Origin of the sequence: Actinomadura sp. NPDC000600, assembly GCF_040492135.1 — a bacterium.
Lineage (GTDB): Bacteria > Actinomycetota > Actinomycetes > Streptosporangiales > Streptosporangiaceae > Spirillospora.
In genome coordinates this window covers 57143-167210 of the sequence record NZ_JBEUPD010000011.1, presented here as the reverse complement: position 1 = coordinate 167210, position 110068 = coordinate 57143, and the positions used below count along the sequence as shown (strand labels likewise).

The following is a 110068-nucleotide window of genomic DNA, read 5'->3' as shown; positions in this document are numbered from 1 at the left end:
GGCGCTCCACCGCCGAGTCCGGCCGGCTCTCCGGCGGCGATCGACCCGCCCGGCTACGCGCCCGCCGAACCGGTGATCGACGGTCCGTTCGCCGACCCGACCATGATCAAGGTGGCGGGGACGTACTTCGCCTACGGCACCAACAACGGGGACGCGACGGTGCCCGTCGCGACGGCCCAGTCACCGACCGGCCCGTGGAGGCCGGTGCCCGGCGACGCTCTGGCCCGGCTTCCGGCATGGGCCACCGGAGGCCGGACCTGGGCACCGGAGGTCGTCCCGCCGCGCGACGGGTCGCGTTCGTACGTTTTGTACTTCTCCGCGCGCCGCAAGGACGGCGACCACCAGTGCATCGGTGTCGCGACCGCGTCCGCGCCCGCGGGCCCGTTCGTCCCGCAGGAGGGCGGACCGCTCGTCTGCCCGTTGGAACTCGGCGGTGCGATCGACCCGGCGTCCTACATCGAGCAGGACGGCACCCGCTATCTGCTCTACAAGAGCGAGGAGCGGAAGACGGCGGCGATCTACCTGGTCAGGCTGAGCCCGGACGGACTGCACCTGGCCGGCGCGCCGAAGCAGATCATGGGGCGCGCGGCGGACGAGCCCGTCCTGGTGGAGGCGCCCGACCTGGTCCGGCGGGGCGGGAAGTACGTGCTGCTGTACTCGGCGGGCTGGTACTTCAAGCCGAACTACCAGACGCGCTACGCCGTGGCGTCCTCGATCGAGGGACCGTACGCCAAGGGCGGTCCCGTGCAGTCCACCGGGCTGTACGGCGGGAAGGTCGAGGGGCCGGGCGGCGCGGACGTGTTCGGCGACGAGACCGGTGACTACCTCGTCTTCCACGGGATCCTCGACTCCCGGGGCGGCTCCGGCCTGGTCCGGGGCATGTACGTCGCCCGGCTCGGCTGGGACGGCGCGAGGCCCGCCGTCCAGGGCGTTCCCGTCCGGTACGAGGCGGAGCGGGGACGGCTGAACGGCTGCGTCTCGGCGCTGGCGCGGCCCAACGCGTCCGGCGGGTCGGCGATCGGCCCGTTCGCCCGCGACGACTGCCGCGCCGAGGTGCCCGTGTTCGCGCCCGCCGCGGGCCGGTACGCGGTGGGCGTCCGGTACGCCAACCGCTCCGGCCGCGACTCCGACCTGGAGGTGTCGGTGAACGGCTACGCCGCGACGTCCGTGCGGCTGCGTGCCACGGAGGGCGCCGGCTGGGGGTCCGTCACGGCGACGGTGGAGCTGGCCGCGGGCTGGAACACGATCGGGCTGCGGCGCCTGGACGGTCAGGGGCAGATCGACTACCTGGAGCTGCGGTAGGGGCCCGTCCGCTCCAGCAGGACGAGCCGGCCGCCCCGGTAGGTCCAGATTCCGGCCTGCCGCCAGGGCCCGGCGGACCATACGGCCCCCTCCCGCCGCACGATGACCGGCTTGTGCGGCTGGAGCGACCGGTGGTCCATCAGCCACACCCGGTCGACCCGGGCGAGCCTCGGCGGCAGCTCGCGGGGGAGCAGGTCACGCCCCTTGAGGCTGGCGTCGGCCACCGGATCCGTCCTCATGCCGAGGTCGCGGAGCCTGCCGAAGACGTCCGGATAGGCGGCGGCGCTCCATCGCACGCTCCCCGCCAGGTAGACGACGGCGTCCCCGGGCCGGGCATGGGCCCGGACGGCATCGGCCGCCGCGAGCATGTCGTCGGGACGGCTGTCCTGGCGGCGGATGTAGTCGTGGACCCGGATGGACGGGCCGACGAGTGCGGCCGCTGCCGCGACCACCAGCGTGGCGCGGGCGGCGGGGTGGCGCACAAAGGCGGGGATCCCGGCCAGGCCGGCGCCGGCGAGCAGCGCCACCGAGGGCAGGCAGTAGGTCGTGTACCGGTAGTAGAAGACCGGATCACCGAGGCCGGAGGCGAGGAGCAGCAGGGCGGTCGGGACGACGGCCCACGGGAGCGCGACGGCGGGCAGCGTGGCCGTGCGGTGGGGAAGCGAGGCGCGACCCCGCACGCTCGCGACCACGCCGAGCAGCGCGAGCGCCACGACGGGCGCGACGAGCGCCCGGTCGCCGGCCAGGAACTGGAGTTGCGTCCACGCGACGTCCCACGAGGGGCGGGGGAGCCACTTCACCTGGCTTTTCTGGTCCTGCGCCGCGAGCGCCAGCACCACGGGCGGAGTCGCGGCCGCCGCCGCGGACACCAGCCAGCGCAGCCATGCCCCGGCCTTGGGACGGGTCACCAGAAGGGTCATGCCGTGCGCCGCGAGCAGCAGGATCCCGTGCAGATGGAGGAGTCCCAGCAACGCGACCGCGGGGGAGTAGGCCGCGAACCACCGCCACGGACGCCGCTCGTCCCGGTCCAGAGCCCGGACGAGCAGGTACGTCGCGAGCACCGCGACCGCCGCGGTCATCGCATAGGAGCGCGCCTCCTGTGCCCACCGGCTCGTCTGCGGGGCGACGGCCCACACCAGCCCGGCCGCGAGCCCGGCCGTCGGCCCGAGGCAGCGGCGGCCGACGACGGCCACACCCGCGGCGGCCGCCGCCATGGCGAGGACGCTCGGCAGCCGCAGCGAGAGCGCGCCCGTCCCGAACACGGCCACCCACGGCTTCATGAGCAGGTAGTAGAGGGCGTGGACGAGGTCCAGGTGCGGGAAGACGCGCAGCATGTCGCCGTACGACCGCGTCGTCATGCTGATCGTGGCGGCCTCGTCGAGCCACAGCGAGGGGGTGCGGATGCCGACGAGCGATACGGCGAGCGTTAACGCCGCGCAGGCGAGCGGGGTCGTCGGCCCGGCGAGCCACCGCGCGCCCCGGGCCGTGGCGTCCCGTGGCGGGTCAGCCGTCGCGACCATGAACTCGACCGCCGGGAGGCGACCCGGCCCCGCCGTCTCCCCGGGTCCCGGTCTCCTGGAGGACTCCGTTCTCTCGCAGGATCACTTCGGTCGGCCTCGGGCGGGTGAACAGGCCGTCCCTGACACCGCGGACCAGGGCGCGGCGCAGCACGGCGCGGTCGGAGGATCCGGCGAACGTGCGGGCCCAGCGCCGGACCGTCGACCCCGCGTACAGGGCGCGTTCCGGCGGCGCGAGCCCGCGGCTCCCGGTGAACAGCCAGATCTTGTTGCGCACCTCGTAGAAGAAGCGGTCGCCCGGGTCCGCCTCCGTCCCGCCGAACTCCCGGGTCTTGTGCACCACGACGCTGGCCGGGCAGAGGAGCCCGCGGCGCCCGCGCAGCAGCCGCGTCGTGAACTCGAAGTCGTCGTTCCAGAGGAAGTAGTCGGCGACCGGCAGCCCGCGTTCGCGCACCGCCGCCGCGTCAACGAGCGCGGACACGAAGGACGCCGACCGGATCGGCACACAGCCCGCCGCGCGCGCGATCCGCGACTCGGCGGCCGTCGCCCGCGGCTTGGGGCGGGGGGTGTTCATCGGATGGTCTCGGCCGTCGGTCCACACGACCTTGCTCGCCACGAGCGCGGGCGCCCCGTCCTCCCCGGTCGAGGCTCTCGTCCGCGCGTCCAGCAAGGCCGCGAGGGCCTCCGGCTCGGGCACGGTGTCGTCGTCCAGCAGCCAGAGCAGGTCGGCGCCGCCGTCCAGCGCCCGGGCCATGCCCGCGCTGAAGCCGCCGGCTCCGCCGATGTTGCGGGGGAGGGCGAGCAGGTCCACGCCGGGGAACAGTTCGGCGACCATCGCGGCGGTGCCGTCGGCGGACGCGTTGTCGACCACGGTGATCCGGTCCGGTGGGCGCGTCTGGGCGTCGAGCGCGGCCAGGGCCTCGTGGAGGAGGCCGCGCCGGTTGTAGGTGACGACGACCGCGGTGACGGACGGTCGGCCTTGAGGCCGCGGGCCGCGGCTCACGGGCTGCGCCTGCCCGCTGCCCGCCGGGCGGCGCGCTGCAGCGCCGGCGGCGGCGAGGCGGCGATCTCCATGAGCCGCTCCAGGTTCTCGCGGACGCCCGTCATCTCGCTTTGCAGGTGGGCGAGCCCGACGCGTTCGCGCGCCAGCGCCAGCTCCTCCAGCAGATGCACGACCACCCCGACGGACGCGGTCGCGATCAGTTCGTCGGGGACGTCGCCGGGAAGCATCGCGGCCTCCGGTGCCCTGGACGTCGTCAGCTCGTCCAGGTCGCCGACCACGTCGTAGCCCGACGCGCGCAGCGACTCGGCCAGCTCGCGGGTCCGCCGGGCCGCCCACTCGGCGTGCCGCGCGGGCAGCCCCATCCGGGTCCGGCCGCCGCCGGACCCGCCGGTGGGTCCGTGCCCGAGGAGGTACTCCCGCACCATGGGCTCGTAGTCGCCGCCCAGCGCCGGACCGAGCCTCTCGTTCAGGCGGCGGAGCAGCTCCGCCTCGACCGCCGACATCGGCTCGTCCCCGTGGATCCCGCCGAGGTCGCACACGCCGTCCTCGACGCCGATCAGGCCCCGGAACCTGTCCCACATCACCGCGGCCCGGCCGCCGGGCGGCGGCAGCGTGAGGACGTGGACGCGTTCCGCCGGCACCGCGGAGCCCCAGGTCCGCAGCACCCGCACCGGGTCGTGCAGGCCCCAGAACATCTCCCCGTAGGGCTCCGGCGCTTCGAGGCCGAGCTCGACGAGGTCGTCGACGAAGCGCTCGAACGTGATGGTGTGCGCGTGCCGGATCTGCTCCTGCCAGTCGAGGATCAGCTGCCGGCCGAGGTCGCGGGTGGCGAACACGACGTGCACCTCGGCCGGCTCCAGCGCCTCCACCGCCCGCTTGACCTGCTGTTCGGTCGCCCCGCCCAGCAGCGGCTGGGAGAAGGCGACCGCAGGGCCGTCCCACTCGCGGGCACGCTGCGCGACGCGGTCCCACGCGCCCTCCCAGTTCGGGTCGCGGTGGCCGCCCCAGCTCGTCTCGCGCAGGTCCATCACGGCCGCGAAGTTCTCCTGCGGCTCGGCGACCGGGTAGCAGACACCGGCGTCGCCCAACCGCCGCCGGTTGCCCCACAGCACCCGGTGCAGGAACTCCGCCTCGGCCACCGGCGCCCCGACATGCAGGTATACGGACTTTCCAGGGTCCCCCATGCGGGTGCTCACCTCGTTCTCGTCTTCGCGCCGGACCGGTCCGTCCCGCCCTGGATCCTGCGGTAGGCGCTGCGAAGCCGGACGGCCGCCTGGTAGCGCTCCCGAGCCGTCCGCTTGGCCCGCTCGACGAGCGGAACGGTGTCCTGGACGAGCCGGCCCGTCGTCTCCAGCAGGTCGGCCGACTCCGCGCGCAGCATGTCGATCCGGTCGCGGACGGCGGTTCCTGCGCCGGGCACCGCGGCGGCCCGGTCGCCGGTCTCGCGGACGCGGAGCAGCAGCGCCGCGACCGCGTCGACGCCCACGTCCGCCATCTCCGCCCAACGCGCCTCGTCGGGCGGCGGCGCGGGCGCGGTCCCGAGCGCGGGGCCGGCCGCCGCCGAAGGCATCAGCTCGTACAGGTCGCCCACCACGTGGTAACCCGCCGCGCGCAGTGCTTCGACGGTCTCGACCGCCCGTTCCGTCGCCCAGGGGACGTGTTCGCGGGGCAGCTCGATCCTGACCGGATGCGGCCGCCCGGCCAGGACCTGCTGCGCGAGGAAGTGCTTCACGTGCGCGTTGTAGACGGGCCAGCCGACATGGTCGCCGAGGGCCTCGTTGAGGCGCAGCAGGAACTGCGTCTCGCTCAGCCCGAGCGACGGGTTGGCGAACGTCCGGGACAGGTCGTAGTCCTCCGCCCCGAGGCCGGTCACCGCGCAGAAGCGCCGCCAGAGCAGGTCGCGCGGCGCGCCTGGCCGGGGCAGGGTGATGACATGGACCCGCTCCGGCGGCAGGCTCTCGCCCCAGCGTGCGAGCACCTCGACCGGATCCTGCAGCCCCCAGAACAGCCGGGCGCTCTCGTAGTCCTGCCAGTCCCGCCGCCGCAGCGCGGCCACGAACTCGTCGAACGAGGTCGTGAAGCGGTTCTTGACGTCCTCCTGCCAGTGGGCGGGGATCTGCCGGCCGAGGTCGCGCACGGTGAAGACCACATGGACATCGGCGAAACCGAGGTCGGCCATGGCCTGCCGGATCTGGTGCGGCGGGGCGGGGGCGAACAGCTCCTGCGAGAGGATGACGGTGCCGCGCCACGCGCGGGCCTCGGCGACCAGTTCGGGCCACGCTCCGCGCATCGCGGGATCGGACGCGTCGCGGAAGAACGTCTGCCGCAGGTCGAACGCGGCGCGGGCGTGCGAGGCCACGTCGCGGCCCGGGAAGAGGACGCCGTGCTCGCGCAGCCGGTCGCGGTTGTGCCAGAGCACCTGCTGCAGGAACGTCGTGCCGCTCTTGGCCGCCCCGACGTGCAGGTAGAGCGCAGGGCGCGCACTGTGCGCCGCACTACCGGGAGTGGGTGGGGGCACCGCGATCCTCGGCTTCCTGCGCCGGTACTGATCGAACCCCGGGTATCTTAGCCGCATTCCGTACACAGGGATCCGGCCGCCGCCCCGGTGCGGCCTGGTCCCTTCGCTCCCCGCACGAGTCGGATGGACACCCCCGGATGGACACAGTCCAGTGAACGTTGATCTCGTGGTGGCCGGTTCCGGATTCTTCGGTCTCACGGTCGCCGAACGATGCGCGGCCGGGCTCGGCCTCCGCGTCCTCGTGCTCGACCGCCGCGACCACATCGGAGGGAACGCCTACAGCGAGGCGGAGCCGGAAACCGGCATCGAGGTGCACCGCTACGGCGCGCACCTCTTCCACACCTCCAACGAGCGGGTGTGGGAGTACGCGAACCGGTTCACCTCCTTCACCGGCTACCGGCACCGCGTGTACTCGACCTACAAGGGCCGGGTCTACTCGATGCCGATCAATCTCGGCACGATCTGCGAGTTCTTCGGCCGGGTCTTCACGCCGGACGAGGCGCGCGCGCTGATCGCCGAGCAGGCCGCCGAGGTGCGCCGTCCGGCCAACCTGGAGGAGCAGGCGATCTCGCTGATCGGGCGTCCGCTGTACGAGGCGTTCATCCGCGGCTACACCGCCAAGCAGTGGCGGACCGACCCCCGCGACCTGCCCGCGGAGATCATCACCCGGCTGCCGGTGCGCTACACCTTCGACAACCGGTACTTCGACGACGCCCACGAGGGCCTCCCGGTCGACGGCTACACCGCCTGGCTGGAGCGGATGGCCGACCACCCGCGCATCGAGGTCCGGCTGAACACCGACTTCTTCGACCTGCGGGACGACGTCGTCGGCAACGTGCCCGTCGTCTACACCGGTCCGCTGGACCGCTACTTCGACCACGCCGAGGGCGAGCTCGGCTGGCGGACGCTGGACTTCGAGACGGAGGTCGTGCCGACCGGCGACTTCCAGGGGACCCCGGTCATGAACTACGCCGACGAGGACGTCCCCTACACCCGGATCCACGAGTTCCGGCACTTCCACCCCGAGCGCGCGGACTACCCGTCCGACCGGACGGTGATCATGCGGGAGTACTCGCGGGCCGCCGCGCGCGGCGACGAGCCGTACTACCCCGTCAACACCGCCGCCGACCGGGCCCGGCTGCTCGCCTACCGCGAGCTCGCCAAGCGCGAGGACGGCGTCCTCTTCGGCGGGCGGCTCGGCACCTACAAGTACCTCGACATGCACATGGCAATCGCCAGCGCGCTCAGCATGGTCGACAACAGGCTGCGTCCCCATTTCGGCGAGGGTTCGCGTCTTACTAGCGGAGGTGTGGCCGAGTGACCGAACATGCCGAGCCGTCCGGCGGGAGCGGCGCCGTCCCCGACCTGCGGGTCCTGCAGCGGGTCGTGATGCCGGTCGACCGCGACCTGGACGTCCTCAAGCTGTACGTCGAGGGCGAGATCGCCCGCGGCGCCGAGGCCCTCGCCGCCGAGGCCGCCGCCGAGCCCGGGATCCCGGCGGAGGGGGCAGAGGACGTCGGCCGCCGCAGCGTGGTCGTCCCGGTCGGGCGGCGGGTCTCGTTCGCGACCTACTTCAACGCCTTCCCGGCGAGCTACTGGCGGCGCTGGACGTCGGTGGAGGAGGTCGTGCTGCGGATCCGGGTGCGCGGCCAGGCCACCGTCATCGTCTACCGGTCCAGCGCGAAGGGCCACGTCCAGCGCGTCGACTCGGTCCGCGTCGACTCCGAGACCTCCCGCGAGGAGACGTTCCGGCTGACGCTGCGCCCGTTCATCGACGGCGGCTGGTACTGGATGGACGTGCTCGCCGGGGAGCGCAACGCCGTCCTGGAGCGGGCCGACTGGTGCGCCGACACGAGCGCCACCGGGCCCGTCCGGCAGGGCCGGGTCAGCCTCGGCATCACCACGTTCAACCGGCCGGGCTTCTGCGTCGACCAGCTCGTCGCGCTCGGCGGCGCCGCCGAGGCGCTGGAGGTGGTGGACGCCGTGTACGTCGTCGACCAGGGGACTCAGCGCGTCCGCGACGACGAGGGGTTCGAGCGCGCCGCGGCGGTCCTCGGTCCGAAGCTGCACGTCATCGAGCAGGGCAACCTCGGCGGCTCCGGCGGCTTCTCCCGCGCCATGGACGAGACCGTCAGGGCCGGGACCAGCGACTACGTCCTCCTCCTCGACGACGACGTGGTCACCGAGACCGAGGGCGTTCTGCGCGCCGTCGCGTTCGCCGACTTCGCCCGCACGCCGACGATCGTCGGCGGCCACATGTTCAACCTGTTCGTCCGCTCGCAGCTGCACGCCTACGGCGAGACCATCGGGCGGTACCGCTGGTGGTGGGAGGAGGCCCCGCACACCAAGCGCGAGCACGACTTCGCCAAGCCGCCGGACCCGAGACCCCGCGCGAAGACCAGCTCGGGCAGCCTGCTCAAGACGAAATGGCTGCACCGGCGCGTCGACGTCGACTACAACGGCTGGTGGATGTGCCTCATCCCCACCGATGTCGTCCGGAAGATCGGGCTGTCCATGCCGATGTTCATCAAGTGGGACGACGCCGAGTACTGCGTCCGCGCCGGCGAGGCGGGCTTCCCCACCGTGACGCTGCCGGGCATGGCCGCCTGGCACGTCCCCTGGCAGGACAAGGACGACGGCATCGACTGGCAGGCGTACTTCCACGAGCGCAACCGCCTGGTCACCGCCCTCATGCACTCGCCGTACGAGCGCGGCGGCAACCTGCTCAAGGAGAGCTTCATCATCTCGGTGAAGCACGCGCTCGCCATGCAGTACTCCACCGCCGAGCTGATGCTGTCGGCGATCGAGGACGTGCTGCGCGGGCCGGAGCACATGCACGCGGAGATCGCCTCGAAGCTGCCCGAGATCCTGGCGTTCCGCGCCGCTTTCCCCGACGCCCAGAACCGCCCAAGCCACGAGGAGTTCCCGCAGGTACGGCGCGCCAGGCCGCCGAAGCGCGGGCGCGAGTTCAAGCCGCCGCGCGGCACGGTGAACGTGCTCGCGAGCGCGATGCTCGGCACCGTCAAGCAGCTCCGTCCGGTCGACCCCGGCTCGCACGGCAACCCGCAGGTCGTCGTCCCGCACATCGACCGGCACTGGAGCCTGCTGTCGCAGGTCGACAGCGCCCTCGTCTCCTCGGCGGACGGCACCAGGGTGGCCTGGTACCAGCGCGACCCGGAGCGTTTCCGCGCGCTGCTGCGGCGCACCTCGCTGCTGCACGCCCGGCTCGGCCGCGAGTGGCCGGAGCTGAGCCGCCGCTACCGGGCGGCGATGGCCGAGATCGCGTCCCCCGAGGCCTGGCGGGCGACCTTCGAGTCGGCGGACGGCGCGGACGGGGGAGCGGCCGGATGACCGTCGCGCCGGTCCGCGCCGTCGACGGGATGCGGGCGCCCGGAGGCGACGGAGGCCTGCGCCGGACCTTCCGGGAGAAGTACCTGCTGCGACTGCTCGTGCGCCGGGAGCTCCGGGCCCGCTACAAGGGCTCGCTGCTCGGCCTCGGCTGGTCCTACGTGCGGCCGGCCGTGCACTTCGCGGTCTACTTCTACGTCATCGGCGTCTTCCTGGGGATGGACGACCGGGTCGAGGACTTCCCGATCTACCTGTTCTCGGGCATGGTCCTGCTCAACCTGTTCACCGAGACGCTGCACTCGACGACCCGCTCGGTGACGGGCAACGCCGCGCTCGTCAACAAGGTGTTCCTGCCGCGCGAGCTGTTCCCGACCGCGTCGGTGCTGGTCTCGCTCGTGCACTTCCTGCCCGGGCTGATGATCCTGCTGGGCGGGTCCGTCGCCGCCGGGTGGCGGCCGTCCCCGGCGGACCTGGGCGCGGCCCTCTACGGGTTCACGATCATCGTCGTGCTCGGCTTCGGACTCGGGCTGTTCTGCGCGGCCGTGAACGTGTTCTTCCGCGATCTGGAGCAGGTCGTGGACATCTCCATGGTCGTCATCACCTGGTCGGTGCCGATGATCTATCCGTGGACCCACGTCCGGGAGCACGCGCCCGGCTGGGTGCTGGACCTCTACCTCGCCAACCCGCTCGTCAGCGCCGTCTCCCTGTTCCAGCGGGCCTTCTGGTTCCCCGGGACCCGCGGCGACTTCGCCTTCCCGCCCCACCTGTACGCCCACGCCGGTGTCTCCCTGGCCGCCAGCGTGCTGGTGTTCATCGCCGGGCACGCGGCGTTCTCCCGCATGCAGGCGCGTTTCGCGCAGGAGCTGTAGCCGTTGACCTCCTCGAACCCGACCCCGGTGCCGTCGATCGTCATCGACCGCGTCACGAAGAACTTCACGCTGCGGCACGCGCGCTCGATCAAGGAGATGAGCGTCCGCGCGCTGCGCGGGCAGCGCCTGTCGGACCGCTTCAGGGCGCTGGACGAGGTGAGCCTCACCATCGGCCAGGGCGAGACCGTCGCGCTCATGGGACTGAACGGATCCGGCAAGAGCACCCTGCTCAAGCTGATCTCCGGGGTGATGCGGCCGGACAGCGGGTCGGTGCTCGTCCGCGGGCGCGTCGCCGGGCTGATCGACGTGGGCGCCGGCCTGCACCCCGAGCTGACGGGCCGCGAGAACGTCTTCCTCAACGGCGCGATCCTCGGCATGCCGCAGGCCGAGATCGCCCGGAAGTTCGACGCGATCGTCGAGTTCTCCGGCGTCGAGCGCTTCCTGGACGACCAGGTGAAGTTCTACTCCTCCGGCATGTTCATGCGGCTGGCCTTCTCGATCGCGGCGCACACCGAGCCGGACGTGTTCCTCATCGACGAGGTGCTGGCCGTCGGCGACCCGCCGTTCCGGGAGAAGTGCCTGGCCCGCATCCGCGAGCTGCGAGGCGAGGGCCGCACCATGGTCATCGTCGCGCACGACATCAGGATGCTCGTCGGGCTCTGCGACCGCGGCGTCACCATGCGGCAGGGCCGGGTGATCTTCGACGGGCCGACGGCGGAGGCCGGCCGGCTGGTGCGCGAGGACCGGGCCGCGCGCCGCGCCGCCGCGGCGGCCGGGACGCCCGCCGCGTCAGGCGATGCCGGGAGATGAGGGGATCTTGATGGATAGGGTGTCCCGAGCCGCGGCCGGGGGCCGCGCACGCCGGTGCAGGACCAGGGGAGAGGTACGGCGTTGACCGAACACGAAACCGGCAGCCCGCTGCTCGACGACGTCCACCGCCTCATCGCCGACCGGGCGTGCGCCGTCCTGTCCCTGGACATCTTCGACACCCTGCTGTGGCGGCGGGTGCCCCGTCCCACCGACGTGTTCGGGCTGCTCGGCTCCCGGATGCGGGAGGCGGGCCTCTGCCCCTCCTGGGTGACTGACGCGACCTTCCGCCGCATGCGGATCGCCGCCGAGGACACGGCCCGCCGCAGCCGCGACGCGCTCGGTACCGAGGTGTCCCTGTTCGACATCTGGCGCGCCATGCCGGACGGCGTCCTCGGCGCCGCGCCCCTGGAGCAGCTGGTCGAGGCCGAGGTCGCTCTGGAGCGCGAGCTGACCGTGGTGGACCTGGACGTCGCCGAGGTCGTCAAGGCGGCGCGCAAGCAGGACCTCCAGGTCGTGCTCGTCTCCGACACCTACTTCACGGAGGACCACCTCTCCCGGCTCCTCGACCGCCCGGAACTGGGCCCGATGGACGGCGTGCGCGTCTTCCGGTCGAACCAGCACGGCACCGACAAGGCGTCGGGCCTCTGGGAGATCGTGCTGCGCGAGCTCGGCCGCGGCCCCGAGCAGATCGTCCACATCGGCGACCACGAGATCGCCGACCACGAGGTGCCCGGCAGGCTCGGCATCCGCACCGTCCACTACCGCAGGCTCGACGACGCCTACCTCGACGTGCTGAGACGCGAGAAGGAGTCCGTCCTCCCGTTCGGCGACCACGCCCCCGACCTCGACGACCGGCACGGCGACCTCGGCCTCACCAGCCTGCGCGCCAAGGCCGTGCGCTCCGGCGTCCCGTTCACCACCTCCGCGCTGGACGTGGCGTGGCGGTACGGCGCGGGCGTCCTCGGCCCGGTGCTGACCGGCTTCGCCGAATGGGCGGCGTGGCGGGCGCACGAGGCCGGCACCCGCCGGCTGTGGTGCTCGATGCGCGAGGGCGAGCTGCTGTCCCGGCTGATCAACGAGGCCGCCGAGGCGCGCGGCTGGGACGTGCGCGCCGCCCCGGTGTGGCTGTCGCGGTTCGTGACCTCGTTGGCCGGGCTCGACCCCCACGACACCGCCGCGGTGCACGCCTTCGTCCGCACCGGGTACCGGCTGACCGTCCGGCAGGCGCTGTCGGTGCTGGAGCTTCAGCCCGGCGACGTCCCGGGCCTCGCGACCGAGCTGGACACCGTCATCGACAACGGCGACATCGCCGAACGGGTCGCCCGCGCGCTGACCGAGACGCCGCACCTGTGCAACCGGCTCGCGGTGACCGTCACCGCCGCCCGCGAACGCATGATCAAGTCGCTGCGGGACGCGGGGGCGCTCGACGACGACGCGCTCGCGGCGGGCGAACTGACGCTGGTCGACCTCGGCTGGGGCGGCACGATCCAGCGCCAGCTCGCCCGCGCCCTGGAGATCGCCCGCATCGACGTCAGGCCGGCCGGGCTGTACCTCGCCACCGACACCCGGGCCGAGCGGGTCTACATGGCCGGCCTGCGCGCCGAGGGCTACCTGGCGCAGGCGGGGCACCCGGCCCACGTCGCGGCGACCGTCACGCGCAGCCCAGAGATCGTGGAGCAGTGCGTCAACGCACTGTGCGGCTCCCTCATCGGCTACACCGAGGACGGTGCGCCGGTCCTCGGCCGGGCGGCCGACTCACCGTCGCAGAACGCCGAGCGCCGCACCGTCCAGGACGGCGTCCTCGCGTTCCAGCACCTGTGGAACAGGTACGTCACGGCGTCCGGCGGCACGTGGCCGGACCTCGCCCGCCCGGAGGCGGCCCGGAACCGGCTCGCGCGGATCCTGGTGGCCGCGCTGGAGTCGCCCACCCCCGACGAGGCCGCGGTCTTCGGGAACTGGACCCACGAGGACAACTTCGGCTCCTCGCTGGTCACCACCCTGCTTCCCGCCGATCTCAGGGCGGCCGTCCCGTACCTTTCTCCGGGCGACCTCGGCGACCTGCACATGCGCGACTCGTTCTGGCCCGCGCTGATCGCCGCGTCCGACACCGGGCTCGGCGCCATGGCGAGGGCCGTCGCGGACGGCGCCATCGACGCGGAGGCGTTCGAGCCGTCCGGCGAGAAGTCCGAGACGCGCCTGCGCTTCCGGACGGCGGACGACCGGTGGCACGAGCCCATCCGCCGCCGCGTCCGGATCAACCACAACGGGCTGTCGTTCTCCCGGCTGTCGTTCGAGCACCACGACACGGTCGACATCTCGCTCGCCATCCCCGGCCGTCCCGCGATCGTGCGGGTCGACTGGATCGAGGCCAAGGTCATCGCCGGCGGGCGGCGCCGCGAGCAGGTGCTGCGCTGGGACAAGCCGGAGGACTTCGTCGGCCTGCACTACGCCGACTGCCGCTACCTCGGCGGCAACCTGATGGAGTTCGACACCTCCTACGCGGCGGTGTGGCTCCCGCTCGCCCGCCGCGCCGGGGTGCCGGCGGTGTCGTCCGGGCAGATCACGATCGCGTTCGCGATGCTGCCGCAGTCGATGACCGGAATGGCGCCGCGGATGCCGGTGGACCGCAGGGCCGAGCGGGCGGCGCGCGCCGCGCGGTTCACCGAACGCGTCCGCGAGGAGTACCGGACCGCCGGCGTGAAGGGCATCGCCGCCGGCGCCGGACGAGTGGCCAGGAGGAAGCTCGGTGACGCGTGACTTCGGCGCGGCCGTGACCGGGTCCGCCGGCGACCCGCACGCGCAGGCCCGCACCGCCCGCGAGCAGCCGCTGCTGCTGCACTCGATGGCGGTCTTCCGCGAGCTGTTCGAGACGGTGTTCCGCTGCCGCGGCGTCTCCACGGTCGTCGAGGTGGGCGTGGAGTCGGGCCAGGTCAGCTCGCTGTACGCCGACCTCGGCGCGACCGTGTACTGCGTCGAGCCCGCGCCCGGCGACGAGTTGCGCGCCGTCCTGGACGGCGACCCCCGGCTGAACCTCGTCGAGGGGCTGTCCCCGGCCGTGCTGCCCGACCTCCCGGTGGCGGACCTCTACATCCTGGACGGCGACCACAACTACGCGGTCGTCCGCGACGAACTCGCCTGGATCATGGCGAACGCCCCGGACGCCGTGGTCGTCCTGCATGACGTGCTGTGGCCGTGCGGGCGCCGCGACTTCTACTACCAGCCGTCGCCGGTCGCCCCGGAGGACACGCACCCGGCCACGACGGACGGCCCGACGGTGTGGCACGACGAGCTCACCCCGGCCGGGTTCGTCGGCGACGGCGCGTACACCGTGGCCGAGCAGGCGGGCGGGCCGCGCAACGGCGTCCTCACCGCCGTCGAGGACGCGCTGGACGGGAACGGGGACTGGCGGTTCCAAATCGTCCCGGCCGTGTTCGGGTTCGGGGTGCTCGCGAGGACCGGCGCGCCCGGCGCGGACGCCGTCTTCGAGGCGGTGCGGCCCTACACGTCCTCCCGCCTGGTCGCCGCGATGGAGAACAACCGCGTCGCGCTCTACACCCGCGTCCTGCAACTGCAGTACGAGGCGACGGCCCGCCTTGAGGACGCCGGCCGGCTCACCGAGACCGTCAACGCCCAGCAGCAGGAGATCGCGCGACTCGAGTCCGAACTCGACCGCACCAACAGGGAACTGGCGGCGCGGCGCCAGGAGGCGCGGGCACGCCAGGAGGAGCCGGAGCGGACCGCGGCCTCGGACCCGGAACTGAGCGAGGCGATGTCGCACCTCGGCCGAGCCCTCTCCTCCCGCCTCCGCAGGACACCCCCGGGCCGCCCGCGATGATCTCCGCCTGCGGGACGGCCTAGCCGACCACGACCACCGCCACCGGGACGGGTCCCGCGGCCTGGGACCCCGAGACTTCAGGAGAGGGAACAGGCGATGACGGACTATGTCTCGACCGTGGCAATGCACCAGGCCACCTGGGGGACCTTCCTCGAACCTGCCCCAGAGCTCGCGGACGTCGCGAACCTCCATGAGGCCCTGCGCATGCCGATCCGGGGAGGGCATCGCGCCGATCTTGGGAAGCTCACCGGCAGGAACGCGGTCTTCGACCGCACCGCCGCCCGGATCGGGAGCGTGGAACTCGCCTACGAGGACCAGTGCAGCGCCTACCACTACTACGACCTGTTCTCCTGCGTCGAGCGCTGCCATGGGGAACTGACCCGGCTGGTCGACCTCGGAGTCTTCATGGGCGGCTCGTCCGCCATCCTCGCCGGCTGCGTGGAGCCGATGGGGCTCGAACTCGACCTCGTCGACGTCAACGACGCCTACCTGCGGTTCACCTACGAGCGGCTGCGACGCGTCTTTCCGCGGGCCATGACGCGCGTCCGCATGTTCCACGGCGACCTGCCGACCTATGTCGCGAGGGTGCTCGGCGGCGAACCGCAGACGCGCGCGCTGGTCCACCACGACGGCGCGCATGGCTTCGACCAGGTCGTCCGGGACCTGAGCGCGCTGTACTTCGTCCGCGACCGCGTCCACAGCCTGGCGATCAAGGCGACCCACCTGCGCGGTGACATCAGGCATCTCAACTTCGTCGACGCCGCCGTCCACGCGATGTTCGGCGTCGACGTCAAGTACGAGCCGCTCGGCGCGAACTTTCCGCCCGACGCTCCGGTGACCGTCCCGAACGAATGGGACGGGAACTACTTCCTCGCAGGCCAGCCGGAGGGGATGTACGTCCCGTTCGACGGCGTGGAGTGGAAATACCCGCATCCCACGATGGAGCTGGAGGCGTTCCTGCCGGTGAAGGCGCCCCCCGCCGGCTGACCATGGCCGGATGCGGCCATCTGCGGGCGGGGATCTGTCCGATCTTTCCTGCGGGCTGACCTGGTGACCGGTTTGACCGGGATGGCGGGACGTCCGCGGGGCTCTTCCGTTGAACGAGGCGCGGGAACGCGGGAACCTCTTTACCCTGTGCTGTGTAAGAAACCGACCGTAGTAACCCAACCCGGCCACCCCCAGGCGTTCCCTCCATTCCCGCGAATCCAGGGGTCTCTCGACGTGACGGACATGGCGAGCGGGTCCGCGATGGCGCGGCTCACACAGGCCGACCGCGTCTATGTGGGCTGGCGCTACGCGCAGGTGCACCCCGACCCGGGGCCGCCTCCGGACCGGCCTGCCGAGCCGGCCAGGGCGCCGCTGCCGCCGCCCGCGCGGCGGCCCGGCGAGCACATGGCCGGACGGCCGCTGCGCACCGCGTTCGCCGGGACGCTGGTGTTCGTCGTCCTGTTCATCGCGTGCGGCATCACCGGCGTGATCCCGTGGGCGTTCGCCGGGGTCGCGTTGCTGGCGTGCTGCGTCGTCCTCGCCATCACCGGCGGTGGTCTGTGGCGGGACGAGCGGGGCGTCCGCGAGCGGCTCGCCCAGGAGCGCGACGCCGAGGCGCGCGAGCGGGCCGCACGCGATCGGGCCCGCGACGCCGCCGAGAAGGCCTACGCCAAGGAGCGGGCCGAGTGGGAGCGCCGCCACTCGGCGTACGAGAGCCAGCGCGAGTGGTACCCGGTGGCCGTCCCTCCCGGCGTCGACCGGGTGGACATCGTGGGCGGGACGCTCGCCGGCTGGTCCGCGGCGGTCACGACGATGGGGGCGGCCAGGCTGGCGGTGGGCGCGCGGCTGACCGTCATCGACCTGTCCGAAGGGGCGGTCGCGCACGACCTCCTCCGGCTCGCGGCCGACCGCGGCGACGACCCGCTCGTCTGGGTCCTGCCCGCCGACCTGCCGCGCCTGGACGCCACCCGCGGCCTGAACCCCGAGGCGCTCGCCGACGTGCTGTCGCTGGTCGTCAGCGCGGGCGAGGAGGAGGGCGGCACCCGCGACCTGTCGTTCGACAACTCGATCCTGGAACGGCTCATCGAGGTCCTCGGCCCCGACACCACGATCCCCCGGATCACCGCCGCCCTGCGCGTCCTCGCTCAGGTCGGCGACCCCCGCGACGACCTGCGCAAGGGCCTTCTCACCGACGAGCAGCACGAGCGCATCGCGACACTCTTCGGACGCGACGCCACCGACCGCATCGTCGTCCGCCGCGCGTGGGCCCTGGAAGCGCAGCTCCGCAAGCTGGAGAAGCTCGCCACCGAACCCGTCCGGCTGCCACCCTCCCGGCTCCACGTCGTGTCGATGGACCGGCGCGCCGGCGTCCTCACCAACCGCATCCTCGGCACCTACGTGACGACCGCCCTCACGCACCGGATCCGGGAGGCCCCGCCCGGCGGCCGCTGGGACCACACGCTCTTCCTGTGCGGCGCTGAGAAGCTGCGCGGGGACGTCCTGGACCGCCTCATTGACGCCTGCGAGGCCACCGGGACCGGGCTCGTCCTGATGTACCGGTCGATTCCCGGCCACGTCCGCGAGCGCCTAGGCCGCCGAGGCCACGCCGCCGTGGGTTTCATGCGGCTCGGCAACCCCGAGGACGCCCGGGTCGCCGCCGAGCACATCGGCGCCGGGCAGCCGCTGCTGGTCGCCGAGATCACCGACTCGGCCGCCGAGACCCTGTTCGACGTCGCGGGGGAGACCTACGCCAGCACGGTCGCCTACGCCCGCCCGCGCGGCGACGGCCTAACCGACCCGGTCTGGTCGCCGCTGCCCGCCCCCGCCGCCGACGACTCCGTCCTGGTGGAGGGCATCAGCTCCGCGACCGCTTGGGGCCGCACGGTCGCAGCCCGCCGCCGTCCCGACAAGCAGCGCTTCCGCGAACTCCTCATCGAGCCCCCGCAACTCCAGGAGCTCCCGCCGACCGCCATGGTCTTCACCCACTCGGGCGCCACGGGCCGCCGCACCCTCCTGGTGGACGCGAATCCGGGCATCATCACCCTGCCGACCGCCCACTCGATGGAGTTCGAGGAGTACCTCCGCGAGCAAGCGCAGACGCCGGAGCAGCCCGACGCAGACCCGCCCGAGCCCCCAACACCACCCGAGGCCTCCGCCGCACGCCTCCCCAAGCCCCGCCACGCCCTCCCCAGAGGCGCCGGCCCCCGCCCGCCCCGCATAGTCCCACCCCTGAAACCCAACGGCCGCCACAAAGCCAACCCCCCGTCCTGACAACATGGCACCGCACCTTTACCTGGCGGCCGGAGAGGTGGCGGGGCCGGTGGGTGTGCTAATCACCGCCTGGAGATCGGCGGCGTAGCCGCGAGCGGCAGTGTGGGCAGTGGAGCAGCAGGCTGGTTCAACCGTCGCTTCCTCGCAGGGCGACGCTGTCGTCGCACCGGGGCAGTACCCTCTGGAATTCAGTGGAGACGTACTCGGAAGGGGGGATGGTGAAGTCGGAGCCACTTCCCGCATGGATCGTAATCGGTGCAGCGTTGTTCTCGATCGCCGCGTTCACCGGGCACTACCTGTTCGTGTCCGGAAAAATGTCTCGTGCCCATAAGGATTTTCTCTTCGGCCCGTACACGGGGAAGTTTGGGCGGGAAGCCGGATTGGGGTTGAAGTACGGTGCCGCCGGGTTCGGATTGCTCGCCCTGGGGGGAATTCTCACCTACGCCCCGCCGGGATCCTTTCTGGAGAGGATCTCGGCATGGATCGTGGTGGCAGGCCTTCTGTCGATGCTCCCGCCCATCTACTGGAAGTATGCCGGGTACCCAGAACGCATGAAGCCCGGCTGGTACAAGGATAGGGAAGCGCGGTTCAACGCCGGAAAGAGGGCATCGGCCGATGGGTCGGTGAGCTCCGTTGCTGCCGCCGGCGGCGTCGATGACATGATCCTGGCGGGCCCCGAAGGATGGACGCCGCTGACGCCCGCCTTTTCGAAGCATGATCCGGCTGAGGCTCCGGATCGGTTGCCTGCCGTGCATGAGGGGGCTGGCACCTCATGTATTAAAGTGGACGGATATAGGGTGATCCCGCTAGTAGTGGAACTCGAGAATCTTTCCTCTGGGCCACTCGAAGTCAGGGCTGGTCATGCGCGTTCTGCGGTCGACCACTGGCTGGCGTCGCTTCAGCCGGGAGGGGAGCCATCGCGGCTGGTGCTTGATGACCGCGAATTGGCGGACGGGGAGCCGCTGGCGGAACGATACCTCCAGATCAAGGGAAGCGGTCAATGGCGGGCTGCTCTCCGCACACTCCAGGATCTGCGAATCTTTGAGGAGAAGGCCACAGGTACGGGCTTTGATGTCCTCCACTATCTAGGGCCGCCGGGAGTCGCGGTCATACGCCAGGAAGGTGCGACCGCCTTTTCTCTTCAATTGCGTGACTCCAATTTGGGGCGGAAGCGGTCGGCGTACCAGGTGCTGTGTCCACTGCCCGGCGGGAAGGGGCGGGTCGCGCTGCCCACGGACTCGGTGTTGCAGATCGGTGCCGAAGGAGCACCCTGGTCGGTGGTGGTCAGCCCGTTGCTGCGGCAGGGGGACGTCGCGGCCGAGGGGCGCACGGCCCTGGCGGTCCCCGGGCTGGAGGAGTTGCGGACATTCAGCACGTCGATCGGCGGCAACACCGCCGAGGTCCTCTTCTATACCGGCGCATCGGGTCGGCTGCGGGTCGAGCACACCGGAGAAGGCCCCTTCGGCATCGATCAATTGCACTCGACCCTCGGCATAGCTGAAGAGGTGCTCGCCGCGTTCGGCGACTACGAGGGCGACGTCGAGATCAAAGGGCACTCCCTCCTCCAGATCCGTGGCGGGTTGGGTACCTGGTCCCTGCAGCAGGCCGACTTGAAGGGATAGCCTCCGCCCCCTCGCCGAACTCAGCCCGGGGCTGGACGGCAGGCCTGGACCACCCGCCGCGAATCGGCGTTGTGGGGGTGAGGACGGTCGGGGTCAGCGGGTCGTCAGCGCGGACTCCACGGCGGTGCGCAGGGCCGCGCGGCTCAGCAGCAGGACGGGCCCGTCCGGGTCCTTGCTGTCCCGCACCGCCACCGCCCCGGCCGCGCCCGCCAGCTCGACGCAGTTCCCGCCGTTGGAAGCGCTGTAGCTGCTCTTGCGCCACTTGATGTCGGTTAGGTCCATTTTTCCTGGGCCACCTTCCTGATCAGCTCGCGGGACATGTCTTCCGTGAGGGTGCGCGAGCGAAGCGCGACAAGCGTTCGTGCTAGTGCGGACAGGTCCGTGGGGTCGTCGGTTGTGATGGCGCGTATGGCGGTCTCGACATATGCGACCTCGCTTCGGTCATCCATCGTCGCGACCACGAAGGCGCCTGTGTTGCCGTCATGCTCGCCGCTTGTCAACACTACTTGAACCGTGACGTTGGGCAACATGCTGATCTCGATGAGGTGCTCAAGCTGTTCCCGCATCGTGTCAGCCGTGCCGACCGGTCGATAGAGGGCCTGTTCGTCGATCAGGAGTACAAGGGTGGGAGCGGGGTTTTCTCCCTCCCTGGTGATGATCGCTTGGCGACTGATACGGGCCTCGGCGGCGTCCTTGTTGTTGTGCAGGATCGCCAACGCGTAAGCCTGGGTCTGCGCCAAGCCCGGGATCAAGGAGTGTTCCCAGCAGACGAGCATGGCCGCTTCGGACTCCACTTCGGGCCAGTCGAACCAGATCGGCACGGGATGGCCGTTTCTGTTGAGGTCCAGCCAGAGCTTGATCAGTGATCCGTCGGCCTTGAGGCGACGATCGACCACCTCAACGAAGTCCCGAGTGGCTCGCCTGGTGCCGTTCTCGATGCGGCTCACCTGCGCCTTGCTGATGTTGGTGTGATCAGCAATGGACTGTTGTGTGATCTCCTTCGCCTCACGCATCCGGCGTAGCTGGCCACCGAAAGCGATCAGCGCGGGGGACTCTTTGGAACGTTGCCGTCGTGAAGGCATGAGCGCCAAGTTTCCTTTCCCTGGTACCTCGCCGGGAGGGCCTTCGAGTTTCCAGTCGTCACCAAGACTGTTTGGCAACAGCACCATACCGAGAAACCTTGCTAATTGTGTGGTGTTCGACACGCAGAGTGAGGAGATGGATCATGGGTGAGGCGGCGCGTCACGAGAACGAGTTGGTGGTGAAGAACGACCTCAAGGTCGTCGCCGAGGTACGGCGGTTCGTGCGGCTGGTCACCGGCCAGTGGGACATGGATGACTTCGTCCCGTGTCTTGTGGCCAGCGAACTGGTCACCAACGCTCTGCGCTACGCCTCCGCGTCCGACGACGACGTGACCTTCCGCATCGGCCGCACCGACGACGGCGCCCTGTGGCTGGAGGTCCAGGACGCCACGTACGACCTGCCGCGCATGCAGGAGACCGACACGATCAGCGAAGCAGGCCGCGGCCTGTTCATCGTCGACCAGTTCGCCCGCTGCTGGGGCATCCGCCCCCTGTCCGGCAACGCCGGCAAAGTCGTCTTCGCCGTCCTCGACCCCTCATGAAGACCCGGCGGAGGGGGCTGGCATGTTTCGGTAAATCCTGGGATGCCTTCTTCGACCTGCTGATCATCGAGTTTCAGGAGCGACCCAGGCGGGTTGTCGTGAGCGTGCGGGGGGCGGATGCGCTTGCCCGGCGTGATCTGCGGCTCTTCGTGGCCATGTCGTGGCACCTCTTCAACGCTACGGAGACAGTCGAGTCCGAGGGTAAGGGGGATTGGCGGCTAGAATTCCTTTACTGGGGTGACTGGGGCTCGTGGGCCTAACGGGTTTGGGAGGATCTGCCATGCCGACGGATGGACGGGCGGAAACGGGCGTCGAGTTCGTGAGTGAGGAGGGCCCGGTCAGCGTTCACGAGCTGAACGAGTTGGAGCGGCGACTTGGCGTGGAGTTGCCATCCGACTATCGAAGCTTCCTGCTCCGACGGAACGGTGGTCGTGTGCATGACAATGATCTGGCGACTCCCGAGGGGGAGGAGATCGGCATCGCGGTTGTTTCGTTCCTCTCGCTTGGAAGTGAGGGCGGAGATTCGATGGATGAGTTCCTCGGTGTGTACAGCGGTAGGTATCCCGAGGAGCTACTCCCGGTAGCCGAAGCCGCCGGGGGAAATCTCATCCTGATAAGAGTGGAAGAGGGGAGGGAGGGAGAAATCTACTTCTGGGACCACGAGCAGGAGGGTGACGAGGAGCCGGTATGGGAAAATCTCACCCTCCTCGCGCCTTCGTTCGATCAATTTATGGAAGCCCTGGTCCCATACGTCGACTGATCACGCTGTGAAACCGGCTCCGCCGGCACCTCCCAGGGCGGCCCAGGATCGGCAGCGGCAGGGGTGAGTCAGGCGGCGTCAGTGTCTGCGCCGCGCAGGATGTGCTGGTCGTCGCCTGGGGGTGGGGGCACGGAAGGATGCTGGGGTGACTACGCCCCTTGGTTCTTCTGGTGCTGGCATGCCGCCCGTCGGGTGGGGTGGCGGGGTGCCGCAGGGTGGGCCGCAGGCGGAAGGTGAGAGGATGCCACCGCGCGAGGCTTCGGCGACGGAAAAGGTTGTTTCGATGGACGGGGAGCGCGGCAGGAGGCTGGCCGGCATCAAGGCGAAGCTGGATCTGCTCAAACGCGTGGAGGCCGAGCACGGTTATGGCGCCATCATCGAGGAGCCGGAGGAGTTGGAACCCATCCCCGGGCTCCCGGTGGGGGTGACGGAGACGTTCGGTCTGTTCCGTCGGCTGGGTGGAGACTACTTCCGCTTCCAGCAGCCCTCTGCGATCGCCGGCCGGCAGGCCTGGAGCGACCGCTACATCGATCCGAACTGCCCGCTGGGCAATCCTCTTTCGATCGGGTGTGAACGCTACGGTGCTCCTGCCGACATCGAGTGCGGCAGCGGCATTTACCTCGACTTGCAGGAGGGGGACGTCTACTTCTGCGACGGGGACGACTACGTATTCGCCTACAAGCACATTGACGTCGAAATGGTCGAGACCACGGAACTGTCGCCCGACATTGTCACGTTCTTCGACTTCCATGTCCTGGGAGAAGGGTATCCCCGGCTCATCGCCTCCGTCATCGGGCCGCGTGCCGTCGGACGTCGTGATCGGAGGGGCCGGCACCGGGACCGTTGGATGAGACTCCTGGAGGAGGCCGGCCTGGCGTCGGCGGAGGTTTGATGCGAGCACTTCTGCTGGTCGTAGGGCTGGTCGTCACCGTGGTGCTCGTCACGGTCGGCGTGGTGTTGTACGGGTCTCCGGCGTTCGTCGGCTGGGCGCTTGGGATGGTTGCCCTGGGAGCGGGGTTGCAGTTCGCCATTCGCCGGGGTGGCCTACCTCAACGACAGGACTTGGAGCGGCGGGAGACTTTCGGGCAGGTCCTCCGGAGCGGATCGTTTCTGCGGCTTTATCCGCCGCTGCCTGCGGCGGTGGCGTTCGTGGTGATGGCGGTCGTCGTCAACACGGGGCCGCCGAGTCTCGTCATGGTGCCGCTCCTGGTCGTTATGACGTGCTCGGCGATCTGGCGGCGGAGGGCGTCCGCCAGTGCTCGGAGCGCCGGACGTTCAGGGCGGGACGGCTGATCCCGGGCCGGTGGTCTTCCTGGAAGGGCATTGGCGTGGGGGTCGGTGGCGCGTAAGGATGCTGGGGTGACTATGCCCCCTGGTTCTTCTGGTCCTGGTCGGCCGCCCCACGGGTGGGGTGGTGGGGTTCAGCAGGGTGGGCCCCCGGCGGTCATGCAGGGGAGGCCGTTCGTGTTGCCGGGGCCTTGGTATCGGATTCAGGCGATTCCGGCGCCGCAGCGGGAGGGGTCTGCGGAGTGGGACTTTGTGAGTGTGCTGCCTGCGGCTTTGTCGGCGGCGCGGTTGGGGCGGCCGTTCGTTGTCGGGTGGTTGTCGGCGGGGGGTGGGGCTCCGCTGGAGCTGATCACGAATGCGGGGCCCATCGGGGCGCCTGAGGCCGGGGCCGAGACGCATGGGCTGCTGTTTCCGAGCGGTGCGCGGGGTGTGCCGATCGGGGACGGGTGGTTGCGGCAGGCCGAGCGGATGGCGTGGACGAGGTGTCCCGGACGGCTCGCGCCACAGGGCTCCGGTGGTGGTCCGGGGCTGTTCGAGGCGACGCTCGTCACGTTGATGGAGCGGCCGTTCGGGTGGTTCGTGGTCGCCGATCCGTGCGACGAGCGGCTGATCGACAGCGAGATGCGCGAGCTGCACCACGAGTTGCGGATGTTGCGGCGGGGCGAGGACGAGCACGCTCGGCTCGCCGTCGCGCGGGCCGATCGGCGGCTCGCCGAGCTGGACGCCTTCCGCGAGGCCGGGCTCTGGCAGGTCCGGGTGGTCGCGGGGGCGGCGTCGCAGGCGGAGCTGGGGCAGATCGCGCCCGTGCTGGTCGGGTCGATGGAGTTGGGGCACCATCCGTACCGGCTGCGGTCGGGGCAGGGGAGCGGGACGTTCGCGGAGATGCTGGCACCGGGGGCGGCGCCCGCGCCGGTGCGGGCGGCGGCCGAGCCGGAGCAGCGGTTCCCGTTCGTCGCGACGGCGGGGGCGCTCGCGGCGCTGGCGGGGCTGCCGCGGCGGGAGGTGCCCGGCCTGCGGGTGCTGGACGCCGGCTACTTCGACGTGACGTCCGAGACCGCGCCGGCGAGCGGGGAGGCGCAGATCGAGCTGGGCGCCATCCTGGACGGCCAGGACCGCGAGGTCGGGCGGTTCACCGTGCCGCGCTCGACCATCAACCGGCACGTGTTCGTCACGGGGGCGACGGGCGCGGGCAAGTCGCAGACCGTCCGGCACCTGCTGGAGCAGCTCACCCGGGCCGGCGTGCCGTGGCTCGCGATCGAGCCGGCGAAGTCGGAGTACGCGGCGATGGCGGGCCGCATCCAGGATCTCGGCGGGCCGGTCACGGTCGTCAACCCCTCGGACCCGGACTCGGTGCCGCTGTCGGTGAACCCGCTCGCGCCGGAGCCCGGCTACCCCGTCCAGGCGCACATCGACATGGTGCGGGCGCTGTTCCAGGCCGCGTTCGACGCCGAGGAGCCGTTCCCGCAGATCATGGCGCAGGCGCTGCAGCGCGTCTACGAGAACAACGGGTGGGACGTGGTGACGGGCGGGGGCGTCCCCGGGTCGCTCATCGAGCCCGCCGTGCCGACGCTGGAGCAGTTGCAGAACGCGGCGCTCCAGGTCATCCAGGACGTGGGCTACGGGCGCGAGCTGATGGCGGACGTCCAGGGGTTCGTGGACGTCCGGCTGCGGTCGCTGCGCATCGGGTCGGCCGGACGGTTCTTCGAGGGCGGCCACCCGGCCGACATCGGCGGGATGCTCCGCGACAACATCGTGCTCGCCATCGAGGACGTCGCGAACGACGAGGACAAGGCGTTCCTCATGGGGACGCTCATCATCCGCATCGTCGAGCACCTGCGGATGCGCGAGCGCAAGCGCGACCGCGCCGCGGGCGCCGCGCTGCGGCACGTCATCGTGATCGAGGAGGCGCACCGGCTGCTGCGCAACCGCGGGCCCGAGCGGGGCAGCTCCCACGCCGTCGAGCTGTTCGCCGGGATGCTCGCCGAGATCCGCGCGTACGGCGAGGGCATCATCGTCGCCGAGCAGATCCCGACGAAGCTCGTCCCGGACGTCATCAAGAACACCGCGCTGAAGGTCGTGCACCGGCTGCCCGCGTTCGACGACCGGCACCAGGTCGGCGCGGCGATGAACCTGGACGGCGACCAGTCACGCGAGGTGGTGTCGCTGCGTCCGGGCGTCGCCGCCGTGTTCGCGGACGGCATGGACCGCCCCCTGCGCGTGCGGGTGCCGCTGGGCGAGGGGCGCGAGGCGGAGCTGCCCGGCCCGCCCCCGCCCGTGGACGGGCGGCGCTCGGCCGCCTGCGGGTGCGAGTGCCGGTCGGGGCGCGCCTGCACCCTGTACGAGCTGCGCGAGGCGGACCTGATCGCGGGCCATGCCGACTGGGCGTGGCTGCGCCTGTGGGCCGACACGCTCGTCCTGGCGCATGCGGTGAACCGCCCGGTCCCGTCCGTCCCGCCGGAACTGGCGCGTTCCTGGTCGCGGCTCACGCCGCGGCTCCGCGAGTGCGCGCTGGCGACCGTCCTCGAACGGGCGGTGACCCGGCGGTCGCGGGGGCTGCGCACCGCCTATCCCCCGTCCGACCTCACCGCCGCGGCCGCCGAGGCCGCGCAGCGCCTGCTCGGCGGCGGCGCGCCGGGCGGGGCCCCGGGGCCGCACTGGGTGATTCCGCAGGTCAGGTGGCTGCACGAGCTCGACAGGCTGTTCCCCTACGGTGGCGACGCGCCCGACAAGCACGCCCCCGCGCCGCCGCTGGACTACCAGCTGCCCGGCCTCAAGCAGCAGTCGGACGCCAAGCTCGGCCACCGGCTCCGCGCCCTGCGCCGCCATCCGCTGTCGATGGAGCTGAAACGCAACCGCCCCATCGCCGGGACCGCCCTCTACGGCGACGACGACCAGGCGGGCTTCTTCCAGGACCTGGTCGTCGTCGCCATCGGTGTCGACGAGGACGAGCAGATCGAGCACGTCGCCGGGACGATGCGCGTCACCGAATGGCTGGAACCCGTCCTGAGCTGGTACGACCGGTTCATCACACCGTTCGAGGACCCGGACAAGGGTCTTCCGTTCCTCAACCCGCAGCCCGAGTGACTCAGATGTCGCTCTCGCCGCGGGCGGGAAGGCCCGCCTTCTCCGCGACCGGGTTCCAGTAGCCGATGAACTCGCTCTTGGCGGAACTGGCGCGCTGGTTGACGTCGGCGACCTCGCCCTCGGACGGGCAGCCGGGCGCGGCGGCCAGGTAGCGCTGGTTCGACTCCGTCGAGGCTTCGAGGGCGCGGACGAGCGCGGCCTTCATCTCCTCGCCGTTGAGGAGCGCGCCCACCTCCAGGCCCCGCGCCTTCGCCAGCTGGCCGCGGCGCTGGTCGAGGACGCGCCGCACGCCGTCGACGGGGCAGCCCTGGGTGACGACGGTGCCGAGTTCGGAGCGGGTGCCGCCCATGTCGTCCAGCAGGCCGTTCACGACGGCCGCCTGCGCGTCGAGGTCGCCGCCGCTCGTGGGGCTGTCGGACGCGGACGCCGCGCCCTGGCTCTGCCCCGTGGACGGCCCGGAGGCTGTGGGCGGCGGAGAGTCCGACCCGCTCGGCCAGAACACGATGCCCAGCGCCAGCCCGATGAGGAGGACGACACCCGCCGCGCCCAGGAAGTAGGGCAGCGTGCTGCGCTTCGGCGGCGCCGGTGGCTGCCAGATCGCGGGCTCGGCCCAAGGGTCGGCCCACGGCTCGGGAGAGAGGTGGGTGGTCCGCTCCTCGGCGGGCGGCATGTGGAGCGTGTGGTCGGGCTGCGCCTCCCACTGGACCGGGTTCTGGCCTTCCCACGGCGGCGGCACCGGATCGCGCGGAACCGGCACACCCCCCGCCGCCGGGCTGCCCGGAAGGCCTCCGCCCGGCGCGTACCCGCCGAACCCGCCGCCGCTTCCTGGAGCGCCGCCGACGGGACCCCCGCCCGGCGCACCTCCGCCCGGTGCGCCTTCTCCCATGGAGGCGCCGCTGAACGGGTTGCCGCCGTAGGGGGCGCGGAGCGTCTCGTCCTGGGTGGTCGCGTCGTCCGCGCCCGGCGGGCTCGGCGGGGCGCCGAACGGGTCGCGGGACGTGTGGTCCTGGACGGTCGCGTCGGCGCCCGGCGGGGCGTCGAGGGGCGCTCCGCAACGCACGCAACTGGGCGACGACGAAGCGGAGTCGGTTCCGCAATTCGGACACCGCATGACGGCCCCCTGCCCCGTGAGAACGAACGGTCAGAGAATACTGCGTGACCGACCGTTACACCCGTTTCCAACTACGCTGCGGCTGATCGGTCTTCTTCGCGACGGGGTTCCACAGGACGACGAACTGCCTCTTCGCCAGTGTCGCGCGCTTCTCGGCGGCCGCCCGTCCGGGAACCTGCGCGGCGCTCGGGCGCGGCTTGCCCTTGCACTTGCGCTGGTTCGCCTGCGCCCACTGGAGCAGCACCTGGTCGACCTGGAGGGACGCCCCCAGCGCCTGGTTCAGCGAGCCGCGCAGCCGCTCCCCGTTCGCCAGCTTGTCGACCTTGAGGTTCTGCGTGCGGCGCATCTGGTTCGTGCGGCGCTGCGCGACCGTCTGGAACCCCTGGATCGCCTGCGGCAGCGTCTTGCACTTGCCGGCCCGGCCGAGCGCCCCGGCGAGGATCCGGCGGGTGTCGACGCTGTCGTTCAGGATCCCGTTGAGGGCCGCGGCCTGCTGCTTCATCTCGGGCGGGATCGCGTTCTTCTGCGCGACCTGCTTCTGGGACGCCGCCGGGGACGGGCCCGGGCCCGACGGCGAGTCGTCGCCGGACGGCCACACGACGAACGCGACCGTGCCGACCGCGACGGTGACGAGCGCGGCGACGGCGGCGATCAGCGGCTTGCTCGTCCCGCTCTTGCCCTGGCCCTGCGGGAACTGGCCCGGCGGGTATCCGCCGAACGCGGGGTCGCCCGGACCCATCGGGCCCATGGGCTGCATCCCGGGGCCCATCGGGCCCTGCTGCATCGGACCCGGCTGCATGGGCCCCTGCTGCATCGGCCCCGGGCCCATGCCGCCCATCGGGGGAGGGCCGCCCATGGGGTAGCCGGGGTCCATCCGCGTCTGGTCGAAGTCCCCGCCGAAGCCCTGGTCGCCGGGCATGGCGAGGGCCGCTCCCGGGCCGGGCGCGAGCTGCGTCGCCTCGGGGTCCGGGAAGGCCGGAGGCTGGGCGGCGCCGGGCGGCTGCTGCCCCCATACCTGCGTGGCGTCGGCCTCGCCCTCGGGCTTGCGCGGCTGCGCGAACCACGAGTCCGGGACGATCGACTCCGTCGGCGGGGGCTGCTCCTGGAGCCCGAACGGGTTCGATCCGCCCGGGGCCGGCGGGGCGGGGTCGTTCGCGGGCGGAGCCTGCTGCCCGCCCGCCCACGCGGGAGGCGGGGGCGGGGTGCTGAAGCCGCCGGACGCGTCGTCGTCCTCGTTGGGGTCGAACGTCCAGGCCGCGGTGTCCTCGGGGCCGGGGGACGGCAGCGGGGACGCGACGGCGGGCGTCGGAGCCGACGCGGTAGCCGGCGGCTCGGCGTACAACTGGAGCGGTGGCTGCGCCGGGAACTCGGGGGCGCCCTGCGGACCGAGGTCGGGCATGCCCTGCGGGCCGGTCTGGGGCATGCCCTGCGGGCCGGGCTGCATCCCCAGGTCGGGCGCGGCGGGCGGCTGCGGGCTCGGGGCCCAGGACGGCGTGGGCGGCGGCACCATCATCGTCCGGTCGCCGAGCGCCTCGGCACCGCCCCCCGCCGCGGGAGCCTCCGCGACCGGAGCCGCCAGCGTGACGGCGGGCCCGACCGAGTACACGTCGATCGGCGCCTCGCAGTGCGAACACTTGCCGAGCGTCCCAGGCGTGTCATTTCCGCACGTCGGACACTGCATCGCTCAGACCTCGCCTTATAGCCGCTTGCCCACGCTTGCGATCCAGGCCCGCCGCCCGGGGCGGGCACCGCTCCCCGCGTGATCAGCGGGGCTCCCGACAAAAGTAGTGGGTGACGCCGTTCTTGGACGCGTGGTTGGGAATCCGGCACACCGCAGTCGGAGGTCGCACGCAATCACGACATGTCGGTACTGGTCAAGATTGCCGCCAGTGGTTTACCGGCATCGCTGTGATGCTGCTCACATTGTGCACCGGTGGTGCGGAGCACGTCCCCCGAACCGCCCGGCGCGCCGCGAAAGCCCCACTCAGCGGCTAGGCTCGGAGCGGTTTCCCGGCGCATCCAGAGAAGACGGAGTCCATGAGCGATCTTCCGCTGCGTTCGCAGCTGGCCGTCGCGCTCGGTCGTACGGCCGCCAAGATGTCCCGAATGGCGGGCCGCGGGGACGGCTCGGTGATCGGCGGCCGGGTCGGCCTCCGGCTCGACCCGGAGCTGCTGACCAGGCTCGCCAAGGACCGCAAGCTCGTCCTCGTCAGCGCCACCAACGGCAAGACGACGACGACCCGGCTGATCACCTCGGCGATGACGCCGCTCGGAGAGGTCGCCACCAACGCGTTCGGCGCCAACATGCCGACCGGTCACGTGTCGGCGCTGGCGTCCGCGCCGTCCGCCCGCTACGGCGTGCTGGAGTGCGACGAGAAGTACGTCCCGATGGTCCTGAAGGAGACCGGGGCGAACGTCGTCGCGCTGATGAACCTCAGCCGCGACCAGATGGACCGCGCCGCCGAGATCTGGCTGCTGGCCGGCAAGTGGCGGCGCGCGCTGGAGGCGTCCCCGACCAGCCACGTCATCGCCAACTGCGACGACCCGCTGGTCACCTGGGGCGCGTCCACCGCCAAGAGCGTCACGTGGGTCGCCGCGGGCCAGCACTGGCGCGAGGACTCCTGGTGCTGCCCCGAGTGCGGCGGCCCCCTCGACCGGCAGGACACCGACGAGGACAGCGACTGGCGCTGCCGGCAGTGCCACTTCTCCCGCCCCCGCCCCGACTGGGCGCTGAAGGGCGACACGATCACCGCCCCGGACGGCCGGGCGTACTCCCTCACCGGGCTGTCCCTGCCCGGCCGCGCGAACCGCTCGAACGCGCTGATCGCCCTCGCGGTCGTGGCGCAGTTCGGCGTCCCGCCCGAGCAGGCCCTGCCGCTGCTGTCGCAGGTCACCTCCGTCGCCGGGCGCTACACGACGGTCGAGCACCAGGGCCGCTCGATCCGGCTGCTGCTGTCGAAGAACCCCGCCGGATGGCTGGAGGCGTTCGACGTCCTGCAGCCCGCGCCCGGCCCGGTCGCGCTGTCGATCAACGCGCAGGGCCCCGACGGCCGCGACACGTCCTGGCTGTGGGACGTCGACTACCGCATCCTGCGGGGCCGCCCCGTCTGGGTCACCGGCGAGCGCCGCATCGACCTCGCCGCCCGGCTGGAGGCCGCCGAGGTCTCCTTCACGGTGGTGGACGACATCGACCAGGCGGTCATGGCCGTCCCGCCCGGGCACCTGGACGTGATCGCCAACTACACCGCCTTCCAGACCATCCGAACGAGGTACGGCCGTGTCGTCTGACCGCATCAAAATCGTCTGGATCTACCCGGACCTGCTCAGCACCTACGGCGACCAGGGCAACACGATCGTCCTGGAGCGGCGCGCGGCGCTGCGCGGCATCCCCACCGAGACCGTCAGCCTCCGGTCGGACGAGCACGTCCCCGCCGACGGCGACATCTACCTGCTCGGCGGCGGCGAGGACCGGCCGCAGATCCTCGCGGCGCAGCGGCTGCGGGGCGACGGCGGCCTCGCGCGGGCCGTCCAGTCCGGCGCGGTCGTGTTCGCGGTCTGCGCGGGCTACCAGCTGCTCGGCCACGAGTTCGGCGGCGAGGAGGGCCAGCCCGTGCCGGGCCTCGGCCTGCTCGACATCCGCTCGGGCCGCGGCGAGCAGCGCGCGGTCGGCGAGGTCGTCGGCGACGTCGCGGCGGAGCTGAACGTCCCGCGCATCACCGGCTTCGAGAACCACCAGGGCGTCACGCAGATCGGCCCGAACGCGCGCCCGTTCGCGAAGGTGGTGCACGGCGTCGGCAACGGCGACGGGAACGGCTTCGAGGGCGCCTACAGCGGCCGGATCCTCGGCACCTACATGCACGGCCCGGCGCTCGTCCGCAACCCCGGCCTCGCCGACCTGCTGCTCCGCTGGGCCGTCGGCAGCGAGCTGGCGCCGCTGGACGACTCGTGGGCCGGGCGCCTGCGCGAGGAGCGCCTCCAGGCGGTCATGGGCTGACCCCGCGTTCATAGACCGAAGCGACCCGGCCGTTTCGGGGTGGTTCGCCACTCGACGGCCGGGTTCATCGGTCCTTGTCCGTTTGGGTCTGGTGCGGGGGACCGGGCGCTGCCACCGTAGCGATCGTGATCTGCTGCCGGCCTTCCCGCCGGGCGCTCCTGCGCTGGAGTGCCGTCGTCGCGGGCGCCTCGCTCCTGCCCACCGTCGAGCCATCGCCCGCGCGCGCTTCGGACGACGTCCAGCCGGTGAACCTCGAACTGGTCACCGTCACTGAGACGACGGCCGTCCTCACCTGGTACACGGGCGTCCCGGGGACGGACGACGGCCTGGGCCGGATGCAGCCCGCGCCGTCCGACGCCGAGGTCCTCTACGGAACGCACCCGTCGCGCCTCGACCGCGTCGCCCATGGACCGTCCGGCACCCCGTACCACTACGTCGAGCTGACCGATCTGGAGCCGGGCCGCAGGTATTACTACAGGGCCCGCTCCCGAGGACGGGACGCCGCCCCCACCTGGTTGGCCGCAGGGCAAGCAGCGGGCACTCCCTACGGGGACGTCTTCGCGTTCACGACCCCGCAACCGCCCCCGGGCCGCCACCTCTTCTCCGTCGCCCTCTGCAACGACCTCCACCTGGGCGAGACCGTCGCCGGGCTGGTGGGCCAGCTTCCCTGGATCAAGGGCATCGAGCAGGTGCCCGGCCACCCGCCGTATCCCGAGGTCATGGCGAAGGCCCTGATCGCCGACGCGCGGGCCAGGGGCGCCGAGTACCTGCTCGCCGCCGGGGACATATCGAGCGAGGCGGCGCCCGCCGACCTCGCGAGCGCCAAGAGCATCCTCGACACCTTCGGGACCCTGGGCGGCGACTACCTGATCGCCCGCGGCAACCATGACCGCGCCCATTCCGGGGAGCGGTACGGCGAGTGCAGCCCCGGGGAGCACCAGGGGAACGACTGCTTCAAGGACGCCTTCTCCCCGTCCGGGCGGACGTACTTCTCCCACGACCTGCGGGGCCTGCGCGTCATCGGCCTCGACACCTACGACAAGCCGGGCGACGGCGGCGACTCCGGCGGCCTCTCCGCCGAGCAGCACGCCTGGTTCGAGGCGGAGCTGAAGAAGGACCCCGAGCGGCCCACCCTCGTCTTCGGCCACCACCCGCTCTTCACCGAGAACGACCCGCTCTCCATCACCGGCGCCCACTCCCTCGACGCGGGCCAGTCCCTGCGGATCCTCACCGCCTACAACCGGGCGCCCGGCGTGTTCCTCCACCACGCGGGCCACACCCACCGCAACCAGCGGTCCGTGTTCCCGCTCGCTCCCCGGGTCGTCCAGCAGGAGGTCGGGGCGGTGAAGGAGTACCCGGGCGGTTTCACTCTGCTGCGCGTCCACACCGGCGGCTACGCCCTGAACTTCTACAAGACCCGCGCCGACGAGGCCCGCGCCTGGAGCGAGCGCAGCCGCCAGGAACTCTCCGGCCAATGGCCGCAACTGTCGCTCGGAAACCGCCCCACCGACCGCAACACGGTCGTCGGCCGCGACCTGTCCGGCCTTTCCGGGGCGTGAGAATCACCGCAGGGCGGTGAGGTTCCGTCAGCCGTCGTAGGGGACGTGCGGTGTCCATTCGCCGTCGGGACGGGTGACGGCCTGCCACATGGCGTCGGCGATCGGGGGTGGTGAGAAGGGCCCCTCCTTGGCGAGCACGCCGTTGACCTGCACCGCGACCGCGCGGATGCCGTCGGGTGCCAGGGTGGCGTCGAGGCTGGTGACGAGGTTCCGCACGGCGGCCTTCTGCACGCCGAGCGACGCGGCCCTGTGCGCGGGGTGGTCCGCCGCCGCCGACCCGGTGACCAGCACCCGGGCGCCCGACCGCATGAACGGCCGCGCGGCCTGGACGGCGGGCAGCAGCGCGCCGGCCCCGAACGCCACGTCCTCCAGGAGTTCGGCGACGCTGAGGTGCAGCGGATCCTTCTCCCGCCACGCGCTGGGGTTGAAGTGCAGGACGTCGATCCGCCCATGGCGTTCGCCCGCCCCGCCGATCACGTTGCCGACGTCCGCCGGATCGGTCAGGTCCACCCCGGCGCCCTCGGCCTCGTACCCCTCTCCCCTGAGGGTCGAGGCCAGGGACTCGGCGTGGTCGGCCGAGTGCGTCACCAGCACGGCGGCGTGACCCTCGCGGGCGAAACGGCGGGCCACGGAAAGCCCCAGGCCGGGACCGGCGCCAAGGACGACACAGACGGGTGTGGTCATACCGAGGATTCTCCTACGGACTCGAGGATCAGCGGCACCGGCCCGCCCCACCGACCGCGACACGGTCCGCCGTGATGCGGTCGACGTCGCCGGCCGGTGCCGCCGCGCCCGCCAGCCCCTCCAAGGACAGGGCCAGCGCGCGGGGCTCGCCGATCGACCGGGCGAGCTCCAGGCCGCGGGTGTGGTGCGCGAGCGCCTCCGCCGCGTCCCCGCTCAGCTCGGAGGTGAAGCCGAGTCTCGCGGCCAGGAGATGCTCCCCGATGGATCTCGCCGCGCGCCGATGAGTCTCCGGGCCGTCCGCGGTCACCTCCTCCGACCGCTACGAAGGAGATGACCATGGACCTCCCCCAGGGCGACGTGCGCCTGCTCGAAACCGACGTCGCGCAGCACCTGCTCCACTCCACGATCCCGGCCCGTCTCGCGTACACGGCCGTCGACGGGACGCCCCGCATCATGTCGTCCTGGTACACCTGGACCGGCGGGGAGCTGGTGATGGCGACCTACGTCCACTGCCCGCCGATGGGCATCCTGCGCCCGGCCGCCCGCATCCGTGCGCTCCGCGAGCGTCCCGACGTCGCCGTCAGCATCGACACCGACGGGCAGCCGCCGGAGGTCCTCCTGCTGCGCGGCCGCGTCACGACCACCGAGGTGGACGGCATGGTGCCCGAGCAGGCGCGGGCGGCCCGCCGGTTCCTGGGGGAGGAGGGCGGCGCGGGGTACGTGGCCGGCGCCGAGCACCCCGAGACCCGCATGGCCCGCATCGCCCTGCGGCCGACCTGGGTGGGCGTCATCGACTTCCGGACCCGCCGCCCCGCCCTCATGACCCCCTGAGAGGCCGTCCGCCCGCGAGGATCTGCCGCCGCCCGATCCGGATCGGCCGTCCCCTCAGGGGGCGTCCTCGGCGGCGCAGGAGTCGAGGAAGGGGACCAGTTCTCGGGCCACGGTGCGCAGGGGGCGGGTGCTCTGCTCGGCTCTGGCCAGGAGGATCGCGCCTTCCAGGGAGCTGACCATCAGGGTCGCGAGGGCCGTCGCCCTGCGGGACGGGACGCCCATCGCGGCCAGCTCGCGGGCGATCGGCCGCCGCCAGGCGGTGAAGGCGGCGGCCGCGGCCGCGCGAGTGGACTCCACCGACTCGGCGCAGTCGACCGTGGCGGCGGCCACGGGGCAGCCGCGGTCGAACCCCGTCGCCTCGAACTCGTCGATCCACTGGCGGACCATCGCCGCGAAGAGCCGCCCCGGGGTGGGGCGCGCCATGGCGGCCATGAAGCGGGCGACGCGGTCGCTCGCGTAGCGTCCGGCCCACTCCACGGCCTCGTTGACCAGCTGCTCCTTACCGCCGGGGAAGTAGTGCTGCAGCGAGCCGCGCGGCGCCCCGGCGTGCTCGGCGACCTCGCGCAGGCCGGTCGCCGTGACTCCGTCGCGGCGGATGAGCTGCGCCGCGCTGAAGACCATCCGCTCCCGCGGACCCCGCTCACCGGTCGCCACGGCCACCCTCCGAAGAATATTTCACAGGCTATTGCCCTATCTACCTGGATCATTATCATGACCACTGTCATAACTCGCAAGGGTGCGGAGGCGATGGTGGACAAGGACGTCGGTTTCATCGGCCTCGGCGTCCTGGGACGGCCCATGGCGCTCAACCTCGTCCGGGCGGGGACCGGGCTCGTCGTCTGGAACCGCACGGCCGCCAAGTGCGAGCCCCTGCGCGCGGCGGGGGCGACGGTGGCGGACGACCCCGCCGACGTCTTCCGACGTGCGCGCGTGGTGTTCCTCATGCTGGCCGACGGTCCCGCCATCGACTCGGCTCTGGGACGCGGTACGCCGGCTTTCGCGGCGAACGTCCGGGGCCGGGTCGTCGTCCACATGGGGACGACCTCGCCGGGCTACTCGCACGGCCTCGAAGCGGACGTCAGGGCCGCCGGCGGGCGGTACGTCGAGGCGCCCGTGTCCGGTTCGCGGGGGCCCGCGGAGTCCGGGGAGCTCATCGCGATGCTGGCCGGGGAGGCGCCGGCGGTGGCCGAGGTCCGCCCCCTGATCGGCCCGATGTGCGGCGAGGTGTTCGTCTGCGGGCCGGTTCCGCAGGCGCTCCAGATGAAGCTCGCCGTCAACCTGTACCTGATCACCATGGTCACCGGGCTGGCCGAGGCGTTCCACTTCGCCGAGCGGCACGGCCTGGACCGGCGGCGGCTGCTGGACGTGCTCGACGCCGGCCCGATGGCCAGCACCGTGTCGCGCGCCAAGGGCCGCAAGCTGCTCGACCGCGACTTCGCCGTCCAGGCGTCCATCCTCAACGTCCTGGACAACAACCGCCTCATCGCGGAGGCCGCCCGCGCCGCGCGGCTCGCCTCGCCGCTGCTGGACGTGTGCCACGCCCTCTACGGCGAGACCGCCGCGCTGGGCCACGGCGACGCCGACATGGCCGCGGTCGTGCACGCTCTGGAGGCCCGGACGGCCGCGCCGGCCACCGCCGTCTAGGGCGCCCGAATTCGCTTGTCCGCCGTTCCGGCCCGGCATTACCGTGCCGAAAGTGGACCACTTCTCACGCTCGTGGACGGCACTGCTAGCGGCGGTCGCGGGCCTGCCGGACGAGGACTTCGAACGGCCGTCCGGCTGCGCCGGCTGGCTCGTGCGGGACCTGGTGTGCCACCTGGTCATCGACGCCCAGGACGTCCTGATCACCCTGGCCACGCCCGCCGGCACCGAGCCGACCGTCGACGCGGCCACCTACTGGAAGCTCGTGGAGCCGCCGACCGGCGACGACCCGCTGGACGCGCTGATCCCCCGGCTGGCCGCCGCCTACGGTGAGCCGCGGCTGCTCAAGTTCCACCTCGACGACGTCGGCCAGGCGGCGGGCCGCGCGGCGCGGCTCGCCGACCCCGCCGTCCTCGTCGGCACCCAGGACGAGGTCCTGACGGTCGGCGACTACCTGTCCGCCTATGTGGTCGAGTGGACGCTGCACCACCTCGACCTGGTCGCGCACCTGCCGGCGGGACCCGAGCCGCCCGCCGAGACCCTCGCGGCCGCGCGTGCGCTGCTGGAGAAGATCGCCGGGAGCGAGTTCCCCGCCTCGTTCTCCGACAGGGACGCGCTGCTGGTCGGCACCGGGCGCCGCGCGCCGACCGGCGCGGAGAAGGCCGAACTGGGCGATCTCGCCGCAAGAGTGCCCTTCGTCCTCGGCTGAGCGGCGCCCGCCTCAGCCTCGTACCGGCAGGTCGTAGAAGCGGCGGACGCTGGAGCCGACGCGGTCGAGGTCAGTCCCGTAGATGTGCAGGGAGACCGCGGTGGTGTCCCCGAGGTTGCGGACGCGGTGGATGTCGCCGGGCGGCGCGAAGCCGCTGACCTCGCCCGCCGGGTTCGGATTCGCGCCGGCCTCGACCAGGGCGGCGCCGTCTTCGGAGAGGGTGTAGAGGTCTTCGTGCTCGGCCCCGGTCAGCACGCCGAACACGCACCAGGTGACGTGGTCGTGGATGCGGGTCACGGCGCCGGGCTGCCACACGATCGCCGTCATCGAGAACGAGCCGTCCGGCTCCACGTGCAGCAGGTGGCCGGTGGATGTGCCGGGCTCGCCGATGAGCTGGTCGGGGCGGAGCAGCTCGCCGGGGGATGGGAGGTGCCCGCGCAGGGCGCCGGCGACACGGTCGGCGGTGTCCTGCCAGTCGGCGCCTCGGACGACCGCCGCGCGCACGGCGGCGGTCAGGGCGTCCAGGGGGGTGGCGGGTCGCGCGGTTAGGGTGGTCATGCCGTCCTCCTCGTACCGGGTCGCCTCCAGCCTCGGTGGCCGGGGGGTCCGCCGTCATCCGTGGCATCCGCAGAGCACCACGGATGCCGCCACGGAAAGGGGTCCGCGGTGGCCGAGCACGTGTCCGAGCGCGAGGCCGAGGTCCTCGCCGCCCTGGGCGCGCGGATGTCCAACGCCCAGATCGCCCGTCGCCTGCACATCTCGGTGCGGACGGTCGAGAGCCATGTGTCGTCGCTGCTGCGCAAGTACGGCGTACCGGACCGCTGGGCGCTGGCGGAGCTGGCCCGCTCCGGGGTCCGGGACCGCGGCCGCGTCGCGGGCCTCCCGGCGTCCGCCACGACGTTCGTCGGCCGGGGCGCCGAGCGCGCCGCCCTGCTGGCCGCGCTGGAGGAGGCGCGGCTGGTGACGCTGCTCGGGCCGGGCGGCGTGGGCAAGACCCGGCTGGCGGCGGTGGTCGCCGAGGACGCCGCCGCGCTGTTCCCGTCCGGTGGCGCTTTCGTGGACCTCGTCCCGGTGCGCGCCGGGTTCGCGGCCAGGGCCGTCGCGACCGCGCTCGGGGTGACGGAGGGCTCGCACCAGCCGCTGGAGGAGGCGGTCGCCGCGCGGCTGGGTACCGGACGCTCCCTGCTCGTCCTGGACAACTGCGAGCACCTGGTCGACGAGGCCGCCGCGCTCGCCGGGCGCATCCTCGCCGCCTGCCCGGGCACCCGCGTGCTCGTGACCAGCCGGGAGCGGCTCGGCATCCCGGGAGAGCGCTGCGTGCCCGTCGCGCCGTTGGCCCTCGGCTCGGACGCCGAGCGGCTCTTCCGCGACCGGGCGCTCGCCGCCGACCCGGAGTTCGCGGCGGAGCCCGAGGTGGTCGCGGAGCTGTGCGCCCGGCTGGACGGCATGCCCCTGACGATCGAGCTGGCCGCGGCCCGGGCGGCGTCGCTCGGCGCGACGGGACTGCTCGCCGCGCTGGAGGACGCGCTGCGGCTGCTCTCCGGCGGCCGGGGCGGGCAGGAGCGGCACCGGTCCCTCGGCGCGGTCCTGTCCTGGAGCTACGACCTGCTCGCGGACGAGGAGCGGGCGCTGTTCCGCCGGCTCGGGGTGTTCGCCGGGGCGTTCGACATGGAGGCGGCGGCGTCGGTGGGCGGGGACGGCGCGGCCGCCGCGGCGGGCGGGGCCCGCGCGGGCGTCGCGGACCTGCTCGGCCGGCTGGTGGACAAGAGCCTCGTGGTCCACGTGCGCGGCCGGGTCAGCCGGTGGCGGCTGCTGGAGACGGTACGGGCGTTCGCGCTCGCCCGGTTGGCCGACGCCGGGGAGGAGGACGCGACGAGGGCCCGCCGCCTCCGGTGGGCCGCGGCCGCGGCGTCCGCCGCCGAGGAGCGGCTCGGCGCCCCGGGATGGCGGGAGGACTTCGACGCCATGGCGGCGGACCTGCGGGCCGCGCTGGCCTCGTCCCCCCGTCCGGACGAGGTGACCTACCGGCTGGCGAGCGCGCTGGCGCACCTGACCTTCGCCCGCCGCAACCTGCTGGAGTCCTTCGTGCACTACCGGACCGCCGCCGCCTGCGCGCAGGACCCCGGTTCGGCCGCGCGGGAGCTGCGGGCCGGAGCCGGATGCGCGCACGTCAGCACCACGTCCAACCAGCACGTGTTCGACCTGCTGCTGGAGGCGGCCGAGCGGGCGCGGCGTGCCAGGGACGATCGCGGCCGGGCGATCGACCTGGCGCGGGCGGTGGAGACGGCGTGCCGGTTCCCGGAGGCGTTCGAGGCCCGCGTGCCGCGCGAGCGCCTTCGCGGCCTGTTCGCCGAGGCGTCCGCGGCCGGGCACTCCGGCGACCCGGAGGTGGCCGCGCGCATGGCCGTGGCGCGGGCATGGCTGGCCGGGCCGGGCGAGGGCGTCCCGGACGCCGGGCTCGCCACGGCCGCCGTCGCCGCCGCGCGGGCGGCCGGGGACCCGGTGGTGACGAGCTCCGCGCTGTGCGCGGCGGGCACCGCGGCGCTGCGCGCCGGGCGGCTGCGGGAGGCGAACCGGATTACCAGGGAGCGGGTGCGCCTGCTGGCGTCCATGGACCGCGACGACCCGTACTGCGCGCCGGAGGTCTGCAACACCTACGGCCGCGCCTGCATCTACGCGATCATGGCCGGGGACCTGCGCGGCGGGATGGCCGCGGCGCGGGCGGGCATGGAGGACGACCTCCTGCGCGAAACACACCTCACCGCGGGCCGCCTGGTGCAGCCGCTCGCACTGACCGGGCGGTTCGACGACGCGGTCGGGCACGGCGAGCGGATGTGGAACCGGTGGGAGCAGGCCGGCCGGTCGGCGCCGCACTGGATGCTGGCGTCGGTGTGCGCGACCGCCCTGGCGTGCGGGATGTCCGGCGATCGGGAACCGGCGGCGCTGTGGCGCGCCCGGGCCGCCCGGCTGGCCGACGGCCCGGCGGCGGTGGCGGCGTTCGTGGACGCCCGTCTCGCCCTGCACGACGAGTGCTTCGAGTGCGCCGAGCCCCTCGTCCGCGAGGCGTTCGCCGCCGGGTCGGCGCTGGACCCGTACCTGGCGTACGCACGGGCGGCGGGTGCGGAGCTGGCCGTGGCCGCCGGCCTGCCCGACGCGGCGGAACTGCTGGCCGAGGCCGGTCCGCTCGCCGAGGAGAACAGGTGGGCCGCGGCCTGCCTCGAACGTGCCCGCGGCCGTCTTGAGGGCGACGGTGACGGCCTCGCCCGAGCGGCCCAGAGCTGGGACGCCCTCGGCGCCCAAGCGGAACGGGACTTCACGCGAGAGCTGCTGGCGCAGCTCTAGGGCCCCGCGGTGGAGGCCGTTGCGCGACGGCGAGCGGCACGAGGTTCCGGATCGCTCCTAGCGCGGCCAAAGAACCTCTCCCGCTCGGTGAACGAGGTCAGGACATGACCGCCATGGTTCCTAGCGTGGACGTGTACGGGGAACGACACGACCGAAGGCGGAGACCATGGACGTCAAGAACGCACCGAACGTCACGGGGGAGCGGGCCGACCTGCTGGCGGAACTCGCCAAGGCGCGCCACTTCCTGCGGTTCACCACCCGGGACCTCACGGACGAGCAGGCCGGGATGCGGACCACGGCGAGCGAGCTGTGCCTGGGCGGTCTCGTCAAGCACGTCACGTCCTGCGAGCGGGGCTGGGTGGACTTCATCCTCGAAGGGCCCTCCGCGATGGGCGACTTCACGCAGATGACCGAGGAGGACTTCGCGCGGCGCGCCGACGAGTTCAAGATGCTGCCCGGCGACACCCTGGCCGGTGTGCTGGACGCCTACGCCGAGGTGGCGCGCCGGACCGACGAACTGATCCCGGCCCTTCCCGACCTCGACGCCGTCCACGAGCTGCCCAAGGCCCCGTGGAACACCGAGACGCACTGGTCGACCCGCAGGGTGCTCCTGCACATCATGGCCGAGACGGCCCAGCACGCGGGCCACGCCGACATCATCCGGGAGTCGCTGGACGGCGCCAAGAGCATGGGCTGAGCCCGGGTCAGCGGGCGGCCGGTTCCTCCTCGCGGGGCTTCTTCTCGCGGCGCTTGCGCAGGGAACCGGCCTTCGCCCTCTCCTCCGGGTGGTGATGGACGCGGACCAGGCTCGCCCCGGTGGTGAAGAGCAGGATCACCAGGATCACGCCCAGGGAGAGCGTCGTCGGGATCTCGGGAACCGACTCCGTGACGTCCTCGTGCAGGAACTGCAGGATCAGCTTCACCCCGATGAACGCGAGGATCACCGAGAGGCCGATCGACAGGTAGACGAGGCGTTCGAGCAGGCCCTCGATGAGGAAGTAGAGGGCCCGCAGCCCGAGCAGGGCGAACGCGTTGGCGGTGAAGACGAGGAACGGTTCCTTGGTCACGCCGAACACGGCCGGGATGGAGTCCAGCGCGAACAGCACGTCCGTGCTGCCGATGGCGACGAAGACCACCAGCAGCGGGGTCATCACGCGCTGCCCGTCCTCGTGGGCGAGCATGCGCCCGCCGTGGAAGTCCTGGCTCACCGGCAGGATCCGGCGGGCGCGGCGAACGAGGAAGGTGTCCTCGACGTCGGGCTCCTCGTTCCGGTGCCGGATGAGCTGCACCGCCGTCCAGATCAGGATCGGGCCGAAGATCAGGAAGGTGAAGGAGAACAGGCTGATCGCCGCGGCGCCGATCGCGATCAGGACGGCCCGCAGCAGCAGCGCGGCGGCGATGCCGAACAGCAGCGTCTTCTGCTGGTACTCCTGGGGCACCGCGAACTTCGCCATGATGATCACGAAGACGAAGAGGTTGTCGACCGACAGGCTCTTCTCCACGATCCATCCGGAGAAGTACTCGGTGCCCGCGGTCGACCCGGCGAGGAGCCACACGGCCCCGCCGAACAGGACCGCGACGGCGATGTAGAACACCGACCAGAACGTCGCCTCCCTGAGCCCCACCGCGTGCGGCCGCCGGACGGCGACCAGCAGGTCGAAGACGAAGAGGGCGACGATCAGTGCGATCGTCGCGCCCCAGGCCCACAGGGGTATGTCGACCATCCGGCGGCTCCAGTCTCGGGGGTGCGTCGGCAGTCCTATTTCCGTTCTCCGGCCGTTCTACCGCCACGGCTCCCTGCCGCGGGCGCGAGGAAGCGGCCCCCGGAGCCGGGTACTCAGGCCGTCCTGAGTACCCGCGCCGATGCCGCCGGAGCCGGCGGGCGGCCATGCTTCCGCCATGGACACCTCCCGCTGGCGCCCGCCGGCCCTCGCCGCCAAGGCGGCCCTCCTCGCGCTGCTGGCCCTCGCCGTCGCCTTCCCCGAATGGGACCGGTTCGCGGACAAGGCGATGGGCGTGCGGGTGGCCGCGTACCCCGCCGCCGTCATGGTCGTCACGCTCGTCTGGGCGCTGCGCGGCCGCGGGCGGCCCTTCCCGTGGGACGTCGACCTCCTCGTCACCGCCCCCTTCGTCGTGGACGTCGCCGGGAACGCCGCCGACCTCTACGACACGGTCGGCTGGTTCGACGACGCCTGCCACTTCGGGAACTGGGCCCTGCTGAGCGCCGCCGCCGGCACCGCCCTGCGCCGCTGGGCCGGCCTCAGGTCGTGGACGCTGGCCCTGACCTGCACCGGCCTGGGCGCCGTCGCCGCCATCCTGTGGGAGTTCTTCGAGTACGGCGTCTTCATCCTCGACACCCCCGAGACCGTCACGATCTACCGCGACACCATCGGCGACCTCATGCTCGGCCTCGCCGGTTCCGCCGTCGCGGGCGTCGGGCTGGCCCTGCGCGGCACCCTTCCGCGAAAGGCCCGCCAGGAGGGCCCGCGCCCGGACGTGCGCCTCGTGTCAGTACACGAGCGCCTGGACGTCGGGGAGGGTGATCTCCTCGACGAAGGTCGGGGCGCCGGCGATGCGGATGCCGGGCAGGACGTCGTCCGGGCCGATCTCCCGGCGGGCGGCGCACTGGGTGCAGAGCGTGACCCGGCCCGCGGCGAGGACGACGCCGAGAAGGTCGTCCAGGGGAGTGGCGTGGGGCAGTGAGAACTCGGCGGCCCGCCCCGGCAGCGCGAACCACGCGGACTCCCCGGTCAGCCACAGGGAGATCGGGACCCCGCTCGCCGCAGCTGCCGCCGCGACCGTGAACGCCTGGTTGCAGCGCTCGGGGGCGTCCGCGCCAGCCGTCACCTTGATGACCAGTGGTCTCGCCATGGGGGGCACTCTAGTCGGGTGTTCCGCGTAGCATCCTGCGATGTGGTCGGGTTGGTGAACGCCGGGATCCTCGTCGTCGTGCTCGGGTTGACGGCGGCCGCCGCCGTCCTGCTCGTGATCAAGCTGGGCAGGCTCAGGTAGGCCGGGCGCGTCAGTCGAAGTAGAGGTGGTCGACGGCGACGACCGCGGCGCAGGCGAGGACGATCGCCGCGCCGCCGCCGTACCCCATGCCCATGAACATCACGGCGCGGCGCCGGTACTGGCCGCGCGTCCGCGTGGTGATGGCGTACTGGCCGGTCTCCTTGTCCTTGCCGACGGAGCCGCCGGTCGCGGTGCCGAGGACGTAGAGCGGCTGGTCGGCGGGCAGGATCCACTCCTCGTACCGGTACTCCGCGACCTCTCCCTCCACGCCGGGGAGTTCCCCGTTGGAGGGGCGACGCTCGTCCATCGTCCGGACGGCGCCGTCGACGGCCGCGGTGGCGGGGTCGATGACGGCGTGCCCGCTCCCGTCCCGCAGGTAGAAGGGCGTCTTCGACGTCTCGTCGATGAAGACCCGCTTGCCCGACTTCGTGCGGGCCGTCGCCTTCGTCTTGTACCAGGCGCAGGGTCGGCCGGAGAACGGGGCGGGCCGGACGGCGACGGCCGTCCCGCTGACCTGGCACGGGACGCCGCCGGGAACCCCGGCGAGGCCGGCGCAGTCCGTCTCGACGGCGCGGTGCAGGTTGCGGAACCGGATCCGCCATACCCAGCCCACGGCCAGCAGACCGGCGGCGATGATCAGGGGGACCACCATGAGCGCGGCGAGCTTCGACACGCTCCCATGATCGGTCCGCCTCCCGGATCCGGAAAGGGACGCCGGTCCCGGAGCGGAGGGGACGGGGCGCACGGGGACGCGGGCGGCGGGCGCGCAGGGGGCGCGGACGCCGCTACGCTCGGTGCCCATGGATCCTGAGCTGCACCCCGACCTTGAGCCGCTGAAGTTCCTGCTCGGCACCTGGGAAGGCGCCGGCGTGGGCGGCTATCCGACGATCGAGTCGTTCAACTTCGGCCAGGAGGTCTCGTTCACGCACATCGGGAAGCCCTTCCTGGTCTACGCGAGCCGGACCTGGAAGATCGAGGAGGACGGCACGCTCGGGCGTCCGCTGGCCATGGAGACGGGGTACTGGCGGCCGCGGCCCGACCACCAGGTCGAGGTGACGCTGGCCCACCCGACCGGCATCGTCGAGATCTACGTGGGGAACGTGGCGTTCAACCGGGTGGAGCTGCACACCGACGTCGTCGCCCGGACGGAGTCGGCAAAGGAGGTCACCGGCGGCCACCGCCTCTACGGGCTGATCGGCGAGGACCTCGGCTGGGCGTACGACATGGCGGCGATGGGCCAGAAGCTCCAGTCGCACCTGTCGGCCCAGTTGAAGAAAGTCTCCTGAGCGGGGCCGAAGCGGCCACCCCCGGGCATGAGAACCCCCGGACATGAACGATCCCCGGACCTTCCCGCCGGGTGGCGGGACGATGGACAGGACGGGTCCATCGGTCCGGGGACCGGGTAACTGCCTGGTATTCGCCGGTCACCGTCGCGACCGGCTACCCCGCCCTGAGGCGGGGGCTCCGAGGCGGAACGGCGACTAGCGGACAGTCACCTCGCGAGTCCTACAAGAAACCATTGTTTAGGACCACCTCCTTTCGCGCGTACACCGAACGTATGCGACGCCCGCGCGACGAGGCAAGCGGGTTTTCCCAAGGCTGAAACCGGACGTCGGGGGCGAGCCCGCCGCCCGGGATCTAGACTCGGTGCATGGTCGAGTCGTGGCAGGAGGAGCTGCGGGCGAAGGGGTACCGGGTGACCCCGCAGCGCCAGCTGGTGCTCGAAGCGGTCACCAACCTGGAGCACGCGACCCCCGAGGAGATCTGCACGGAGGTGCAGCGCACCGCCCGCGGCGTGAACATCTCCACCGTCTACCGGACGCTCGAACTCCTCGAGGAACTCGGGCTCGTCAAGCACGCCCACCTCGGGCACGGCCCGCCCAACTACCATCTCGCCGCCGAGGCCGAGCACATCCACCTCGTCTGCCGGGGCTGCCACACCGTGGAGGACGTCGACCCGCGCGCGGCGGCGGGCCTGGCCGACGTCCTGGCGCGCGACTTCGGCTTCGAGACCGACGTCCACCACCTCACCGTCTACGGGCGCTGCAAGGACTGCCGCGAGGCGTAGCCCGGGGCGCGATCCGGGAACCCGCGACATAGTCTGGACGGCATGGAGAGCCCTCTGCTGAAGTCGCCCGGAGCCGTCGCCGCCGACGCGCCCGACCAGGAGGTCGCCGCGCACTACGGGGACCCGGCCCGGGAGCAACGCGCCCTGGAGGAGGGGGCGGCGTTCGTCGACCGGAGCAACCGGGGCGTCGTCCGCGTCTCGGGGCCGGACCGGCTGAGCTGGCTGCACAGCCTGCTGAGCCAGCACCTGGACGGGCTGAAGCCGTCCGAGCCGACCGAGGCGCTGCTGCTCAGCCCGAACGGGCACATCGAGCACCACCTCTTCCTCGTCGACGACGGCGAGGCGGTCTGGGCGCACGTCGAGCCGGGCACGGCCCCTTCGCTGGTGGAGTTCCTCGACCGGATGCGGTTCATGCTGCGCGTCGAGGTCGCCGACGTGTCGGACGAGTACATGGTGGTCACCGGGCCGTCCGGTCCCGCCGACGGCCGCCCCGCCTGGCCGGACGTCGCGGGGACGACGACGCGGATCGTCCCGCGCGGGGAGTTCCCGTCCGACCTGAAGCCGGCCGGGATGTGGGCGTACGAGGCGCTGCGCATCGCCGAGCACCGCCCCCGGTTCGGCCTCGACACCGACCACCGGACGATCCCGCACGAGGCCGGGTACGTGGAGACGGCCGTCCACCTGAACAAGGGCTGCTACCGGGGGCAGGAGACCGTCGCGCGCGTCCACAACCTGGGGCGGCCCCCGCGCCGCCTGGTGTTCCTGCACCTGGACGGCAGCGTCGACCGGCTGCCCGCGCACGGCGACCCGGTGGAGGTCCCCGGGGGCCGGACGATCGGGTTCGTCGGGTCGGCGGCCCGGCACCACGAGCTGGGGCCGATCGCGCTGGCGCTGGTCAAGCGGAACGTTCCGGTGGACGCCGAGCTGCTCGCGGGCGGCGTCGCGGCGTCCCAGGAGGTCGTCGTGTCGCCGGAGACGGGCGCGAACGCGCAGATCGCTCTGCGCCGGCGGCCCGCGAAACACGGGTAGCAGCCCGCCCCCGGGGCGAATATCGTCTGATAAGACGATTTCTGACTGAGCGCCGCCCGGGGAAGGTGGATTCCTACCGATGGGGAATGGGAAGCCGCCCGCGGCCCGGAGGGGAGGATCCCGGCGCCGCCCGCGCCGGGAGTCCGCCCTGCTGTGGTGGGCCCTGTTCGCGGCGATCGCCGGGATCGCGTGGTGGCAGCACTCGTGGCGCGTCGCGCTGCTCGGCCTGCTGGCGTGGTGCCTCTACGAGTTCGCCCTCGTCCCCACCCTGTGCAGGGTGCTGACGCCGAAGGGCGCCGCCTGCACCGAGCGCACCCGGGGGCGGCTCTTCGCCTGCGGCCCGGCCCACCAGCGGCTCCGCAACGACGCGCTGTGGCGGCTCGCCGGGATCCGCAACCCGTTCCAGCAGGGCCCCGTCCACGACGAGGGCGAGCCCGGGACCGTGGTGGTGGTGTCCTCCGACGTGCGCGGCCGCCTCGTCCCGCAGGACCGCGCCCTCATCATCCTCGCCTCCGCCGGGACCCTCACCGCGCTCGTCGGCATGGTCTACGGGTTCCGCTGACCCGCGCCGCACCGGCCGGCGGGGTCAGACCTCCAGGACCAGCGTGATCGGGCCGTCGTTGACGAGCGCGACCTTCATGTCCGCGCCGAACTCGCCCGTCTCCACCTTCGCGCCCAGCTCGCGCAGCTCGCGGACCACCGCGTCCACCAGAGGCTCGGCGACGGGCCCGGGTGCGGCGGCCGTCCAGGACGGCCGGCGGCCCTTCCGCGTGTCCCCGTAGAGAGTGAATTGGCTCACGACGAGGAGCGGCGCGTTCAGGTCGGAGCACGACTTCTCGCCCTCCAGGATCCGCAGCCCCCACAGCTTGGAAGCCAGTCTGCGGGCGCTTTCCGGGCCGTCGTCGTGCGTCACGCCGACGAGGACCAGCAGCCCCGGCCCCTCGATCGCGCCGACGACGCGGCCCCCCACCGAGACGCTCGCCTCGCTCACCCTCTGGACTACAGCACGCATGACCATGCATTCTGCCGCCATGGGAGCAATGACGCTCATCACGGTGGCGCCCACGGGTGCGGAGTCCGCCAAGGCGGACGTCCCGGCCCTGCCCGTCACCCTGGATGAACTGGTCCAGACGGCCAAGGAGTGCGAGGCGGCCGGCGCGGCCGTGATCCACGTGCACATCCGCGACGACGACGCGCGGCCCACGCTCGACCCGGCCCGGTTGCGGGACACGGTGACGGCGCTGCGGGAGAGCACGGGGCTCATCGTCCAGCTGTCCACGGGCGGCGCGGTCACCGACCCGTACGAGGACCGCCTCCGCGTCCTGGACGCCGAACCCGACATGTGCTCGCTCACCTGCGGGACGGTCAACTTCGGCGACGACGTGTTCATGAACCCGTGGTCGTTCATGGTGGAGCTGTACGAGCGCACCCAGGAGCTTGAGGTCGTCCCCGAGTTCGAGCTGTTCGACCTCGGCCACATCACGTCGCTGCACCGCCTTCTGGACAAGCACGGGCTCCCCTATGGCGGGCACGTCCACTGCGACCTGGTGATGGGCGTCCCGGGCGGCATGCCGGGCGACGCCCGCACGCTGGTGGCCGCCGTCGAAGCCCTCCCGGAGGGCGCCACATGGTCGGCCACCGGCATCGGCCGCACGTCCCTGCCGGTGATGTTGGCGGCCCTGTCGGCGGGCGGCCACCTGCGCGTCGGCATGGAGGACACGGTCACCTTCGCGAAGGGCCGCCCGGTCACGGCGAACGCCGAACTCGTGGAGCGCGCCGCCCAGGCCGCCCGCCTGGCCCAGCGTCCGCCCATGGCCCCCGCCGAAGCGCGGACCCTTCTCGCCACCAAACCCCGCTGACCCGCGGGAGCCCGTCCGGGCGAGTCAAGCCGGGATGGGCCAACCTGGCCGTTTTCGTGGACCGTCGTTCCGCTTTCATGGGATCCGCCGGGTACTTGACCATGGAAACGGGCGGGTCCGCCTCCAGGTGAGGCTTGTTCTTCGTGGTGGGCCGCTTCGGCCGGCCGTCCAGGGATCGCCTGGGCCGGACGCCGGCCTCGTGTCGATGGAGGAGTGCGGTGGACGTCAATCCTGTGCTTGTCGAGGTGGAGCGTTCCGGGTTCGTGGAGTCGCGGCATCGGGGCGCGGCGATCGGGCTGGCGGCGGACGGGGCGGTCGCCGTGCGGGCGGGGGACGCCGACGCGCCGATCTTCCCCCGGTCGGCGAACAAGCCGATGCAGGCGGTCGCGATGCTGCGCGGCGGCCTGGAGCTCGACGGCGAGCTGCTCGCGCTCGCGGCCGGGAGCCACTCCGGCGAGGACTTCCACGTCGAGGGGGTGGAGAAGATCCTCGCGAGCGCCGGGCTCGGGGCCGGGGACCTGCGCTGCCCCGAGAGCTGGCCGCTGGACCCCGCGACGCAGCAGGCGGTCGCCAGGACGGGCGGCGGCCTCTCCCGGCTGCGCATGAACTGCTCCGGCAAGCACGCCGCGATGCTCGCCACGTGCGTCGCGGCGGGCTGGCCCACCGACTCCTACCTCGACGCCGACCACCCGTTGCAGCGCATCGTCCGGGAGGTCGTCGAAGAGCTGGCCGGAGAGCCCGCCGCGGCGGTCGGCATCGACGGGTGCGGGGCGCCGCTGTTCGCCGTGTCCATCGCGGGCGTGGCGCGGGCGTTCCGGGCGCTCGTGCTCGCCGAGCCGGGCACGCACGAGCGGCGCGTCGCCGACGCCATGCGGACGCACCCGCAGTGGACGTCCGGCACCAGCCGCGAGGAGCGGCAGCTGATGGACGCCGTCCCCGGGCTGCTCGTCAAGTGCGGGGCCGAGGGCGTGGACGCCTTCGCGTTCGCCGACGGGCGCGCCGGGACCGTCAAGATCGACGACGGCGCGATGCGGGCCCGGACGCCCGTGACCGTCGCGCTGCTGCGCGCTCTCGGCGTCCGCGACGGCTCCGACAGGATCGTCCTGGACGAGCTGGCGACCGTCGAGGTGCGCGGCGGGGACGGCGTCGTCGGCGCCATCCGCCCGGCGCCGGGCGTCTTCGAGTAGGCGGTCTAGTCCCCGTCCGGCAGCAGCCGGGTCACCAGCTTCTCGATCAGGTCGTCGGTCGCATAGGGCTCGGTGATGGCGGGAATGGTGAGGTCGTCCAGAAGCAGGCCGATCATGGCGAAGTACAGCAGGACGACATCCGTGGCATCACCGGGCAGGCCGGCGTCGAGGTGGTAGCGGATGTTCTCTCCGAGCTCGGCGGTGAGGAAGCCGCTGAGCTCGGTGTGCAGTTCCGGGCGCCGCGTCGCCTCCAGCCGTAGCTCCAGCATGGCGAGGTAGCCGGTCCGGTCCGCGCGCATGCGCCCGAGCAGCTGGCGCATCAGCTCGGTGGCCAGCGCGTGCGTGGGCGCCTGCCGCATGGTCTCGGCCAGCGCCTCGGGGTCGGGGGTGAGGCGCTCACGGGTGCGGTGCATGACCTGGGTGAGCAGGTCGGCGCGGTCGGCGAAGTAGTTGGTGGCGGTCCCGGTGGGGACGCCGGCCTCGGCGTCGATCGCGCGGAGCGTCAGGCCGCGCGACCCCTCGCGGGCCAGGACCTCGATGGCCGCGTCCAGCAGGGCCGCCCGGCGGGCGGGGTTCCGTCGCACTGTGACCTCCATCACACCGGCTTGCATTCACTGCAAGTGCAGTACTAAGTTCAAACCACTTCGCTCACAGTACATCAATTCGAGTGATCAGGAGTTCGCATGCGCGCTCAGTCCACCGCTCCTTCCCTGCTCCGCCTTCCCCAGGACCGCACCGCACTGCCCGGCCGCACCGCACTGCCGGGCCGCATCGGCCTGCCCGAGCGCACCGTACCGCCCGGCCGCACGCCGGGACGTTCCGGCCGGGACCGCCCGGCGCCGAAGCCGCGCAGCGTTCCGCGCCCGCGGCCGCCCCGCAAGCCCGGCTCCTTCCGCTGACCCGCCGGCAGCCCCGGCTCCGGTACCCGACGCCCGAAAGCGAGCACCGCATGCGCAAGCTGATCTACTACGTCGCCGCCACCCTCGACGGCTTCATCGCCGGGCCGGACGGCCAGTTCGACTTCTTCCCCTTCGAGGGGGAGCCGGCGAAGATGATCATGACCGAGTACCCCGAGACCCTGCCCGCCCATGGCCGCGGCCCGCTCGGCATCGCCGACGCCCCGAACCGGCACTTCGACACGGTCGTCATGGGGCGCGGCACCTACGAGCCGGCTCTGGAGGTGGGGATCACGAGTCCGTATCCGCACCTGGAGCAGTACGTAGTCTCGGCGACGCTCGACATCGAGGACCCCGCCGTGACCGTCGTTCCGAGCGACCCGGCCGGCCTCGTCCGGGAGCTGAAGCGGCGGGACGGCCTCGACATCTGGCTCGCGGGCGGCGGGAAGCTCGCCGGCGCGCTGGTGGACGAGATCGACGAACTGGTCGTCAAGCGCCATCCGCTGGTGATCGGCTCCGGGATCCCCCTGTTCGACGGTCCCTACACCCTCGCGGCCTTCACACCGGGCGCCACGCGTGCCTTCGACTCCGGCCTCGTCGTCACCACCTACGTCCGCGCCGCGGCCCCCGCTCAGGGCGCGGACTTGTAGCGGGCGGACGCTCCGGCCGGGCCTCGGGCCCCGGACGCGAGGGGGCGGTCCCCGAGGCGTAGCCCCGGGGACCGCCGGACGTCGCGCGGACGCGGAACGCGGTCAGCCTCTGCCGTAGACTCCGAAGCCGGTCAGGTTGCCGGCGCCCAGGCAGTTGCCGCCGAACTTCCAGTACCCGGGGCCCTGGAGCGGGCCGTAGCGCACGCTGCCGTCGGTGCACCTGGTGTAGGCGCCGTACCGGCCCGAGTAGATGCGCACGTTGGCGCCCCACGCGATGGAGTTGTGCCAGACGCTGTCGGCGGACCAGCCGTCCAGGGCGATGCGCTTGGCGGGCCGGCCCATCAGGGACGTGTGCGGCAGGGACTGGGCGACCTTGGTGGTCACGGCCGCGCCCTTGGTGGCGACGGGTTTCGGCTTGGGCGGCGCGGCGGCGGCGGTCGCCGGCGCGTGGGTGCCGAGCGCGGCCCCCGCGGCCAGCAGACCGGCGGTGACGGCTGCGGCCAGCGCGCTGCCGGCCACTTTGGCGGTGGTGTGCATATGTTCTCCATCCACCCCGCCGCTCCGAGCGGCGGGATCGGTATGTAGCTCGATGAGCCCGAGGGGCGGCTTCTCTGCGAAGCCCTTGCCCGGCCCGGACGGAACCTCCCTTCGCGACGGCCGGGCCGACGGCGCGCGCCCTCGCCGACGCCGGGAGCGGTACTCGGCCGCGCCGGCCCGGTGGCGGGCCGAGCGCGTCGCGGGGTGAGCCAAGGCGGCGAGCGGGCGCTTAGTCACTTGATGACTTCAAGTGACTACTAAAAGTTACCAACGAGGAGCGTGCGCGCACTGTCCCGCCGGGGTGACGTCCCTGTTCCGCGAGGTGAACGGGGTCAAGCTCCGGAGAGAACAGGCAGAGGCGGCGTCACGCCCGGTAGCGGCGCCGGACGGACGCCGCGCAGGGACGGGCGGCTCGTCCGAGGCGGCGGGCGGCGAGCCGGCGGTCGGGGCGCCGGCGGCAGACCCTTTCTGGGGGACGACCCCCCAGGCCCTCGGGCAGGCAAAAGGGGCGCGCCGGCCTGGCCGCCATGCCCCTCGGCAGGTGTCCTAGTGGGTCTCGGGTCCCTTGGTCGCCCTGAGCGTCTCGAACTCTTCCTTGTAGATCGTCTGCTCGTACAGGACGCCCTCGGGCCACGGTTTCCTCGGCTCCCGCCCGGGCTGGGGGTTGTCCTTGCGGAACTCCTCCGGCTGGCCCTCCTTGGCCGGCGGGTAGCTGTGCGAGAACATCCCCGCCGCGTAGGTGTAGTAGCCGCCCTGCTCCATGCCGCGCTGGTTGAGCTGATTGTTCCTGCGCCAGCAGTGGATCTTCCTGGACGAGGCGGCGCGCGTCGCGTACAGCCACGTCAGCAGGGCTCCGACGATCGCGAACGGGATGATCCAGAGGAAGTACCGGGCGCCCGTCGGGGCCGTGCCCGCCAGCACGGGGTCGGCGACGATCGTGGTGAGCAAGGCGGACCACCTCCCGATGGCGTGAATCGGCCCGGCTGGGTCAATTAGGGATGTGTCCGCTGATTTCCGTGTTAACCACTTCGGGGGGCGGACCGGCGGGCGCGCCCACCGTGCGGAGCCGTCCGGCGGGCAGGCCCGGGACCGCCAGGGCGACGGACACGGCCACCACGCCCAGCATCGGAACGGTCCACCCGCCGGTGGCGTCGTGCAGCGCGCCGAGGGCGAGCGGGCCGAGCGCCGCGATGACGTAGCCGACGCCCTGCGCCATCCCCGACAGCTGGACGGCGACGTGGGCGTCGTGGGCGCGGAGCCCGATGAACGAGAGCGCGGTCGCGAAACCGAGGCCCTGGCCGAGGCCGAGGACCACCGTCCAGACCCACACCGTGGCGATCGGCGCCCAGGTCACGCCGACGAAGCCCAGCGCGGTCAGCGTGAACGTGGCGATCACCAGGGGGCGCTGGTCGCGGGTCCGGCGGGCCAGCACCGGGACGGCCAGCGACCCCACCGCCTGGATCGCCGCCACCAGCGCCAGCACGTAGCCGGCGGTCGCCTCGTCCATCCCGCGGTCCTGGCAGATCGTCGGCAGCCAGCCGAGCACCACGTAGGCCAGCAGCGACTGGAGGCCCATGAACACCGTGACGTTCCAGGCCAGGCGCGACCGCCACACCACCGCCGCGACGCCGAGCGGGGCCGCCGCGGGCGGGGCCGACCGGGCCGCGCGGGTCGCCCGCCGCGCCCTCGGCAGCCACAGCAGCCCGGCGAGCACCGCCGGGATCGCGAGCAGGCCGAGCGGCAGCCGCCACGTCGCGCCGAACAGGTTCTCCACCGGCACGGCCAGTCCGGACGACAGGCTCGCGCCGGCCGAGATCGCGACCGTGTAGACCGCCGTCACCGTCGTGATGTGGGACGGGTGGTCCCGCTTGATGACCGCCGGCATCGCGATGTTGCCGATGCTGATCGCGATGCCCGCGACCAGGGACCCGGCGAACAGCGGGAACACGCCGCCCGGCAGGCGCAGCAGCAGCCCGGCGACCAGCAGCGCCATCGCGCACACCACGAGGGTCTCGGGGCGGGGGTGGCGGCGCAGGAACGCGGCGGCGAGCCCGTAGGACCCGAAGAAGGCGAGCGGCAGCGTGGTGAGCGCGCCCGCCGCCGTACCCGACAGGTGGAAGGCGTCGCTGATCTCGGTCAGCAGCGGCCCGACCGCCGCGACCGCGGGCCGCAGGTTGACCGCCAGCATGACGATCATCAGCAGGGCGCCGGCCAGCCCGGCGCGCCGCCCCGTCACTTCTCCTCCCCGGGCGTCTCGGCGTCGCAGAGCAGGGACTGGAGGACGGCGAGGGTGGGCTCCACGACGGCCGCGGCGGCCGATGCGGCGGCCTCCGGGTCGCCCGCCGCGATCGCGTCCAGAACGGCGCGGTGCCGGGCCGGGCCGGCCTCGGGGACCTCGTGGTCCAGCCGGATCGCGCGCATCGACTCGTGCAGCCGGTCGATGAAGAACCGCATCGCCTCGATCAGCACCGGGTTCCGGGAGGCCTCCGCGACGCCGAGGTGGAACCGCGCGTCGGCGGCGCCGAACGCGTCCGGCTCGGTGGCCTCGTCGCGGGCGCGCAGCAGCTCCTCCAGCCGCGCGAGGTCGGCGTCGGTGCGGCGGCGCGCCGCCAGCCGGGCCGCCTGGACGTCGTAGGCGAGCTGCACCTCGAAGACGTCCCGCGCGGAGGCGCGGGAGACCCGGCGCAGCAGCGGGCGCGGGTCGCAGCCGCTGCGCACGTACGTCCCGTCGCCGCGCCGCACCTCCAGCACTCCGACGTGCGACAGCGCCCGGATCGCCTCCCGGACGGCCGGGCGGCTCACACCGAGCTGCGCGGCCAGCTCCGTCTCGGCCGGGATCCGCCGGCCGACCGGCCACGCGCCCCCGCTGATCTGCGCCTGGAGCTGGTCGAGCACGGCGTCCACCGTCGACCCGCTCGCCACGGGATTGAGCCCCACGAAACAGCCTCCAAAGTAAGATGTCAGACATCTTACGGAAAGGCATGATCCGCTGTTGACCCGTGGTGACCGCTGGGAGGGGTCTCAGCGATCACCACGGGCTTCTACGGCGCCCGCCGGACGGGGACGGGTGCGGGGAGCCGGGTCCGGCGGGCGTCGCGTCCTCTGCGCGACTCCAGGTCAGCGGAGTCTGGGGAGGCCGAGTCTGCGGCGGCGCCTCGGCGGTCCCTCCACGGCCCTCCGCTCCGCCTCGGCGGCCGCGCGGGCGGCCTCCTCCTCCGCTCGGGCGCGCTCGATATGGGCCATGACCTCCCGGTGCGTCACCGAGGGGGCCGGGTCGCGGCGCGTCCGCTGGGACGGGCTGCCCAGGATCACCCCGCCCATGACGGGCCCGCGATGGGAGAGGCCGTCGCCGCCCCGGGGGTAGCGGTGGCGCTTGCGCGACGTCATGAGCACGACCGTCACCCAGGTGATGAGCGCCACGAAGATCACTGCCGGGCCGACGGCCATGAAGTAGGCGTTCCCGAGGCGGCCGGGCGGGGCGGTGGCGAGGCCGGGGGGCGGGGAGCCCGCGGACGCGGAGCCGCTGAGCAGGTGGACGGCGAGCCCGTGGACGGCGACCACCGTGCTGGCGACCATGGGGCGACACCTCCTCGCCCCACGCTTTACCCGGCGTCAGGCGATTAACCGCCCGGCGCCGTCACAGCCCGCGCGACTGGGAGATCGAACCCGAGGTGGCCAGCGTGAACGTGCGCATCGACTCGGCGAACTTCGACAGGTCCCATTCCGCCGGGCCCTCGTACCAGTAGAGGTTGTCCGCGCCCTCCGCGCGCTCGCCCGCGTCCTTCACCGTCTCCGCCCACTTCGCCACGACGTCGAAGACCACCGCGTACGGCAGGAAACGCGAGAACAGCGCGATCCGCTGGCGCGCCGCCATGGTGCCGTCGTCCGGGATGCCGCCGCGCTCCAGGAACGCGCGGAAACCGATCGTGTGCGCGAGGACCGTGGCGCCGCGCGCCGTCTTCGCCGGCATGTACTGGCCGCCGTAGGCCAGTGCCGCGCCCGCGATGATCAGCGCGAGCCCGGCCAGCGCCCACTCGGTGGTGAGCGCCAGCGCGACCGTCCCGGCGATGCCGAGCAGCGTCAGGGCGATGCCCGCGATCGTCCACCGGGACCGGACGGTGTCGGGCCGCCGCGCGAACCAGCCCTGCTTCACCACGTCGTCGTACATCGCGGATCTGACCTGCGACAGCTTCGTCGCGAACGTCCCGCCGAGGGCCGACAGCGCGACGGCGTCGAGCACGGTCCCGTCGGGCGCGGTCAGCAGCGCGTCCAGCAGGATGCGCTCGTAGGGGAGCAGGTCGGTCTGCGGGCGGTCGAGGCGGCGCAGCGTCCAGTCGAGGCGGCCGGTGGCGGCCCGGTCCTCCTCCTCGATCAGCAGGTAGCCGCGCACCGCGAGGTCGACGATCGTCGCGGTCACGTCGATCACGTCGGCCTGCTCGTCGATCAGCGTGCCGATCTGGCCGGGCCGCACCCCGTTCGGCGGCTCGAACTCCGCCCCCGCCACCGGCACCTGGTCGCCCTCGGCGGCCCGCTTGCCGACGGTCCGCGCGTCCCGCCCGCGCAGCAGGTAGAGGGCGGCGACGCCGCCCACGAGCAGCACCAGCAGGCCGGCCAGCGCGGCGCCGGTGACGGCGTTGACGGAGAACGCGGTCGCGACCGTGTGGCGGCGCTCGTAGATGGCGTGCCCGCCCGTCGTCCCCGCGGGCAGGCCCGCGACGACGGTCAGGTACTCACCGGGCAGCATCCCCTGCTGCGCGAACACGCCCTGGGTGTGCGTGTGGTTCGTGTAGTACTGCGTGCAGCCGATCGTGCTGCCGATCGGCCCGGTGAAGCAGTTGACGTTGCGGATCATCGCGCCGCCGTCGACGACCGCCTTCGCCTCGTCCAGCGGCACCTTCCAGCCGCCGACCACCGGCCAGCGCAGCTCCTCCGCCGCCCCCATCCGGGTGATCGCGCCGCGCACGTCGTACTCCAGGACGACCGTGTGGGCGCCGGTCAGCTTCCGGCCGCCCGCGACCTTGACGACGGTGTTCAGGCCCTTGGCCGAGGACGTGGCCTTCGACGGGCCGCCGTCCGGGCTGGCCGCCCGCAGGTTCTCGATCCTGTAGACGCGGTCCTCGGTGAGGCTCTCGTGCACCCGGGTGGGGTACGTCCGCTGGAAGCCGTCGTGCCCGGCGAACCGGTAGACGATCGTCTCCTTCACCCTGACCGTGCCGCCGCCGCCCGCGGTGAGGACGACGTCGTCCTTCAGCACCCGCTCCGCGGCGGTGAAGCCGGACGCCGCCGCCCCGGCCCTGGGCGCACCGGCCTCGGCGACCGTCCCGCCGGCCTCGGACGCGGCCGCGGACGTGCTGGTCAGCAGGGGCACCGCCAGCGCCGCCGAGACCGCCAGGGAAGCCGGACGCGACCGGAACATCGCCGCAAGAGCAGACATGGCCGCAAATGGTATCGGGAATGCGTGCGATGATTCTGCGCTATGGCAGGTCATTACCCCCCGCCGCCTCCTCCGCCGCGGCCCCCGGCACCGCCCTACGGGCGGCCGCCCTACGGTGGGCCGCCGCAGGGGGGACCGCCGTATGGCGGTCCGGGATACGGGCCTCCTGCCTACGGGCCGCCTCCGCAGTACCGGTACGCCCCGATGCGCCCGCCGCCCCGCCGCAGCGCGGGCGGGACGATCGCGGGCATCTTCGGCGGCCTGACGTCCCTGGTCGTCCTCGTGATCCTCGGGCTCTCGCTGGTCGGCGGCGGCCGGGACGCCGCCGGCGGCACCGGGACGTCCGCCACGTCCGGCGGCCCCTCGACGCCGCGCGAGAAGGCGACCAACAGCAAGATCTACAGGACGGGCGCGCTCACGTCGGTGAGCTGCCGCCTGCCGCCGATCCAGCCGTCCGCCCAGTCCATGCGCGCGTTCATGGACACCCTGAGCGACTGCCTGGACGCGGCGTGGAGCAAGCAGTTCACCAAGGCCGGCATCCCGTTCGACAAGCCCGACCGGGTGTTCTGGGTCCAGCCGGGGCGCAGCCCGTGCGGCTCCTACCCCGCGCCCGGAGCGTCCGCCTTCTACTGCCCGGCCAACAACACGATGTACGTCGGCCTCCGGCACGTCGTGGAGACGTCGGGCGGCGAGCCGCTGTCCCACTACGCCGTCTACGCCCGGGTGATCGCGCACGAGTACGGGCACCACGTCCAGGACCGGGCCGGGATCCTGCTCTACGGGGACCGCCAGATGGAGACCGGCGACACCGCCGCCCGGACGGAGGCGAGCCGCCGCATCGAGTTGCAGGCCCAGTGCTTTGCGGGCGCCTTCCTCGGCAGCGAGCGCTCCACCCTCCCGATGACCCGCGAGCAGTACAACGCCATGGTCACCGACGTGCTGGGCAGGGGCGACGACCGGCAGCCACCGGAGAAGCGCGACCACGGCTCGGGCCGCCACTACGCGGGCTGGGTGGTCACCGGCTTCAACGGGCGCGAACTGACCGTCTGCAACACCTGGATCGCGCCCTCCTCCAAGGTGAGCTGACCGCCCGGGCTCTGAGTTCCTCGCACACGGGAGGCTGAGCACCGGTACTCATGACCGGGACGCGGGCGGCCCGCAGACTCGTCCCATGACGACCTCCAAGCCGCCCGCGCAACCCGGCTCCGCCGCGTTCTTCGTCCAAGCCGTGATCTCGTTCGCCGTCTCCAGCACCGCCGTCGCCGTCGGCGTGGCCTACCTGCCCGTCAGCGCCTGGGTCCGCGCGTTCCTGGCGCTCGGCCTGCTGTACGTGATCACCTCCACGTTCACGCTGGCCAAGTGCGTCCGCGACCGTCAGGAGACCCAGGCCATCAGCAGCCGGGTCGACCAGGCGCGCCTGGACAAGCTCCTCGCCGAGCACGACCCGTACGCGACCCCGTCCCTGTGACCCCGGCCCCACCTCTCCCGCCCCGGCGCCGCCGTCCCCCTCCCCGAGGGACGGCGGCGCACGACGTTCCGCCGCAGGTCGGCCGACGGCTGTCCCGGCCTTTCCGGCATGTGAGGCGATTCACCACGAAGTGCTAGCTAAGGTGCTTGCAATAGCAAGCACCATGACGGAGAGTGGAGATATGGCGAGTTCGAAGGTCGGCTCCATCGGGGAGTACATCCGGGAGCAGCGGACGCGGGCGAAGATATCGCTGCGCCAGCTGGCGGACGTGTCCGGCATCTCCAACCCGTACCTGAGCCAGATCGAGCGCGGCCTGCGCAAGCCGAGCGCCGAGATACTGCAGCAGATCGCCAAGGGGCTGCGGATCTCGGCCGAGGCGCTGTACGTGCAGGCCGGCATCCTCGAGGACCGCGAGGCCGACACCGACGTGCAGGCCGCCGTCCGGGCCGACCTCGTCCTGACGGAACGGCAGAAGCAGGTCCTGCTGGACATCTACGCGTCGTTCCTCAAGGAGAACGAGGCCGGCGGCGTCGTCGCCGGGCCCGACGAACCCGCCATGCCGGAACAGACCGGCCCCGAACAGGCCGGACCAGAACGCAAGGGAAGGGAAGAGGTCGGATGACGCTGGCCAGCAACCTCCGCGAGAACAAGGCCGTCTACGCCGTGGCCGGCGCCGGCGACTTCGCGGTGGAGAAGATCCGTGAGGTCCCCGAGCAGGTGACCAGGTACCAGGGCGAGGTCCGCGAGACCGTCGACCGCTACCGCGGGCAGGTCCGCGAGACCGTCGACCGCTACCGCGGCGAGGTCTCCCGGTACCAGCAGCGGGTGGACGCCAAGGACCTGCCGGGCGCCGCCGTCGCGTACGCCACGCACTTCGGCACCCGGGCCTTCGAGTTCATCGACGAGCTCGCCGAGCGCGGCAAGAAGGTCGTGCACCGCGAGGCCGTGGAGGTCGCCGAGATCTCGGCGGCCGACCAGGCCGCGCCGAAGCAGGCCCCGAAGACCCGCACCGCGCAGCGCAGGACGGCGCAGAGCCGGGCCACCGGGCAGTCCCGCTCCACCACGAAGAAGTAACGGCGCCACACGACGGAGCCCGGCCGGGAACACCCGGCCGGGCTCCGTCGTCTCTGCAAGTGCCCGTTCCCTCAGGCCGCGATGCCGGCCGCTGCACGTAGGGTTGGGGCAGGCAGACCCGCGTGCGACGAGGAGTCGCCTTCCGAGACGAGCAGGAGCGCTGATCGCCGATGTCGGGCTTCAACGTGCTGGACTACTTCTTCTGGCTGCTGCTGATCATCGCGTTCGCGATGGAGGCGTGGGCGCTGATCGACTCGCTCACCGTGCCGGTCAACGCGTACGCGGCGGCCAGCAAGCAGAGCAAGAAGCTGTGGATGATCATCCTGATCGTCGCGACGGTGGTCGGCGCCGCGTACGCGGTCGCGCCGGTGGCGCTCGGCGCCAGCCCCATCGCGCTGCTGCTCGGCATCCTCCCGGTCGCGGCGTTCATCGCCGCCGCCGTCTACCTCGCCGACGTCCGCCCGGCCGTCGGCCCCTACAAGCGGAACAACGGCGGCCGCGGCGGCTCCCGCCAGGGCCCCTACGGCCCCTGGTGATCACCTGCGCTCCCCGCGACGGCGGCTCTAGGGTGACGGCATGAGCGCGGAGACCCTCGGACGCACCGCACGCCTGGAACTGGCCGACCAGGCCCTGCGGGAATGGGAGGCCGTCGTCCTCGACGCGGGCCCGGACGGCATCGTCCTCGACCGGTCGGCCTTCTACCCGGGCGGCGGCGGCCAGCCCCCGGACCACGGCGTCCTCATCTGGCAGGGCGTCCAGACCCGTATCGCCGGCGTCCGCAAGGGCGACGACCTGATGCTCATCCCCGCCGAGGGCGACCCGCTCCCGCCCGTCGGCACCGTGGTGCGCGGCGCCGTGGAGGATGAGCGCCGCACCGCGCTGATGCGCACCCACTCCGGCCTGCACCTGCTGTGCGGGGTCGTGTTCCGCGACTACGGCTGCCTGGTGACGGGCGGGAACATGGAGCCCCTGTCCGCGCGCATGGACTTCGACCTGCGCGAGGTCCCGCCCGGCTTCAAGCAGGCCGTCGAGGACGCCTGCAACGCCGAGGTCGAAGCCGACCGGCGCATCGACGTCAGGACCCTGCCGCGCGCCGAGGCGTTCGAGATCCCCGACATCATCCGCACCGCCACGAACCTGGTGCCGCCGGAGGTGCAGGACGTCCGGATCGTCGACATCGTCGGGCTCGACACCCAGGCGGACGGCGGGACCCACGTCGGCTCCACCAAGCAGATCGGCCGCATCACGGTCGCCAAGGTCGAGAACAAGGGCCGCGGCTTCCGCCGCCTCCGCATCAAGATCGCCGACTAGCCGCGGCCCCGCGGGCGCGGGATTGAGCCGGGCACCGGGGGCGGGCGCCTCCGCCGCCGGTGCCCGGCGGCTCAGGGGGCGGGGCGGGACAGGGCGTCGACCGAGACGAGGCCGTGCTCGACGATGTCCACGGCCCGGTCGAGGGCGGTGCGCATGGACAGGGGGTCGTAGCCCTCGCGGCGGCAGTGCGCCACGACCGCCTGCATGCCGCCGACCGCGATGCCGGCCGCGGCCACCGCGTCGATCTCGGAGATGCCGGGGCACAGCTCGCGCAGCAGCGCCTCGATCGCGTCCTGGGCGTCGGTCATGCGCTGCAGCGCCCGGGCGCGCAGGGCGGGGCGCTCCAGGATGAGCGCGACCTGGACCGGGCCGTAGTCGCGGTGCTCGGCGACCACCGCCTCCAGGACGTCCACGATGCTGCGCCGGATGGTCGCCATCGGCGTCTCGCCGGGGGTGGGGCGCAGCCGCTCGGCGACCTCGGCGAGCCGGTCGTCGATCTCGGCGAAGATCACGTCTTCCTTGGAGGGGAAGTAGCTGAAGAACGTGCGGGGTGAGACATCGGCGGCGGCGGCGATGTCGGCGATCGTCGTCTCCTCGTAGCCGCGCTCGGCGAACAGGCGCAGCGCGGCCGTCGCGATGGCCTGGCGGGTGCGCAGCTTCTTGCGCTCCCGCAGCCCCGGTCCGCCGGCGTCCTCCTCCATGTGACGGACGTTACCATGACTGCAAAGTTGCATCTATTGCAAAACTTCCTGGATAGGTGTTCTCTTCGGGCATGGCGCGTTTCCTGGAGGTGCTCGGACGGTTCTGCGTGCGCAGGCGCCGCACGGTGTTCGAACTCTGGGTCGCCCTGATGCTCGGCGCCGGCGTCCTCGGCGTCATGCACGGGGGCATGTTCGTCCAGCAGAGCACGCTGCCCGGCACCGAGACGCAGCGCGCCCTCGACACGCTCGGGCAGGACTTCCCCGCGATGACGGGGCCGACCGCGACCGTCGTGTTCCACCAGACCCGCGACGCGAGTCCCGCCGACTGGCGGGTCGCGCTCACCGTCGGCCAGTCGATCGACAACATCTCCAAGCTCGACCGGGTGGCGTACGTCGAGAACCCGTACGTGCAGGGGATGGGCGGGCTGAAGGACGACAAGGCCGTCGCCGTCCGGCTCAACTTCACCGGCACGATGAGCGACGTCGGCCACGCCGACCTCGACGCGCTGAACCGGGCGGTCGAGCCCGCGCGGATGGCCGGGCTGGAGGTCAAGTTCGGCGGGATCGCCGCGATGATCCTGAACCAGCCGAAGGGCGGGCCGCAGGAGGGCGTCGGGATCCTGCTGGCGATGGTCGTCCTGCTGCTGGCGTTCGGCTCGTTCCTCGCCGCGGGCATCCCGATCGTGGTGTCGCTGTGCGGGATGGTGGTGGCGTACTCGCTGATCCACTTCCTGGCGTCGATGTTCCAGATCGCGCCGACCGCGCCGATGGTCGCCGCGATGCTCGGCATCGGCGCCGGGATCGACTACGCCCTGTTCATCGTGACCCGCTACCGGCAGCAGCTCGCCGAGGGCGACGACGTCGAGACCGCGGTCGGGCGCGCCATGGCGCACTCGGGCCACGCGGTCGTGTTCGCCGGCGGCACGGTCGTGTTCGCGATCTGCGGGCTGTTCCTGTCCGGGATCGCCTTCGTCGGACGCATCGGGATCGCCGCCGCGCTGGCCGTCGCCATCATGGTCGCCGCCGCGCTGACCCTGCTGCCCGCCATCCTCGGGTCCCTGGGCACGCGCATCGACCGGTACCGGCTGGCCCGGGTGCGGCCGGACCGCAGCTCGGGCCGCTGGACGGCGTGGGGACGCCACGTCGACCGCCATGCCTGGCCCTACGCCATCGTCGCGAGCCTCGTCCTGCTGACCCTCTCCATCCCGACGCTCAGCCTGCGGTTCGGCGTGATGGCCGACAGCATGTCGTCGCCGAAGATGGAGGCGCGGCAGGCCTACGACATCGTCGCCCGGGAGTTCGGCGCGGGCCACTACAGCCCGTTCGTCGTGGTCGCGAAGGTGCCGGGCGCGGAGAAGGGCGTCAAGCCGAAGCGCGTGGTGCCGACGGTCGAGGCGGGCGAGGGCCTGTCCGGCCTGACGGGTCCGGCGGGACCCCGGCCGAGCCCGTCCCCGCGGCCGTCCCTCCCCAAGGGCGCCCCGGACCCGGACAAGAAGCCCGACAAGCGCGCGGTCCTCATCGGCCAGGAACTCCAGCGGACGCTCTCCGAGGTGCCCGGCGTCGCGTTCGTCGGGGAGCCCGTGGTGGCCGGCACGACCGCGATCCTGCAGGTGGTCCCGGAGGACGCCCCGCACGCCGCATCGACCACCGACCTCGTCCACCGGCTGCGGAACACCGAGATCCGCGACGTCCGGGAGGCGCATCCGGGTACGCGGATCTACCTCGGCGGCGAGAACCCCGCGATCATCGACATCGCCACCACGGTCGGGGAGCGCATGCCGACCGTCGTCGTCGCGGTGGTGGGGGTCGCCCTCCTGCTGCTGGTCATCGCGTTCCGGTCGGTCATCGTCCCGGTGAAGGCCGCCCTGATGAACCTGCTGTCGATCGGCGCCTCGTTCGGCGTCGTCACGGCCGTCTTCCAGTGGGGCTGGGGCGTCCGGCTGTTCGGCGTCGACCAGGCCATCCCCATCATGTCGTTCATCCCGCTGTTCATGTTCGCCCTGATCTTCGGGCTGTCCATGGACTACGAGGTCTTCCTGCTGTCGCGGATCAAGGAGGAGTACGACCGGACGGGCGATCCGCACGAGTCCGTCGTGATCGGCATCGGGGCCACCGCCCGCCTCATCACCTCGGCCGCGCTCATCATGATCTTCGTGTTCGCCAGCTTCGTCCCGCAGCCGGACCCGATGGTGAAGATGATGGCCCTGGGGCTGGCCATCGCCGTCGCCATGGACGCGACGATCGTCCGCCTCATGCTCGTCCCCGCGCTGATGAGCCTGCTCGGCCACGCCAACTGGTGGTGGCCCGGCGGCTCCCGCCCGACGGCGCCGCCGCCTCCTCCGGAACCCGTCGCCGAGCAGTTGGAGCTGGAGCTCACGACCTGAGCGCGGACGGGGCGGCAGTGCCCTAGGGGATCTGCTCCACGCGGACGCCGGGCACGGCCTCGTACAGGCCGGGGTCGGCGGTGATCAGCGGCCAGCGGCGCCACCGGGCGGACCAGGCGGCCTGCGCGGCGTCCATGCCGAGGTTCGGGATCGTCGTGACCAGCAGGCCGGTCTGCTGGGCGATCACGTCGTCCAGGTCGTCGACGTGCACGACCTGCATGCCGGGCAGGCGCTCCAGCACCGCGCGGCCGTGGTCGGGGACGAGCTGCCAGGCGCGGGCGAGCGAGGTCGCCGGGATGACGATCGTGGCGTGCTGGGCGATGGACGCGCGGAGCCGGGCGCGGACGTAGACGGTCTTGCCGGTCGCGAGGTCCAGGAGTGCGGTCGCGTCGAAGACGTGACCGGTGATCACGCGACGTCCCGGCGGGACGAGGGTCCGCCCTCGACCAGCCGGTCGACCATGGCCTGCTCGTCGGGGCTCGGCGGCCCGAAGAGGTCGTCGATGGTGGACGCGTCCCGCAGGTAGGCCAGCTTCAGCCGCGCGCCGTCCGCGAGGAATCCCGACACCGAGGCGATCTTCTTGTCCTCGGCGAGCCCCTGGAGCGTGGCGGCAAGCTCGTCGGGCAGCGTGATGTTGAGTCTCGCCATGGAGCACACGATACACACTCGGAGGCCCTCCAGTGTGTACTCAGGGGGTCGAGGTCTCGGGGCGGAGCGTCGCGAGCGTTCCGGCCAGCCAGTCCCGTTCGGCCGCGGACGTGACGCGGGCGATGTGCTGGATTCCGGCCTGGAACGGTGATGCCAGCTCGTCCTGGCGGAGGGGCCGGTCGCCGTCGGCGAAGAATCCGCGCTTCGGGTCGTCCAGGAAGTCCAGGCGCCGCCGGAGGACCGCCGCCTGGGCCTCGGGCGACGGCAGCAGGTGGAGGAACGCCAGGAGGACGAAGTACCGGTTGCGGTCCGAGATCTCCAGGTCGTCCGGCCCGGTGAGGCGGCGGAGCAGCTCGGTGCGGCCCGCGCCGGTGAGCGTGAAGACCTGCCGGGCCGGGCCGCCTTCGCCGGGTTCGGTGCGGCCGGCCAGCAGGCCGCGGCGCCGCATCCGCTGGAGGGCCGGGTACAGGGAGCCGTCGCTGACCGGGCGCGCGTGGCCCATCAGCAGGGTGATGCGCCGCCTCAGCTCGTAGGCGTGCATGTCATGTTCGGCGAGGAACCCAAGGATCGCGAGTTCGAGGATGGCCTGTACCTCCCGTCTCGGCGTGCGTGACATCGCGCCGAACGCCGCCACGGCCGTGAGCACGATCCCGGCCGCCGCCAGCTGGAGCGGTGACAGGCGTTCTTCCAGGACGACCGCCCCGAGCGCGATGGAGACCACCGGGGCCGCGAAGGAGACCAGTGAAGCACGGACGGCGCTCACCCGCTGGACCAGCACGGTGTTCGCCAGCCATCCGAAACCCGAACAGACCACCCCGAGCGCGGCGGTGGCCGCCCAGGCCGCCGGGCTCCACGCGATGTCCGGGACGTGGACGGCGGCGAACGGCGCCGTCACGATCGCCGCGACGGTCATCTGGGCGCAGGTGAGGGTGAGCGCGTCCTCCGTCCGGAGCCGGCTCCGGACGGCCAGGTTGGCGCACGCGTAACTGACCGCCGCCGCCAGCGGGAGGAGCGGCCACAGGGACCGCCCGGACGCGTGCCCGCCCGTCGTCAGCAGCGCCGTCCCGCCCAGCGCCACGGCCAGGCATGTCGTCTGCGCGGCCCGAAGGCGTTCGGCGGGCAGCAGGACGTGGCCGCCGGCCGCGATCCAGATCGGCGTGCTCGCCAGGAGCAGCGACGACAGGCCCGTCTCCACGTGGTGCTCGCCCACAGTGATCAGGACGGACGGCACCGCCGCGCCGCACAGCCCGACGAGGAGCAGGTCGACCGGTCTGTGCCGAGCGAGCCTGGAGAGCGCGGCGACCGCGGCCGGCCCGCCGCCCCGCGCGGCCATGACCGCGAGCAGCGTCAGCCCGGCGAGGCCGAACCGGGCGCAGGCCAGCACGTCGGCCGGGAGTGCGCGTCCCGCTATCGCGATGAGCAGGAAGGGGACACCCAGCGTCAGGGCTACCCACCCGCCTAGGAGGCCGTTCCACCATCTACCGGACACGCCGGAACAGTACCTCGTTTCGAGGTACTGCGCATTTCCCCGGCCCGTCGTGTCGATCCGGGGGCCGGCCGTTCGTGTAGAGGGCAGAACATCGGTGCTCGAGAAGGACGGTGAGGAAGATGGACGAGGTCCGGACGCTGCTCGACGGCCGCGGACTGGTCGAGTCGCCGCGCTGGCACGACGGCAGGCTGTACTTCTCCGACTGGACGGCCGGGGAGGTCGTCGCGGTGGGGCTGGACGGGGCCGCCGAGGTGGTGGCGCGGGTGAAGTCGCTCCCGCTGTGCACCGCCTGGCTCCCGGACGGCCGGCTGGTGATCGTCTCGTCGGGGGACGGGCGGCTGCTGCGCCGGGAACCGGACGGATCCCTCGCCGCGCACGCCGAACTCGGCCGGCCCGGATGGAACGACATCGTCGCCGACGGCCGCGGCGACATCTACGTCAACCGCGTCAACTTCGACCCGATGGCGGGGGAGGACATCGAGCCCGGGACGGTCGCCCTGGTGCGGGCGGACGGCTCCGTGCGCGAGGTGGCGGACGACATCGCGTTCCCCAACGGGATGGCCGTGACGCCAGACGACTCCACGCTCATCGTCGCGGACTCCTACCGGAGCCGTCTCATGGCCTTCGACATCGGCGCCGACGGGGACCTGTCCGGCCGCCGGGTGTGGGCCGACCTCGGCGATGGCGTCCCGGACGGCATCTGCATGGACGCGGAGAACGCCGTCTGGTACGCCGACGTCCCCAACCAGCGGTGCGTGCGCGTCGCGGAGGGCGGCGAGGTCCTGCGCACCGTCGACCTCGACCTCGGAGGCTTCGCCTGCGTGCTGGGCGGGCCGGACGGGACCACGCTGTTCGTCACGGCCGCCGAGTGGCGCGGCATGACCGAGGCCGAGATGGTGGCGCCCGGCAGCGGCCGGGTGCTCACCGTCGAGGTCGACGTGCCGGGCGCGGGCCGGCCCTGACGCACGTCCGGCCCCAGGTTGATCAACCGGCGGGTTTGCGGGAGCCCGCGGGCGGCAGGCGGAACAGTCCTTGAAGCCGCCGCAGGGCCTCCCGGTCGCCGGACGCCGAGGCGGCGCCGCTCCGGATCGCCTCGCTGAGGGTGCCGCCGGCGCCGGTCAGACCGACGAGCGCATCCTCGCTGATCGTGATGGTCGCGTCCGGGCGCTGGGCGGGGCCGTGGAGCACCTCGGCCGTCCCGTCGTCGATCCGGGCGTGGAAGACCTCGTCGTCGACGCGGAACTCGTAGACGGCGTGGAGCCCGGCGGCCGCCTCGGGATCGAAGCAGGCCTGCAGGCCGAGCACCGTCCAGCCGGGGTGGAAGGTCTCCTCCGGCCGTCGCTCGCCCATCGCCCACCTCAGCCCCCACCTGGCGATCGCGAGGATCGCGGGACCGAGTTCCTCGCCGGCCTCGGTGAGGGCGTACGCGGGGGTGCGGGCGGGCGGCGGCAGCGTGATCTTGTGGACCAGGCCCTCGCGCTCCAGGTGCTTCAGCCGGGCGGCGAGCAGCCCGGTGCCGAGGCCGCGCAGGCTGGCCTGCAGGTCGCCGAACCGCTTCGGCCCGGTCAGCAGCTCGCGGACCAGCAGCAGCGTCCAGCGCTCGCCCACCAGGTCGAGGGTGCGCGCGGTCGCGCAGTACTGGTTGTACGTTCGCTGTTCCACCGCATCACTCTAGGCCGGATCACACCAGGCTCGGCGCCTCCAGGAGCACGCGCGCGATCGCCTCCGGATCGGTGACCATCACGTCGTGCGGGCCGTCGATCGGAAGCGTCCGGTACCCGAGGGACGCGCCGAACTCCTTGAAGGGGAAGGTGCCCGGCTCGCAGTGGACCGCCGTGCCGGGGATCCGGTCGACGGCGCCGCTCAGGCGGGTGGTCTCGGTGAACGTCCGCAGCGGCTGCGGGACGAGCCGCGGGGCCAGCCACTCCGCCTCGTCGGTGACGCCGAACATCGCCGGGGGCAGGGCCGGGATGAAGCGGCCGTCCCCGTTCGCCTCGGCCGACTTGCGCATCGCCTCGACGAAGTAGTCGGGGGCCAGGCCGAACAGGCTCGCGCCGTCGGGTCCGGCCCATCCGTCCACCATCACGATGTGGTCGACGGCGTCGGGACGCGCGTCGGCGGCCTCCCGGACGACCAGCCCCGCGTAGCTGTGCCCGACGAGGATGCATGAATCGCGGACGGTGTCGATGGCGGCGGCGACCATCTCGGCGTGGTCGTGCAGCCCGTGGTCGCCCCGGAGGTCCGGGGTGAGCGTGCGCACTCCGGCGGCGGTGAGCGCCGGGACGACCCGGTCCCAGGCCGAAGGCCCGTGCCAGGCACCGTGGACGAGAACGAACGTGGTCATCGGTACTCCTTGTCGCGCAGAAGGGGGAGCACCCGGTCGGCGAACTCCTCCAGGGCGGTGTCGTGGTCCTCGGCCGCCAAGCGGATGACGAGGTGGCGGGCGCCTGCCGCGGCATAGGCGTCCAGCCAGGCGGCGGCCTCGGCGGGCGGTCCGGCGAACATGGCCTGGATCGACGCGACGAACTCCAGCGGCGCGTTGTAGTAGCGCTCGATGCTCGTCCGCAGGCGGTGGCGGGCCTTCTCCGGGTCGTCGTCCAGGCAGAGCGTCGCGTAGAGGGCCGGGGTGGCGGCTCCGATGACCTCGCGTTCCTCCGCGTACGTCGCCGCCTCGGGCGGGTAGGGGAGCCATCCGTCGGCGAGACGGGCCACGCGCGGCAGTGCCGGCCCGCCCCCCGCCAGCCAGATCGGCGGCCCTCCCGGACGCTTCGGCGGGGGCGCGAGCCGCACGTCCGAGAACGCGAAGTGCCGGCCCTCGTAGGAGACCGCGCCTCCGGACCAGAGCCGCCGCATCGCCTCGATCGACTCCTCCATCCGGCTGACGCGGCGGCCGAACCCGATCCCGACCGCCGCGAACTGGGCCTCGGTGGCGGGCACCGGGAACCCGGCCCCCATGCCCGCGATCAGCCGCCCGTCCGACAGGCGGTCGAGCGTGGCGAGCTGGTGGGCCAGCAGGATCGGATGGCGCAGGGCCGGCAGCAGCACCGCCGTGCCGAGCGCGACCCGCTCGGTGGCCTGCGCCGCGGCGGCCAGCAGCATCAGCGGATCGGCGCGCGGCCTGGTCACGGGACTGTCGCCCGCCCAGACCGAGTCCAACCCCATCTCCTCGGCGCGTCGCGCCTGGGCGATGAGGCGCCCGGGTTCATGCTCGCCCAGCAGGTCCTGCTCTCTCGTCGGCAGCAAGTAGCCGACCTCCAGCCTGGCCATCGTCCCCTCCGACCGATCGGGTTCAGCAACCATAACCATGAACTTCTTATTTTTGAAGTACATAGTTCAGGGAGCAGTAGAGTCGAGGGGCATGACAAGCCGTCGCCGGAGACCATCACGATCAAGAACCCCCGACCGAGGGCAGGGGGCGAGAACACCGCGTCGGCGTTGCCGAACGGCCTGCGCGCCGCTAGATCCCCTCGCCCGTCAACCGCCACGCCTGCACCGTGGCGAGCGCGGCGACGGCGATGACGACGATCGGGAAATAGGGGAAGCCCAGGAAGCCGAGAGCGCCCGGCGCCACAGGAGAGACCGCTAGCACGCGTTCCTGGGCGGGCCAGAACGCCGCCCCGTACGCGGCCGCTGGGATGAGCACTCCTCCCAGGAGCATCGGAAGGCGAAGCCCGCGGGACCAGATCGCGTCCGCCATGCACACGACGCCCCCGGCGAACAGGGCGATGCCGACCGTGCCGAGCAGTTCGACACCGAAGAGCCATGCCCTGGAGATGGCGGTGTCCTCCTGGGTCTTCTTGGCCTCCTCATAGGAGATTCCGCCGCCGTTGGCGGGTCCTCCTCCGTAGGAGGTCACGCATTCCTGGCCCGGCGCCTGGACGGCCTGTCCGCACTTCGGTTCGCTGGTGTCCACCGCGTTGTCGGCCGTGTAGGCGTTGCTCAGGCTGAACACGGCGGCGACCACGCTCACCGCGAGCAAGCAGCTCCCCAGGGCCAACTGGAAGCGTTGCACCGCTCTCCTCCGTTCCCCGGTGAGCCCTTGCGTCCGGGGCGGCCTCGACGACACGTGATGAAAGCGAAGCAGAGAGTCGGTGCCTGCCGCTACCCGGCGGCATTACTTCCAAGGCGGTCGCTTTCTGAGGAGTGGTCGCCCCGGTAGGGTGCCGAATGGCATGAACTGATGCGGGGTGCCCCATGTGGGGAGAATCGGGAAGCCGGTGAGAATCCGGCACGGGCCCGCCGCGGTGACCGGGGAGCAGCCGCCCACGCGCGTAGGCGCGGCCACTGGCCGTCAGGCCGGGAAGGCGGGCGGTCGAGCATCGATCCGGGAGTCCGAAGACCGGCCTCGCTCCACACGGCCGCCGCGTTCGCGGCGGCCTGTCGCAGCGGGAGCCTGCCCATGGACATCTATGACGCCATTCACCGCCGCCGCGACGTGCGCGGCGAGTTCACCGGGGAACCGATTCCGCGGGACGTCCTTGAGCGCGTCCTGGCGGCCGCGCATGCCGCGCCGAGCGTCGGGCTGTCCCAGCCGTGGGACTTCGTGCTCGTGCGCGATCCCGCGATCCGGCGGGCGTTCCACGGCCACGTCCGGTCCGAGCGGGCCGCCTTCGCCGCAACCCTGACGGGCGCCGCCGCCGAGCGCTTCGCCCGGATCAAGATCGACGGGGTGCTGGAGTCCAGCCTGTCGATCGTGGTCACCTACGATCCCGAGCGCGGCGGCCCGGCGGTCCTCGGGCGGCATGCGATCGCCGACGCCGGGCTGTACTCCGTCTGCCTGGCCATCCAGAACCTGTGGCTCGCCGCGACCGCCGAGGGGCTCGGCGTCGGTTGGGTGTCGTTCTACCGGGAGCCGTACCTGCGCGACCTGCTCGGCATCCCGGAGACGATCCGCCCGGTGGCCTGGCTCTGCCTCGGCCCCGTCACCCACCTGGAACGCATTCCGGATCTCGAACGGCACGGCTGGCGGCGCCGCAGGGCACTGGACGCCGCCGTCCATCACGACCGCTGGACGGAGCCGGCGGGCTGACCCGGAGGCGGACGGCCATGTAGGCCAGGAAGGACAGGCCCGCGAGCAGGTAACAGTTGGCGACCGGGGTCAGGAGGTGGAAGCCGTACTCGCGCGGGCCGCCGTCGCGGGGCGTCCACCACAAGGACGAGACGGCGAAGAGGACGTAGGCGGCCGCGGCGCTCTTGCGGTGGCCGTTCCGCAGGAGCACCGCCAGGGCCGGGACGATCCAGACCCAATGGTGCGCCCAGGAGATCGGGGAGACGATCAGGCCCGTCGCGCCGGTGACCGCCGTCGCGCTCAGCCAGTCGCCTCGCCTCGCCCAGACGGCGGCGACCGCCAGGCTGGAGACGCCGATGGCCAGTGGTACGGCCGTGTACCAGTCGCCGACCTCGGCCGCTCCCCCCGATATGCGGGCCAGCGCGCCGTAGAGGGACTGGTTGCTGATGTACGGGGCGCCAACGCGAGAGGTGTCGTAGAAGGTGTGCAGCCAGTAGAGGCGGGACGCGTCCGGGGCGACGGCGTAGGCGAGGACAGTGCAGACGGCGAAGGTCGCGGCGGCCGTGGCGGCGTCCTTGGTCCGACGGCTCAACAGGAGCAGGACGACGAAGACGGCGGGCGTCAGTTTGATCGCGGTCGCCACTCCGATGCCGATTCCGGCCGGGCGGCCGCGGGCGACGCGGTACAGGTCGGCGAGGACCAGGGCGAGCAGGAAGAGGTTGACCTGTCCCAGGAAGAACGACTGCCAGACCGGCTGGAGGAGCAGGCCCGCCGCCACCACGACCACGAGCGGAATTCTCTGGCCGGCCATTCTCGCCGTCAGCGCGCACGCCCCTGCGAAGGCGCCCAGCGAGGCCAGTTGCCACAGCATGCGGGCAAGGACGAGCGGCAGGGCGGCCAGCGGAACGAACAGCGCCGCCATGAAAGGCGTGTTGGTGAAGTAATGGTCGGCGACCTGTCCCTGGTAGAGGCGCGAGCCGTCCGTCACGATATGGCCGCCCAGCCAGTAGATACGAAAATCCAGGGAGTCGTACACGGCGGAGAAGACGACCACTCCGAGGACTTCGACGGCGAGGAGGAAAGGCGCCCAGCGCTTCATGCCGGCAACGGTGTCGCCGGAGGCCCGGGCCGCACATCGGGCCACCGGACACATTGGCGAAAGGCGCTTGTAGCCTGCGGGACTACGCCCCCGGGCCAATGTGCCGGGACGGGGGCGGCGGTTACGATCGGCGCATGTCAGCCCTGCCGTTGCGCCGCCTGAGCCGCGGCACGGGGACGGTCCTCGCCTGGAGCGGCGCCGCCGTCTACCCGGTGGTCCTGTTCCTCACGTTCTCCCATGGAAGGACCGCCTTCCAGCAGTTGGAGATCCCCCTCTCGACCGGGCTCACGGTCCTCGTGCTCTTCCTGCTGCGGCGCCGGGCGACGGTCGCCCACGTGATCCTGCTCCTCGCCTGGATCCTCGCCCTGCTGGCCCTGCCGGTCGGGACCGTCGGCGGCCTGCTGGTCCTGCTCCCCGGCGTCTCGGCCGGGTACATCACGGCGACCCGTCCGCGGAAGGTCTCCGTCCCCGTCGCCGTCACCACCTTCCTCCTCCAGGCCGCGGCGGTCACCGCGTTCCTGCAGGCCGACGAGGTGCTGCTGATGACCGTCCTGCTGGGGGCGGCCGTCGCGTTCATGGCGGGGAACTCGATCAGGACGCGGCGCGGGCACGCCGAGGCGATGCGGGAGCAGGCCACCGCGCAGGCCGTCTCCGCCGAGCGGCTCCGGATCGCGCGGGAGCTGCACGACATGGTCGCCCACAGCATCGGGATCATCGCGATCCAGGCGGGCGTGGGCGGACGGGTCATCGACACCCAGCCCGCGGAGGCCCGCAACGCGCTTCAGGCCATCGAGGCCACCAGCCGCGACACCCTGTCCGGGCTGCGGCGGATGCTCACCGCCCTCCGCAAGGACGACCCGGGGGCGGCGCCGCTCGGCCCCGCCCCCGGCCTCGCCGACCTGGACCGCCTCGCCGAGGCCGCGCGGGACGCGGGCGTCGCGGTCGACGTCCGGACGGCGGGCGAGCCGAGGCCCCTGCCGCCGGACGTCGACCTGTCCGCCTACCGGATCGTCCAGGAGGCGGTCACGAACGTCGTCCGGCACGCGGGCACCGACCGCTGCCGGGTGACGGTCGGCTACGGCGACGGCGACCTGGCCGTCGAGATCGAGGACGACGGGCGCGGCGGCGTGGTGGGCACCGGGTACGGCCTCGTCGGGATGCGGGAGCGGGTCGCGCTGCTGTGCGGCGAGTTCGCCGCCGGGCCGCGCCCCGGCGGAGGGTTCCGGGTGGCGGCGCGGATCCCGGCGCCGGCGGCAGCCGCATGACGATCCGCGTCCTGCTGGCCGACGACCAGCCGCTGATCCGCGCCGGCCTGCGCGTCCTGATCGCCGACACCCCCGGCATGGAGGTCGCGGGCGAGGCCGCGACCGGGGCCGAGGCCGTCCGGCTCGTGGCGGAGACGGCCCCGGACGTCGTCGTCATGGACATCCGCATGCCCGACATGGACGGCATCGAGGCCACCCGGCGGATCAGTCGCGCGGGCCCCGGCACCGCCCACGTCCTGATGCTGACCACCTTCGACGACGACGACTACGTCTACGGCTCGCTCAGGGCGGGCGCCGCCGGCTTCCTCGTGAAGGACATGGCGCTGGAGGAGATCCTGGCGGCGATCCGCGTCGTCGCCGGCGGGGACGCCCTGATCGCGCCGAGCGTCACCCGGCGGCTGATCGAGGAGTTCGCGGCGCGTCCGGAACCGGCCGCCGGGCGGGCGCGGCACGTGGAGGGCGTCACCGAGCGCGAGCGGGAGGTGCTGACCCTCGTCGGGCGCGGCCTGTCCAACCAGGAGATCGCCGCGGAGCTGGTCATCAGCGTGGCCACCGCGAAGGCGCACGTCGCGCGGCTGTTCGCCAAGCTCGGCGCGCGCGACCGCGTGCAGCTCGTCATCATCGCCTACGAGCTCGGCCTCGTAGCGCCCCCTACAGGCGGTAGTACTACCTGACGTGGTGAGGTCCGGGACCGTCGGATAATCTGGATCGCGTGAAGGGTCTGGGAGAGCTCGAACGCACCGTCATGGAGGTCCTGTGGGCACGGGAGGAAGCCGGACGCCCGGCGGCCACCGCCCGTGACGTGAGCCGTGCCCTCGCCGACGACCGCGACCTCGCGCACACCACGGTCATGACCGTCCTCGACAGGCTCGCGAAGAAGGGCTTCCTGGAACGCGAGCGCGACGGGCGCGCCTGGCGCTACCACCCGGTGGCGAGCCGCGAGATGTACGTCACCGAGCTCATGCTCGGGGCCCTGAACGAGACCGGTGACCGCGACGCGGCGCTCGCGCACTTCGTCCGCTCCGTGTCGAGCGACGAGATCGACGTGATCCGCCAGACCCTCGCGGGCATCACCGGCAAGGAACCTCCGGCATGACCGGCACCGCCCTGCTCGCATTGATCTCACTGGGGACCGTCGGCGGGGCGCACCTGCTGTCCCGGGCCCGGTGGACGTGGCGCACGCCCCGGATCGGGATCGCGCTCTGGCAGGCCCTCGGGCTGTGCTGGGGCGTCGCCACGATCGGCGCCCTGCTCGGGCTCGCCCTGATCCCGTACCGCAAGGGCGTCCTCGGCGGGCTGCCCGGCCTTTACGACGACCAGGCGGCCCGGCTCAACCCGGTGCAGGTGGCGGCCCTGCTCGCCGCGATCAGCCTGACCGGCGTGCTGCTGGTCATGCTGATGTTCGCGGTGCTGCGGGTCGTGCGGGCCCGGCGGCGGCACCGGGCGCTGCTCGCGCTGGTGTCGCGCCGCGACTCCTCGGTGCCCGGCACCCTCGTCCTCGACCACCCCGGCGCCGCCGCGTACTGCGTGCCGGGCGTCCGCTCGTCCAAGGTCGTCGTCAGCGCCGGCACGCTGGAACTGCTCGACCGCGGCGAGCTGGCCGCGGTGCTCGCGCACGAGCGCGCCCACGCCCGCGAGCGGCACGACCTGGTGCTGCTGCCGTTCGCGTCGCTGCGCCAGGTGTTCCCGCAGTTCCGGCTGGTCGGACGCTGCCTGGACGCGGTGGAGCTGCTGATCGAGATGGCCGCCGACGACCGGGCCCGGCACGGCCGGCCGCCGCGCGAGCTGGCGACCGCGCTGCTGCGCTTCGCCGCCGCCCGCCCGGCCGCCGCGCCGTCCGGCACGCTCGGCGTCGCCTCGCACAGCGACATCCCGGTGATGGCGCGGGTGAACCGGCTGCTGGAGCCGGAGCCGCTGCCCCGCCGCGTCCGCGTCGCCGCGTCGATCGCCGTCCCGGTCATCGCCGGCCTCCCGCTGCTGCTCCTCGTCCTGCCGCACTAGTTTTTTCGCAGTCCCGGCCCACTTCGCTCGCCTGGGGGCTCGCTACGCGACCGGAACTGGGCGAACGCGGCATCGCTTCGCGATCTGCCCGGCTCCGCTCGCCTCCGGCTTCGCTCCACCGGGCAGGTCACGCGTTCGCGCGCACGGCCGAGGCCCTTTCGCAACACGCCCTGCCCCTCCGGCGCCGCCCACCGGCCGCTAGTCGGCCAGGACCGTTCCGTAGAGGCGGTCGACGTGGAGGCGGATCACCAGCCGCCGGTCCTTCACCATCTGCTCCAGGAACGCCCGCTCGTCCGCCGGGTCGTCGAAGCCCGGCGTCATGGCGAGGAGCTCGCGCCCGGTCGCGTCACCGGCCTCCTCGCTGACGTCCGACAGCTCGGCGGTGCCCTCGGCGACCGCGAACGACAGGTGCCCGGGCCCGGACGCGTGCAGCGCGGCGCGCGGGTCGCGGCGGAGCTGCTTCACCTTCGCCCGGTCGGCCGTCGTGGAGATCCGCAGGACGCGCTCGTCCGGATCCCACGTGTAGACGACCGTGGAGACGTGCGGGTGGCCGTTCTTCTTGTTCGTGGCGAGGACGGCGAACTGCTGCTCGCCGAGGAGCCGGGACAGCTCGTCCTCGGTGACGGGCTTGGGGCCGGGTCCCTGGCCGGGGCCGTACTCGGTCATCGTGATCTCCTTCAGAGCTCGGTGGGGGACGGGGTCGGACTGCGGAGGGTTCAGACCGCGGCGGGGACGGACTCGACGGGCGCGGCGCCGGCCACGGGCGCCGGGCGGCGGAGGACGATCAGCGACACCGCGAGCGCGGCGACCAGCAGGCCCGCCGAGACGGTGAACGCCAGGTGGTAGCCGCCGGTGAGGGCGGCGGCGGTGCTCCGCCCGTCCGCCCGCAGGGACTCGACGCGGGAGGCGGCGAGCGTGGTCAGGACCGCCACGCCGAGCGCCATCCCGACCTGCTGGACGGTGTTGAACAGGCCGGAGGCGAGCCCCGCGTCCTCGGGGCGGGCGCTGGACATGCCGAGCCCGGTCAGCGACGGCAGCACGAGCCCGCCTCCGGCGATGAGGACGAACACGGGAAGCAGGTCGGTGACGTAGTCCGCGTCCACGGGGACGGTCGTGAGCCAGGTCATGGCGCCGATCAGCAGGATGAGCCCGGCCACCAGGACGAACCGCTCGCCGAACCGGTTCGAGAGCCGAGCGGACGCGAAGAGCGACACGGCGCCGATCGCCACGGCCGCGGGGAGCATCGCGAGGCCTGTGTCCAGCGCGCTGTAGCCGAGCACCTGCTGCATGTAGAGGGCGACGATCACCTGGAACGAGAACATCGCCGACAGGGTGAGCAGCTGGACCACGTAGGCGCCGGACACGTTGCGGGAGCGCAGGATCCGCAGCGGCATCAGCGGCGTCGCGGCGCGGGCCTGCCGGGCGGTGAACCCGGCGAGGAGCAGCAGCGACACGGCGCCGAGCCCCAGCGTGTGCGCCGACAGCCACCCGTACCGCTCGACCTTGACGACGGTGTAGATGCCCAGCATCAGCCCGGACGTGACCAGCACCGCGCCCGCGACGTCCGCGCCGGCGGCCAGGCCGACGCCCCGGTCGCGGGGCAGCGCGGGGAGGGCGAGCAGCATCACGGCCAGGCCGATCGGCAGGTTGATCAGGAAGATCCAGTGCCAGCTCAGCGCGTCGGTGAGCACGCCGCCGAGCACCTGCCCGATGGACGCGCCGGCCGCTCCGGTGAAGCTGAACACCCCGATCGCCTTGGCCCGTTCGCGAGGGTCGGTGAACAGCGTCACCAGGATGCCGAGCACGACGGCGGAGGCGAGGGCGCTGCCGACGCCCTGCAGGAACCGGGCGGCGATCAGCAGGCCGGACGTGGTGGCGGCGCCCGCCAGCACCGAGGCGGCGGTGAAGACCGCGTTGCCGGCGAGGAACAGCGTCCGGCGGCCGACGAGGTCGCCGAGCCGCCCGGCGAGCAGCAGCAGGCCGCCGAGCGGGATCAGGTAGGCGTTCATGATCCAGCTCAGCCCGGCGGGCGAGAAGCCGAGGTCGTCCTGGATGGCGGGCGCCGCGACCGTGACGATGCTGCCGTCCAGGATCGTCATCAGCATCGTGGCGGACAGCACCCCGAGCGCCGCCCATCGGGAGCGGAGCGGGGAGAGTGAGAGGGAGGACATGGTCATCTCCTGTTCGAGGGGAACAGGAGAGACCGTAGCAGATAGTTTCGTTGCAGACTATCTGTGAGGGTCTTACTTTTGGCGCTCGCGGGCCCGCCGGGCCGGCCCCGACGTCTCCGGCGGGGTGGCCAGATGCCCGCTGACCAGGGTGTTGAGCGCCTGGACGAGGGCCTCGCGCTGGTCTTCCGGAAGCGAGCCGAGGGCCGCCTCGTGGACGCCGTCGACGATCTGCTGGCTGCGGGCGGCGACCCGCGCGCCCTCCTCGGTGACGGCGATGATGCGGGCGCGCCGGTCCCGGGACGAGGGGCGCCGCTCGGCGAGGCCGGCCTTCTCCAGGGCGTCCACGGTCACGACCATGGTCGTCTTGTCCATGTCGCCGATCTCGGCGAGCTGGATCTGGGTGCGCTCCTCCTCCAGCGCGTGCACCAGGACGCAGTGCATGCGCGGCGTCAGCCCGATCTCGGCGAGCGCCGCCGTCATCCGGCCGCGCAGCACATGGCTGGTGTGGTCGAGCAGGAACGACAGGTCCGTCTGCGTGCGGGCGGGGGCCATCGAGGTCATGCGCCCAGTCTACCCAAGATGGTTTCGTTCCAGATTATCCGGCAGCAGTCGCATCCGGTGGGATACCATGGCGGCGTGAAGCGCACCGCATGTCTCGGCTGGTGGCCGTCCTAGGACGGCCACAGTGACGCATGCGATCGGGCCGTCCGCTGGACGGCCCTTCCTCTTCCTCGGTGCCCCGGGCCGGCCAGGCGGGACGGCCGCAGACCCGACGAGGAGGAACCCATGGACACCACCCCCGAGGCCCGCGGCCGCGAGCTGGAGGAACGCATCGCGGTCGACCCCGGAGCCTTCCGGATCCTGACCGGCGACCGCCCCACCGGCCCGCTCCATCTCGGGCACTACTTCGGCACCCTGGAGAACCGCGTGCGGCTCCAGCGGGCGGGCGTGGAGCTGTTCGTCCTGGTGGCCGACTACCAGGTGCTCACCGACCGGGACGTGGCCGACCGCCTCTCCGAGTACGTCGAGGGGCTGGTCGCCGACTACCTGGCCGCCGGGATCGACCCGTCCAGGGCGACGATCTTCCGGCACAGCTCCGTCCCGGCGCTGAACCAGCTCATGCTGCCGTTCCTGTCCCTGGTGTCGATCGCGGAGCTGAGCCGCAACCCCACGGTGAAGGACGAGATCGCGACGTCCAGGCAGTCGGCGGTGAGCGGGCTGATGTTCACCTATCCCGTCCACCAGGCCGCCGACATCCTGTTCTGCAAGGCGAACCTCGTGCCCGTCGGCAGGGACCAGCTCCCGCACCAGGAGATCACCCGGACCATCGCACGCCGCTTCAACGAGCGCTACGGGCCCGTCTTCCCGGTGCCGGACGCCCTGCTGTCGTCCGCGCCGCTCCTGCTCGGAACGGATGGCAGCAAGATGAGCAAGAGCCGCGGCAACGCCGTCGCCCTCTCCGCCACCGAGGACGAGACCGCGCGGCTGATCAAGCGGGCCGTGACCGACGCCGACCGGCACATCACCTACGAGCCCGAGACGCGCCCGCAGGTCTCCAGCCTGGTGCTGCTCGCCGCGCTCTGCCAGGACCGCGACCCGCACGACGTCGCCGCGGAGATCGGCGACGGCGGCGCGGCGGCGCTGAAGAAGGTCGTGACCGACTCGGTGAACGAGTTCCTGCGCCCGATCCGCGCCCGCCGCGCCGAGGTCGCCGCCGACCGGGCGTACCTGCGCGGCGTCCTGGCCGAGGGCGACGAGCGCGCCAACGCGGTCGCGGAACGCACCCTGGAGGAGGTCCGCGAGGCCATGGCTTCCTAGGGGCTGGCTTCCCAGCCGCCGGCCGTCCCCGGACTACCGCTTGGCGATCCCGTCGAGGACGGTCGTCACGAGATCGTCCACGGCGTCCGGCGGCACCCGGTGCGCGAGGCCCCGGCCCTCGAACAGCAGCGACAGCACCGGCTCGTGGCACGCGCCGACGATGAGCGAGGCCGCCGCCTCGACCCGGGCGTCCGGGTCGAGGCGGCCGAGGTCGCGCTCGCCGCGCAGGTACGCGGCGAGCCGCTCCTTCCAGGTGCCGCCCCGGTCGCTCAGCGCGGCGAACCGGGAGAGGACGGCCGGGTGCGCGATCAGCCCGGTCAGCGCGGGCAGCATCCCGTCGTGCAGGGCCAGGCCGTGCGCCACGTACGCGCGCAGGTTCTCCTCGACCGTGCCGGTGCCGGGCTCGGGCAGCGGGCCGAGCGGCCGCGCGACCGACTCGGCGTGCGCCAGGAGCGCGTGCGCGAGCAGCTCCTCCTTGTCGGCGAAATGGTTGTAGAGGACGCCGTCGGCGACGCCCGCCTCACGCGCGATCGCACGGACGGTCAGGCCCGCCGTCCCGCGCTCGGCGATCAACCGCTCGGCCGTGGCGATCAGGTGGTCGCGCAGGGTCCGGTCGCCGGCGCCCAGCGCGGCCGCTCTTCGAGGTGACATCACCCCGCATCGTAATGAGCGAGCTCGAATCCGTGCGCGGCGAGGTCGGGAAGGAAGTCCGGTCCGGTGACGTCCTCGATGTGGTGGACGCCGGGCCGCATGCCGTCCAGCCGCCGGACGGTCATCGCGGCGGCCAGGCCCGTCGCGCGGCTCTGCCGCCGTCCCGCGAACGACCGCACCGTCCCGCCGGACCGGACCGCCACCGCGAACCCGTCCCCGCCGACGTGGACGCGGCGGAACGCGGCCCGCAGCGGGCGCAGGTCCCGGAACGGGACGAGGCGGGGGAGGAGGGCGGTCATGGCGCGCGAGTCGAGGCAGAGCCCCGTGCGCACGCGTCCGGGAAGGGTGTACTGGTCGGAGAACGGGAAGCGGTGCACGGTCCGGACGCCGTAGGGCTCGGGGAACCGCATCCGCCACGACTCGCCCAGGCCGGCGAGCGAGTCGAGCGTCCACTCGACGGCCGACGGCCCGTGCCGCTCACCGGCGCCGAGCAGGACGCCGATGTCCACCTCCCCGCCGCCGGACTCCCGGGCCAGCAGGTTCGTGACGCCGGGCGCGAGGCCCACGCTCAGCACCGCCGTGGCGTTCCGCTCGGCGGCGAGCCCGTCCAGCGCCTCGATGCCGGAGAGCACCGCGTGCGACGCGGACACGTCGACGTAGTGGACGCCTCTGGCGAGGCACGCTTCGGCGACCCGGGCGTTGCCCGTCTCCGCGCACATGACGACCGCGTCGGCCGCGATCTGCTCCAGGTCGTCGCCGCGAAGGTCGATCCGCATCGCGAGCGCGCCCGGCACCGTGCGGGCCTTGGCGAGGTCGCGTCCGGCGGCCACCACCTCCGGGACATGTCCGAGCAGCCCCGCGACGACCTCGCGGCCGACCGCGCCGTACCCGCCGAGGACCACGACCCGCTTCATCGTCGTCCCGCGCCTAGGCACGGCGCGCCGTGACCAGCCACGCGGTGCTGCGCAGGCGGACGGCCCCGTCGCGCTCGAACGGGCGCATCGCCTTGGTGACGGCCTCGCGCACCTCGTCGCCCGAGCCGTAGTTGTGGCGGATCGGGCCCCAGCCGGCGAAGAACTCCCCGGCCTCGCGGGCGTCCCGGCCCCAGATCTGCTCGGCCTCGACCTTCCGGCTGGTCACGCCGTGGAACCCGGCGCCGCCGAGGACCTCATGGACGCGGTCCGGGTCCGACAGCGACAGCGGCCCCGCGTCGTGCCCGACGGGGGCGTGGTCGAGCGGCGGGAGCGCGGCCGCGAGCGCGCCCATGTCGGTCTCGGCGAGCGGCGTCATGCACAGGAACGCCAGCCGGCCGCCCTCGCGCAGGGCCCGCCGGACGTTGCCGAACGCGGCGACCGGGTCGGCGAAGAACATGACCCCGAACCGGCTGACGGCGACGTCGAAGCCGCCGGTGGGGAAGGGGTGCACCTGGGCGTCGCCCCGCTCGAAGGCCGCGTTCGCGACGCCCTCCTCCGCGGCGAGGGAGCGGGCGCGGGCGAGCATCGGCCGGGACAGGTCCACGCCGGTCGCGCCGCCGAGGGACGCCCGCCGCGCCGCGAGCCGGGTGATCTGCCCGTTGCCGCAGCCGATGTCGAGGACCCGGTCGTGCGGCCCGATCGCCGCCGCCTCCAGCAGGGCGTCGTTGAACCCGCCGTTCATGGCCTCGTAGCGGTCGTGGTGCTCGGCCCAGTGCTCGCCCTCGTACCCGTTCCACGCCTCCGACTGGTGGGTGTTGACGATCGGCTGGGTCTCCGTCATGGGTCCTCCTGGTATGAACGCTTGTTCATGAACGTATGTTCATAATGCGGCGTGCGGCGGCGCGCGTCAAGGCGGTTCGGGTGCCGACCGTAGAACGGAATTCTTCGTTCCCCTACGATGGAGGGCATGGAGACCGCACGAGCGCCCCTGAGCGGGCGGAAGGCGCAGGCCGCACGCAACGACGAACTCATCCGGGAGGCGGCACGGGCGGTGTTCACCGCCGACCCCGGCGCACCGATCTCGGCGGTGGCCGAGCACGCCGGGGTGGGGATCAGCGCTCTCTACCGCCGCTACAAGAGCAAGGAGGACCTGCTCCAGAAGCTCGCCGACGAGGGCATGGACCGCTACCTCGCCGAGGTGGAGGCGGCCCTTGACGACGACGGCGACGCGTGGGAGGCGTTCGCCGCGTTCATGCGCCGCTGCCTCGACATCGGCGCGGGCTCCCTCACCATGCGGCTGGCGGGCGCCTTCGAGGTCACCGAGGACATGAGCCGCAAGGGCCGCGAGATCCACCTCGCGACGCAGCGGCTGCTGGAGCGCACCCGGGAGGCGGGCGCGCTGCGTCCCGAGATCGAGGTCGGCGACATCTCGGTGATCCTGGAGTACCTGCACGGCATCCGGATCGGCGACGACGAGCGGATGAACCGGCTCCAGCACCGCTACCTGGCGCTGATCCTGGACGCCATGCACCTCACGGACCGGGGGGAACTGCCCGGCCCTCCTCCGAGCTGGCAGGAACTGGTCACGCGCTATGACGACTGAGCTGGGACGACGGGCGCTCAACCGGGCGCTGCTGGCCCGGCAGCTCCTGCTGGAGCGGCACGCAATGCCCGCGCTCGACGCGATCGAGCACCTGGTCGGCATGCAGGCGCAGGCCCCGAGCCCGCCCCACATCGGGCTGTGGAGCCGGCTCGCGGACTACCGGCTCGACGAGGCCGGGGAGCTGATCGCCGACCGCCGGGCGCTGCGGATGGTGCTGATGCGCGGGACGCTGCACCTGGTCAGCGCCCGCGACGCCCGCGCGCTGCGGCCGCTCACCCAGGCGGTCCTCGACGGGCACCTGAGGTCGCGGGCGGCGGAGCTGGAGCACCTCGACCTCCCGGCCGTCGTCGCGTGGGCGCGCGCCCTGCTGGAGGAGGAGCCGCGAACCGACAAGGACCTGCGCGCTCTGCTGGCCGAACGGTGGCCGGACGAGGACCCGGCGCTGCTGGCCTGGGCCGTCCGGCTCTCGCTGCCGCTCGTGCAGGTCCCGCCGCGCGGGATCTGGGGCGCCTCGGGGGTCGCGCGCCACACGACCCTGGAGAACTGGCTCGGGCCCATGGCGCCCGACCCCTCGCCGGAAGACCTGGTGCGGCGGTATCTGGCCGCCTTCGGGCCCGCGAGCGTCCAGGACGTCCAGCAGTGGGCCGGGCTGACGCGCCTAGGCGAGGTCGTCGAGCGGCTCAGGCCCGAGCTGGTGGTGTTCCGGGACGAGAACGGCCGGACGCTGTACGACCTTCCGGACGCGCCGCGCCCCGGCCCCGACGCGGAGGCGCCGGTCCGGTTCGTTCCCGACTTCGACAACCTGCTGCTGTCCCACGCCGACCGGGCGCGGATCATCAGCGAGGAGCACCGCAAGCGCGTCTTCACCGTCAACGGCATCATCCGCGCGACGTTCCTCGTGGACGGCTTCGTCCACGGCATGTGGAAGATCGAGAAGAGCCGGGGCGAGGCGGTGCTGCGCGTCGACCCGTTCGCCCCCGTCCCGGGACCGGAGCGCGCGGCGCTGGAGGAGGAGGGCATGCGCCTGCTCGCCGCGGCCCATCCCGCGGCGAAGTCGCACGGCGTGGAGTTCGGCTAGGCCTCGCGGGCGCACGGCGCCTCGTGGTTCGGGTCCAGCGAGCCCAGCAGGGCGTGCAGGATCCCCCGGAACTCCAGCATCTGCTCGCGGGTCAGCGGGTCGAACAGGTGCCGCCTGACCTCGGCGACGTGGCCCGGCGCCGCCTCGGCGAGGACGGCGAACCCCGCGTCGGTCAGCCGGGCGATCGTGGTGCGCCGGTCGGAGGCGTGCTTGCAGCGGCTCACCCAGCCGGCCTCCTCGAGCCGGTTCACGGCGTGCGACAGCCGGCTGGGGGAGGAGTGCACGATCTCGGCGAGCTCGGTCATGGTCAGCGCGCGGCCGGGCGCCTCCGACAGCATCGCGAGGATCATGTAGTAGGTGTGCGGCATGCCCGAGTCGCGCTGGAGCTGGCGGTCGAGGGCCTCGCCGAGCAGCCGGGACGTCCACAGGAAGGCGCGCCAGGTCTCCTGCTCGTCGTCGTCGAGCCACCGCGGCTCCGTCGTCTCGGCCATGCCCCCAGTCTACCTGCACGTTTGAACCCTCAAGACTTGAAGATTCAACAAAATGAGGTACTGTTGAACACTCAAGTAAGGGGAGGACGCACATGACCCGGATGCCCGTGCTCTACCTCAGCCACGGCGCGCCGCCGCTGGCCGACGACACCCGGTGGACCGCCGAGCTGGCCCGCTGGTCCGCGGAGCTGCCGAAGCCGGAGGCGATCCTCATGGTGTCGGCGCACTGGGAGGAGGCGCCGCTCAGCATCGGCGCCACCCGGCCGGTGCCGCTCGTCTACGACTTCTGGGGCTTTCCCGAGCGGTACTACACCGTCCGGTACGACGCGCCCGGCGCCCCGGCCCTCGCCGACGACGTGCGGAAGCTGATCCCCGGCGTCCACCAGGACGAGCGGCGGGGCCTGGACCACGGCGCCTACGTGCCGCTCGTGGAGATGTATCCGGACGCCGACGTGCCCGTCCTGCAGATGTCGATGCCCACCCTTGAGCCGGAACGCCTCTTCGAGATCGGGCGGAGCCTCGCGCCGCTGCGCGACAAGGGCGTCCTCATCGTCGGGAGCGGTTTCACCACCCACAACCTGCGGGAGATGCGGCCGGATCCGGACGCGGCGCCGCCCGCGTGGTCGGCCGAGTTCGACGAGTGGACGGACCGGGCCGTGCGGGGCGGCGACGTCGACTCCCTGCTCGACTTCCGCGCCAAGGCCCCCGCCGCGCGCATCGCCCACCCGCGGACGGAGCACTTCGCGCCGCTGTTCGTGGCGCTCGGCGCCGATGCCGACGCCGCGTCGCGGCGGCGTTCGGTCATCGACGGCTACTGGCTCGGACTGGCCAAGCGCTCGTTCCAGTTCGGCTGACCGCTTGTCACGTTCCGCCCGGAACCGCCCGGTTCCGGGTCAGTCGGTGCCGACCGGCACGTCCATCTGCGCGAACCCGATGCGCCAGGACGGCACCTGCGGCTTCCACCCGAGGCCCAGCGCCCTGGCGTTGGACACCGGACGCCCCGTCGTGGCCGCGTGCTTGCCGGCGCTGCCCGGCCCGGGCGCGCCGAGCGCCGCGCTGTAGACCGGCAGCCAGTCCGCCGTGGTCGCCGGCTCGTCGTCGACGACGTTGACGACCCCGGCGGGCCAGTCGAGGGCCGCGAGCGCCGCGGACGCCGCGTCGTCGGCGTGCACGAACGACGTCCAGGACGGCGCCTGGCGCAGGGTGCCCGCCCGCACCCGCTCGGCGATGGCGCCGTCGGGCGCGTACCAGGTCCCCGGGCCGTAGAGCGCCCCGTAGCGCAGGATGACGCCGTGCGGCATCTCGGCGACCGCCTGCTCCAGCGATGCGATGCCCGCGTAGGGCGGCAGGTGCGAGTCGAGCGGGTCGGTCTCGACGGCGGGGGCGTCGCCCGGCACGTACAGCCAGGCGATGCTCTGCGCGATCATGGTCTGGACGCCGGCGGCCCGCGCCGCGTCGACGAGGTTGCGGGTGCCCACGATCCGCAGGTGCGAGTTGGCCTCGAAGTCCTCGTCGCTGAGATCGGTGAGCTGGTGGATCACGGCGTCGGGACGCACGGCGGCCATGGCGTCGCGCACGGCGCCGGCGTCGAGCACGTCCAGCAGGACCGGCGCGGCGCCGAGGTCGCGCAGCATGCCGGTGCGTTCGGTTCGGCGCGTCGTCCCTGCGACCTCATGGCCCGCCTGGACGAGCAGCGGGATCAGCCGGCGGCCGACTACTCCGGTCGCTCCGGCGAGGAGAATCTTCAAGGGGGTACCTCCGCGGCTCTCACGCCATCGTGCATCGTCTGCTGTGGGGTCTGTCAGCACTGGTCACGCCCGGCGTTCCGCATGGACACCCCCCTGCGTCCGGCCGGACGAAGTCGGACGGGCCCGCACCGCCCCCCGGCGGCTCGTCCGCCATGAGCGTACCGCCGGGAGGCGCCCCGGTGCGTTTCGCGTGCGCCGCAGACGAGAATTCTTGTCCTCGGACGGGATTCGGCACTGCGAAGGATCGGCGGCACATGAAGATCACTCTTGTCCAGGGCGACATCACCGAGCAGAAGGTGGGCGCGGTCGTGAACGCGGCGAACTCGTCGCTGCTGGGCGGCGGCGGGGTGGACGGCGCGATCCACCGCAAGGGCGGACCGGAGATCCTGGAGGAGTGCCGCAAGCTCCGCGCCTCCCACTACGGCGGCGGCCTGCCGACCGGCCAGGCGGTGGCGACGAGGGCCGGGCTGCTGCCCGCCGAGTGGGTGATCCACACCGTCGGCCCCGTGTACTCGGCCTCCGAGGACCGCTCCCACCAGCTCGCCTCGTGCTACCGGGAGTCCCTGCGCATCGCCGACGAGCTGGGCGTCGGCTCGATCGCCTTCCCCGCGGTGTCGGCCGGCATCTACGGGTGGCCCATGGACGACGCCGCCCGCATCGCGGTCGGCACCGTCCGGGCCACCCCGTCCCAGGTGGTGGACGCCCGCTTCGTCCTGTTCACCGAGGACGCCTACAGCGCCTTCGAACGCGCGGTGAGCGGGTTCTAGCCTTCGTCGTCCGGCTTCGGCGGGGGCACCACCAGGACCGGGCGGTGGGCGTGGTGCAGCACGCGCGTGGACACGCTGCCCAGGATCACCGACCGCGCCCCCGCCAGGCCGCGCGAGCCCGTGACGATGAGAGAGGCGTTCAGCTCCTCCGCGACGTCCACGATCGCGGCCCACACCGGCCCGCCGCCGCGCTCGGCGCGCACCGCCACCTCGGTCAGCCCCGCCTTGGCGGCGATGGCGGCGCCCCGCTCGGCGAGCCGCTCGGCCTGCTTCTCCTCCTCGTACTGCTCGCCCTCCTCCATATGGCCGGCGACGGGCACGGCGGCGGCGATCGGCGCCCAGGAGATCTGGGTGAGCAGCGGCTCCCACACCGTCATGATCACGGTCGGCTCGGGGCGCAGGTGCCGCGCCACGTACTCGACCGCCGCCCGGGCGTCGTCAGAACCGTCGTACGCGATGAGAACCGTCATACGAAGAACATCTCCACGGGCGCGCCGTGCGAACGCGAACGCGGAGGCCAGTGGCGAATCTCTCAGGCGCGGGAGGGGGCGCGGCCCGCTCCGGGCGGGCCCGCGAAGGCCTGCGCGACCTCCAGCCAGCGCTCGGCGTCGGGGCCGGTCGCGGTGAGGGCGAGGTCGGCCGGGTGGCGGCGCTGGGTCACCGCGTGGCAGAAGTCGAGCGCGGGGCCGGTGACCGACTGGCGGGCGTCCGGCGGGCCCCAGGTCCATTCGTCGCCGTCCGGGCCCCGGAGGACGACGCGGAACTCCTCGGCGGGCGGCTCCAGGCCCCGGTTGCGGAACGCGAAGTCGCGGGTGCGGACGCCGATGTGCGCGACGTGCCGGAGTCGGTTCGTGGGCTCGCGGCGCGCGCCGAGCGCGTCGGCGACGTCCTCGCCGTGCGCCCAGGTCTCCATGAGCCGCGCGGTCGCCATGGACGCGGCGCTCATCGGCGGGCCGAACCAGGGCAGGCGGGTGCCCGGCGGGACGGCGGCGAGCGCCTCCACCATCCGGCGGCGCCCCTCCCGCCAGCGGGCGAGCAGGCGGGCGGGCTCCTCGGCGGCGCCCTCCCGCGCGCCCGCCTCGACGTAGCCGGCCGGGTCCGCCATGGCCTGCTCGACGTGCCGCGCGAACGCGGCGGCGTCGGTGGCCGCGACGACCGCCTGCGCGTCCGTCCAGGCGAGGTGCGCGATCTGGTGCGCGATCGTCCAGCCCTCGGCCGGGGTCGGGTCGGCCCAGCGGCCGGCGGGCAGCGGCGCCACCAGGGCGTCGACGGAGTCGCCCTCGGCGGCGAGGTCGGCGAGCAGGAGCTGCAGGTCGGGCATGCCGCAATGATCCCGTGTCCCGGGGCGCGGGGTACAGGGGCGGACCGAATTTCGTTCAGTCGACCAGGGCGCGGGCGGCGGCGTAGTCGGCCTTGCCGTTCGGCAGCCGCAGGCTCCGGTCGGTGCGGACGAACGCCTTCGGGATCTTGTAGCGGGCCAGCTGGGCGGCGCAGCCCGCGCGCAGCTCGTCGTCGGACGGGGCGCCGGACGGGCCGAGCACCGCGACGATCTCCGTGCCCCAGCGCTCGCTCGGGCGGCCGACCACCAGCGCGTCGGCGACGCCGGGCAGGCCGCGCAGGACGGTCTCGACCTCCTCGGCGAACACCTTCTCGCCGCCGGTGTTGATCGTGGTGGCCTCGCGCCCGTGGACCTCGACGGTGCCGTCGTCGAGCAGCCGCGCCCGGTCGCCCGCGACGACGAGGCGCTCGCCGTCCACGGTGAGGAACGTGGACGCGGTCTTCGCCGGGTCGCCGAGGTAGCCGAGCGGGATCGCGTCGCCGCCCTTGGCCAGCCAGCCGAGCTCGTCCTCGCCGGGCGCGAGCCGCCGGGACCGGTCGGCGCTCAGCACGGCCGTGCCCGCCGCCGGCCGGAACGACCGGGCGGCCGGGCCGTGCCGGGTGACCTGGAACCCGGACTCCGACGAGCCGAGCACGTCCACGAGCCGCGTGTGCGGGAGCAGTTCGAGCAGCCGCGCCTTCACGCCCGGGCTGACGGCGGCGGCGGAGTTGATGAGCGTGCGCAGCGAGCCGAGGTCGTGCGGGCGGGCCTCCAGGGCCGCGACGATCGGACGGGCGAACGCGTCCCCGACCAGCGGCATCCGGGTGACGCGCTCGCGCTCGGCCGTAACCATCAGGTCGGCGGCGTCCAGGCCGTCCACCCGGTCGGGGAACACCACGGCGCCCCCGCCGCACCAGCCGCCGAGCGCCGACCACGTGCCCCCGCCGTGCATGAGCGGCGGCCCGACCAGCACCCGCACGTCGCTGCGCACGGCCCGCTCGACCGCCTCGCCGAGGTCGGTGAGCGGGGCGCCGTCGCGGCGCCGCATGCCGAGCGGCCCGATCATCAGGTCGCCGATCCGCCACAGCACGCCCTTCGGCATCCCCGTCGTGCCGCCGGTGTAGAGGATGTGCAGGTCGTCCGGGCTCGGACGGACGGGGAGGGGCTCGCAGGACGCCTTGGCGAGCGCCTCCTCGTAGTCGAGCGCGCCGGGCAGGAGGGCGGCGCCCGAGTCGTCCGCCACCTGGAGGAGGAGCGGGCGGGTGCCGAGCCTCTCGACCACCCGGCCGATCACGTCGGCGAACCGCGCGTGGTACAGGACGGCGGCCGGCCGGGCGTCGGTGAACAGCTGGGCGAGCTCCTCGTCCACGTACCGGTAGTTGACGTTGAACGGCGCGACCCGCGCCTTGTGCGCGCCGACCAGGCCCTCCAGGTACTCCGGCCCGTTGTGCAGGTAGAGCGCGAGGTGGTCGTGCGGCGACTCCCACGGCTCCGGCGCCGGGCCGCCGTCCTCCGCGTGCAGGCCGAGGCCGTGCGCGTGCAGGACGTTCGCCAGGCGCCGCGTCCGGTCGGCGACCTCGCGCCAGGTCATCCGGCGGTCGCGCCACACCAGGCACTCGCGGTCGGGGATCGCGGCGGCGATGGCCTCGTGCAGGGTCGCCAGGTCGAGCATCGGCACTCCTCCGGGACGGGGGCGTCGGCAGCACCGTAACCGATGGCTTACCGAATCCCGTTCAGTGGGTGCGGCATTGGCGGAGCGGACCGGCCGTACACCGGCGTACAAGGCATAGGGGATGAGCCCCGACAATTACCCCGTGCCCCCAGTCCCGAGGCCGCGGGGGGAGGTGACCCGCGGCACCACCGCCCCCAACCGGCTCCGCCGGATCGACCGCTGGATCGCCGCCACCCAGACCGCCGCGCTGCGCTCGGGCGCGCACCCGCTGGCGGTCGACCTCGGCTACGGCGCGTCCCCGGTCACCACCTTCGAGCTGTACTCGCGGCTCCGCGCGGTGTCGCCGCGCCTGGAGGTCGTCGGGATCGAGATCGAGCCCGCCCGGGTCGCGGCCGGGGTCGCCTTCGCCGCCGCCACCGGGCCCCACGACGGGCTGTCGTTCCGGCGCGGCGGCTTCGAACTGCCGGTGCCGCGCCCGCCGGTGCTGGTGCGGGCGTTCAACGTGCTGCGGCAGTACGACGAGCAGGCGGCGTGGCGCGCATGGGACGACCTGCGCGCGCGCCTCGCCCCCTCCGGCGTCCTGGTCGAGGGGACGTGCGACGAGATCGGACGCCGTGCCGTCTGGGTGACGCTCACCAGGGACGGCCCGCGGACCATCACGTTCGCCGCCCACGTGCGCTCGCTCGAGCGGCCCTCGGCGCTGGCCGAGCGGCTGCCGAAGACGCTGATCCACCGGAACGTGCCGGGCGAACCCGTCCACGAGTTCCTGGCCGCGTTCGACCGGTGCTGGGCGATCGCGGCGCCCCATTCGGCGTTCGGCCCCCGCGCGCGCTGGGTCGAGGCCGTGTCGCTGCTGGCGCGGACCCATCCCGTCCTGGCCCGACCCCCGTACGGCGGCCGGAACCGGTGGCGCCTCGGCGAGGTCACGCTTCCCTGGAGCGCCGTCGCGCCCTACTCGCGGTAGAGCTTGTGCGGGGCGGCCTGGACGCGCGGCTGGACGTCGATGCGGTCGATGTTGACGTGCGGCGGGCGGGTGACGGCCCAGGCGACGCAGTCCGCGACGTCGTCGGCGACCAGCGGTTCGGACACGCCCTCGTACGGCTTGGCGGCCTTCTCCTCGTCCCCGTGGAACCGGACCAGCGAGAACTCCTCGGTCTTCACCAGGCCCGGCGCGATCTCGGTGATCCGGACGGGCTCGGCGACCAGCTCCAGCCGCAGCACCTCGTTCACCGCGTAGGCGGCGTGCTTGGCCGCGTTGTACCCGCCGCCGCCCTCGTACGGGACGTGCCCGGCGAGCGAGGTGATGTTGACGATGTGGCCCGCGCCGCTCTCGACCAGCTTCGGCAGGACCGCCTTGGTGACGCGGACGAGGCCCAGGACGTTGGTGTCGTACATCGACTGCCAGTCGTCGAGGTCGGCGGCGGCGACGCTGTCCATGCCGAGCGCCCCGCCGGCGTTGTTGACCAGGACGTGGCAGGCGTCGACCGCCGCCGCGAGCGCGTCCACCGACTCCTGCGCGGTCACGTCCAGCGTGACCGGCGCGATCCTCCCCGCGCCCGGCACGCTCTCGGCGATCTCCTTGGCGAGGTCGTCGAGGCGGTCGCGGCGCCGCGCGGCGAGCACGACGTTGAACCCCTCGGCCGCCAGGCGCCTCGCCGTGGCCGCCCCGATGCCGCTGCTTGCTCCGGTCACTATCGCCGTCTTGCGCATGGGTCCAGTCTCTCGGGTGGGTGAGCCTGGTCGGCACAGTACTGCCCGGCACGGGAGGCGGGAGCCGCGGGGACCGGTGCGGCGGGCGCGGGTGAGGTCGGTCACTGTGGCGGTGAGTCACGCTTGGCCACCTTGCCGAGGGAACACGTAACCCCGGTCGATAGGTTGCACTGTCGGAGGTGGTGTCCGGTGTCGCGTCGTATCAACCGAGTTGCGACGATCAGTGTCCATACTTCCCCTCTGGATCAACCGGGTACCGGCGACGCGGGCGGCCTGAACGTCTACGTCGTCGAGGTCGCCAAGCGGCTCGCCGCCAGGGGGGTCGAGGTGGACATCTTCACCCGCGCGACCTCCCGGGCCCTGCCGCCCGCCGTGGAGCTCGCGCCGGGCGTCCTCGTCCGCAACGTGGTCGCCGGGCCGTTCGAGGAGCTCGACAAGACCGAGCTCCCCCGGCACCTGTGCGGCTTCACCTCCGGCGTGCTGCGCGCGGAGGCCGCCCACGACCCCGGCCACTACGACCTCCTCCACACGCACTACTGGCTGTCAGGCCAGGCGGGGTGGGCGGCGAAGGAGCGGTGGGGCGTCCCGCTCGTCCACTCCATGCACACGATGGCCAAGGTCAAGAACGCGGCCCTGGCCGACGACGACAAGCCCGAGCCGGCCGAGCGCGTCCTCGGCGAGGAGCAGGTCGTGGCCTCGGCGGACCAGCTCGTCGCCAACACCGCCAAGGAGGCCCGCGAACTCGTCGACCTCTACGGCGCCGACCCCTCGCGCGTCGCGGCCGTCAGCCCCGGCGTCGACCTGTCGGTGTTCCGCCCCGAGTCGCCCCTCATCGCCCGCGGCGCCGGCCTCCTGCCGCACCGGACCGGGCCCGCCCGCCGCCGCCTCGGCCTGCCCCGCGACGCCTACGTGCTGCTGTTCGTCGGCCGCATCCAGCCGCTGAAGGCCCCCGACGTGCTGCTGCGCGCCGTCGCCCGCATGCTCGCGGACGACCCGGAGCTGCGCTCGCGGCTCGTCGTCGCCGTCGTCGGCGGCCCCAGCGGCTCCGGGCTGTGCCGCCCCGAGGGCCTGCAACTGCTCGCCGCCGACCTCGGCATCTCCGACGTCATGAGGTTCGAGCCCCCGGCGCCCCAGCACGAGCTGGCCGACTGGTACCGCGCCGCGGACGTCACCGTCGTCCCGTCCCGCAGCGAGTCGTTCGGGCTCGTCGCCGTCGAGTCCCAGGCCTGCGGAACGCCGGTCGTCGCGTCCCGCGTCGGCGGCCTGTGCACCGCGGTCGCCGACGGCGAGTCCGGCGTGCTGGTCTCCGGGCACGACCCCGCCGACTACGCCGCCGTCCTGCGGCGCCTGCACGCCGAGCCCGGGCTGCACGCCCGCCTCGCCCGCGGCGCCGTCCGGCACGCGCGCGACTTCGGCTGGGACACCACCGTCGACCGCCTTCTGGACGTGTATACCGGTGCCGTGTCGAAGCCGACCGCCGCCGTGGAAGCGACCGTATGAACGAAGCCGAGCGGGGGGCGCGGGGAGCCGCCCCCCAGGGGGGAGCACGCATGAGCGTCGTCGAGACCATCCGGGAGACGCTGGAAGCCGCCGACCTGGAGTTCGACGAGCCGCGCGAGAACGCGTTCTTCGTCAAGCTCCCCGGGCAGCACAAGCTCGCCACCATGACGTGGCTCATCGTCGGCGACCACTCGCTGCACGTCGAGGCGTTCTTCTGCCGCCGCCCCGACGAGAACCACGCCGAGTTCTACCGGTTCCTCCTGGAGAAGAACGGCCGCATGTACGGGGTCGCCTTCGCGCTGGACGACGTGGGCGACGTCCACCTCGTCGGGAAGGTCCCGCTCGAATCGGTGTCGCCGGAGGAGGTCGACCGCCTCCTCGGCTGCGTCCTCACCTACTCCGACGAGAACTTCGACAAGGCGCTGGAGCGCGGGTTCAAGTCGTCCATCCAGCGCGAGTGGGACTGGCGCGTCAAGCGCGGCGAGAGCCTCGCCAACCTCCAGGCCTTCGCCTCCTTCGCGGACCCGGCCAACCGCGAGTGACCCGCGCGGGGCCGATAGGCTCTGGTCCCATGGCGACCCTGGTATTGCTCCGGCATGGCGAAAGCGTCTGGAACGCGGAGGGGCTGTTCACCGGCTGGGTGGACGTCGACCTCTCCGCCAAGGGCGAGAGCGAGGCGACCAAGGGCGGCGACCTGCTGCTCGACGCCGACATCACCCCAGACGTGGTGCACACGTCGCTGCTGAAGCGGGCCATCCGCACCGCCAACATCGCGTTGGACGTCGCCGACCTGCTCTGGATCCCGGTGAAGCGCTCCTGGCGCCTCAACGAGCGCCACTACGGCGCCCTCCAGGGCAAGAACAAGGCGCAGACGCGCGAGGAGTTCGGCGAAGAGCAGTTCATGACGTGGCGCCGCTCCTACGACACCCCGCCGCCGCCCATCAAGGACGACGACCCGCTGTCCCAGGTCAACGACCTGCGCTACGCCGAGCTGCCGTCCGAGCTGATCCCGCGCTCGGAGTGCCTCGCCGACGTCGTCGACCGCATGCTGCCGTACTGGTACGACGCGATCGTCCCCGACCTGGCCGCCGGCAAGACCGTCCTGGTCGCCGCGCACGGCAACTCCCTGCGCGGCCTGGTCAAGCACCTGGACGACATCTCCGACGAGCAGATCGTCGGCCTGAACATCCCCACCGGCATCCCGCTCGTCTACGAGCTGGACGACGACTTCTCCCCGCTCAAGCGCGGCGGCGAGTACCTCGACCCGGCCGCCGCCAAGGCCGCCATCGAGGCCGTCAAGAACCAGGGCGCGGCCAAGGGCGGCAAGGCCCCCAAGGACGCGAAGGACGCCAAGGCCCCCGCTCCGAAGGACGCTCCGAAGCCCAAGCGCGGCAGGCGCAAGTAGGCCCGAGGGGCCGCCCGGGTGGCGGCCCCTCGAACAGCGGACGCGATCAGACTGGCTCGGCGCCCGCCGCGGCGGGACGGCGGTCGCGGCGGTGGATGTGCACGGCCGTGGCCAGCCCGGCGAGGGTGAGCAGGGCCGCGACGGGGAACAGCGAGCGCAGGCCCGGTCCGTCGCTGATCAGCGCACCGCCGAGCCATCCGGCGAACGCGGCCGCGACCTGGTAGCCGGAGGCGTTGACGGCGACCGCCAGCGTCGGGGCCGCGCCCGCCGTGGTCAGGACCCGGGTCTGCATGCCCGGGACGACCGCGAAGGCCAGCAGGCCGAGCGCGAAGGTCAGCGCGGCGGCGAGCGGCCGGACGCCGCCCACCGCCCAGAACAGCGCCAGCGCGGCGGCCAGCGCGCCGAGGAGCCGGATCAGGGACGGCATGAGGTCCCGGTCCGAGAGCCGCCCGCCGAGGAAGTTGCCCGCCACCGCGCCCGCCCCGTACACCAGGAGCAGCACCGGCACGGCGCCCTCGGCGAACCCGCTCACCTCGGTGAGCAGCGGCGCGATGTAGGTGAAGACGGTCACCACGCCCACGTTGCCGAGCGCGGTGAGGAAGATCGCCAGGCGGACGTCCCGCCCGGCGAACACGCGCAGCTCGTCCCGGAGCTGGCCGGTCGCGGCGGCGGGCAGGGCGGGGACGAACCGCAGCACCATGGCCAGGGCCACGGCGGTGAGCGCGGCGACCGCGGCGAAGGTCGCCCGCCACCCGAACTCCTGGCCGATCACGGTGCCCAGCGGGGTGCCGAGGATGATGCCGAGGTTGAGCCCCAGCGCCACCTTCGCGACGGCGGACGCCGCCCGGCCCGCGGGGGCCGTCGAGACGGCGGTGGCGATGGCGATGGCGAAGAACGTGGCCACGACCAGGCCCGCGAGGAACCGGGTCGCGAGCAGCACCGGGTAGTTCGGGGCCGCGGCGGAGCCGAGGTTGGCGAGGACCGACACGGCGACGAGGCCGGTCACGAGCGGCTTGCGCGGCAGCCGCGCCGTCAGGGCGGTGACGACCGGGCCGCCGACGATCATGCCGAGCGCGTACGCGCTCACCAGGCGCCCGGCCGCGGGCACCGACACCGCGAGGTCGTCGGCCACGTCCGGCAGGATGCCCGCGATCACGAACTCGCCGGTGGTCAGGCCGAAGACGACCAGCATGAGGGACAGGAGGGACGGGGGCACGCGCACTCCCAGTTAGTTCGAACTCGGATGATTCGAACTAGCAATATCATGACTCGAACCACAGGGGCTACACTCCTGGCATGGGCGAGCAGATGGAGCGCGACGTGTGCAAGCTGGTCCACCGGTTCGCGCAGCGGCTCGACGTCCACGCCCGCCGCGTCGCTGACCAGGTCGGCATGACCGCCGCCCAGGTCGTCGCGCTACGCGAGCTGTCGGAGCCGATCACGGCGCGCGAGCTCGCCCACCGCATGGCGTGCGAGGCGTCGAACGCGACCTTCCTCGTCGACCGCCTCGAAGGGCAGGGCCTCGTCGAGCGCCGCCCCCACCCGACCGACCGCCGCGCCAAGCAGATCGTCCTCACCCCGGAGGGCGAACGCTGCCGCGCCGACGTCCTCGAACGCCTCGACGCCGACTCCCCGCTGGCGACACTCGCCCCGGCCCAGCAGGAGTCGCTGCGCGACCTACTCCAGGCGCTCCTGGAAGGACCCGGCTAGCGGGTGGTGAAGGTGAGGCGGGCGGCGCGGCCCTTCTCGCCGGCGGCCCAGCAGCCGCCGTCGGCGGCGCAGTCCACGGTGTCGAAGCTTCCGGTGTCGAACCGGGTCCAGGTGCGGCCGCCGTCGAGGGTGCCGTCGCTGCCCGTGGGGCCCACCGCCAGCGCGGCCGGGCCCGAGTACACCGGCCAGACGACCCCCGACCGGTACTCGGCCGGCGGGCGCCGCGCGGGACGCCACGTCCGGCCCCCGTCGTCGGTCGTCGCCGCGGCCGCCGGGGACGGCTGCCCCGGCCGGTAGTCGCCGCCGACGGCGACGCCGTGCCGGGAGTCGCGGAACGCCACCGCGAACACCCCCTGCGACGGGCTGGACGGCAGGGGCGTGTCGGCGACGGTCCAGGTCAGGCCGCGGTCCCCGGAGTGGAACACCCGCGACCGGGACGCTCCGCCCGTCGCCAGCCACACGTCGCGCGGCCCGTGGCTCACCAGGCACTGCCCGCTGGCGGCGAACCCGGCCTCGCCCTCCAGCGCCGGGGGCATGCCCTCGGACGGCAGCACCCGCCAGGTGCGGCCCGCGTCGCCGGTGGAGATGATCCGGAAGCGGCCGCCCACCGGGTCGCTGACCGCCAGCCCGTGCCGGGAGTCGAAGAACGTGACGCAGTCGTAGAACGCCCTGGGATCGTCGTTCTTGAAGCCGAGCGTCCAGGAGGCGCCGCCGTCCGACGTCTGGTAGACGCGGGACGCGTCGCCCTCGCCGATGGCCAGCACGACCGCCCGGCGCGCGTCGAACGCCTCGACGTCGCGGAACTCCAGGCCCTCCGCGTCCGGCGGGGCGACGTCGCGCCACGTGGCGCCGCCGTCGGTCGTGCGGAGCACGGTCCCGCCGCTGCCCGCCAGCCAGGCGGTCTTCCGGCCGACCGCCGCCAGCCCGCGGAACCGCGCCTGCTTGCCGGTCGGGGTGGGCTGCCAGGCCGGGCCGCGCGCCCAGGCCGCGGCCCCCTCCCGCGCCGACGCCGTGCCCGGCACCTGGAGGGACGCCGCCATCAGCGCCCCGCACACCCCGGCCAGCGTCATCGTCCGGACCAGCGCCCGCATCGGATTCATGACGCGCAAGCTAACGAATGATGATCAAGCCGTCCAGACCCAGCGGCACGACCGGGCCCGGACGGGCGCGCGGACCGGCCGGTTCAGGCCGAGTCGACGATCTCCTCGGGGCGCTGGCCGGTCACCAGGTAGACGACGTTCTCCGCGACGTGGACGGCGTGGTCGGCGAAGCGCTCGAAGTAGCGGCCGGCGAGCGTGATGTCGACGGCGGGCTCGACGCCGTGCTGCCACTTCGGAGACAGCAGGAGGTCGAACAGCCGGCGGTGGAGGCGGTCCATCTGGTCGTCGTCGGCGTCCAGTTCGAGGCCCATCTCGACGTCCTGCGACGCGATCACGCTGCCCGTCTTGGCGATCATCCGCTCGGCGATCTGGCCCATCTCCAGCACGATCGCCTGCAGCTCGGGCGGCACGGCCGACTCGGGGTGGCGGCGGCGGGCCGTCTTCGCGATGTGCACGGCGAGGTCGCCCATGCGCTCCAGGTCGCCGCTCATCCGCAGCGCGGTGATCAGGGTGCGCAGGTCGCCGGCGACGGGCTGCTGGCGGGCCATCAGGTCGAACACCGTCGCCTCGATGTCGGCGTCGATCTTGTTGACGTGCTCGTCCCCGCTGATGACCTCCTCCGACAGCCGCAGGTCGGCGTCCAGCAGGGCGGTCACCGCGCGGGCCATCGCGGACCGGACGAGGCGGGTCATCTCCACCAGGCTGTCGGTGAGGGAGTCGAGTTCCTCGTGGTAGGCGTCGCGCACTTCGAATCCTTCGATCTGGACGGGGGCGGGCAGGGCGGACTCGCCCACGCCACAGCCTGCCCCATGGCCGTGAACGCGTCCGGTGGCAAAGGTGAACTTTCGGCTAACGAGAGGTCCCTGACCAGGCCCGCGGGGAAGCGTTGCTCGGAACGCCGCTTACGATCCGAGGTGTGGAGGTCGAGATAATAGCGAGCCTGACCGGGCTCGCCGGGCTCGCGATCGGGCTCGCGACTGGATTGGCGGTGCGAGTGAGCGAGCGGGCCCAGCGGACGGCGGTCACGGCGAACCCGGTGGGCAGTCTGCCCCCCGGCGTCGCCTCGGTGCTGAGCGTCCTCCGGTCTTCGGCCGTCGTGGTGGACAGCGAGGACCGGGTGCTGCGGGCCAGCTCGGCGGCACGCGCGTACGGCCTGGTCAGCGGCGACCACCTGCTGGTGGACGAGGTGCTCGCCATGACCCGGCTGGTCCGCCGCGACGGGGAGATCCGCGAGACCGAGATCCAGGTCGGGCCCGCCGGCGGCCGCCGCCGGGCCGACGGGCGCTGGTTCGCGGTCCGCGTCGCGCCGCTCGGGTCGCACGGGCTCGTCCTCGTGCTCGCCGAGGACCTCACCGAGATGCACCGCACCGAGGCGATCCGCCGCGACTTCGTGGCGAACGTCAGCCACGAGCTGAAGACCCCGGTGGGCGCGCTGTCCCTGCTCGCCGAGACCGTCGAGGGCGCCGCCGACGACCCCGAGGCCGTCCGCCGGTTCGCCGGCCGGATGCAGTACGAGTCGGTGCGGCTCACCAATCTCGTCCAGGACCTGATGACGCTGTCGCGCGTCCAGGGGGACGAGCCGCTGCCCGAGCTCACCCCGATCGACCTCGACGAGGTGATGGCCGAGGCGCTGGAGCGCTGCCAGATCAAGGCGGTCGCCAAGGACATCGAGCTCGCGGCCGGCGGCGAGGAGGGGCTGCAGGTCCGCGCCGACCAGGAGCTCCTCGTCACCGCGCTGCGCAACCTCGTCGACAACGCCGTGGCCTACAGCCCCGAGCACACCCGGGTCGTCGTGTCGACCCGCAGGTGCGACGAGTGGCACGTCGAGATCAACGTGACCGACCAGGGCATCGGCATCCCGGACGCCGAGATCGAGCGGATCTTCGAGCGGTTCTACCGGGTCGACCCCGCCCGCTCCCGCCAGACCGGCGGCACCGGGCTCGGCCTCGCCATCGTCAAGCACGTCACCAGCAAGCACGGCGGCGAGATCACGGTGTGGAGCAAGGAGGGGCACGGGTCGACGTTCACGATCCGGCTCCCGCTGCTCGACACGCCGCGCCGCCCCGCGGCCGGGACGACCGCAGACCCAGCACCACCTAACACCGCCCGGGAGGCAACACCGTGACCCGCGTGCTCGTCGTGGAAGACGAGGAGTCCTTCAGCGACGCACTGTCGTACAACCTCCGCAAGGAGGGGTTCGAGGTGGCCGTCGCCGCCACCGGCCCCGACGCGCTGGACATCTTCGAGCGCAACGGTGCCGACCTCGTGCTGCTCGACCTGATGCTGCCCGGCCTCCCCGGCACCGAGGTGTGCCGGGAGCTGCGCGCGCGGTCCAACGTCCCGGTGATCATGCTGACCGCCAAGGACAGCGAGGTCGACAAGGTCGTCGGCCTGGAGCTCGGCGCCGACGACTACGTCACCAAGCCGTTCTCCACCCGCGAGCTGATCGCCCGGATGCGGGCCGTGCTGCGCCGCCAGGGCGAGGTCGAGGAGCCCGCGCCCGCGACCCTGGAGGCCGGGCCGGTCCGGATGGACGTGGAGCGCCACGTGGTCAGCGTCGGCGGCGAGCCCGTCCAGCTCCCGCTCAAGGAGTTCGAGCTGCTGGAGGTGCTGCTGCGCAACGCCGGCCGCGTCCTCACCCGCATGCAGCTGATCGACCGCGTCTGGGGCGCCGACTACGTCGGCGACACCAAGACCCTGGACGTCCACATCAAGCGCCTCCGCGCCAAGATCGAGGAAGTCCCCTCCACCCCGCGCTACATCGTCACCGTCCGAGGCCTCGGCTACAAGTTCGAGCCCTAGCCGAACGCCGTGACCTGCATGTTCTGTCACGCTCATGAGCGTGGGGGCACATGCGGGCACACGCGGTCACGGACATGAGGAACGGCCCGTCCCCTGGGGGCGGGCCGTTCTCGTGTGTGCGGGGGCGGTGGGTCAGGCGGCCGGGGTCTCCGTGGTGGTCGGGGTCTGCGGTGCCTCCGAGCCGCCCTGCTCGGCGCCCGGGGACGGCGACGTGCTCGCCTCCCCGCTCGGGGACTGGCTCGGCGTCTGGCCGGGGGTCTGGCCGTTCGGGGACTGCGGCGAGGCGGGGGACACGGGCATCGGGTAGGTGGCGAACTCGCCCTGCCGCGCCACGATGGGCACCTGGAACTCGACGGAACCGGCGCGCTCGAACCGCATCGTCAGCGGGACCGTGTCACCGGCGCGCAGCTCCTCGTTGAGCCTGGGCAGCACCACCAGCGGCTGCTCGCCGGCGGCGGGCGGCTCGGCCGACGGGCCGCCGCCCTGCGGGCCGGTCGTGTTCTCCGAGGTCGGGGTCTCGGAGACGTTCGGGGTCGCGCCCTGGCCGGTGGGCTCGGGGGTGGCGCTGCCGGAGGGCGACGCCTGGCCGGAGGGCGTTCCCGGCTGCTGCGTCTTCTTCTTGCCGCCCTGCTGCTGCGGGGTGGGGGTCGGGGTGGGCTTGCCCAGCAGCTTGGTGAAGCTGCCCGTCCCGTCCGGGGCGGCGGGCGGCAGCGTGAGCGAGCCGCCCTCGATCTTCGCCTCGCCGCCGAACGCCGGGGAGCTCACCGAGACCAGGCGGTCCTGCCGGCCCTTCACCTGGTTGATGATCACGCCGTAGAGGGCCACGTTCGTGCCCTGCTGGATCGGCCGCCCCGCCTCCTGGCCCAGCAGGAACATGTGGCGGAGGTCGATCTGCGCCGCGCCCGGCTTGTCCTTCGGCACCGACACGTTGACGCCCTCGGTGAGCTGCGTCGGGGCGGCGGACTGGGGCGACTCGCCGGCGCCGCAGCCGGAGACCACCGGCGCGATGGCGACGGCGCCCGCGATGGCGAGCACGACCATTCGACGGCTGTTTCGGATCACGGCGTCGGTCTCCTCGCGAAATATCAGTTGAAGAGGTGGCTTCAGGAAGTTGTGAGGCTGGCGTGAGATACGCCAGGGGAAGCGTAGCGAGGTTCAACGGGAGACCCCTCCCCGGGGTGGCCGACACGCCTGAACCGGCTTCCACGGCGAGCCCGGGCGCGCGCACACGGGCTCGCGGACAAGATCCCCGGCACGGGTGCTAACCGGTACGGAGGCTCTCAACCTTCCCGGTGAGCGCCGGACCGGGCTGGGGAGCCCGGAGGACCTCGGTGACCAGGCCGTCCGGCTTCACGAAGACGGCGGTGATGCCGGTCGCCGTGGGGCCGGGCGTGCCGGGCGCGGGGGAGTAGGCGCCGGCCAGGACGCCGGCGCGGTCTTCCAGGATCTGGGGTACTCCCCTGTGGGCGGTGCCCGCGCAGGCCCTGAGGTCTTTCAGGGACATGGGCTTCCTGGGTCCCGCGGGGCGCGGGTCGGCGACGATCCAGAAGTTCACCGTGTACTCCTGTGCCCGGCCGGCCAGCTCCGCCACGATGGGCTCGCACCGGTACCCGGGCGGGACTATGGCTATCACCGCGGGGCGCAGGTCCTGGAGCCTCTTCGGGGCGCGGCCGGCCGTCACGACGTCGACCCGGCGGTCGGGCAGGAGCCCGCCGACCCTGCCGGGGCTCGCGGTCGGGCGCGGGGCGAGCTGGGCGCTCGTCGGACGGGGCGTCGGACGGGGACCGAGCGCCGTCATCAGGACGCCGCTCAGCAGCGCGACGAGAAGCGCGCCCGCGATGAGGGGGATCGCGACGCCGAACCGGGTCACCGGGCGGTACAGCCGCCGCACCCGCGCCCTGCGCCGCCGCCGGCGCCGCTCCCGGTGGTAGGCGACGACGTCCCGCTCCAGCTCGCGGGCGTCGTCGGGCACGACGACGTCAACGTGCGGAAGCCCGTAGTCGTCGGGCTCCGGGTCGCCGCCGTCCGGCCTCACGCGCCACCTCCCTCACCGATCGGTGTTCCCGCGGGACGCGCGTTCCCATCCGTCCTGTTAAGACCCTTCCGGGCGCTTCGTACCCGCGCGGCCCGGCGTGCTCACATCCCAGTATGGAACCCGTCCGCACCGCCGGCGGGACGATGCTTGTACCCGGGGGGCGGTTACCGGTAAAGGCGCTCGACCGGGATATCGGTGTTCTCTCGGCTACGCTGGGTGGGGAGAACTGGACGGCGATGCACCAATAAAGGGGTTTGTCAATACCCCAATATGTGGCTTGACCTGGGCGTTTGTCGAGAAGGCCGGTTCGGGCACGCTCGTTTCCGTGCTACCCTGGTTCTAGCGGAAGGGGTACTTGTCACATGACTTTCCAGGTCGGCGACACCGTCGTCTACCCCCACCATGGGGCTGCTCGGATCGAGGCCATCGAGACTCGCACCATCAAGGGTGAGGACAGGACCTACCTGGTCCTGAAGGTTGACAAGGGTGACCTGACGGTACGGGTCCCGGTCGAGAACGTCGAGGACGTGGGCGTCCGGGACGTCGTCGGCCAGGACGGGCTGGAGAAGGTGTTCGAGGTGCTTCGCGCACCCTACACCGAGGAGCCCACCAACTGGTCGCGCCGGTACAAGGCGAATCTTGAGAAGCTCGCCTCCGGCGATGTCAACAAGGTCGCGGAGGTCGTCCGCGACCTCTGGCGGCGCGACAAGGAGCGCGGTCTGTCCGCGGGCGAGAAGCGGATGCTCGCGAAGGCGCGCCAGATCCTGGTCAGCGAGCTCGCGCTCGCCGAGAAGACCAACGAGGACAAGGCAGAGGCCCTGCTCGACGAGGTCCTGGCCAGCTGAGCGGCCGACCGCGTTGAACGAACGGCTTCCCCGGGTGGGCGTCGGTACCGACGTCCACCCGTTCTCGTCCGAGCCGCGCCCCCTGTGGGTGGCCGGGCTCGAATGGCCGGGTGAGGGCCACGGCCTCGCCGGGCACTCCGACGGCGACGTCGCGGCGCACGCCGCCTGCGACGCGCTCCTTTCGGCGTGCGGTCTCGGCGACCTCGGCGCCGTCTTCGGCACGGCCGACCCGCGCTGGTCCGGCGCCGCCGGCGTCGACCTGCTGCGCGAGGTCGCCCGCCGCGTCGACGAGGCGGGCTGGACCATCGGCAACGTCGCCATCCAGGTCATCGGCAACCGCCCCAAGATCGGCAAACGGCGCGCGGAGGCGGAGAAGACCCTGACCGAGGCCCTGTCCGGCGCCCCGGTCACCGTCTCCGCCACCACCACCGACGGCCTCGGCCTCACGGGGCGGGGCGAGGGCCTCGCCGCCATCGCCAACGCCATCGTCCTTCCACCCGCCTAGCGCCCCGCCGGGCAGGCATGCCCCATGCGTCGAGTGGCGGCATAAGCGCCGGTACGGGGGCGAACGCGACGGCCGACGTCGAGGGCCGCTACGTCATCTCGCAGGCCAACACGCCTACCGGTCCTGACGGCCCTCGCGGAGTCCGGCGGGCGGCGACCGGCGAACCTTGAGCGGGCGCCCTTAGGCGGGAGCCGGGTGGACCGTGCCCGTCACCTCGCCGAGGGCGATGCGGGAGCCGCCGGCTCCCGGAGCCTGCGCGCGGAGCGTCACGGTGTCGCCGTCCTCCAGGTATGTGCGCTCCGTGCCGTCGTCGAGCAGCAGCGGTTCCTGACCGTCCCAGCTCAGCTCCAGCATGCAGCCGCGCTGCCCGCGCTCGGGGCCCGAGACAGTGCCGGACGCGAACAGGTCGCCGGTGCGGAGCGGAGCGCCGTTCACCGTGGCGTGCGCGAGCTGCTGCGGGGACGTCCAGTACATCGACGCGAACTCCGGCCGCGCGGCCACCCGCCCGTTGATCAGCACCTCCAGGTGCAGGTCGAGGCCCCACGGCTCCTCGCACCGCAGGTACGGCAGCGGCGCCGGGTCCTGGACGGGCGGTGGGACGCGCGCCGGCTCCAGCGCCGCGACCGGCACGACCCACGACGAGACCGACGTCGCGAACGACTTGCCGAGGAACGGGCCGAGCGGCTGCGACTCCCATCGCTGGAGGTCGCGCGCGCTCCAGTCGTTCACGAGCACGAACCCGAACACGTGGTCGCGGAACGCGGCGGTCGGCACGCCCCGCCCGGCGGGAGAGGGGACGCCCACGACGAAGCCGACCTCCGCCTCGAAGTCGAGGCGCCGCGAGGGGCCGAAGGACGGCTCCGGGTCGCCCTTCGCCCGCCGCTGCCCGGACGGCCGGATGATCGGCGTCCCGGACGGGTACACGGTCCCGGCGCGGCCGTGGTAGGCGACCGGCATGTGCTTCCAGTTGGGCGGCAGCGGCGCGGCGTCCGGCCGCATGATCCGTCCCGCGTTCGCGGCGTGGTGCTCGGAGGAGTAGAAGTCGGCGTAGTCCGCGACCTCGAACGGCTTGCGCACCTGCACATTCGCGACCGGGATCAGGTGCGGCTCGACCCGCCCCCGGTACGACTCGTCGGTGAGCAGCTCCGTCACCCGCTCCCGGTTCGCCCGCCAGGCGGCGCGTCCGGCGACCATGAAGGCGTTCAGCGACCCGGAGGCGAAGTAGTGCCGGTCCTCGACCAGGCCGGCGGCCGACATCTCGGCCAGGTCGAGGACGCGGTCGCCGATCGCCACGCCGACGCGCGGCAGCTCCCCCGGCCGGGAGAAGACCCCGTACGGCAGGTTCTCGATGCCGAAGCCGCCGTCCCGACTGCTCTCGACCCACGAAACGGTCGTCATGGAGCCATACCTTCCCCCGCCGCGTCCCTTTCACCCGGTGCGGGCAGATCAGGCAGCGGAGGAGGAAAGGCGGTTCTCCAGATCAGGGCGGCGCCCTCGAACCGGCCCCCGAACCGGTTCCTGAGCCCGGCCCTATTCGGCGGGCGGGGTGGGGCCGCTGCGGAAGTTGCTGGACGGCGGCGGGTTCCAGTCGCCGCCCGCCGAGCGGTCTCCTCCGTCGGGGTCCGTCGCTTCGGGATCCCCGGCGTCGGGGTCCTCGGCGCGGTCGGCGGGCGGGTCGTCGTGCTCGTCCTCGTCCGCGCCCTGGGAACCGGGCACCACGATGTCGGGACGGGTCGTCGAGGCGGCCGGGGGCTTCTGGCCGACCCCGTCCCGGCCCCGGACGAGCTCGACGTCCGTCGGCAGCAGGTCGGGCACCGAGTCCAGCGGCGGGCGGGGCTGCGGGAGCGGCTCCAGCGGCGGCGCGGGCTCCGACGACAGGCTCTCCTCGTAGTCGAAGGGAGGGAACTCCTCCGGCGCGGGCGCGGCCTTCTCGACGGCGGGCCATTCGGGCCCGTCGTCCTTGAACGGCAGGATCGGCTCGGGCTCGGGCTCGGGCTCCGGCTCGGGGGCCGGGGGTGGAACGTCCGGAAAGGCGGGCGCCTGCTCCTGCTCGGCGGGCGCCTCCAGCGCGAGCGGGGGCGCCGCGGGCTCCAGGACCTTGACATGGCCGCGCTGCGCCTCGACCGGCGCCTCGTTCCCGGCGGAGGCCCGCGACGCCACCCGGATCTGCTTGGCCATCGTCAGCCACAGCCAGACGGCGATCACGAGCATGGCGTGCGGCGCGACGGCGACGCCCGTCCGCACCGCGTCCTCGGACAGCGCGTCGAACCCCCGTACCGAGTGCTGGACGGAGATCGCGGCGCCCCCGGCGAGCAGCAGGAACAGCAGCGTCCAGCGCGGCAGCCGCGTCCACCAGCGGGCGTTGCGGGTGACCACGAGCGAGAGGATCGTCACGGCGGTGAGGGTGTCGGCCATCGCCGGGTACAGCGGCGCCCAGCGGCGGCTCACCCCGCCGGCGACGGCGAGCTCGCGGAGGACGTCGTAGGTCAGCGCGAACGCGCCGCCCGCCAGCGCGGCGACCACGAGGCCGGCGGCGCCGGTGAGCAGCAGCCGCTGCACGGGTGTGTAGGAGGGCCGGGTCGGATCAGTCGGCATGTCTCTCGTTCCGGAAGGGAGGGTTCCTCCGCCGAGATTAACCAGCCCGGACGCCGCCGAACCGCAACTTCTTAGTGATCACTGTGACGCTGCGCACGATAAGTGGGGAGACGTACGGTAATGGCGAGGACGAGGCTGAGGGAGGCAGCGATGGCGTGCGGCAGGTTCGTGCGTGTCACGCGGGCCCGCGCGGCCGGGTAGCGCCGCAGTGGAGTTCCCCCAGGACCGTCTCGGTGAACCGGTCCGCATCTTCGACGGGCGGGCCGCGGCCCGCCGCACCTGGGCGTGGCTGGCGCTGCTCTGCCTGGCCGCGGCGGCGCTCATACCGGCGGCGGTCGTGTACCTGCACGACCGCGTGTGGTGGGTGGGCGTCCCGGCGCTGCTCCTGTCGATGGGCTACGCGGCGGCCGCCGGGTGGATCGCGGGACGGGACCGTCCGCGCCTCCGGGCCCGCGTCGCGGTCCTCCACACCGCGGGGTTAGCGGTCAGCGGCCCGGGCGGCGGGGCGTACACGTGGGACGAGCTCGCCTCGGTGACCGTCGCGGGCGTCCCGGACGGACCGGGCGGGCGCGTCCGGTGGCGCTTCACCGTCGTCGCGGACGACGGGAGCGTGCTGCGGCTCGGCGACGACATCCCGGACGTCCGGACGCTCGGCGTGGCCGTCGCGCAGGAGGTGACCGCCCGGATCGTCCCGCACCGCCTGGCCGCGGTGAAGGCGGGGGAGTCCGTCCGGATCGGCCCGTTCGCCGTGGATCTGGACGGCGTCGAGAAGGACGGCGAGCGGCTGCCCTGGCACGCCGTCCACGACGTGGTGATCGGGAACGGGATGGTGACCGTGCACGCCCGCCCGGGCCGGCCCGATCTCGCGACGCTCGCCTCCCGGATGCCGGACGCGCTGGCGTTCACCGTCCTGTGCCACCAGGTCAGGGACATGGCCCAAGATTTCTGAAGATTTTCTCGCGGGGGATGTCGAGAACCGGCCGGGGGCTCCGATCCTGCACTGACGGGCCCGGAGGCGGGGCCGTCCGGCGGGCCGGCGGCTCGCGCGACACCGACCGACGGCGAGGAGAGATCCGTGAAGTACATGCTGCTCATCTACAACCGCCCGGGCTTCGTGGAGGAGCTGACGGAGCAGGAGCGGACCGCGCTGTTCGGCGAGGTCGACGCGCTCATGAAGGAGCTGACCGAGTCCGGCGAGCTGGTCGGCGGGCAGGCGCTGGCCGACCCGTCGCTGACCAAGACCGTCGTGGGCGTGGACGGCCGGCCGGTCGTGACCGACGGCCCGTTCCTGGAGGCCAAGGAGCACTTCGCCGGCTATGTCGCCGTCGACTGCGAGACCGAGGAGCGGGCGGTGGAGATCGCCTCGCGCTGGCCGGACGTCAGGTTCGGCGGGCGCATGGAGGTGAGGGCGATCATGCACGACTCCGGGGCGGAGATGTGAGGACGCCCCCGGCCGTCGAGGACCTGCTGCGCGCCCTCGCGCCGCAGGTGCTCGGCACGCTCGTGCGGCGGCACGGCGCCTTCGACGCGTGCGAGGACGCCGTGCAGGAGGCCCTGCTGGCCGCCGCCGTGCAGTGGCCGGGGGAGGGCGTCCCGGAGAACCCGCGCGGGTGGCTGCTGACGGTGGCGACCCGGCGGCTCACCGACCAGTGGCGCAGCGAGCGGGCCCGCCGCGACCGCGAGGCCGCGGTGTTCGCGGAGGAGCCCGCCGCGCCGGGACCGGACGAGTACCGCGCGTCCGACCGCGACGACACGCTGACGCTGCTGTTCCTGTGCTGCCATCCGGCGCTGTCGCCGTCCTCGCAGGTCGCGCTGACGCTGCGGGCGGTCGGCGGTCTGACGACGGCGCAGATCGCCCGCGCGTTCCTCGTCCCGGAGGCGACGATGGCGCAGCGGGTCAGCCGCGCCAAGCAGAAGATCAAGGCGGCGGGCGCGCGGTTCGCGGCGCCGCCGCCGCGGGAGCGGGACGAGCGGCTCCGGGCCGTACTGCACGTGCTGTACCTGATCTTCAACGAGGGCTACACCGCGTCCAGCGGGCCCGACCTGCAGCGCACGGACCTCACCGCCGAGGCGATCAGGCTCACCCGGGCGCTGCACCGGGCCCTGCCCGGCGACGGGGAGGTGACCGGGCTGCTCGCGCTGATGATGCTCACCGACGCCCGGCGCGCCGCCCGCACCGCCGACGGCGGCCTGCTGGTCCCGCTCACCGAGCAGGACCGGACGCTCTGGAACGCCGAGGCGATCCGGGAGGGGACGGCCCTGATCACCGACGCGCTCACCTGGTCGCCGCCCGGCCCGTACCAGGTGCAGGCCGCGATCGCCGCCGTCCATGCGGAGGCCGCCCGGCCGGAGGACACCGACTGGCCGCAGATCCTCGCGCTGTACCGGCTGCTCGGCCATCTCGCGCCGAACCCGATGGTCACGCTGAACGAGGCCGTCGCGCTGGCGATGGTGGAGGGGCCGTCCGCCGGCCTGGACCTGCTGCGCACGCTGGACGGCGACGACCGGATGGCGAAGCACCACCGGCTCGCGGCCGTCCGGGCGCACCTGCTGGAGAGGGCCGGCGACGCGCCGGCCGCGCGGGAGGCGTACCGCGACGCCGCCCGCGGCACGACGAGCATGCCCGAGCGGCGCTACCTCGAGGAGCGCGCCGCCCGGCTCAACGAAGGAGACTCTGATGGGAAAGCTTGACGTCCCCGGCGCGACCCTTTACTACGAGGTCCGCGGCTCCGGGCCCGTGCTGCTGCTGATCTGCGGCGGGATCTACGACGCGGCGGGCTACGCCGGGCTCGCCGCGGCGCTCGCCGACCGGTACACGGTCGTCGCCTACGACCGGCGCGGCAACTCGCGCAGCCCGCTCGACGGGCCGCCGGAGCCGCAGCGCATCGAGGTGCACGCGGACGACGCGTCCCGGCTGCTCGCCGAGATCGCCGACGGCCCGGCGTACGTGTTCGGCAACAGCTCGGGCGCGGTGATCGGGCTGGAACTGGCCGCGCGCCACCCCGAGCAGGTGCGCGCGCTGGTCGCCCACGAGCCGCCGCTGCTGGCGATGCTGCCGGACGCGGAGCACTGGGACGCCGTCCTCACGGACGTGGAGCGCGCCTACCGCGAGGGCGGCGTCGGCCCCGCGATGGGGACGTTCGGCGCCGCGATGGGCATGGGCGGCGGCGAGGAGCCTGAGGGCGGGGCAGCGGAGCAGGAGCCGCCGAGCCCGGAGATGCAGGAGATGTTCGCCCGGTTCGAGAAGAACACCGACTTCTTCGTGGGCTACGAGGTGCCGACCTTCGGGCGGTACACGCCCGATGTGGAGGCGCTGCGCGGGTCGTCCGTCCGGATCGTCCCGGTGGCGGGGGAGGAGTCGGCGGGCGAGCCGGCGAACCGGGCCGCGCTCGCGCTGGCCGAGCGGCTGGGGACGTCCGCCGAGACCTACCCCGGCGACCACGGCGGCTTCGGACCGCATGCCGCCGCGTTCGCGGCCCGGCTGGAGAAGGCGTTCCGCTGAGCGCCCGCCCCGGTGACATGACCCGATGGCACGGGGCGGCCTGGGCGATGCGCCACGTAGCCGGACGCCCATCCAATAACCTGAACCTGTGAGCCTGCGCCTTTACGACACCGGTACCCGTAGCGTCCGCACGTTCGAGCCCCTGGAAGAGGGCCGCGTGGGGATGTACGTGTGCGGCGCGACACCGCAGGCCGCCCCGCACATCGGGCACCTTCGCTCGGGCGTCATCTACGACGTCGTGGTCCGCTGGCTTCGGGCGTCCGGCTACGAGGTGACGTTCGCGCGCAACGTCACCGACGT

General features: G+C 72.9%; 114 protein-coding genes, 1 pseudogene and 1 riboswitch (2 of these 116 cut by a window edge). Of the genes and pseudogenes, 64 read left to right on the top strand and 51 right to left on the bottom strand.

The window, feature by feature from the left end; translation table 11 throughout:
- Positions 1-1302: the 3' portion of a family 43 glycosylhydrolase gene (locus tag ABWI07_RS18495; protein ID WP_353819238.1), read on the top strand. It extends 183 nt beyond the left edge of the window; only the last 1302 of its 1485 coding nucleotides appear in the window; its start codon lies beyond the left edge, outside the window; the stop codon is at positions 1300-1302.
- Here the strand turns inward: ABWI07_RS18495 and ABWI07_RS18490 are convergent.
- From ABWI07_RS18490 to ABWI07_RS18475, 4 genes are read right to left on the bottom strand one after another with little or no spacing between them, the layout of a single operon-like run.
- Positions 1284-2822: a glycosyltransferase family 39 protein gene (locus tag ABWI07_RS18490; protein ID WP_149263077.1), complete on the bottom strand. Its 1539-nt coding sequence runs from the start codon at positions 2820-2822 to the stop codon at positions 1284-1286. The two genes, ABWI07_RS18495 and ABWI07_RS18490, sit on opposite strands and share 19 nt — an antisense overlap.
- On the bottom strand, positions 2806-3822 hold the full coding sequence (locus ABWI07_RS18485; protein ID WP_149263076.1) for a glycosyltransferase: 1017 nt from the start codon (positions 3820-3822) through the stop codon (positions 2806-2808). The genes ABWI07_RS18490 and ABWI07_RS18485 overlap by 17 nt, the downstream gene beginning before the upstream one ends.
- Entirely contained in the window at positions 3819-5006 is a 1188-nt protein-coding gene (locus ABWI07_RS18480; RefSeq protein ID WP_353819237.1) for a hypothetical protein, read from the bottom strand. The genes ABWI07_RS18485 and ABWI07_RS18480 overlap by 4 nt, the downstream gene beginning before the upstream one ends.
- 8 nt (positions 5007-5014) lie before the next feature.
- The gene (locus tag ABWI07_RS18475; RefSeq protein WP_353819236.1) at positions 5015-6340 is read right to left on the bottom strand and encodes a hypothetical protein; all 1326 of its coding nucleotides are present in this window, start codon (positions 6338-6340) and stop codon (positions 5015-5017) included.
- Positions 6341-6491: 151 nt separating this feature from the next.
- Between ABWI07_RS18475 and glf the strand changes: the two genes are divergently transcribed.
- The 9 genes from glf (at position 6492) to ABWI07_RS18430 (ending at position 20082) form a co-directional block, all read left to right on the top strand.
- The gene (gene glf, locus ABWI07_RS18470; protein WP_149263073.1) at positions 6492-7661 is read left to right on the top strand and encodes a UDP-galactopyranose mutase; all 1170 of its coding nucleotides are present in this window, start codon (positions 6492-6494) and stop codon (positions 7659-7661) included.
- The gene (locus ABWI07_RS18465; RefSeq protein WP_353819235.1) at positions 7658-9691 is read left to right on the top strand and encodes a glycosyltransferase; all 2034 of its coding nucleotides are present in this window, start codon (positions 7658-7660) and stop codon (positions 9689-9691) included. The genes glf and ABWI07_RS18465 overlap by 4 nt, the downstream gene beginning before the upstream one ends.
- Positions 9688-10557, top strand: a complete 870-nt coding sequence (locus ABWI07_RS18460; protein WP_353819234.1) for an ABC transporter permease — start codon at positions 9688-9690, stop codon at positions 10555-10557. The genes ABWI07_RS18465 and ABWI07_RS18460 overlap by 4 nt, the downstream gene beginning before the upstream one ends.
- 3 nt (positions 10558-10560) lie before the next feature.
- On the top strand, positions 10561-11367 hold the full coding sequence (locus ABWI07_RS18455; RefSeq protein ID WP_353819233.1) for an ABC transporter ATP-binding protein: 807 nt from the start codon (positions 10561-10563) through the stop codon (positions 11365-11367).
- Positions 11368-11448: 81 nt separating this feature from the next.
- Complete coding sequence (locus ABWI07_RS18450) at positions 11449-14124, top strand: HAD family hydrolase (protein ID WP_353819232.1); 2676 nt, start codon at positions 11449-11451, stop codon at positions 14122-14124.
- Positions 14114-15202, top strand: a complete 1089-nt coding sequence (locus ABWI07_RS18445; protein ID WP_353819231.1) for a class I SAM-dependent methyltransferase — start codon at positions 14114-14116, stop codon at positions 15200-15202. Before ABWI07_RS18450 ends, ABWI07_RS18445 begins: the two co-directional genes overlap by 11 nt.
- Positions 15203-15298: 96 nt before the next feature.
- Complete coding sequence (locus ABWI07_RS18440) at positions 15299-16189, top strand: class I SAM-dependent methyltransferase (protein WP_149263070.1); 891 nt, start codon at positions 15299-15301, stop codon at positions 16187-16189.
- Between the two features lie 243 nt (positions 16190-16432).
- Entirely contained in the window at positions 16433-18460 is a 2028-nt protein-coding gene (locus ABWI07_RS18435) for a hypothetical protein (protein ID WP_149263069.1), read from the top strand.
- A 191-nt stretch (positions 18461-18651) separates the two neighbouring features.
- On the top strand, positions 18652-20082 hold the full coding sequence (locus ABWI07_RS18430) for a hypothetical protein (RefSeq protein ID WP_353819230.1): 1431 nt from the start codon (positions 18652-18654) through the stop codon (positions 20080-20082).
- A gap of 93 nt (positions 20083-20175) precedes the next feature.
- Here the strand turns inward: ABWI07_RS18430 and ABWI07_RS18425 are convergent, their stop codons facing one another.
- Positions 20176-20364: a DUF397 domain-containing protein gene (locus ABWI07_RS18425; protein ID WP_353819229.1), complete on the bottom strand. Its 189-nt coding sequence runs from the start codon at positions 20362-20364 to the stop codon at positions 20176-20178.
- Positions 20355-21251 (bottom strand): helix-turn-helix domain-containing protein, encoded by an 897-nt coding sequence (locus ABWI07_RS18420; RefSeq protein WP_353819228.1) that lies wholly within the window; start codon positions 21249-21251, stop codon positions 20355-20357. The genes ABWI07_RS18425 and ABWI07_RS18420 overlap by 10 nt, the downstream gene beginning before the upstream one ends.
- A 56-nt stretch (positions 21252-21307) precedes the next feature.
- Here ABWI07_RS18420 and ABWI07_RS18415 point away from each other — a divergent pair, with 56 nt between their 5' ends.
- The 5 genes from ABWI07_RS18415 (at position 21308) to ABWI07_RS18395 (ending at position 26837) form a co-directional block, all read left to right on the top strand.
- Complete coding sequence (locus ABWI07_RS18415; RefSeq protein WP_149263065.1) at positions 21308-21706, top strand: ATP-binding protein; 399 nt, start codon at positions 21308-21310, stop codon at positions 21704-21706.
- A 280-nt stretch (positions 21707-21986) separates the two neighbouring features.
- A complete protein-coding gene (locus ABWI07_RS18410; protein ID WP_353819227.1) occupies positions 21987-22466 on the top strand; it encodes an SMI1/KNR4 family protein in 480 nt (159 codons plus the stop codon).
- A 241-nt stretch (positions 22467-22707) separates the two neighbouring features.
- Positions 22708-23358 carry a hypothetical protein gene (locus tag ABWI07_RS18405; RefSeq protein WP_353819226.1) on the top strand — a complete coding sequence of 217 codons (651 nt, stop codon included), beginning with the start codon at positions 22708-22710 and terminating at the stop codon, positions 23356-23358.
- Complete coding sequence (locus ABWI07_RS18400; protein WP_353819225.1) at positions 23358-23759, top strand: hypothetical protein; 402 nt, start codon at positions 23358-23360, stop codon at positions 23757-23759. The genes ABWI07_RS18405 and ABWI07_RS18400 overlap by 1 nt, the downstream gene beginning before the upstream one ends.
- A 423-nt stretch (positions 23760-24182) precedes the next feature.
- Complete coding sequence (locus ABWI07_RS18395; protein ID WP_353819224.1) at positions 24183-26837, top strand: ATP-binding protein; 2655 nt, start codon at positions 24183-24185, stop codon at positions 26835-26837.
- A gap of 1 nt (position 26838) precedes the next feature.
- Here the strand turns inward: ABWI07_RS18395 and ABWI07_RS18390 are convergent, their stop codons facing one another.
- Both ABWI07_RS18390 and ABWI07_RS18385 read right to left on the bottom strand, forming a co-directional pair.
- Entirely contained in the window at positions 26839-27897 is a 1059-nt protein-coding gene (locus ABWI07_RS18390) for a flagellar basal body-associated FliL family protein (RefSeq protein ID WP_353819223.1), read from the bottom strand.
- Positions 27898-28003: 106 nt separating this feature from the next.
- Positions 28004-29629 carry a hypothetical protein gene (locus tag ABWI07_RS18385; protein ID WP_353819222.1) on the bottom strand — a complete coding sequence of 542 codons (1626 nt, stop codon included), beginning with the start codon at positions 29627-29629 and terminating at the stop codon, positions 28004-28006.
- Positions 29630-29985: 356 nt separating this feature from the next.
- Between ABWI07_RS18385 and ABWI07_RS18380 the strand changes: the two genes are divergently transcribed.
- The 3 genes from ABWI07_RS18380 to ABWI07_RS18370 all read left to right on the top strand — a co-directional run bounded on the left by ABWI07_RS18380 (position 29986) and on the right by ABWI07_RS18370 (position 33501).
- A complete protein-coding gene (locus tag ABWI07_RS18380) occupies positions 29986-31236 on the top strand; it encodes a Mur ligase family protein (RefSeq protein WP_149263053.1) in 1251 nt (416 codons plus the stop codon).
- The gene (locus tag ABWI07_RS18375) at positions 31226-31942 is read left to right on the top strand and encodes a type 1 glutamine amidotransferase (protein ID WP_353819221.1); all 717 of its coding nucleotides are present in this window, start codon (positions 31226-31228) and stop codon (positions 31940-31942) included. Before ABWI07_RS18380 ends, ABWI07_RS18375 begins: the two co-directional genes overlap by 11 nt.
- Before the next feature lie 125 nt (positions 31943-32067).
- Entirely contained in the window at positions 32068-33501 is a 1434-nt protein-coding gene (locus ABWI07_RS18370) for a metallophosphoesterase family protein (protein WP_353819220.1), read from the top strand.
- 27 nt (positions 33502-33528) lie between these two features.
- Here the strand turns inward: ABWI07_RS18370 and ABWI07_RS18365 are convergent, their stop codons facing one another.
- On the bottom strand, positions 33529-34185 hold the full coding sequence (locus tag ABWI07_RS18365; RefSeq protein WP_353819219.1) for an SDR family NAD(P)-dependent oxidoreductase: 657 nt from the start codon (positions 34183-34185) through the stop codon (positions 33529-33531).
- A 28-nt stretch (positions 34186-34213) separates the two neighbouring features.
- Positions 34214-34492 carry a hypothetical protein gene (locus ABWI07_RS18360; protein ID WP_353819218.1) on the bottom strand — a complete coding sequence of 93 codons (279 nt, stop codon included), beginning with the start codon at positions 34490-34492 and terminating at the stop codon, positions 34214-34216.
- 29 nt (positions 34493-34521) lie between these two features.
- On the opposite strand from ABWI07_RS18360, the gene ABWI07_RS18355 reads away from it, so the two are divergent.
- The gene (locus ABWI07_RS18355) at positions 34522-35016 is read left to right on the top strand and encodes a pyridoxamine 5'-phosphate oxidase family protein (protein WP_353819217.1); all 495 of its coding nucleotides are present in this window, start codon (positions 34522-34524) and stop codon (positions 35014-35016) included.
- A 54-nt stretch (positions 35017-35070) separates the two neighbouring features.
- Here the strand turns inward: ABWI07_RS18355 and ABWI07_RS18350 are convergent, their stop codons facing one another.
- On the bottom strand, positions 35071-35676 hold the full coding sequence (locus ABWI07_RS18350; RefSeq protein ID WP_353819216.1) for a TetR/AcrR family transcriptional regulator: 606 nt from the start codon (positions 35674-35676) through the stop codon (positions 35071-35073).
- Positions 35677-35727: 51 nt separating this feature from the next.
- Here ABWI07_RS18350 and ABWI07_RS18345 point away from each other — a divergent pair, with 51 nt between their 5' ends.
- Together ABWI07_RS18345 and ABWI07_RS18340 are read left to right on the top strand one after the other, a co-directional pair.
- Complete coding sequence (locus ABWI07_RS18345) at positions 35728-36660, top strand: NAD(P)-dependent oxidoreductase (protein WP_353819215.1); 933 nt, start codon at positions 35728-35730, stop codon at positions 36658-36660.
- A gap of 52 nt (positions 36661-36712) precedes the next feature.
- The gene (locus ABWI07_RS18340; RefSeq protein WP_353819214.1) at positions 36713-37366 is read left to right on the top strand and encodes a maleylpyruvate isomerase N-terminal domain-containing protein; all 654 of its coding nucleotides are present in this window, start codon (positions 36713-36715) and stop codon (positions 37364-37366) included.
- Between the two features lie 12 nt (positions 37367-37378).
- Here ABWI07_RS18340 and ABWI07_RS18335 read toward each other — a convergent pair whose 3' ends face one another.
- The gene (locus tag ABWI07_RS18335; protein WP_353819213.1) at positions 37379-37924 is read right to left on the bottom strand and encodes a cysteine dioxygenase family protein; all 546 of its coding nucleotides are present in this window, start codon (positions 37922-37924) and stop codon (positions 37379-37381) included.
- Between the two features lie 108 nt (positions 37925-38032).
- Here ABWI07_RS18335 and ABWI07_RS18330 point away from each other — a divergent pair, with 108 nt between their 5' ends.
- Together ABWI07_RS18330 and ABWI07_RS18325 are read left to right on the top strand one after the other, a co-directional pair.
- On the top strand, positions 38033-40708 hold the full coding sequence (locus ABWI07_RS18330; protein ID WP_353819212.1) for an ATP-binding protein: 2676 nt from the start codon (positions 38033-38035) through the stop codon (positions 40706-40708).
- A 166-nt stretch (positions 40709-40874) separates the two neighbouring features.
- Positions 40875-41405 carry a DinB family protein gene (locus ABWI07_RS18325; protein ID WP_353819211.1) on the top strand — a complete coding sequence of 177 codons (531 nt, stop codon included), beginning with the start codon at positions 40875-40877 and terminating at the stop codon, positions 41403-41405.
- Positions 41406-41412: 7 nt separating this feature from the next.
- Here ABWI07_RS18325 and ABWI07_RS18320 read toward each other — a convergent pair whose 3' ends face one another.
- Positions 41413-42432, bottom strand: coding sequence for a TerC family protein (locus tag ABWI07_RS18320; RefSeq protein ID WP_353819210.1), 1020 nt, complete (start codon positions 42430-42432; stop codon positions 41413-41415).
- Between the two features lie 139 nt (positions 42433-42571).
- On the opposite strand from ABWI07_RS18320, the pseudogene ABWI07_RS44490 reads away from it, so the two are divergent.
- Positions 42572-43138, top strand: a pseudogene (locus tag ABWI07_RS44490) (DUF2238 domain-containing protein); the annotation flags it as partial.
- A 78-nt stretch (positions 43139-43216) separates the two neighbouring features.
- Here ABWI07_RS44490 and ABWI07_RS18315 read toward each other — a convergent pair.
- Together ABWI07_RS18315 and ABWI07_RS18310 are read right to left on the bottom strand one after the other, a co-directional pair.
- Entirely contained in the window at positions 43217-43579 is a 363-nt protein-coding gene (locus ABWI07_RS18315) for a DsrE family protein (protein ID WP_149263047.1), read from the bottom strand.
- Positions 43580-43730: 151 nt separating this feature from the next.
- Complete coding sequence (locus ABWI07_RS18310; protein WP_353819208.1) at positions 43731-44393, bottom strand: GIDE domain-containing protein; 663 nt, start codon at positions 44391-44393, stop codon at positions 43731-43733.
- Between the two features lie 127 nt (positions 44394-44520).
- Here ABWI07_RS18310 and ABWI07_RS18305 point away from each other — a divergent pair, with 127 nt between their 5' ends.
- From ABWI07_RS18305 to ABWI07_RS18290, 4 genes are all read left to right on the top strand, one after another.
- Positions 44521-45006, top strand: a complete 486-nt coding sequence (locus ABWI07_RS18305) for a heme-binding beta-barrel domain-containing protein (RefSeq protein WP_149263045.1) — start codon at positions 44521-44523, stop codon at positions 45004-45006.
- A 365-nt stretch (positions 45007-45371) separates the two neighbouring features.
- A complete protein-coding gene (locus ABWI07_RS18300; RefSeq protein WP_141578642.1) occupies positions 45372-45788 on the top strand; it encodes a Fur family transcriptional regulator in 417 nt (138 codons plus the stop codon).
- A gap of 42 nt (positions 45789-45830) precedes the next feature.
- On the top strand, positions 45831-46817 hold the full coding sequence (gene ygfZ / locus ABWI07_RS18295; RefSeq protein WP_149263044.1) for a CAF17-like 4Fe-4S cluster assembly/insertion protein YgfZ: 987 nt from the start codon (positions 45831-45833) through the stop codon (positions 46815-46817).
- Positions 46818-46896: 79 nt separating this feature from the next.
- Positions 46897-47379 carry a hypothetical protein gene (locus ABWI07_RS18290; protein ID WP_149263043.1) on the top strand — a complete coding sequence of 161 codons (483 nt, stop codon included), beginning with the start codon at positions 46897-46899 and terminating at the stop codon, positions 47377-47379.
- A gap of 24 nt (positions 47380-47403) precedes the next feature.
- On the opposite strand, the gene dtd is transcribed toward ABWI07_RS18290, so the two are convergent.
- On the bottom strand, positions 47404-47829 hold the full coding sequence (gene dtd / locus ABWI07_RS18285; RefSeq protein WP_353819206.1) for a D-aminoacyl-tRNA deacylase: 426 nt from the start codon (positions 47827-47829) through the stop codon (positions 47404-47406).
- 19 nt (positions 47830-47848) lie between these two features.
- Between dtd and ABWI07_RS18280 the strand changes: the two genes are divergently transcribed.
- Entirely contained in the window at positions 47849-48676 is an 828-nt protein-coding gene (locus tag ABWI07_RS18280) for a beta-keto acid cleavage family enzyme (RefSeq protein WP_353819205.1), read from the top strand.
- 218 nt (positions 48677-48894) lie between these two features.
- Positions 48895-49863: an asparaginase gene (locus tag ABWI07_RS18275; RefSeq protein WP_353819204.1), complete on the top strand. Its 969-nt coding sequence runs from the start codon at positions 48895-48897 to the stop codon at positions 49861-49863.
- Between the two features lie 5 nt (positions 49864-49868).
- On the opposite strand, the gene ABWI07_RS18270 is transcribed toward ABWI07_RS18275, so the two are convergent.
- The gene (locus tag ABWI07_RS18270; RefSeq protein ID WP_353819203.1) at positions 49869-50447 is read right to left on the bottom strand and encodes a TetR/AcrR family transcriptional regulator; all 579 of its coding nucleotides are present in this window, start codon (positions 50445-50447) and stop codon (positions 49869-49871) included.
- A 99-nt stretch (positions 50448-50546) separates the two neighbouring features.
- Between ABWI07_RS18270 and ABWI07_RS18265 the strand changes: the two genes are divergently transcribed.
- Together ABWI07_RS18265 and ABWI07_RS18260 are read left to right on the top strand one after the other, a co-directional pair.
- Positions 50547-50762 carry a hypothetical protein gene (locus ABWI07_RS18265; RefSeq protein ID WP_353819202.1) on the top strand — a complete coding sequence of 72 codons (216 nt, stop codon included), beginning with the start codon at positions 50547-50549 and terminating at the stop codon, positions 50760-50762.
- A gap of 50 nt (positions 50763-50812) precedes the next feature.
- Positions 50813-51409 carry a dihydrofolate reductase family protein gene (locus tag ABWI07_RS18260; RefSeq protein WP_353819201.1) on the top strand — a complete coding sequence of 199 codons (597 nt, stop codon included), beginning with the start codon at positions 50813-50815 and terminating at the stop codon, positions 51407-51409.
- Positions 51410-51511: 102 nt separating this feature from the next.
- Here the strand turns inward: ABWI07_RS18260 and ABWI07_RS18255 are convergent, their stop codons facing one another.
- From ABWI07_RS18255 to ABWI07_RS18230, 6 genes are all read right to left on the bottom strand, one after another.
- A complete protein-coding gene (locus ABWI07_RS18255; RefSeq protein WP_353819200.1) occupies positions 51512-51946 on the bottom strand; it encodes a hypothetical protein in 435 nt (144 codons plus the stop codon).
- Between the two features lie 546 nt (positions 51947-52492).
- The gene (locus ABWI07_RS18250) at positions 52493-52894 is read right to left on the bottom strand and encodes a hypothetical protein (protein ID WP_149263035.1); all 402 of its coding nucleotides are present in this window, start codon (positions 52892-52894) and stop codon (positions 52493-52495) included.
- A gap of 40 nt (positions 52895-52934) precedes the next feature.
- Positions 52935-54182, bottom strand: a complete 1248-nt coding sequence (locus ABWI07_RS18245; RefSeq protein ID WP_353819199.1) for a CynX/NimT family MFS transporter — start codon at positions 54180-54182, stop codon at positions 52935-52937.
- On the bottom strand, positions 54179-54883 hold the full coding sequence (locus tag ABWI07_RS18240; protein ID WP_353819198.1) for a FadR/GntR family transcriptional regulator: 705 nt from the start codon (positions 54881-54883) through the stop codon (positions 54179-54181). Before ABWI07_RS18240 ends, ABWI07_RS18245 begins: the two co-directional genes overlap by 4 nt.
- Positions 54884-55063: 180 nt before the next feature.
- Entirely contained in the window at positions 55064-55522 is a 459-nt protein-coding gene (locus ABWI07_RS18235) for a hypothetical protein (protein ID WP_353819197.1), read from the bottom strand.
- Between the two features lie 61 nt (positions 55523-55583).
- Positions 55584-57380 (bottom strand): DUF2207 domain-containing protein, encoded by a 1797-nt coding sequence (locus ABWI07_RS18230; protein WP_353819196.1) that lies wholly within the window; start codon positions 57378-57380, stop codon positions 55584-55586.
- Positions 57381-57584: 204 nt separating this feature from the next.
- Between ABWI07_RS18230 and ABWI07_RS18225 the strand changes: the two genes are divergently transcribed.
- The 6 genes from ABWI07_RS18225 to ABWI07_RS18200 all read left to right on the top strand — a co-directional run bounded on the left by ABWI07_RS18225 (position 57585) and on the right by ABWI07_RS18200 (position 61233).
- Positions 57585-58466, top strand: coding sequence for a neutral zinc metallopeptidase (locus ABWI07_RS18225; RefSeq protein ID WP_353819195.1), 882 nt, complete (start codon positions 57585-57587; stop codon positions 58464-58466).
- Positions 58467-58551: 85 nt separating this feature from the next.
- Positions 58552-58848 carry a YiaA/YiaB family inner membrane protein gene (locus ABWI07_RS18220; RefSeq protein ID WP_149263030.1) on the top strand — a complete coding sequence of 99 codons (297 nt, stop codon included), beginning with the start codon at positions 58552-58554 and terminating at the stop codon, positions 58846-58848.
- Between the two features lie 181 nt (positions 58849-59029).
- Positions 59030-59470, top strand: a complete 441-nt coding sequence (locus ABWI07_RS18215; RefSeq protein WP_235037225.1) for a helix-turn-helix domain-containing protein — start codon at positions 59030-59032, stop codon at positions 59468-59470.
- On the top strand, positions 59467-59922 hold the full coding sequence (locus ABWI07_RS18210; protein ID WP_149263029.1) for a hypothetical protein: 456 nt from the start codon (positions 59467-59469) through the stop codon (positions 59920-59922). Before ABWI07_RS18215 ends, ABWI07_RS18210 begins: the two co-directional genes overlap by 4 nt.
- Positions 59923-60092: 170 nt before the next feature.
- On the top strand, positions 60093-60458 hold the full coding sequence (locus ABWI07_RS18205) for a DUF2516 family protein (RefSeq protein ID WP_235037224.1): 366 nt from the start codon (positions 60093-60095) through the stop codon (positions 60456-60458).
- A gap of 40 nt (positions 60459-60498) precedes the next feature.
- Positions 60499-61233, top strand: coding sequence for an alanyl-tRNA editing protein (locus tag ABWI07_RS18200; protein ID WP_149263028.1), 735 nt, complete (start codon positions 60499-60501; stop codon positions 61231-61233).
- Between the two features lie 71 nt (positions 61234-61304).
- Here ABWI07_RS18200 and ABWI07_RS18195 read toward each other — a convergent pair whose 3' ends face one another.
- Positions 61305-61934: a TetR family transcriptional regulator gene (locus ABWI07_RS18195; RefSeq protein ID WP_149263027.1), complete on the bottom strand. Its 630-nt coding sequence runs from the start codon at positions 61932-61934 to the stop codon at positions 61305-61307.
- 71 nt (positions 61935-62005) lie between these two features.
- Here ABWI07_RS18195 and ABWI07_RS18190 point away from each other — a divergent pair, with 71 nt between their 5' ends.
- A complete protein-coding gene (locus ABWI07_RS18190) occupies positions 62006-64318 on the top strand; it encodes an MMPL family transporter (protein WP_353819194.1) in 2313 nt (770 codons plus the stop codon).
- 22 nt (positions 64319-64340) lie between these two features.
- Here the strand turns inward: ABWI07_RS18190 and ABWI07_RS18185 are convergent, their stop codons facing one another.
- Genes ABWI07_RS18185 through ABWI07_RS18175 form a run of 3 tightly spaced genes read right to left on the bottom strand, consistent with a single transcriptional unit; the run spans position 64341 to position 66455 of the window.
- Complete coding sequence (locus tag ABWI07_RS18185; protein WP_149263025.1) at positions 64341-64730, bottom strand: hypothetical protein; 390 nt, start codon at positions 64728-64730, stop codon at positions 64341-64343.
- Complete coding sequence (locus ABWI07_RS18180; protein WP_149263024.1) at positions 64727-64966, bottom strand: ribbon-helix-helix domain-containing protein; 240 nt, start codon at positions 64964-64966, stop codon at positions 64727-64729. The genes ABWI07_RS18185 and ABWI07_RS18180 overlap by 4 nt, the downstream gene beginning before the upstream one ends.
- 40 nt (positions 64967-65006) lie before the next feature.
- The gene (locus ABWI07_RS18175) at positions 65007-66455 is read right to left on the bottom strand and encodes an EamA family transporter (RefSeq protein WP_353819193.1); all 1449 of its coding nucleotides are present in this window, start codon (positions 66453-66455) and stop codon (positions 65007-65009) included.
- Positions 66456-66574: 119 nt separating this feature from the next.
- Here ABWI07_RS18175 and ABWI07_RS18170 point away from each other — a divergent pair, with 119 nt between their 5' ends.
- Positions 66575-67417, top strand: a complete 843-nt coding sequence (locus ABWI07_RS18170) for an SMP-30/gluconolactonase/LRE family protein (protein WP_149263021.1) — start codon at positions 66575-66577, stop codon at positions 67415-67417.
- 22 nt (positions 67418-67439) lie between these two features.
- Here ABWI07_RS18170 and ABWI07_RS18165 read toward each other — a convergent pair whose 3' ends face one another.
- From ABWI07_RS18165 to ABWI07_RS18150, 4 genes are all read right to left on the bottom strand, one after another.
- Positions 67440-68117 (bottom strand): winged helix-turn-helix transcriptional regulator, encoded by a 678-nt coding sequence (locus ABWI07_RS18165; RefSeq protein ID WP_149263020.1) that lies wholly within the window; start codon positions 68115-68117, stop codon positions 67440-67442.
- A gap of 19 nt (positions 68118-68136) precedes the next feature.
- Positions 68137-68799, bottom strand: a complete 663-nt coding sequence (locus tag ABWI07_RS18160) for an alpha/beta fold hydrolase (RefSeq protein ID WP_149263019.1) — start codon at positions 68797-68799, stop codon at positions 68137-68139.
- The gene (locus ABWI07_RS18155; RefSeq protein ID WP_149263018.1) at positions 68796-69722 is read right to left on the bottom strand and encodes an LLM class flavin-dependent oxidoreductase; all 927 of its coding nucleotides are present in this window, start codon (positions 69720-69722) and stop codon (positions 68796-68798) included. The genes ABWI07_RS18160 and ABWI07_RS18155 overlap by 4 nt, the downstream gene beginning before the upstream one ends.
- 190 nt (positions 69723-69912) lie before the next feature.
- Entirely contained in the window at positions 69913-70467 is a 555-nt protein-coding gene (locus ABWI07_RS18150) for a hypothetical protein (RefSeq protein WP_353819192.1), read from the bottom strand.
- Between the two features lie 156 nt (positions 70468-70623).
- A riboswitch (cobalamin riboswitch) is annotated at positions 70624-70817 on the top strand.
- Between the two features lie 37 nt (positions 70818-70854).
- On the opposite strand from ABWI07_RS18150, the gene bluB reads away from it, so the two are divergent.
- Positions 70855-71484, top strand: a complete 630-nt coding sequence (gene bluB, locus ABWI07_RS18145) for a 5,6-dimethylbenzimidazole synthase (RefSeq protein WP_149263016.1) — start codon at positions 70855-70857, stop codon at positions 71482-71484.
- Here bluB and ABWI07_RS18140 read toward each other — a convergent pair.
- Positions 71378-72562: a glycosyltransferase 87 family protein gene (locus ABWI07_RS18140; RefSeq protein WP_353819191.1), complete on the bottom strand. Its 1185-nt coding sequence runs from the start codon at positions 72560-72562 to the stop codon at positions 71378-71380. The two genes, bluB and ABWI07_RS18140, sit on opposite strands and share 107 nt — an antisense overlap.
- Positions 72563-72696: 134 nt before the next feature.
- Between ABWI07_RS18140 and ABWI07_RS18135 the strand changes: the two genes are divergently transcribed.
- From ABWI07_RS18135 to ABWI07_RS18120, 4 genes are read left to right on the top strand one after another with little or no spacing between them, the layout of a single operon-like run.
- Entirely contained in the window at positions 72697-73827 is a 1131-nt protein-coding gene (locus tag ABWI07_RS18135) for a sensor histidine kinase (protein ID WP_353819190.1), read from the top strand.
- Positions 73824-74501: a response regulator gene (locus ABWI07_RS18130; RefSeq protein ID WP_353819189.1), complete on the top strand. Its 678-nt coding sequence runs from the start codon at positions 73824-73826 to the stop codon at positions 74499-74501. Before ABWI07_RS18135 ends, ABWI07_RS18130 begins: the two co-directional genes overlap by 4 nt.
- Positions 74502-74539: 38 nt before the next feature.
- Entirely contained in the window at positions 74540-74923 is a 384-nt protein-coding gene (locus tag ABWI07_RS18125; protein ID WP_149263012.1) for a BlaI/MecI/CopY family transcriptional regulator, read from the top strand.
- Positions 74920-75828 (top strand): M56 family metallopeptidase, encoded by a 909-nt coding sequence (locus ABWI07_RS18120; RefSeq protein WP_149263011.1) that lies wholly within the window; start codon positions 74920-74922, stop codon positions 75826-75828. Before ABWI07_RS18125 ends, ABWI07_RS18120 begins: the two co-directional genes overlap by 4 nt.
- 198 nt (positions 75829-76026) lie before the next feature.
- Here ABWI07_RS18120 and ABWI07_RS18115 read toward each other — a convergent pair whose 3' ends face one another.
- The 3 genes from ABWI07_RS18115 to ABWI07_RS18105 all read right to left on the bottom strand — a co-directional run bounded on the left by ABWI07_RS18115 (position 76027) and on the right by ABWI07_RS18105 (position 78560).
- Positions 76027-76494, bottom strand: coding sequence for a pyridoxamine 5'-phosphate oxidase family protein (locus ABWI07_RS18115; RefSeq protein ID WP_149263010.1), 468 nt, complete (start codon positions 76492-76494; stop codon positions 76027-76029).
- 50 nt (positions 76495-76544) lie between these two features.
- Entirely contained in the window at positions 76545-77999 is a 1455-nt protein-coding gene (locus ABWI07_RS18110; protein WP_235037223.1) for an MFS transporter, read from the bottom strand.
- Between the two features lie 72 nt (positions 78000-78071).
- Positions 78072-78560, bottom strand: a complete 489-nt coding sequence (locus ABWI07_RS18105) for a MarR family winged helix-turn-helix transcriptional regulator (RefSeq protein ID WP_149263008.1) — start codon at positions 78558-78560, stop codon at positions 78072-78074.
- A gap of 225 nt (positions 78561-78785) precedes the next feature.
- Here ABWI07_RS18105 and trpS point away from each other — a divergent pair, with 225 nt between their 5' ends.
- Complete coding sequence (gene trpS / locus ABWI07_RS18100; protein ID WP_353819188.1) at positions 78786-79817, top strand: tryptophan--tRNA ligase; 1032 nt, start codon at positions 78786-78788, stop codon at positions 79815-79817.
- 33 nt (positions 79818-79850) lie between these two features.
- Here trpS and ABWI07_RS18095 read toward each other — a convergent pair whose 3' ends face one another.
- From ABWI07_RS18095 to ABWI07_RS18085, 3 genes are read right to left on the bottom strand one after another with little or no spacing between them, the layout of a single operon-like run.
- Complete coding sequence (locus ABWI07_RS18095; RefSeq protein WP_353819187.1) at positions 79851-80468, bottom strand: TetR/AcrR family transcriptional regulator; 618 nt, start codon at positions 80466-80468, stop codon at positions 79851-79853.
- A complete protein-coding gene (locus ABWI07_RS18090) occupies positions 80468-81382 on the bottom strand; it encodes a saccharopine dehydrogenase NADP-binding domain-containing protein (protein ID WP_353819186.1) in 915 nt (304 codons plus the stop codon). The genes ABWI07_RS18095 and ABWI07_RS18090 overlap by 1 nt, the downstream gene beginning before the upstream one ends.
- 13 nt (positions 81383-81395) lie before the next feature.
- Positions 81396-82223, bottom strand: a complete 828-nt coding sequence (locus ABWI07_RS18085) for a class I SAM-dependent methyltransferase (RefSeq protein WP_149263004.1) — start codon at positions 82221-82223, stop codon at positions 81396-81398.
- A 126-nt stretch (positions 82224-82349) separates the two neighbouring features.
- Here ABWI07_RS18085 and ABWI07_RS18080 point away from each other — a divergent pair, with 126 nt between their 5' ends.
- Together ABWI07_RS18080 and ABWI07_RS18075 are read left to right on the top strand one after the other, a co-directional pair.
- Positions 82350-82985 carry a TetR/AcrR family transcriptional regulator gene (locus ABWI07_RS18080; protein ID WP_149263003.1) on the top strand — a complete coding sequence of 212 codons (636 nt, stop codon included), beginning with the start codon at positions 82350-82352 and terminating at the stop codon, positions 82983-82985.
- The gene (locus ABWI07_RS18075) at positions 82975-84063 is read left to right on the top strand and encodes a winged helix DNA-binding domain-containing protein (RefSeq protein ID WP_149263002.1); all 1089 of its coding nucleotides are present in this window, start codon (positions 82975-82977) and stop codon (positions 84061-84063) included. The genes ABWI07_RS18080 and ABWI07_RS18075 overlap by 11 nt, the downstream gene beginning before the upstream one ends.
- Here the strand turns inward: ABWI07_RS18075 and ABWI07_RS18070 are convergent.
- Entirely contained in the window at positions 84060-84554 is a 495-nt protein-coding gene (locus ABWI07_RS18070; RefSeq protein ID WP_149263001.1) for a MarR family winged helix-turn-helix transcriptional regulator, read from the bottom strand. The two genes, ABWI07_RS18075 and ABWI07_RS18070, sit on opposite strands and share 4 nt — an antisense overlap.
- Positions 84555-84646: 92 nt before the next feature.
- Between ABWI07_RS18070 and ABWI07_RS18065 the strand changes: the two genes are divergently transcribed.
- Positions 84647-85408: a dioxygenase family protein gene (locus ABWI07_RS18065; RefSeq protein WP_353819185.1), complete on the top strand. Its 762-nt coding sequence runs from the start codon at positions 84647-84649 to the stop codon at positions 85406-85408.
- A gap of 39 nt (positions 85409-85447) precedes the next feature.
- Here ABWI07_RS18065 and ABWI07_RS18060 read toward each other — a convergent pair whose 3' ends face one another.
- On the bottom strand, positions 85448-86302 hold the full coding sequence (locus ABWI07_RS18060) for an NAD-dependent epimerase/dehydratase family protein (protein ID WP_149262999.1): 855 nt from the start codon (positions 86300-86302) through the stop codon (positions 85448-85450).
- 254 nt (positions 86303-86556) lie between these two features.
- Here ABWI07_RS18060 and ABWI07_RS18055 point away from each other — a divergent pair, with 254 nt between their 5' ends.
- Positions 86557-87069 carry an O-acetyl-ADP-ribose deacetylase gene (locus ABWI07_RS18055; RefSeq protein ID WP_149262998.1) on the top strand — a complete coding sequence of 171 codons (513 nt, stop codon included), beginning with the start codon at positions 86557-86559 and terminating at the stop codon, positions 87067-87069.
- On the opposite strand, the gene ABWI07_RS18050 is transcribed toward ABWI07_RS18055, so the two are convergent.
- The 3 genes from ABWI07_RS18050 to ABWI07_RS18040 form a co-directional block, all read right to left on the bottom strand.
- Positions 87066-87539, bottom strand: a complete 474-nt coding sequence (locus tag ABWI07_RS18050) for a universal stress protein (RefSeq protein ID WP_149262997.1) — start codon at positions 87537-87539, stop codon at positions 87066-87068. The two genes, ABWI07_RS18055 and ABWI07_RS18050, sit on opposite strands and share 4 nt — an antisense overlap.
- Before the next feature lie 62 nt (positions 87540-87601).
- A complete protein-coding gene (locus ABWI07_RS18045) occupies positions 87602-88390 on the bottom strand; it encodes a TIGR03084 family metal-binding protein (RefSeq protein ID WP_149262996.1) in 789 nt (262 codons plus the stop codon).
- 55 nt (positions 88391-88445) lie between these two features.
- On the bottom strand, positions 88446-90059 hold the full coding sequence (locus ABWI07_RS18040; RefSeq protein WP_353819184.1) for an AMP-binding protein: 1614 nt from the start codon (positions 90057-90059) through the stop codon (positions 88446-88448).
- A 142-nt stretch (positions 90060-90201) separates the two neighbouring features.
- Here ABWI07_RS18040 and ABWI07_RS18035 point away from each other — a divergent pair, with 142 nt between their 5' ends.
- Complete coding sequence (locus tag ABWI07_RS18035; protein WP_235037222.1) at positions 90202-91023, top strand: class I SAM-dependent methyltransferase; 822 nt, start codon at positions 90202-90204, stop codon at positions 91021-91023.
- Here the strand turns inward: ABWI07_RS18035 and ABWI07_RS18030 are convergent.
- Positions 91011-91769, bottom strand: a complete 759-nt coding sequence (locus ABWI07_RS18030; protein WP_149262993.1) for an SDR family NAD(P)-dependent oxidoreductase — start codon at positions 91767-91769, stop codon at positions 91011-91013. The two genes, ABWI07_RS18035 and ABWI07_RS18030, sit on opposite strands and share 13 nt — an antisense overlap.
- Positions 91770-91958: 189 nt before the next feature.
- Here ABWI07_RS18030 and mshA point away from each other — a divergent pair, with 189 nt between their 5' ends.
- The 3 genes from mshA to ABWI07_RS18015 are packed head-to-tail and all read left to right on the top strand — an operon-like array spanning position 91959 to position 94674.
- Positions 91959-93269 (top strand): D-inositol-3-phosphate glycosyltransferase, encoded by a 1311-nt coding sequence (gene mshA, locus ABWI07_RS18025; protein WP_149262992.1) that lies wholly within the window; start codon positions 91959-91961, stop codon positions 93267-93269.
- A 50-nt stretch (positions 93270-93319) separates the two neighbouring features.
- Positions 93320-93811: a type III secretion system chaperone family protein gene (locus ABWI07_RS18020; RefSeq protein WP_353819183.1), complete on the top strand. Its 492-nt coding sequence runs from the start codon at positions 93320-93322 to the stop codon at positions 93809-93811.
- Between the two features lie 29 nt (positions 93812-93840).
- The gene (locus ABWI07_RS18015) at positions 93841-94674 is read left to right on the top strand and encodes a phosphoglyceromutase (protein ID WP_235037221.1); all 834 of its coding nucleotides are present in this window, start codon (positions 93841-93843) and stop codon (positions 94672-94674) included.
- Between the two features lie 46 nt (positions 94675-94720).
- Here ABWI07_RS18015 and ABWI07_RS18010 read toward each other — a convergent pair whose 3' ends face one another.
- The gene (locus ABWI07_RS18010; RefSeq protein ID WP_353819182.1) at positions 94721-95890 is read right to left on the bottom strand and encodes an MFS transporter; all 1170 of its coding nucleotides are present in this window, start codon (positions 95888-95890) and stop codon (positions 94721-94723) included.
- An 80-nt stretch (positions 95891-95970) separates the two neighbouring features.
- On the opposite strand from ABWI07_RS18010, the gene ABWI07_RS18005 reads away from it, so the two are divergent.
- Positions 95971-96384 (top strand): MarR family winged helix-turn-helix transcriptional regulator, encoded by a 414-nt coding sequence (locus ABWI07_RS18005; RefSeq protein WP_149262990.1) that lies wholly within the window; start codon positions 95971-95973, stop codon positions 96382-96384.
- Here ABWI07_RS18005 and ABWI07_RS18000 read toward each other — a convergent pair.
- Together ABWI07_RS18000 and phoU are read right to left on the bottom strand one after the other, a co-directional pair.
- Positions 96381-97484 (bottom strand): WD40/YVTN/BNR-like repeat-containing protein, encoded by a 1104-nt coding sequence (locus tag ABWI07_RS18000; RefSeq protein WP_353819181.1) that lies wholly within the window; start codon positions 97482-97484, stop codon positions 96381-96383. The genes ABWI07_RS18005 and ABWI07_RS18000 overlap by 4 nt on opposite strands.
- Before the next feature lie 83 nt (positions 97485-97567).
- Positions 97568-98230, bottom strand: coding sequence for a phosphate signaling complex protein PhoU (phoU, locus tag ABWI07_RS17995; RefSeq protein WP_149263144.1), 663 nt, complete (start codon positions 98228-98230; stop codon positions 97568-97570).
- Positions 98231-98400: 170 nt separating this feature from the next.
- On the opposite strand from phoU, the gene ABWI07_RS17990 reads away from it, so the two are divergent.
- On the top strand, positions 98401-99609 hold the full coding sequence (locus ABWI07_RS17990; RefSeq protein WP_149262989.1) for a sensor histidine kinase: 1209 nt from the start codon (positions 98401-98403) through the stop codon (positions 99607-99609).
- A 5-nt stretch (positions 99610-99614) separates the two neighbouring features.
- Positions 99615-100286 (top strand): winged helix-turn-helix domain-containing protein, encoded by a 672-nt coding sequence (locus tag ABWI07_RS17985; protein ID WP_502912833.1) that lies wholly within the window; start codon positions 99615-99617, stop codon positions 100284-100286.
- A gap of 132 nt (positions 100287-100418) precedes the next feature.
- Here the strand turns inward: ABWI07_RS17985 and ABWI07_RS17980 are convergent, their stop codons facing one another.
- Together ABWI07_RS17980 and ABWI07_RS17975 are read right to left on the bottom strand one after the other, a co-directional pair.
- On the bottom strand, positions 100419-101348 hold the full coding sequence (locus ABWI07_RS17980; RefSeq protein ID WP_149262987.1) for a copper chaperone PCu(A)C: 930 nt from the start codon (positions 101346-101348) through the stop codon (positions 100419-100421).
- Between the two features lie 199 nt (positions 101349-101547).
- Positions 101548-102321, bottom strand: a complete 774-nt coding sequence (locus tag ABWI07_RS17975; protein WP_149262986.1) for a hypothetical protein — start codon at positions 102319-102321, stop codon at positions 101548-101550.
- Positions 102322-102683: 362 nt separating this feature from the next.
- Between ABWI07_RS17975 and ABWI07_RS17970 the strand changes: the two genes are divergently transcribed.
- Both ABWI07_RS17970 and ispF read left to right on the top strand, forming a co-directional pair.
- Complete coding sequence (locus ABWI07_RS17970; protein ID WP_021599843.1) at positions 102684-103166, top strand: CarD family transcriptional regulator; 483 nt, start codon at positions 102684-102686, stop codon at positions 103164-103166.
- A gap of 34 nt (positions 103167-103200) precedes the next feature.
- Positions 103201-103671: a 2-C-methyl-D-erythritol 2,4-cyclodiphosphate synthase gene (ispF, locus tag ABWI07_RS17965; protein ID WP_200842260.1), complete on the top strand. Its 471-nt coding sequence runs from the start codon at positions 103201-103203 to the stop codon at positions 103669-103671.
- Between the two features lie 180 nt (positions 103672-103851).
- On the opposite strand, the gene fahA is transcribed toward ispF, so the two are convergent.
- Positions 103852-105069 (bottom strand): fumarylacetoacetase, encoded by a 1218-nt coding sequence (gene fahA / locus ABWI07_RS17960; protein WP_149262984.1) that lies wholly within the window; start codon positions 105067-105069, stop codon positions 103852-103854.
- 132 nt (positions 105070-105201) lie between these two features.
- A complete protein-coding gene (locus tag ABWI07_RS17955) occupies positions 105202-106266 on the bottom strand; it encodes a DUF2637 domain-containing protein (RefSeq protein WP_149262983.1) in 1065 nt (354 codons plus the stop codon).
- Between the two features lie 208 nt (positions 106267-106474).
- Between ABWI07_RS17955 and ABWI07_RS17950 the strand changes: the two genes are divergently transcribed.
- From ABWI07_RS17950 to cysS, 5 genes are all read left to right on the top strand, one after another.
- Positions 106475-107215 carry a DUF6585 family protein gene (locus tag ABWI07_RS17950; protein WP_149262982.1) on the top strand — a complete coding sequence of 247 codons (741 nt, stop codon included), beginning with the start codon at positions 106475-106477 and terminating at the stop codon, positions 107213-107215.
- A 135-nt stretch (positions 107216-107350) separates the two neighbouring features.
- Entirely contained in the window at positions 107351-107707 is a 357-nt protein-coding gene (locus tag ABWI07_RS17945; RefSeq protein ID WP_200842269.1) for a YciI family protein, read from the top strand.
- Positions 107704-108957 (top strand): RNA polymerase sigma factor, encoded by a 1254-nt coding sequence (locus ABWI07_RS17940; RefSeq protein WP_149262980.1) that lies wholly within the window; start codon positions 107704-107706, stop codon positions 108955-108957. The genes ABWI07_RS17945 and ABWI07_RS17940 overlap by 4 nt, the downstream gene beginning before the upstream one ends.
- Positions 108944-109768 carry an alpha/beta fold hydrolase gene (locus ABWI07_RS17935; protein ID WP_149262979.1) on the top strand — a complete coding sequence of 275 codons (825 nt, stop codon included), beginning with the start codon at positions 108944-108946 and terminating at the stop codon, positions 109766-109768. The genes ABWI07_RS17940 and ABWI07_RS17935 overlap by 14 nt, the downstream gene beginning before the upstream one ends.
- Before the next feature lie 88 nt (positions 109769-109856).
- On the top strand, positions 109857-110068 hold the 5' portion of the coding sequence (gene cysS, locus ABWI07_RS17930; RefSeq protein ID WP_353819180.1) for a cysteine--tRNA ligase. Its footprint extends 1183 nt past the window's final position; only the first 212 of its 1395 coding nucleotides appear in the window; its start codon is at positions 109857-109859; its stop codon lies off the right edge, out of view.

Coding starts and splice junctions, on each gene's coding strand:
- ABWI07_RS18290 (WP_149263043.1), top strand. CDS start 46,897: ATGGGGAATGGGAAGCCGCCCGCGGCCCGGAGGGGAGGATCCCGGCGC.
- ABWI07_RS18030 (WP_149262993.1), bottom strand. CDS start 91,769: ATGCGCAAGACGGCGATAGTGACCGGAGCAAGCAGCGGCATCGGGGCG.
- ABWI07_RS18000 (WP_353819181.1), bottom strand. CDS start 97,484: ATGAATCCGATGCGGGCGCTGGTCCGGACGATGACGCTGGCCGGGGTG.
- ABWI07_RS18440 (WP_149263070.1), top strand. CDS start 15,299: ATGACGGACTATGTCTCGACCGTGGCAATGCACCAGGCCACCTGGGGG.
- ABWI07_RS18425 (WP_353819229.1), bottom strand. CDS start 20,364: ATGGACCTAACCGACATCAAGTGGCGCAAGAGCAGCTACAGCGCTTCC.
- ABWI07_RS18015 (WP_235037221.1), top strand. CDS start 93,841: ATGGCGACCCTGGTATTGCTCCGGCATGGCGAAAGCGTCTGGAACGCG.
- ABWI07_RS18200 (WP_149263028.1), top strand. CDS start 60,499: ATGAGCGCGGAGACCCTCGGACGCACCGCACGCCTGGAACTGGCCGAC.
- ABWI07_RS18365 (WP_353819219.1), bottom strand. CDS start 34,185: ATGACCACACCCGTCTGTGTCGTCCTTGGCGCCGGTCCCGGCCTGGGG.
- ABWI07_RS18130 (WP_353819189.1), top strand. CDS start 73,824: ATGACGATCCGCGTCCTGCTGGCCGACGACCAGCCGCTGATCCGCGCC.
- ABWI07_RS18315 (WP_149263047.1), bottom strand. CDS start 43,579: ATGGCGAGACCACTGGTCATCAAGGTGACGGCTGGCGCGGACGCCCCC.
- ABWI07_RS18085 (WP_149263004.1), bottom strand. CDS start 82,223: ATGACGGAGACCCAGCCGATCGTCAACACCCACCAGTCGGAGGCGTGG.
- ABWI07_RS18345 (WP_353819215.1), top strand. CDS start 35,728: ATGACCACTGTCATAACTCGCAAGGGTGCGGAGGCGATGGTGGACAAG.
- ABWI07_RS18400 (WP_353819225.1), top strand. CDS start 23,358: ATGCGAGCACTTCTGCTGGTCGTAGGGCTGGTCGTCACCGTGGTGCTC.
- ABWI07_RS18410 (WP_353819227.1), top strand. CDS start 21,987: ATGCCGACGGATGGACGGGCGGAAACGGGCGTCGAGTTCGTGAGTGAG.
- ABWI07_RS18205 (WP_235037224.1), top strand. CDS start 60,093: ATGTCGGGCTTCAACGTGCTGGACTACTTCTTCTGGCTGCTGCTGATC.
- ABWI07_RS18190 (WP_353819194.1), top strand. CDS start 62,006: ATGGCGCGTTTCCTGGAGGTGCTCGGACGGTTCTGCGTGCGCAGGCGC.
- ABWI07_RS18435 (WP_149263069.1), top strand. CDS start 16,433: ATGGCGAGCGGGTCCGCGATGGCGCGGCTCACACAGGCCGACCGCGTC.
- ABWI07_RS18415 (WP_149263065.1), top strand. CDS start 21,308: ATGGGTGAGGCGGCGCGTCACGAGAACGAGTTGGTGGTGAAGAACGAC.
- ABWI07_RS18215 (WP_235037225.1), top strand. CDS start 59,030: ATGGCGAGTTCGAAGGTCGGCTCCATCGGGGAGTACATCCGGGAGCAG.
- ABWI07_RS17970 (WP_021599843.1), top strand. CDS start 102,684: ATGACTTTCCAGGTCGGCGACACCGTCGTCTACCCCCACCATGGGGCT.
- ABWI07_RS18055 (WP_149262998.1), top strand. CDS start 86,557: ATGAAGATCACTCTTGTCCAGGGCGACATCACCGAGCAGAAGGTGGGC.
- ABWI07_RS18320 (WP_353819210.1), bottom strand. CDS start 42,432: ATGGTCGACATACCCCTGTGGGCCTGGGGCGCGACGATCGCACTGATC.
- ABWI07_RS18110 (WP_235037223.1), bottom strand. CDS start 77,999: ATGTCCTCCCTCTCACTCTCCCCGCTCCGCTCCCGATGGGCGGCGCTC.
- ABWI07_RS17955 (WP_149262983.1), bottom strand. CDS start 106,266: ATGCCGACTGATCCGACCCGGCCCTCCTACACACCCGTGCAGCGGCTG.
- ABWI07_RS18005 (WP_149262990.1), top strand. CDS start 95,971: ATGGGCGAGCAGATGGAGCGCGACGTGTGCAAGCTGGTCCACCGGTTC.
- ABWI07_RS17945 (WP_200842269.1), top strand. CDS start 107,351: ATGCTGCTCATCTACAACCGCCCGGGCTTCGTGGAGGAGCTGACGGAG.
- ABWI07_RS18135 (WP_353819190.1), top strand. CDS start 72,697: ATGTCAGCCCTGCCGTTGCGCCGCCTGAGCCGCGGCACGGGGACGGTC.
- ABWI07_RS18235 (WP_353819197.1), bottom strand. CDS start 55,522: ATGGTCGCCAGCACGGTGGTCGCCGTCCACGGGCTCGCCGTCCACCTG.
- ygfZ (WP_149263044.1), top strand. CDS start 45,831: ATGGAGAGCCCTCTGCTGAAGTCGCCCGGAGCCGTCGCCGCCGACGCG.
- ABWI07_RS18170 (WP_149263021.1), top strand. CDS start 66,575: ATGGACGAGGTCCGGACGCTGCTCGACGGCCGCGGACTGGTCGAGTCG.
- ABWI07_RS18490 (WP_149263077.1), bottom strand. CDS start 2,822: ATGGTCGCGACGGCTGACCCGCCACGGGACGCCACGGCCCGGGGCGCG.
- ABWI07_RS18210 (WP_149263029.1), top strand. CDS start 59,467: ATGACGCTGGCCAGCAACCTCCGCGAGAACAAGGCCGTCTACGCCGTG.
- trpS (WP_353819188.1), top strand. CDS start 78,786: ATGGACACCACCCCCGAGGCCCGCGGCCGCGAGCTGGAGGAACGCATC.
- ABWI07_RS17935 (WP_149262979.1), top strand. CDS start 108,944: ATGGGAAAGCTTGACGTCCCCGGCGCGACCCTTTACTACGAGGTCCGC.
- ABWI07_RS18020 (WP_353819183.1), top strand. CDS start 93,320: ATGAGCGTCGTCGAGACCATCCGGGAGACGCTGGAAGCCGCCGACCTG.
- ABWI07_RS18090 (WP_353819186.1), bottom strand. CDS start 81,382: ATGAAGCGGGTCGTGGTCCTCGGCGGGTACGGCGCGGTCGGCCGCGAG.
- ABWI07_RS18335 (WP_353819213.1), bottom strand. CDS start 37,924: ATGACCACCCTAACCGCGCGACCCGCCACCCCCCTGGACGCCCTGACC.
- ABWI07_RS18220 (WP_149263030.1), top strand. CDS start 58,552: ATGACGACCTCCAAGCCGCCCGCGCAACCCGGCTCCGCCGCGTTCTTC.
- ABWI07_RS18160 (WP_149263019.1), bottom strand. CDS start 68,799: ATGACCACGTTCGTTCTCGTCCACGGTGCCTGGCACGGGCCTTCGGCC.
- ABWI07_RS18225 (WP_353819195.1), top strand. CDS start 57,585: ATGCGCCCGCCGCCCCGCCGCAGCGCGGGCGGGACGATCGCGGGCATC.
- ABWI07_RS18355 (WP_353819217.1), top strand. CDS start 34,522: ATGGACCTCCCCCAGGGCGACGTGCGCCTGCTCGAAACCGACGTCGCG.
- ABWI07_RS18155 (WP_149263018.1), bottom strand. CDS start 69,722: ATGGCCAGGCTGGAGGTCGGCTACTTGCTGCCGACGAGAGAGCAGGAC.
- ABWI07_RS18265 (WP_353819202.1), top strand. CDS start 50,547: ATGCGCGCTCAGTCCACCGCTCCTTCCCTGCTCCGCCTTCCCCAGGAC.
- ABWI07_RS18140 (WP_353819191.1), bottom strand. CDS start 72,562: ATGAAGCGCTGGGCGCCTTTCCTCCTCGCCGTCGAAGTCCTCGGAGTG.
- ABWI07_RS18065 (WP_353819185.1), top strand. CDS start 84,647: ATGACCCGGATGCCCGTGCTCTACCTCAGCCACGGCGCGCCGCCGCTG.
- ABWI07_RS18405 (WP_353819226.1), top strand. CDS start 22,708: ATGCCACCGCGCGAGGCTTCGGCGACGGAAAAGGTTGTTTCGATGGAC.
- fahA (WP_149262984.1), bottom strand. CDS start 105,069: ATGACGACCGTTTCGTGGGTCGAGAGCAGTCGGGACGGCGGCTTCGGC.
- ABWI07_RS18380 (WP_149263053.1), top strand. CDS start 29,986: ATGAGCGATCTTCCGCTGCGTTCGCAGCTGGCCGTCGCGCTCGGTCGT.
- ABWI07_RS18230 (WP_353819196.1), bottom strand. CDS start 57,380: ATGTCTGCTCTTGCGGCGATGTTCCGGTCGCGTCCGGCTTCCCTGGCG.
- ABWI07_RS18325 (WP_353819211.1), top strand. CDS start 40,875: ATGGACGTCAAGAACGCACCGAACGTCACGGGGGAGCGGGCCGACCTG.
- dtd (WP_353819206.1), bottom strand. CDS start 47,829: ATGCGTGCTGTAGTCCAGAGGGTGAGCGAGGCGAGCGTCTCGGTGGGG.
- ABWI07_RS18180 (WP_149263024.1), bottom strand. CDS start 64,966: ATGGCGAGACTCAACATCACGCTGCCCGACGAGCTTGCCGCCACGCTC.
- ABWI07_RS18095 (WP_353819187.1), bottom strand. CDS start 80,468: ATGTCACCTCGAAGAGCGGCCGCGCTGGGCGCCGGCGACCGGACCCTG.
- ABWI07_RS18480 (WP_353819237.1), bottom strand. CDS start 5,006: ATGGGGGACCCTGGAAAGTCCGTATACCTGCATGTCGGGGCGCCGGTG.
- ABWI07_RS18105 (WP_149263008.1), bottom strand. CDS start 78,560: ATGACCTCGATGGCCCCCGCCCGCACGCAGACGGACCTGTCGTTCCTG.
- bluB (WP_149263016.1), top strand. CDS start 70,855: ATGGACATCTATGACGCCATTCACCGCCGCCGCGACGTGCGCGGCGAG.
- ABWI07_RS18080 (WP_149263003.1), top strand. CDS start 82,350: ATGGAGACCGCACGAGCGCCCCTGAGCGGGCGGAAGGCGCAGGCCGCA.
- ABWI07_RS18075 (WP_149263002.1), top strand. CDS start 82,975: ATGACGACTGAGCTGGGACGACGGGCGCTCAACCGGGCGCTGCTGGCC.
- ABWI07_RS18280 (WP_353819205.1), top strand. CDS start 47,849: ATGGGAGCAATGACGCTCATCACGGTGGCGCCCACGGGTGCGGAGTCC.
- ABWI07_RS18460 (WP_353819234.1), top strand. CDS start 9,688: ATGACCGTCGCGCCGGTCCGCGCCGTCGACGGGATGCGGGCGCCCGGA.
- ABWI07_RS18195 (WP_149263027.1), bottom strand. CDS start 61,934: ATGGAGGAGGACGCCGGCGGACCGGGGCTGCGGGAGCGCAAGAAGCTG.
- ABWI07_RS18050 (WP_149262997.1), bottom strand. CDS start 87,539: ATGACGGTTCTCATCGCGTACGACGGTTCTGACGACGCCCGGGCGGCG.
- ABWI07_RS18040 (WP_353819184.1), bottom strand. CDS start 90,059: ATGCTCGACCTGGCGACCCTGCACGAGGCCATCGCCGCCGCGATCCCC.
- ABWI07_RS18300 (WP_141578642.1), top strand. CDS start 45,372: ATGGTCGAGTCGTGGCAGGAGGAGCTGCGGGCGAAGGGGTACCGGGTG.
- ABWI07_RS18385 (WP_353819222.1), bottom strand. CDS start 29,629: ATGCAGTGTCCGACGTGCGGAAATGACACGCCTGGGACGCTCGGCAAG.
- ABWI07_RS18115 (WP_149263010.1), bottom strand. CDS start 76,494: ATGACCGAGTACGGCCCCGGCCAGGGACCCGGCCCCAAGCCCGTCACC.
- ABWI07_RS18255 (WP_353819200.1), bottom strand. CDS start 51,946: ATGCACACCACCGCCAAAGTGGCCGGCAGCGCGCTGGCCGCAGCCGTC.
- ABWI07_RS18260 (WP_353819201.1), top strand. CDS start 50,813: ATGCGCAAGCTGATCTACTACGTCGCCGCCACCCTCGACGGCTTCATC.
- ABWI07_RS18305 (WP_149263045.1), top strand. CDS start 44,521: ATGGATCCTGAGCTGCACCCCGACCTTGAGCCGCTGAAGTTCCTGCTC.
- ABWI07_RS18045 (WP_149262996.1), bottom strand. CDS start 88,390: ATGCCCGACCTGCAGCTCCTGCTCGCCGACCTCGCCGCCGAGGGCGAC.
- ABWI07_RS18120 (WP_149263011.1), top strand. CDS start 74,920: ATGACCGGCACCGCCCTGCTCGCATTGATCTCACTGGGGACCGTCGGC.
- ABWI07_RS18420 (WP_353819228.1), bottom strand. CDS start 21,251: ATGGTGCTGTTGCCAAACAGTCTTGGTGACGACTGGAAACTCGAAGGC.
- ABWI07_RS18070 (WP_149263001.1), bottom strand. CDS start 84,554: ATGGCCGAGACGACGGAGCCGCGGTGGCTCGACGACGACGAGCAGGAG.